This is a genomic window from Stenotrophomonas sp. 80084_Sma (genome assembly GCF_056481995.1).
Genome location: NZ_CM151177.1, coordinates 2,930,352 through 3,043,009 on the forward strand (window position 1 = coordinate 2,930,352; position 112,658 = coordinate 3,043,009).

Here is a 112,658-nt window from a genome sequence, read left to right on the forward strand (position 1 = left end):
ATCAACGCCAGCACGATCGAATCCAGGTACGGCACCCAGTGGTGCCACTCGCCACCGTGCAGGACCAGCGCCAACACAAAGGCCAGTACCACTGCCAGGCTCATCAACCCGCCCAGCAGCCAGCCCCGTACATCCAGCCACAACAGCGCGGAGCGCAGATGCCGCGCCCGCTGCGCGACGAACGCCGCCATCGCCAGGTTGCTGGCACTCAGCAATGCCGCCCACCACAGCGCGGGCCCGAACTTCACTTCGTGCCCGCCCGTGGTCAAACCGATCACGGCGTTGGCCAGCGCGTACACGCAGGCCAGCGACAGGATAACCCCACCCAACGCCTCGACCATCGGCTCCAGATGCCAGTAGCCGTACTGGAAGCGCGGGCTCTGCTCCCGCGCCACCAGCCGCAGCACCGACAACGACACCAGGGTCAGGGCGACATCGACCAGGCTGTACACGCCGTCGAAAAGGATGGCCTGCGATCCCACCAGCAGGCCACCGATGAAGCCGACCGCGCTCACCGCCAGGGTGACCCCGATCGAGAACTTCAGGATGCGTTGCTCGCGCGCGGTATCCATCGTTCGCCGAACGGCCGACCGTTGCCGGTCAGGCCTTCAGCACCTCCACCTTGTACGAAACCGCATCACCCTCCTGCTCGATGATGAGCCCGTGCACGTCCGACTCGAAGCCCGGGAAACGCGCATTCTGCTCGCGGGCGATGCGCAGCGACTGGATGATCGGCTCGTCGCTGTCACCGAAACGCTCACCCGGCATGATGGTCGGGATGCCCGGCGGGTACGGCACCAGCATGGTCGCCGCAATGCGGCCACTGATCTGCTCGATGTCGACCCGCTCGATCTCGCCCTTGACCAGGTGGTTGTAGGCATCGGCCGGGGTCATCACCGGCGTCGGCAGATCCACGTACATCTCGCGCATCACCTTGGCCACGGCGAATTCCTGGTTGAACGCATGCAGCGCGTCGCACAGGTCACGTAGGCCCCAGCCGGCGTAGGCATTCGGATAGTCGGCGACCAGCTTCGGCAGTGCCTGGCTCAGCGGCGCATTGCGATCGTAGAGCTCCTTGAACGCCATCAGCTCGGTGACCAGGGTGCTCCACTTGCCCTTGGTGATGCCCATCGAGAACAGGAACAGCACCGAGTACAGGTTGGTCTTCTCCACGGTGATGCCGCGGCCCCACAGGAACTTGCTCAGCACCGCCGCCGGGATGCCCAGCTTGCCCATGCTGCCGTCCATCGCCAGGCCCGGCGTCAGCAGGGTCACCTTGATCGGATCGATCAGCACATAGTCATCGACCAGGTTCTCGAAACCGTGCCAGTGCGCATCCGGCTGCAGGTACCACTCCTCGCGCTTGGCCACCAGCGGCGCCGGCGTATCGCCCTTGTCCAGGCTGCGCTCGACCTGGGTCGGCTGCCACACACTGAACCACCAGTCGTCGCGACCGAGGTCGTCGCGCACGTGCAGCATCGCGCGGCGGAAGGCGATGGCCTCGTCGTGCATTTCCTGTACAAGCGAGCGGCCCGCGTCGCCTTCCATCATCTTCGAGGCCACGTCACAGGCCGCGATCACCCCGTAGTGCGGGCTGGTCGAGGTATGCATCATGAACGACTCGTTGAAGCGCTCGGCATCCAGGTTGCGTTGCGCCGAGTTGCGCACGTGGATCATCGACGCCTGCGAGAATGCAGCCAGCAGCTTGTGGGTGGAATGCGTGGTGAAGATGATCGCATCCTGCTCACGCGGCTTGCCCTTGGCCATGCCGTAGTGGTTCTCGTAGAACGGATGGAACGCAGCATAGGCATACCACGCTTCGTCGAAATGCAGGAAGTCGACCGCGCTGCCGATCTCGTCGGCGATCTTCTCGGCGTTGTAGCACAGGCCGTCGTAGGTCGAGTTGGTGACCACCGCGATGCGCGGCTTGGAGCCGGCCTTGTAGGCCTGGCTGGCCAGCGGGTTGGCAGCGATGCGCTGCTGCAGCGACTCCGGCGTGAACTGGTCCAGGCTGATCGGGCCGATGATGCCGTGCGCGTTGCGGCTGGGGGTGAAGTACACCGGCACCGCACCGGTCATGATCAGCGCGTGCAGCAGCGACTTGTGGCAGTTGCGGTCGACGAACACCACGTCGCCGCGGGCCACCGTACCGTGCCAGACGATCTTGTTGGCGGTGGAGGTGCCGTTGGTGACGAAGAAGGTATGGTCGGCACCGAAATTGCGTGCGGCCTCGTTCTCGGCGTCCTTGATCGGGCCGGTGTGGTCGAGCAGCGAGCCCAGTTCCGGCACCGAGATCGACAGATCGCTGCGCAGCGTGTTCTCGCCGTAGAACTGATGGAACGCGCGCCCGACCGGCGACTTGGTGAACGCCACGCCGCCGGCATGGCCGGGCGTGTGCCAGGAGTAGTTCGACTCGGCCGCATGGTGGATCAATGCCTTGAAGAACGGCGGCAGCAGGTTCTTCATGTAGTCTTCGGCCGCGCGCATCACCTGCCGCGAGATGAAGCTCTTGGTATCTTCGAACAGGAAGATGAAACCGTGGATGTACTTGAGCAGCTTGCTCGGCACCTTCTCGATGGTGCGGCGCTCGCCGTACAGGAACACCGGCAGATTGGCGCGGCGTGCGCTCTGCTCGCGCAGGAAGGCGGTCAGGCGCTGGAACTCGCCATCCACCTCTTCACTGCCGTCGATCGAGATCAGCACCGCCGAGGCCGCCACGTAGGTGCGGGCACCGGCGCGGGCATCATCCAGGTTCAGGCCGCACAGCACGCGCTGGTCGTTGCTGCGCAGCTCTTCCACCAGGGCGCGGATCAGGATGCCACCGATGCGCGGCGACTCGTAGTCGTTGTCGATGACAATGACCGGGTAATCCAGGGACTTGAAGTACACGTTGATTCTCCTTGACTAACTCAGGAACGCTGGGCGCCGGCGCTGATGGCCGATGCCTCGCGGGCGCGCTGCCGCTGCTGGCGGCGCTCCTCGCTGAAGAAGGGATAGAACACGGTGATGAACAGCACGAACAGGAAGGCGTACTGCACGATGGTTCCCGACGAGCCGTAGATCGCCCACAGGCAGTACACGACGGTCAGGCTGGTCAGGGTCCAGAATGCACCGGTGTGGACCAGGGTGTGCGAGCGCTCGACCACGAAGTAGCAGGCCACGCACGAGTAGATGTAGGGCAGCAGGGTCAGCACCACCGCCGCCGATGTGATCACGTCGAACTGTGCCGACGCGGTTTCCGAGGTGGAAGTGACCAGCACCGCCAAGGTCATCAGCACGGCCACGATCAGCACGCCCTTGACCGGTACGTCGTCCTTATTGGTCTTGCTGAAGATGCTCGGGAACAGGCCGTCATCGGAGGCTGCCTTGGCGCTCTGTGCGGTCAGCAGGATCCAGCCGCCCAGCGAACCGGCAGCGCCGATGAAGGCACACAGGCTGACCAGCGCACCGCCCCAGCCACCGACGGCCTTGGCCGCGGCCAGCGCGAACGGCGCATCGGAGGTCTGCAGTTCGCCATTGGGCACCATGCCCATGATCACCGAGGAGCTGGCGATATAGGCGATGGCGGCCAGGAACACGCCCGCCAGGGTGGCGCGGGCCACGTTCTTTTCCGGGTTCTCGACCACACCAGCGGTGACCGAGGCCGACTCGACGCCAATGAAGGCCCACAGCGTCAGCGCCGCGGCGCTGGAGATCGCGCCGAAGTTCGATTCGCCGGACACGTTGTAGGCGCCCTTGAAAATGTCGGCATCGAAGAAGAACCAGCCGAAGATGGCGATGCCCAGGATCGGCACCAGCGCAAAACTGGTGGTGACGGTCTGCACCCGGCTGACGAACGCCGGACCGATCACGTTGGCGAAACTCAGCGCCCACACCAGGATCAGCACCGCGATGCAGCGCACCAGCGGCTCGGACAGGATCGGGAAGAAGTAGCTGAAATAGCCCACTGCGGCGATCGGAATGGCGACGTTGCCGATCCAGTTGGCGAACCAGTAGATGGTGTTGGTCTGGAAGCCCATGTAGGGCCCGAACCAGTCGCGCGCATAGGCGTACGGGCCGCCCGCCTTGGGTGCCAGCTTGCCCAGCTTGGCGAACACGAAGGCCAGCAACAGCGCACCGGCGGTGGTGATCAGCCAGCCCCAGATCGAGGCGGTGCCGATCTTGGCCAGGCTCGATGGCAGCAGGAACACGCCTGAGCCCATCATGTTGCCGGCGACGAGGAAGGTGGCTCCGACCACCCCGATTTTCTTTGCTTCTGCCATGACGATCTCCGGTACTGGCATGAGCCCGGCAGCACCGGGCTTGGGGACGGTTGCGCTGGCGTACGACCGCTGGCGCCTATTTGATGAAGTTGTATTGCAGGCTGCCCTGCACCCGGACCGTGTCGCCGCGTGCGCCGCTCTGCTGTTCCAGGCGGCCGTACAGCAGCTCCATGCCCATCGTCCACGACGGTGCCGGGCTCCAGATCAGGTTGAACACGCCGTAGCGGCTCTGACGGAATGCGTCGGCCGCCAATGCAGCATTCCGCTCCAGGGTCAGCTGGCCGAAGATCAGGTTCGAACGCCACAGCTCGGACCAGTAGTGGGTGTAGCCAACGAACCCACCGTGCAGATCCAGGGCATCAAGGCGGCCATCGGCACCGACCACCGCGTCCAGCCCGGAGCCGGTCAGGTCGGCGGTGTAACGGCTGAGGCCGCGCCCGCCGAGGGCACCGAACAGCAGCAGGTCGCGCTCGCCCACCGAGGCCGAACCGCTGAGTTGCAGGCCACCGGCCATACGCCGGTCGCGCTCGCCATCGCCGTCATAGGCCAGGCTGCGTGCCACCGCACCCAGCTGCAGGTGGCCCCAGTCGCGCTCCATGCGCGCGGTCACCGTCACGTCGGGCAGGCGGTTCACTGCCGCTCGCTCATCGCTGGCGCCGGCCAGTTCGGTCTTCGGATCTTCGGCGGCGACGGTCAGGGTGTTGCCCTTGCCCATCGCGAAACTGTGGTGGATGCCTGCCACCAGCAGGTAGCCGGCACCGCCGGGACCTTCGAAATCCAATGTGTCGGGCAGGCTGTCCGGATCCATGAAGCTGGAGTAGCCGTAACCGGCATAGGTATTGCCGAGCTGGCCATAGGCATGGCGCAGCCGGAACTCGTAGCCGTCACTACTGCCGAAGAAGTCGTTCTCCAGGTAGAAGCGCAGGTTGCCGTGCGTGGTCGGACGTCGCGCCTCAAAACTGAAGCGGGTCTGCTTGGCATGGATGTTGAAGTTCGAGACATCACGATGACTGCCACCGACCGGCATCGACGAGGGAATGAACTGATCCTCATCCCCCGCTGCACGCGAATCGGCGATGGCATCCAGCTTGGCGTAACCGCCGATGCGGATCACCGTATCAGTGCCGGGTATGGCAAAGAACCCCTTCAGATCCGGATCGGTCGGGCCCGCCGCACTGTCCGGTCGCGACGCGGCGGTGGACGGATCGGCCACCGATTCGCGCTGCGGCAGCACCGGCTGTGCCACGCCCGGTACCTGGGTGGGGTGCAGCAGGTTGGCAGTGCTGGCAGGCGCGACCACGGCGGCGGGTGCCTGTGCTGTAGCAGGCGCAACGGTTGCGTCGCGCTGCTCAAGGCGGTCCAACCGCTGCTGCATGCCCTCCAGTGCCTGCCGCATGGCCGCAATCTCACGACGCAGCGCCTGCGCGTCCTCCTTGTCATCCACCTGTGCATACGCCGGCGTGATCGCCAGTGCTGTCACACAGGCCAGGCTCAGTACCGCCACGCGCATTGCATCCTCCCTGGACGACCCCTGTTCGCAGCACGCAGACGGGACGCACGCATGCGCCACTCCGGCCTCGTGCTGCCGTTGCTGGAAATGCGGATACTGCGTCGACGACACCGGCCAGCCTGCGCATGGCAGGCAACAGGACGATGACACTGTCCTGCCCGCACCGATGTCGACGCCATCAAGGCCGCGCTGCCAGAGAGGTGGCGACCGCAGCGGTCTGGGTAACAAGCACGGAGTGAGAGTGTCGTGAATGGCTGTGCCAGCCGACCCTGATCAGGGCGTGGCGAGCGCGGCATCCATCGCGCATTGACGCTGTATTCCATGCGTCACAGGCTAATCCGCCTGTCGTTTTTGGCCTTGATTGGAATCAAGGCGGGATGCTTGATGTCAGTCACGATTCATACGTGACGATGAACCACTGTTGCGCGGGCCCACAACCGCAATGCCCGCCATGGAATGCGACAGGCCCGCATGCTGCCATGCGGGCCTGCGCAATGTTTCATGGGTCTGGCGCCACTCAGCGCGGGCCAAGCACCGTCTGCAGATCGGCACCCTGCGGCAGACCCGCACGACGCTGCACCTGGCCCTGTGCGTCCTGGAACAGGATGCCCGGTGTGCCCTGGAAGCCCATCTCGATCATCAGCACCTGATTGGCGTCGAGCTTGCCAGCGATCTCGCGGCTGATGTTCGGCAGCGCCTTGATGCCACCGCGATCAAAATCGTGCTCGTTCTGCAGCAGCGCCGCACTCGGGTCACGCGCGGCAAGGATCGCCGCGGCCTTGGCCGGGCTGTCCTCGCGGATCACGCCGACCATGATGTGACGCAGCTGCACCTTGCCAGCATCGACCCACGGCCGTGCCGCTTCCCAGAACTTGTGGCAGTACGGGCAGTTGGCATCGCTGAAGGTGTAGACCACGCGCGGCGCATCGGCCTTGCCATCACGCACCCAGGCGCTGGCTTCCAGCTTGGTCCACATCTTGGCCGACATCGGCGAAGCCACCAGCTTTTCAACGGCCTCAGCGGCTACATCGTTGCCCTCCGCATCGAACAGGCTGCCGACCAGTACGTTCTTGCCGTCAGCAGTGACATAGGCCGCTGCCGGCTGCTGGCCGCCGACCACGCCGGCGAAGCCCCGCAGGCCACCGGGGGCATCGAATTCTGCGACGACCTCGAAACCATGCTTCTCGATGCCCTTCAGCACCGCAGGGCGATCGCCCTTGTTGGCCGTGGCTGTGGCGCTCGCTGCCGGTGCCGCGGCGGTCTTGCCCGGTGGCGTCTGTGCCTGGCTGCAGGCGGCCAATGCCAGCAGGACCGGCAGCAACAGCACCGCAGGGGCGGTGCGCAGGGAAGTCGACAACATGGGAACTCCGTAGTGAGATGCCCGCGCAGGCTACCGCAGCCGGCGCAGTTTGTGTTCAAGACCGGCTGCCGTCAGTTCGCCCAGGTGCAGTTCACGCAGGCGCCCTTCGGCGTCGAAGAACAGGGTCGAGGGATAGGCCCGCACGCCCAGCACCGTGGATGCCGCAGCGTCATCATCGAGCAATACGTTGTGCAGCAGGAGCCGTTCGCGCGCAACGAAACCCTGGACCTCCTCAAGGGTTTCACCCTGGTTGAGGAACACGAACTGCACGTCCGCATGCGCCTGCTGCGCCGCAGCCAGGACCGGCATCTCGCGCCGGCAGGGCCCGCACCAGGTCGCCCAGAGATTCAGCACAAGCGGTTTTCCCCGGAACTGCTGCAGATCAACCCTGCCCCCCTGCAGATCAGCAACCTGCAGTACCGGCAAGGGCATCTGCCGCTCCTGCCATGCGGACAGCAGCTGACTACCGCCCGCCCATAGCAGCACACCCGCCAACGCCGCGCCCAGCACCGGGGCGCGCAACGCCCGCCATGGGCGCACCCGCCACAGCCCCCATGCCGATCCCGCAACCAGGACAACCACCAGGTGGTAGCCACCATCGGCAATCTGCAGAATGCTCCACGGCGCCTCGCGATACAGGGCGAAGTTCAAGGCCACGAAGCTGATGCGACCACACAGCAGGCCCACCAGCAGCATGTCCAGAACCATGCTGGGTGCAGAAGGCAGCGGCATGCCGTCCTTTCTGCGTGGCCATAGACGCGCCACGGCCATGGCAATCACTGCGCACACGAGAATCAACACCACCGGCATCGGCACCGGCCCAACGCTCGACATCAGACCACCTGTTCAATCGTCCACTGACTGCATGGTCGAAGTGTCGCGCTCCGGTTGCAAGCGCGACGATGCCGCCGACATCAGGCCGCGCTGCGCCCCAGTTGCATCACCGACGGCGATTGCAGCCCGCGCAGGCTGCCTGCCACCGACGGCATCAAGGGCCGCTCGCGACGCTTGCTGCTGACGTGACGCCGATAGTTGGCCGGCGTCATGCCAACGATGCGCAGGAACAACCGGCGGAAAGCACTCTGATCAGCGTAGCCGACACCCCACGCCACCTCATCGATACCCGCCCCCTGCTGCAGCAGGGTCTGCGCCCTGGCGATGCGCAGCCGTTGGCAGTATTCGATCGGCCGCAGGCCGGTGGCCTTGAGGAACCTCCGCTGCAGTGTGCGCGGCTCCAGCCCGGAGACCTCGCAGATCGCGGCAAGGGTGGCGCCGCGTGCCGCCGTGGTGTGCAGCCAGCGCTGTGCCTTCAGCACATCACGATCGCCATGTGCGAAGTTGGCGCTGAAGCGCTCCAGGTCCTGCTGGATCGTGGCGGGCACGGTGATGCCCAGTTGCTGTGCGACCGCACTGGCCACGCCCTGCCCATGCAGCCGGTACAACAGTCGCAGGCCAAGGAAGCGCCAGGCCTGGGCCCCGCCGACCGTCAGCAGGTCACCGTCATCCACCAGCGCCCGCTCGCTCGGCACCCAGCTCGCGGCCTGCGCCTGCAGGCCTGGATGGCGCCCGAGATCGGGGCCACTGACCGTACGCCCGGCCAGCAACCCGGCACGTGCCAGCACGCTGACGCCATCACTGGCGGCGGCCAGCAGGCTGCCGCCGTCATAGTGCGCGCGCAGCCAGTCCAGCAGGACCTCGTCCGCGCGCAGGCACGCGCCGGCACTGATCTGGCCGGGAACCGCGATCACAGCCGGGATGGCCGCATCGAGCATTTCCGCACCCGCAATACGATGCACCCCGGTCTGGCTGGCCGGCACGATCCAGCGGGTGACCAGCACCCGCTTGAACGGCCGACGCTGCTGCTGGGCAAGGCGATTGGCAACGTGCGCCATTTCAGCCAGTACGGAGGCGGCAGACGGATCACCTCCCGGGTATTCAACCACCGCGATCTCGACGAATCCTTCGTTCCTGAATCCTTCCACAGACCACCTCCTCGGTTCGTTGCAGGCCATCGAACGGCCGGTTCAGGCGAAGGGTAGGAACTGGTCCATCGGCGGGGCTATGAAGAAAGTTGCAAAGTGCGCTGAATGCGCGCACCCGGGCCAAGCCTTGACTCTCGACCAGACTCCAGGCTTCACAATGGTCGGCAGCCCCTGCAGGAATCCGCCATGAACATTGGACAACTGGCCCGCCAGGCGGGCGTACCGATCGATACGGTGCGCTACTACGAACGACAGCAGCTGCTGCCGACCGCGGCCCGCTCGGCGGGTGGCTACCGCATCTTCGGCGAGCAGGACCTGCGCCGGCTGCGATTCATCCGCCGCGCCAAGGCGCTGGGCTTCAGCCTTGAAGAGATCGGCGAGCTGCTCGCATTGAGCGATCGCCATTCGCAGGACATGGGCAGCGTGCGCGACACCGCGCAGGCGCGCCTGCAGGACATCGCACAGCGGATGGCGGAGCTGCAACGCATGCACACTGCACTTTCGCTGCTGGTCGACGCCTGCCCAGGTCACGGCGCGCTGGACCAGTGCCCGATCCTGGCGGCACTGACCGACGACGCTGCACAGGCGAAAGGCGACTGACATCGGCTTCGCAACGCATGTGAAGAAAAGTGCAACAAATGCTTGCCAACCCCCTGGGGCAAGGCTATTATTTCGCTCCTCAGCGACGTGGGGCCATAGCTCAGCTGGGAGAGCGCCTGCATGGCATGCAGGAGGTCAGCGGTTCGATCCCGCTTGGCTCCACCAATCTTTCGGCATTAGGCCGTCGAAAGGTCGCTAAAGAACATTGATGAGAATTGCGTCCCCATCGTCTAGAGGCCTAGGACATCACCCTTTCACGGTGGCGACCGGGGTTCGAATCCCCGTGGGGACGCCACTCATCACGAACAACGAGGACCCGGCCGATAACCGGGTCTTTTTTGTTCACCGCCTACCGGCATTCAGGTTGTGGCGTTGCGGTTCCCCTGCCCTCGTGGTCGCGGTTGAACCGGAACGAAAAAAGCTCAAAAAAAGCTTCCACAAACGTGAACACGCAGGTATGATAGGCGGCTCGGTAACACGGGGCCATAGCTCAGCTGGGAGAGCGCCTGCATGGCATGCAGGAGGTCAGCGGTTCGATCCCGCTTGGCTCCACCACTTTCGACATTAGGCCGTCGAAAGTTCTACAACTTGAAGTTTTTCGTGCGTCCCCATCGTCTAGAGGCCTAGGACATCACCCTTTCACGGTGGCGACCGGGGTTCGAATCCCCGTGGGGACGCCAGTTTCAAAACGGACTCTGCTCCCGGCAGATCATCCGGAGTTTCATTGGGGCCATAGCTCAGCTGGGAGAGCGCCTGCATGGCATGCAGGAGGTCAGCGGTTCGATCCCGCTTGGCTCCACCACTTCGACATTAGGCCGTCGAAGGATCTACAACTTGAAGTTTTCGTGCGTCCCCATCGTCTAGAGGCCTAGGACATCACCCTTTCACGGTGGCGACCGGGGTTCGAATCCCCGTGGGGACGCCAATTCTTTAAAACCCCGGCTTCGGCCGGGGTTTTTCTTTGCCTGTGATTCCTGGGAAGGCCCTGTCCACGCATGGCGCGGATCTACTGCAGGGCCGGGATGGATCCGGCGGCCGGTTGGCCCAGTAGATCCACGCCATGCGTAGATGGCTTCAACTCGGCCACACCTCAGAACCGGCGATACATCCCGATCGATGCAGGTGCGGTGGGTGCGAAACCAAACTGCGCGTACAACCGGTGCGCTTCACCATCCGCCAGAAGGCTGACGTATGCCGACGGCGGCAGGTTCGCCTGCATCCAGCCCTCCAGGCGACGCATCACTTCCTTGCCCAGGCCCTGCCCCTGCAGGCGCGGCAACACAGCGATATCGCAGACCTGCAGGTGGCAGCCCCCATCGCCGACGATGCGCCCCATCGCCACCAGCTCGTTACCCTGGTAGGCACACACGCCATACAGGGTATTGGGCAGCGCGCGTGCCGCCGCCTCCTGGCTCTTGGCACTGAGGCCCGCCAGCACACGCAGCTGGCAATAGTCTTCGACCGTGGGCACGGCGTCGCGGAACTGGCAGGCGACGGAATCATTCATGCGCTATCTCCCTGTAGGTCGGGCTATCCTGCCTCATCCATGTCGCAGCTGCTGCGACCCACGCCCGCAGAGTTCCCATGTGCTATTCCGCCCTCATCCGCGCCGACTACGCCAAGCTGGTGCGCGAGTTCGGCGCCATCCTGTCGCTGGAAGAATTCGCGGAGCTGTACGCGCACGATCCTGGCAAGAAGCGCCCCAGAACTCCCAAGGCGATGGATGACGGCTTCGCCGGCGCGCGCACCGAGCAGGGCCGCGACATCGTCGCGAAAATCCAGCAGTGGCATGCGCAGGAACGCCAGGATCTGGAAGCTGAGCTGGCCCGCCAGCGCGAGCGACGCGATATTGCCAATGCCACGCTGGCGACCCGCCCCACCCAGAAGGCACGCAACGACCTGCGCGTGGCCGGCAACCGCATCGATCGTGCGCAGGCTCGGCTGGAAGATCTGCACCGGGTGCAGCTGCTACCGCGCGACAACCGTATTTTCCCCGGTACCTACGCACCGGTGATGGTCAGCGAGGGCGGCAAACGCGTGATCAAGCCGATGCGCTACCAGTGCCGGCTGCCGGACAAGCCTGCGCGCAACGACGTGCTATATCCGGGCACCTACAACGCGCGGCGCGACAGCCTGGAAGGCTATTGGCGCGGTGCGTTCGGGCTGCGCCACGGTGTGGTGGTGGTGCAGGCGTTCTATGAGCACGTGCCACGCCATGCCATCGCCGGCCGTACGCTGGGTGCCGATGAGAAGGATCAGGACGTGGTGCTGGAGTTCCGGCCCGATCCCCCGCGCGACCTGCTGCTGGCCTGCCTGTGGGCGGAATGGGAAGGACCGGAAGGTCGCCTCCTGTCATTTGCCACGATCACCGACACGCCTCCACACGACGTCGCCGCTGCGGGCCATGACCGCGGCGTCGTTCCCATCCGCAAGGAACACCTCGATGCCTGGCTCAATCCCGATCCGGATGACCTGGCGCGGCAGTACCGCATCCTCGACGACCGCGAGGAGATCCGCTACGTATACGAAGAAGCGGGCTGAACACCGCGCACAGATGAAAAACCCCGCCTGGGCGGGGTTCATGGATCAGGGATTGCCGCCGCACATCGCCTCTTCGCAGAAGGCCTGTTCCTGCAGGCATTGTTCGACCTCTCCACCCCGCGCGATGCAGCTCTTGTAGAGCTGGAAACAGGGCTGGCCACACCACGCAGCAGAGGCCGTACCACCGAAGACCGCCATCGAAAGGACACCCGCAGCTACCATGCGCTTGATCCACTTCTTCATGCCACTCTCCTTGTAGGCCTGAGCATTCAGGCCCGGGCAGGATACGCCCACCGCTTCAGCACGCGCCAATCAGGCGCTGGCGCTGGCGCGGCCCACTGCGCGTACCAGCGCCTGGCTCAGATCTGCCGAGAGATAGGGCTTCACCAGCAGCACGCCGGCCAGCATCGGCTCGGGCAGCTGCTCGGCCTGCATCCCGGTGGCCAACACGAACGGCACCCCGCGCGCCGACAGTGCCGCAGCCACCGGCTCGCTGGTCTCATTGCGGGCCAGGCGGTAATCGAGCAGGGCCACGTCCGGGGTCGACGCCTGCAGCAGGCGCAGCGCTTCAGCCACGCTCGCGGCCAGCCCCACCACCGTCGCACCGGCATGCACCAGCTGCATCTGCAGCAGTGCGGCACTCATCTCGTCGTTCTCGACCACCAGCACCCTCAGGTCCTGCAACACTGTCATCGGCTACCGCTCCTGGAGGCATTCAAGCCGCCGCAGTATAGCCATGACAGGGCCGAAGCCGACAGGACGCGCCCCGATCGGCCTCCCCACTATGAAAGCCGTGCCGACCTCGGTTACACTCGCACGCTGCCTGCCGGTGTGGCGGAATGGTATACGCAGCTGACTCAAAATCAGCCGGGGGTGACCCCATGAAGGTTCGAGTCCTTTCACCGGCACCACTGCATCAAAGGCCAGGTCCCCGACCTGGCCTTTTGCATTTTCAGGACCGGAGCGCCGACACTGGCGACGATGCCAACGCCCGCCCTGCCCACGCTCCCCGCCACCCTGCCCGCACGGCTGCGTCCACTGCACGTGGATGATGCTGCCGCCTGGGCCGGCTATCTCTCGCTGCCGGGCGTGACCGAGCACACCAGCTGGGGCGACGTTTCCGAAAGAGCACTGCGCTGCCAGATCGCCGGTTACCTGCCCACGGCAACGGACCAGCGCTGGGCGCTGGTGGGCGCCGACAGCCAGCTGATCGGCACCGTTGGCCTGAACGGAATCGACCTGTCGCATGGCCGCGGCGAACTTGCCTATGATCTCGATCCGCGCTGGCAGGGTCAGGGACTGGCCACGCACGCAGCACGCGCGGTGCTCGAATGGGGCCATGCCGCACTCGCTCTGGTCCGAATCCAGGCGACTGTCCTGGACAGCAACGCCCGCTCGATCGCCGTGCTGGAACGCCTCGGCATGCAGCGCGAAGGCCTGCTGCGCGCTTACCGGCGGGTTCGAGGACAGCCCCGTGACTTCTGGATGTACGCCCGCGTCGAAGGCTCCGCGTCACCATGCTGAAACACAACTGCGACTTCCGGCAAGCTTTGGAATAGACGCAGCGCACACTTTTCTTGCAAGCCACACGTGCTTCTGCCTATCGTGATCCCAGCCGGAGCTGGGGGCGGGGGAATGCATGACGTTGCGTGCGGCACTGTTTTTTCTGGTCACGCACGCGCTCGTCATTGCCTTTGTTGGCCCGCAGGACCCGGTCGGCTCCTACCTGATGCTGATCACTGCGCCGTTGCTGGCTGCACTGGCCTGCGTGCGGCGTGCGCGTGACAGCCGCCAGGCGGCCTGCAAATGGCGGACGCTGGGCGCTGCCGTGGGCCTGTTCTCGCTGGCCCTGCTCGCCCTGCTGTACCGCAATGTGGCCGGCCTCGATCCTGCGCAGATGACCGTGTCTTCGCTGATCCTGTACGTGTTCTACCGCATCCCCCTGACCTACGTAGCCGCCAGCCCGGGCGGCGGCAACCGCTGCATCCGCGCGGTGGACCTGCTGATCATCGCGCTGCTGTGGTTGTTGTACTTCGGGCACACGCGGGCGATGGCGCATTTCAACGCCGCATTGTGGACGCAGTGCCTGAACGCCATGAGCAACCTACAGAACAGCCTGGTGTTCTGCTTCGCGCTGATCCGCTTCCTGGCCGAGGACAATCCCGACCGCCGCGATTTCTTCCGGACACTTGCGATCTACGCGCTGGGCTATTTCCTGCTGGCGTTCTACATCAACACCTACCAGCCGCAGCTGCCTGACGGCAACTGGGGGGACCTGCTGATCAGCGGACTGTTCGTGGTGCTGGCCGTCATGGCCGCCAGCAAGCGCCGCTATCCGGCGGTGGAGGTATCGCGCAGCCTGCGCCGCATCGTCGACGCCGGCGTGCCGTTGATGCTGCCCTTGCTGCTGATGATGGTGGCGCTGCTGGTCGCGCGCCTGCAGCCCACCCTGGCCACGGTGGGCTTCATTGGTGCCATGCTCGGTTATGCCCTGCGCAGCGTGCTGAGCCAGGTGGAGATCCAGCGCCAGCGCGATGAGCTGGAAACGCTGGCGCGGCGCGATCCGCTGACTGGGCTGGGCAACCGCCGCAGCTTCGACGAATCTCTTGGCAATGCCCGTGGCCGCGCACGCCGCCAGGGACTCGGGCTGGCGGTACTGATGATCGACATCGACCACTTCAAACGGCTCAATGACACCTATGGCCATCCGGAGGGCGATCGTCGCCTGCAGTCGGTCGCCGCCATTCTTGATGGCTGCCTGCAACGAGGTGACGATCTGCTGGCGCGCTATGGCGGCGAAGAGTTCATCGCCGCCCTGCCCTCGCCCGATGCCGCCCACGCACTGGGCCTGGGCGAACGGCTGCGCGCTTCGGTCGAAGCCGCAGCCCTGCCCGCCCCCGAGGCCACCGTCACCATCAGCATCGGCGTGGCCTGGCAGGCACCCGGCGAAGACCGCGATCCGCGCGACCTGGTCGAACGCGCCGACCAGGCCCTGTATCGCGCCAAACATGCCGGTCGCAACTGCGTACGCGGCGACGCCGATAGCAAGGAAGACCCGTCCGGTCGCCGTGCCTAGACCGCGTGCAGCCCCGCTGTTCCGTGCCGGTGCCCGGCCCCGCCCTGCACGCGGAAGCTGGCCACGGTCTGCAGCAGCTGCGCCGACTGCTCTTCCATGCTGCGCGCCGCCGCCGACGCCTCCTCGACCAGGGCCGCGTTCTGCTGGGTGCCCTGATCGATCAGGTCGACCGCATGATTCATCTGCTGGATATCGTCGCTCTGCTGCTGCGAGGCCGTGCTGATTTCAGTCATCAGGTCACTGACCCGGCGCACGTTGGTCACGATTTCATCCATGGTACGGCCCGCGCTCTCAACCTGCGCCGTGCCGGCGCCCACATTGGCAACCGACTCATCGATCAGGTGCTTGATCTCCTTGGCTGCGCTGGCCGAACGCTGCGACAGCTCGCGGATCTCAGTGGCAACCACGGCAAAGCCGCGGCCATGTTCACCGGCACGCGCAGCCTCCACCGCTGCGTTCAGCGCGAGAATGTTGGTCTGGAAGGCGATGCCGTCGATCACTCCGATGATGTCGACGATGCGCCGCGACGAGGCATTGATCACCGCCATCGTCTCGACCACCTCATGCACCACAGTGCCGCCTCGTGCGGCGACGTCGGCCGCTCCGCCGGCCAGCTGGCTGGCCTGGCGCGCGTTGGTGGCCGTGCGCTGCACGGTCTCGGCCAGGCCTTTCATCGACACAGCGGTTTCCTCCAGCGAGGCCGCCTGCTGCTCGGTACGCTGCGAGAGGTCGCTGTTGCCCTGTGCGATTTCGGTCGCGCCGACTGCGATGGTGTCCGCGGCGAACTTGATCTGGCCGATGATCGCGGCCATCGCCTCGACCAGCGAATTCACGCCTTCGCACAGTTCGGCGATCGACCCGTTCTTGTCGGCGGTGGCCACGCGCTGGGTCAGATCGCCCTGCTTGGCGGCAGCCACCACCTCGCGGGTCTGCGCCACGGCGCGCTGCATGGCCTGGTTCTCGTGCACCTGCGCGGTGATGTCGGTGGCGTACTTGACGACCTTGAACGGCTTGCCATTGAGGTCCAGGATCGGGTTGTAGGATGCCTGGATCCAGACCTCGCGCCCGCCCTTGCCCAGGCGCCGATACTGGCCGGCGTCATATTCGCCGCGCCCGAGCTTCTCCCAGAACTGGCGATACTCGACGCTGCTGCGATGCTCAGGCTCGACAAACAACGAATGGTGCTGCCCGCGCACTTCGTCCAGGTTGTAGCCGGTAGCGGCCAGGAAATTGTCATTGGCCGACAGGATGCGGCCATCCATGCTGAACTCGATCACCGCCTGCGATTTGGCGATCGCGGCCAGTTGCCCCGCCGAGTCGGCCGCCTGCAGCTTCTGCGCGGTGATGTCGGTCGCGAACTTGACCACCTTGTACGGCCGCCCCTGGCGGTCCAGCACCGGGTTGTACGAAGCCTGGATCCAGATCTCGCGCTGACCTTTGCCGAAGCGGCGGTACTGTCCGGCGTCATATTCGCCACGCCCCAGGCGCACCCAGAAGTCGCCGTATTCCGCGCTGCGCGCCTGCTCGGGGTCGACGAACAGGGAGTGATGCTTGCCCTGGATCTCCTCCAGCCGGTAACCCATCGCCTGCAGGAAATTGTCATTGGCCCGCAGGATGGTGCCGTCGAGCGCGAACTCGATGACGGCCTGCACGCGATGCAGCGCGGCCACCTGCGCTTCCAGCTCGGTGCGGTCGGTCATCGCCGCCTCTGTGCTGGTGCGTTGCTGCGGCGCCAGCACGCCAAGCAGCGCACGCCACGGCGACCAACGGGTATGCAGCTCGGCCGGCGCCTGCGCGCCTGCCGTGAAGCCTGGAATGAGCATTGTCTGATCCTCGGTGTCCGGTAAGCGGTTGTGACCCGACGGGCGGGATGCCCGGCGGCAACATCAGTTGCCAGGGACTACAGGTGCCAACGGGCACCTCTCGAGCGACTGCCAAGAACGTCTGCTGCGGGTGCGATCGGCATCTGGAAGCGGCGGAACACACTGCGCGGACCGCCCGTCGGGGGCAGCCTGGGGTCCTGCGGCGGGTGACTGGAGCGGGATCCAGAGGGAGTATCGGCGACGCCGTCGGCCGCTTTAGCGGGATTCCGCGACGTCCGTCGCAACTCTGTGCATTGCAGCCGGAATGCGGTAGACGATTGCCGTGTACTTCACGCCCTGCTCACGTGCCACAGCCTGCCCACCAAGGGACTCAGCCAGTGCACGGCTGGACCGGTTCCGTTCCGCCACCGGGTAGCGGAACGCAGCACAGCGAAGGCGCCCGGAGGCCGCCGACCACACCGCCGCCACTGCCTCGCGGCCATAGCCGTGCCCATGCATCACTTCTGCGATCCAGATGCCCAGTTCGGGTTCTGCTTCACGGGCTCGATGCAGGCCTGCCAGGCCAAGGAATACCCCATCCCCGCGCCTGCGGATCACCAACGTGATGTCGGTCCCGTCGGCGATGGTAAGCAGCCACGTCCGCCAGACGGCAGCAAACGCCTCCTTCGAGGGTGGCGGCTCAAACGCCATATAGCGGGTCAGCCCGGGTGTGATTGCCACAAATGCCTCGTCGGCGTCACCGGGCGTGAATGGCCGGAGGTGCAGCCGCGGACTGTCGATGGTCCAGTCGTCCAATGTCATCTTCTGCATCGCCTGGGCATTGCGTGCAGCATCGCTCAGCAGAAGGATGCAGCTCAAGGCAGAAAGGTTTACATGACCAATGCGGGATTCCCCAGCAGGAGAAAATGACCAGCATGAAGGTCCCGCAGGATGCTTATCGACATGGAGATCGCATGTTCCCTCGCTTTGCCAGCCTTCTCTTCCTGGCCCTGTGCAGCAGCAGCGCGCTGGCCAACGACGCCGCCTATCGACCCGCCTTCCACCCCGACCAGCTGAAGGGACCACCCGCAGGACGCCCGAACGAAGTGCTGGTGCTGGGCAGCCCGCACCTGTCCAGCCTGCCGGAGACCTTCACGCCGGCGATGCTGGAACCTCTGCTGCAGCGCCTGGAAGCCTGGCGGCCCACCGCGATCGCGGTGGAGAACCTGTCCGGCCTGCAGTGTGACTTCATGCGCCGCAATCCGGCCCGATACGCGGAGAGCGTAGCGGACTACTGCGTCGATCCGGCACCGGCGCAGGCCGCCACCGGCCTGGACGTGCCCAGCGCCAACGTGGAGATGGAACGCCTGCTTGCGGATTGGCCGAAGGCGCCAACCGCTGCCCAGCGGCGCCGATTGGCCGCCGTGTTCCTGGCCGCGGGCGAAAGCAGCTCGGCAGTCGTCCAATGGCTGCGGCTGCCCAGGGAAGAGCGACGTGCTTCGGACAGCCTGACACCGGAACTGGTGCAGTTCCTCGACACGCGCATGGCCCGCCGCAACGAGGCCGGACTGGTGGCCGGCGTACTTGCGGCACGCCTGGGGCTGGAGCGCCTGTGGTCGGTCGACGACCACACTGCAGATTCGCCAACACCGGAATCGCAGCAGAAGGCCTACGCTGCCGCCATACGCGGTGCCTGGGACAATTCCTTCGTCAAAGCGCGCAGGGCGGCCGATGAACGACTGGAGGCCAATCTTGCTCAACCGGATGGATTGCTCGCAATGTATCGCGCCTACAACACACCCGAGGCCGCGATGGTGGCCTTCAACAGCGATTTCGGCGCGACCCTCGTCGAGCCCTCGCCGGAAGGCTTCGGCCGCAACTACGTGGGCTACTGGGAAACCCGCAACCTGCGCATGGTCGCCAACATGCGCGACATCCTGGGCCAGCATCCAGGCACCCGCATGCTGACGATCGTCGGTGCCTCGCACAAGGGCTACTACGAGGCTTACCTCGATCTGATGCACGACGTGCAGCTGGTCAGTTCGGATGAAGTACTGCGCTGACGCAACATGACGTGGAGGATGCGGTGACCATCCACCGCATCACTCCACCGCGTTCCTGCCCGTCCGCCACAGCACGATGCTGGCGGCACCGATACAGGACAGCGTGAACACCAGCAGGGCGACCGCGCCGCCCTGCAGTACCGGCAGCAGGGCCTGCGCGTGAAGGTCGCCGCGCAGCTGTTCCGCACGCAGGCAGGCGGCCAGCGCGAGGCACCAGCCAACCATCGCCGGGGCGTAGGCCCGCATCGCAACCGGGTTCCAGACCTTCATGGGATCACCTGCATGAGTGGATGTGCGCGCAGTATTCGCGCACGCCCTCTCACAGGCTGAGATCAGCCCTCGGCGGCTTCGGAATCATCGCCGGGCAGCTCACTGGCCTCGCCCTGCACCTGTACGTTGTTGCGACCCATTGCCTTGGCCCGGTAACACTGGGCATCAGCCGCTGCCACGGCCTGGTCCACGCTCATCCCACCCGCCAATGGCGCGATACCGATGCTGGCACCCACATGCAGGCGGTCCCGGTCCCACGGAATCGACAGCGACGCCAGGGTGTGCAGCAGTTCACCGCCGATGCGCGCGGCACGACGCGGCGTGCAGCCAGACAGGATCACTGCGAATTCGTCGCCGCCCAGACGCGCCACTACGTCCGAATCGCGCACACCGTGGCGCAGCACGCTGGCCACCGCCCACAGCACGGCATCGCCAGCCAGATGGCCCCAGGTGTCGTTGACCGGCTTGAAGCGGTCCAGGTCGATGTACATCAACGACGCGGCCTGGCCAGTTCGCTCGACGCGGGTGATCGCCTGCTGCAGATGCACCTCGAAACCGCGACGGTTGCTCAGCTCGGTGAGCGGATCGATCTCGGCCAGATGGCGCGCTTCGCGCTGGCGCGCGCGCTGCTGGGTGTCATCACGCAGTACCCACACTGCACCGCGTACACGACCTTCATCATCGCGCAGCCAGGCACGGGTCAGGTCGACCGGGATCGTGGCCGTGCCCAGGCGCAGCAGAAGATCGGCGTGCAGGTCCACCGCATTGCTTTCCGGGTCCAGCAGGACCGACACATCCAGTACCGAGCCGGGCGCATATTCGGTGGTCAGTGCCAGCACGTCCTGCACCTTGTGCCCGGCCAGCGACAGCGCGCCATCACCCGCCAGGGTGCGTACTGCGGCGGCATTGGCGTAGTCGATACGGCCATCCAGGCTGACACTGAGCACCAGGTCGGCAACCGCATCAAGCGTGATACGGCTGCGCTGCTCGCTCTCGAACAGGCGCTGCTCGCTGCTGCGCTGGGCGCTGATGTCCTGGATCTGCGACACGAAATGCAGCGGTTCACCGTGCTCGGTGCGCACCAGCGACACCGACAGCCGCGCCCAGATCACCTTGCCGTCGCGATCGAGATAGCGCTTTTCCAGGTGGTAGTGGCTGCGCCGCCCGGCCAGCAGATCCTGCACCAGGGCCAGGTCGGTCTGCAGGTCATCGGGGTGGGTCAGGCGCTGGAAATCAACCTGCAGCAGTTCTTCGCGGGGGTAGCCCAGGATCCGGCACAGTGCGTCATTGACGTCCAGCCAGCGTCCTTCCAGCGACACCAGCGCCATGCCCAGCGCCGCCGACGTGAACGCACCGGCGAATTTCTCTGCCGACAGGCGTGCTTCGGCGCGCGCCTGCAGGATCTCGGTGATGTCGATGGACATGCCGACATAGCCGATCCGCGCGCCGCCGGCACCATCCATGCGGCTGATCGACAAGCGCACCTGGCGTGGCTGGCCATCCTTGCGCCGCAGTGTCCACTGCCGTGAATAGGTCTGCTCATCGGCGCGGGCGCTGAGTGCTTCAAACGCGCCCGGCAGGCTTCCGTCCGCAGCCGCCAGCGGACGCAGCCAGGCCGCCAGCTCGTCCGGATCGTGGAAATCACCCAGTCGCCGCTGGCCGACCACTTCTTCCGCGCTGTAACCCAGCAGGCGTTCCGCGCCGGTATTGAACAGGGTGATGGTGCCTTCGGTATCGGTCGCGATCACCGCCACCTCATCGGACGCGTCGACCACGGCCTGCAATCGCTGCCGGCTCTCGGCCGCATCCTGCCGCGCCTGCTGCAGCTCGGTCACGTCGGCGTGCGCACCGGCCATCCACAGCGGTCGTCCCTGCCCGTCCCATTCGAACACGCGGCCACGGTCGTGGATCCACATCCACTGGCCGTTCTTGTGGCGCATGCGCAACAGGCAGACATAGTTGTCGCTGCGGCCTTCGAAATGGTCCTCGAGCGCCGCGTCGGACAGGGCGATATCGTCGGGATGGACCAGCGTCAGGAACGTCTTCTGGCACACCGGCTCCAGTTCTTCCAGCCGATAGCCGACAATCTCCGCCCAGCGCGCATTGACCCGCATTTCGCCGGTCTGCACGTTCCATTCCCAGGTACCGGCAGCGGTGCCGTCGATGATCATGGCCAGGCGCCGGCGCTCCTCTGCCAGTTCCTGCAGGCGCCGCTCGAGCAGCCCGTTGCCGTTGCTTCCCTGGCCCGCCATCAATCCGGTCCCCTGCCCGCACAGGCGGGCAGCAGCCGCAGCACAACGCTGCAGCCCTCAACGAAGACAACGGGTCCTGCTGGCGTCATGGCCCTCCCCAGCGACAGCGGGGAGGCCACACGCCCCCCTCAGGCGCAAGTGTGCGCAATCACGGGGAAAATCGACAAGTCCCCCGCCCCGGATCAACCGTGACGGGGGACACGCTCCTCAGCTGCGCTTGGCGCGGGCGAAGGCCTCCGCCAGGGCGTTGTTGGCCGGGGGCGCGGACTGAGCGGGACGGCCGCCATTGCCCTGGCCCCGGTTTGGCCCGCGGTTCTGGCCGCCTGCGTCGCGGCGCGGCCCCTGCCCCTGGCCGCGATCATCACGCTGGCCCGGGCGGCTGGTGGCCTGCCCGGGGGTGTCGTCCAGGCGCCGGGTCAGGGCGATGCGCTTGCGCGCCACGTCCACCTCCAGCACCTTGACCTTGACGATATCGCCGGCCTTGACCACGTCGCGCGGGTCCTTCACGAAGGTATCGGAGAGCGCCGAGATGTGGATCAGGCCATCCTGGTGCACGCCGATATCGACGAAGGCGCCGAAGGCGGCCACGTTGCTGACCACACCTTCCAGCACCATGCCCTCGCGCAGGTCCTTGATGTCCTCGACGCCCTCGGCGAAGCGCGCGGCCTTGAACTCCGGACGCGGGTCACGGCCCGGCTTTTCCAGTTCCTTCAGGATGTCGCGCACGGTCGGCACGCCGAAGGTGTCGTCGGTGAACTGTTCTGCCTTCAGGCCGCGCAGGAAGCTGCCATCACCGATCAGCGCCTTGATCGGGCGCGCGGTGCTGGCCACGATGCGCTCGACCACCGGGTAGGCTTCGGGGTGCACCGCCGAGGCGTCCAGCGGCTGGTCACCATCGGCGATACGCAGGAAGCCGGCGCACTGCTCGAAGGTCTTCTCGCCCAGGCGCGCGACCTTCAGCAGGTCCTTGCGACGCTTGAACGGGCCATTGTCGTCACGATGGCGCACGATGTTCTCGGCCACCGTGGACGACAGGCCGGACACGCGCGACAGCAGCGCGGCCGAAGCGGTGTTCACGTACACGCCCACGGCATTCACGCAGTCCTCGACCCGCGCATCCAGTGCCCGCGCCAGGCGGTACTGGTCCACGTCGTGCTGGTACTGGCCGACACCGATCGCCTTGGGTTCGATCTTGACCAGTTCGGCCAGCGGATCCTGCAGGCGGCGCGCGATGGACACCGCGCCACGCAGCGACACGTCCAGCCCCGGGAATTCCTTGGCCGCGAACTCGGACGCCGAGTACACCGACGCACCCGCCTCGCTGACCACTACCTTCTGCAGCTTCGGGTTGGCGGCAGCCTTGATCGCTTCGCCGGCCAGCTTGTCGGTTTCGCGGCTGGCGGTGCCGTTGCCGATCGCGATCAGTTCCACGTTGTGCTTGGCGCACAGCTGCTTGATCGTCTGCAGCGACTGCTCCCACTGGCGGCGCGGCTCGTGCGGGTAGATGGTGTCGGTGGCGACCAGCTTGCCGGTGGCATCGACCACGGCAATCTTGCAGCCGGTGCGGATGCCCGGATCCAGCCCGAGTACGGTCTTCGGGCCCGCCGGCGCGGCCAGCAGCAGGTCCTTCAGGTTGTCGCCGAACACTGCGATGGCTTCGGCCTCGGCCTTTTCGCGAGCCTGGTTGAACAGGTCCAGCAGCAGATGGGTGTGCAGCTTGGCACGCCAGGTCAGGCGGCAGGCATCCAGCAGCCAGCGGTCGGCGGCGCGGCCCTGATCGGCGATGCCGGCCTTGCGCGCCACGCGTCCTTCGGCGTACTGGTGGCCGGCCTCGGCCTCGTTGCCCGGGTCCAGCTCCAGGAACAGGATCTCCTCGCGGCGCGCACGGAACAGCGCCAGCAAGCGGTGCGAGGGAATCTTCGCCAGCGCCTCGGCATGCTCGAAATAATCGCGGTACTTGGCGCCTTCGGTTTCCTTGCCCTCGGCCACGCGGGCACGGATCACGCCGGTCTCGCCCAGCCAGGTGCGCAGCTCACCGACCAGCGCGGCATCTTCGCCCCAGCGCTCCATCAGGATCGCGCGTGCACCTTCCAGCGCAGCCTTGGTGTCGGCCACGCCCTTGTCGGTGTCGACAAAGGAAGCCGCGAAGACCTGAGGGTCCTGCGTCGGGTCGGCCAGCAGGCCATCAGCCAGCGGTTCCAGACCGGCCTCGCGGGCGATCTGGGCGCGGGTACGGCGCTTGGGCTTGTACGGCAGGTACAGGTCTTCCAGCCGGCTCTTGGTGTCGGCGGCCAGGATGTCGTTGCGCAGGTCGTCGCTGAGCTTGCCCTGCTCGCCGATGCTGGCCAGCACCGCCGCGCGACGGTCTTCCAGTTCGCGCAGGTAGGTCAGGCGCACTTCCAGGTTGCGCAGCTGGGTGTCGTCCAGGCCCCCGGTCACTTCCTTGCGGTAGCGCGCGATGAACGGAACGCTGGCGCCCTCGTCGAGCAGGCCGACGGCGGCACGTACCTGGGCGGACTGGGCACCGATCTCGTCGGCGATGGTCTGGGCGATCTGCTGGGCGAGCGCGCTCTGGGCGTTCTTGGCGTCGTGCATTGCTTCAGGTCTGTGCCGCGTTACGGGAAGACCCCATTCTGGCAATCCACGACGGAGCCGGACAAGGCATTGACAGGGGGCGAGGTTCAGCGGTGAGGCCGGAGTGGACGCCGGCATCCTGGCGAAAAGAGGGCTCGGACTGGCCCTGGGCTGGGATGCCGGCGCGGGCGCGCGATGGTGGGCGCGCCCTGCCGCGTGTTGCGGAGGTCAGCGGTAGTGGCGGGCGGCGCGCTGCATGACGATCTCGTCACGCATGCCTTCCAGGGCCATCAGGCGGACCTTGCCGACACCCTGCAGTTCCATGAACCGCTCCGTGTAGAACTCCGGCCCCAGCGCGGTGTCGGCGCGGGATTTGCTGAAGCCGTAGGGCACCACGCCCTTCTCGCCATCCTTGCTACCACCGACATAAAGAACGATTGCCATGTGATGTATTCCTCCAAATTGCTACTGCGTACTGCACTCGATGAGCGATGCTGCGAGCTCATCGAGGGAGAGCTTACCGCGTCGAACCTGACTGGAACGTCACGAAGGCTAATGACGATCGGTTGCATGCAGATGACTGCGGGATCGCAGCAGAATGCTTACGGATCTTTAACTTCTGGCTAACGAATCGGGGGTTTCCAGCCAACGGCGCAGCCCCTCGTGGGTGGTTTGGGATGATCGCGGAAAGCCGGTTTCCTGTGGGCTGCCCGGGTGGGTGGGGCTGGCGGGGACGCCGTGAACCCGTCCCTGGGGGCTTAGCCGCGGCATCCATGCCGCGGATACCCCGCCAGCCCCACCCACCCGGCCGTTGACAGATTTCTGCTGCGTCTACCACCCACGGAGAAGAAAAAAGAAGATCAAAAGCAAAAGCAGCCTGGCTGGCCGCTTTTTGTAGAGCCGAGCCCACGCTCGGCTGCTTTCAGACCAGTCCGCGAAGCCGACCGCAGGCTCGGCTCGCGAGCAAGCGCAGCGCGCGACCCGCTTCTGCTGTTCTATTTCTTCTCCGTGGCTGGACGCGCTCGGAAACTGTCAGAGGCCGGGTGGGGTGGGTTCGCGGGACCGTTGGCGCCATGGGCCCGAGGCATGCCTCGGGCGGGTTGGGCAGGACGCCCAACCCCGGTCTTGCCGTGTGCGCAGGACAGCGCACACGAGCAAGGCGCCATCGAGCCCCCAGGGACGGGTTTACGGCGTGTCCCGCGAACCCACCCCGCCCGGCCCAATCACATGAAACGTATTCCGCGACCAAGCCACGAGGGGCTGCGCCGTTGGCTGGAACCTACGGCCACCAGCCACGCCCGAACCGGGCGAAATGATCGGCCGCGCGCTCGAACGGGTTGCGCGCACTCACCCCGCCACACAGCAGGTACACCGGCAGGTACAGCGGCCCCAGCACCATGTACTGGTAGACGTGCGCGCGTTCGTGGTCATCCAGCCGGATCAGCGGCTCCACGCCCCACCCCGCCTGGTGCGCATAGGTGCGGCAGGAAATGCCCAGGTCATGGCCGGTATGCAGGATCACGTTGCCCAGGGTGATCGCCCCGCCTGGTCCCCACGGCCAGCGATCGAACACCAACGCGCTGTCACGGCCGCTCCAACGCAGCGTCGCGCCGCCGAGCATGCCGGCCAGTCCACCGATCACGCCGAGCAGGGAATTGGGGGACGTCCACACCGCGCCCAGCACCTGCAGCGCGCGCAGCCAGATCGGCCAGGGCGTCACGGGAGTCTTCAATCGGCCTCGTTGGGAATCAGCAGCCACAGGATCAGGTAGACCAGGATGCCGGGGAAGGCTGCCGAGCCGATCGAGACCAGCACGAACACGATCCGCACCAGCGTGGGGTTCCAGCCGAAGCGGTGGGCGATGCCGCCCATCACGCCGGCAATCATGCGGTCGTTCAATGAACGCGACAGCGTGCGCGGCGTGGTGTTCATGGCGGTTCTCCTGGGCTACGGGAAAAAGCAGTCGAGCAAGGCTCGACTCTACACCGCCCCTATGTCTACGGAGCGCGGTGGCGCAGGGCCTGCAGGCGTGCGCCGAACCAGGCGGCTGCAGTCTGTTCAGGCTGCCCCGGGCACTGGATGCGATAGGGCTTGCCGCTCATGCTGCTCTGGCTGGCGGCGCGCTCGATGAACTGCTCGGCGCTGTCCACCATGCCCTTCTTCAGCAGGTAGTCGTACTTGCGCTGCAGGTGCGCGCGCGCATCGCTGCCGTCGTACCAGCTGCCATTGCGCTGGAACCGGCACTGGGAGCCGTCCAGGCTGGAGATCAGCTGGGCGATCTCCCGGCGTGCATCCGTACTGGGTGCGGCGTGGGCAACAGGTGCTGCCAGCAGCAGCGTGGCAAGCAGCATCGAAATCCTTTGCGACATCATCACCCTCCATGCAGTCGAGCATGGCTCGACTCTACAAAAAAAAGAAACCGGCTTTACGCGTCGCGCGCTTTCAGCCAGCCATCGATCGTGGCCGGCACTTCGCGCTGCGCGCGACCGGACACGTAGATGCCGATATGGCCGCCACGGAAACTGGACTCAGTGTAATCCTCGGTGCCCAGGCGTCCACGCATCGCGCGCGAGGCATCCGGCGGCACCAGATGGTCCTGCTCGGCGTAGATGTTCAGTACCGGCAGGGTCACCTTCGACAGATCCACCGCCTCTTCGCCGATCCGCACCGTGCCGTTCATCAGCCCGTTGCCCTGGTAGAACTGCTTGATGAAGTCGCGGAACGCCTCGCCGGCCAGGTCCGGTGAATCGAAGATCCACTTCTCCATCCGCAGGAAATCCTCCAGCGCAGCCTTGTCATCGAGGATGTCGAGCAGGCCGACGTACTTCTGCACGTTCAGGCGGAACGGCTTGAGCATCAGGTAACTGGCATTCATCAGGTCGGCCGGGATGTTGCCCAGCGTGTCAACCAACAGGTCCACATCCACCTGCCGCGCCCAGTGCGAGAGCATGTTGTCGGCGGTGTGGAAATCGACCGGGGTGACCATGGTGATCAGCTTGCCCAGCTTCTGCCGGCGCAGCGCGGCGTAGCACAGCGCGAACACGCCGCCCTGGCAGATGCCGAGCAGGTCGACCGGTCCACCAATGCGCGCGCGCAGCGCATCGACCGCGCCATCGATGTAGCGCAGCAGATAGTCCTCCAGGGTCTGGAAGCGCTCCGAGCGATCCGGGTAACCCCAGTCCAGCACGTAGACGTCCTGCCCCAGCGCCAGCAGCTTCTGCACCAGTGAGCGATCGGCCTGCAGGTCGACCATGTACGGCCGGTTGACCAGCGCGTAGACGATCAGCAACGGCGTGCGCCGGGTCGGTGCCTGTTCGCCGACGAAGCGGTACAGCACCACCTTGCCGTCGCGCCAGACTTCCTCGCGGGCGGTGACGCCATAGTCCACGTCTTCCACCTGCGGCAGCAGCTTCAGCCCTTCCATCAGCTTGCGCTGCATGGCCAGGGTTTCCTGCATCAGGTCATCGGCGTTGAAGCCCAGCGGTCCTTTCATCGGTCACGCGTCCGCGTGGAAGTACGGGGCGCTGCCTTTGGTGCAGCCCTTTTCGCAGGCGCCTTTTTCGCAGCCGCCTTCTTTGCCGGCGCGGCCTTCTTCGCGGCCTTGCGCGCGACCGGCTTCACCTTCGCCGGCGCCGGCTGTGCCACCGGATCGACCTCGCCCGTACCGGCCATGGCCACCACCTGTGCCTGCAGGCGGCGCAGGCTGCGCTCCAGCTCGGCGATGCGGCGGTGCGCGGCGTCCATCTCACTGCGGGTCGGCAGGCCGATCCGTTCACTCATCTGTTCCACCTCGCGCTGCAGGCCGGCGCGCAGCCGCATCTGCGCGTTGCCCAGCGCGGCGTATACCTGCTGGAACGGCTCGGACATGGCGACCTTGGCGTAGGCCTCCTCGGCCACTTCGATCCACAGGTCGAACATCGCGCGGGCGCTGGTCAGCTGGCTGCCGGGCTGCTCGTGCTCGGCCAGACGCTGCTCGAACAGCGCGAAGGCCTCGTCCAGTGCCTGCTTGATCTGATCGACGTAGGCGCGTGAATGCTGCTGGTATTCCTCCTGCGCCCGCAGCAGCGCCTGCCAGCGCGCCTGGTGCTCGCGGCCGGGCCCGAACGCCGGGCTCTGCAGCCACGGACCGGCCTGCAGCTGGAACTGCTGCAGCCAGGCGGCAAACTCCGGTACAGCGGCGCCAGCGTGGGTGCTGCCACGGGCGCCCTGCAGCATCCACTGCAGCATGCCGTCGCCCTGCCCCTGCACCGCCTCGCGCCAGGCTTGTGCCACGTCGGCACTGCTGGCGTCGCGGCCGGCGAAACGCGCGGCCACTTCCTGCATGGTGCCGTACCAGCTGCCCGCCTGTTCGCGGAAGCGGCGCACGGCATCTTCCGGCGCGCCCTGCCCCTGCTCGGGCAACAGCTGGCCCCACCAGTCGAACAACCGCTGCCAGCTGCCGGGATCGTCACCTGCCGGCGCACCGGGCGTGCTGGCGTGGCGCAGGGCATCGCCCCAGGCGCCGAAGTACTGCCGGGCCAGGGTCTCGAAATCGCTGCTGCCGGCGTCGTGGGCCGAGCTGGTCATCGCAGGCCTCCGCAGGGCTGGCTCATGGCTTGGGAATACGCAGGGTCTTGCTGATCATCAGCGACCCGGACAGGGCGAACAACAGCACCATCGGGTGCAGCTGCCACGGGCCGATCTGCCACTGGCCGAACCAGATGTTCTGGCCGATGGCATCGGTACCGGCGGCGATCGCCAGCACGATCACCAGCACCAGGCTGGTCGGGATCGGGGTGCCCTCGAAATACGCGACCTTGCCCTCGTCGCCGGCCAGCGCCTCTGCGGTGACGTTGTAGCGCGCCAGGCGGCTGACGCCGCAGCAGACGAAATAGCTCAGCACCAGCCAGTCCCAGCCGCCCTGCATGCCGCAGGCGTAGGCCAGCGCCGCCGGGGCCACACCGAAGGAGATCACGTCGGACAGCGAGTCCAGCTCGCGGCCCAGGGTGGAGCTGGACTTGCGCCAGCGCGCGATGCGCCCATCGAGGGCGTCGAAAATGAAAGCCAGCGGGATCAACGCCATGCCGAACAGCAGGTAGCCGCGCTCGCCGTCCTGCAGGAAGCGCATTGCGGCAAAGACCGCACCGGTGCCGCAGAAAGCATTGGCCAGGGTGAACCAGTCGGCCAGCTGGAATTCGCGCAGCATCGAGAAGTGACGTTTCATGGGGTCTCACGGAGCATCAAGGCCCACAGGTTACCGCGAGCGCCGCCACTGGCGACAGCGCTGGCAGGCCCCAGCCTTCACCGCTCCCTCACCTGTCCTCACCGGCGGTGAATTTTTCGCCACCCATCTTGACAGCCTAGGGGGGTGGCGCCTGTCGCGGCTTATCCACAAAGTTGCCCACGCGTAATCCACACCCCCTGTGGACAACCAGATCTCACCGACTGCGACGCTGGACATTTCCTCATCACCCCGAAGCGGGGTTTCCCTACTTCCCAAGCCACAAGGTCGGCGCTATGGTCACCGGCGGACCCGCCGCCGCCACGTCCGAAACTCTGCAACGGACGATGATGATGCTGGATGCTCCCACTCTGGCCGCACAGCTGCGGCAGCCCCATGGCGAGGCCGCGCTGGCGGTGGCTGACTCGATGAACCGCAGCAACGGCGCACTCAACCTGGCCGCGATCGGGCTGCTGGCCGTCGGTACTGGCGAACGGGTCCTGGAGATCGGCCCCGGCAATGCGGCCTTCGCGCCGCTGATGCTGCAGGCCACCGACAGCCACTATCTGGGTATTGAGCTGTCCACCGCCATGGTCGAGGCCGGCAACCAGCGCCTGGCCAGCGCCGGGTTGGCCGAGCGTGCCGCGATGCGACACGGCGACGCTCATGCGCTGCCGGTCGCCGATGCCGCGATGGATGCCGCGCTGGCGGTCAACACCCTGTACTTCTGGCCGAACCTGGCGCCGGTGCTGGACGAGCTGGCGCGGGTGCTGCGCCGGGGCGGCCGCCTGTGCCTGGCCTTTGGCGACGCCAGCTTCATGCGCAGCCTGCCATTTGCTGCCGACTTCCAACTGCATGAGCTGGACGCGGTGGAGCTGGCGCTGCGTGTGTCGGGCTTCCGCGTCTCGGCCTGGCGCAGCCACCGGGAATCCGCAGCCGGCAATGACGGCCAGATCCGCGAAAAGCACTTCCATCTGCTGCTGGCACAGCGGCGCTGAAGTGGTAGAGCCGGCCTGCACCCGCCGCCAGCGAGCAACACAGAACACCTGCATCACCAGTGGCCAACCCACCGCAGCCGCCGCAACGACTGTGATCCGACCGCGTGGTAGAGCCGGCCGCTGGCCGGCTGCCGCGGCATTCCGGATTGCCGGCCAGCGGCCGGCACTACCCAGCCTGCACCCGCCGCCAGCGAGCGAAACAGAACACCTGCATCACCAGTGGTCGGCCCACCGCAGCCGCCGCAACGACTGTGTTCCGACCGCGTGGTGGAGCCGGCCACTGGCCGGCTGCCCGGACCGTTCCGCGTTGCCGGCCAGCGGCCGGCACTACCCAGCCTGCACCCGTCGCCGCCAATGCGCGAAGCAGAACACCTGCATCACCAGCATCGCCAGCAGCCCCAGTGGCCACGCCCACCACAGGCCGGCCAGCCCATGCCGCGCCTGCAACCACATCGCCAACGGCAGCTCCAGCAGCAGTACCGCTGCCATGCCCAACAACGCTGGCAACATCACCGTGCCACTGCCTCGCATCACTCCGACCAGCACCGCGCTGCCTCCCATCGCCAGCACGCCCCATACCACCGTGCGCAGCTGCGATGCGGCCAATTCGCGCACCTCTGCGGCCGCCAGGATCAGCCCGGTCAGCCAGGGCGCCAGCGCCATCACCAGCAGCACCACCACGCTCAGCATCGCCAGCCCAAGCAGCACACCGGTGCGAGCGATGGCGGGCAGCCGTGCCGTACGCCCCGCGCCCATCGCATGCGCCGCGAGGATGGTGGCGGTGATCCCCAGCGACATCGCAGGCAGTTGCACCCAGCTCATCAACTGGTTGACCGCACCGTAGGCGGCCGTGGCCGTGTAGCCGTAGCGGTTGATCCAGCCCAGCAACACGATTTCGGCAATGGCCAGGCTGAGCATCTGCAGCGATGACGGTACGCCGATGCGCAGCATCGCGCGGATGAGCACGCCATCGAAACGGATGGCACGCAGCAGCTCACGTCCCGGCGCCAACGGGTGCCCCATCCTCTGCCACCGCCACATAAGCCAGGCCAGGGCCAGCAGCGAGGCAAACGCCGCCGAGACTGCCGCACTGGCCGAACCCAGCTGCGGCAGGCCGGCCCAGCCGAGGATCAGCAGCGGCGTGCACAGCAGGCCGACCACCGTTGCCAGCAGCAGCGCATGCAGCGGTGTCTTCGCATCGCCCACCGCGCGGCTCACCGCAGTGGCCAGCCACAGCAGGAAGAACACCGGTGCCGTCAGCAGCAGCACGCGTGCATAGACAATGGACTCACTGAGGACCGCTGCCGGCGTGCCCAACGCCACCAGCAGTTGTGGCGCGAAGCCGCCGCCCACAGCCATCACCAGCACCGACAGCAGCAGGATCAGCGCCACCGCGCTGCCAGCCACGGCGCGTGCCTGCTGGGGGCGGCCCGCGCCCCAGGCCTGGCCGATCAGCACCATCGCACCGGTCGCCAGGCCCATTACCAGGGCCAACAGCAGGAAGAAGACCGGGAAGAACGCAGCCGCTGCGGCCACTGCCTGTGTGCCAAGCAGATGGCCGAGGTAGATGTTGTCCAGCGTGCCTGCGGCCAGCTGCAGCGCATTGGTCAGCAGCATCGGCAGCAGCAGGGTCAGATAGGTGCGCCACAGCGGGGGTGCTGCCGGAGGTATCGGATGTACAGGGGTGCTCATGGGGTTCTCTGGGCAAGGCGCCGCCCTGCCCGGCGTTTCCGCCAGCAAAGCACGCACAGGGGAAGCGGGCCTGGGCCCGCGGTCAGGTGGGGCCGTCGCTCAGCAACGGCGCGATGGCTCAGCCGTCGGCGTGGTCCGCAGGATCGTCGAAGGCCAGGCGCAGAGCGTGGGCGCACACATCCGCGGGCCAACTCCGCAACGCCGCTTCCAGGCCCGCGCGGTCATGCGCGAACAGGACACGGATCGCCTCCTCGAAACCCGGCAGGTCACCGGCGATGGTCTGCAGGAAGTGATAGGCACGCTCGCTGTCACGACGCTGGCGGTCCTTGTCAGCACCGGCACGGCTGGCCGCTTCCACCAGCCTGCGCAGCACCACCGAGGCACCGCCAGGCTGCTCGGCCAGCCACGCCCAATGGCGCGGCAGCAAGGTCACTTCTCGGGCGACCACACCCAGCTTGGGGCGGCCACGGCCTCGCGGGGCAACAGGCGCGTCTTCAGGAGCGATTCCGGCGTCCGCTTGCACGGCCGATGGGAACGCGGCAGCCACCCGCGAAAGCAGTTCTGCGTCGCTGCCACGCGTATCGAAATCACGGGTGCGGCCGGTGGCGTTGTCGAACACCAGCAGCGGACCGGCAGCGTTGTCGACACGCAGCTGCTTCAACGCCAGCGCGGCCACTTCCGGCGTACCGGAAGCGACCAGGCGATGGCCGTCGAAACAACTGAAGGGAGGAAGTCGGGACGCAGGCATGGCAACGGCATCAGAGGCGATGCGCGAATATTGCCCGGGTAATTCTCCACCGTCAATATTGCCCGGATATTAATTTGCCAGAAGAGCGTGCCGACCAAAGGTTGGCAGCTACCCGATTTCCCGGCTCACAGGCGGCTGAAGGACCAGCTCACCATGCGCCCATCCTTGTACGGCATCACGCCGTGGAACGGGCGCGGGTCGGCGTCGAACACCAGCGGCAGGAAGTTGCGGTCGCCCTCCCACATCGGCAGGGTGTCCAGCTTGTCCAGGTCCACCCACTCCAGCGTGCCTTCGTGGTTGCCGCCGTGCGGGGTGCCCTCGAATCCATCGATGACGAACACGAAACCCAGCCAATCCTCGCCGTGCTTGCCGAAGCCCGGCCAGCTGATGGTGCCGCGCAGGCGCATGCCGGTGCAGTCGATGCCGGCTTCCTCGGCGATCTCGCGGCGCATGCTGGCCGCCACATCCTCGTCCGCTTCGATCTTGCCGCCCAGGCCGTTGTACTTGCCCAGGTGGTGGTCACCGGGACGGGTATTGCGGTGGATCATCAGCACCTGGCGACGATCAGGCGACAGCACATAGCCCAGGGTGGCGACGATCGGGGTGTACGGCATGGGGCAGCATCCAGCGGCAGGTCAGCCGTGGATTATGGCCGATCAGCGCACCAGCGACAGGCGACGCTCGGCAGGCGCACTGGCGCCGTCGGGATCGCGGCGCAGGGTGGCCACGCCGTGGCCGCGCTCGGCCAGGTATTCCAGCCACTTGCCGAGGAAGGTGTTCATCCGCATGCGGTGGCTGATCAGCTCCGCCGGCGGCGGATACAGGCCCATCGTGTCCTGCCAGCGGCGGCCTACGTAGCAATGGGTGGTCTCGGCCTGGCGCGCGTCACGGTACAGACGCACATAGGCCGACGGATCCGGCTCACCGGTGACCGGGTCGGCCAGGTCGTAGGTCAGGCGCAGTTCCACCGTGTAGCGGTGGCACTCGATCACGTCCAGGCGGACATCCAGGCCGTCGCCGATTGAGGAAATGTAGCTGCCCGCCACCAGTCCGGCCGGTTCGAACAGGCGCACCAGATGGCGGTAGTTTTCCGCGTACAGGCCCATGAGCCAGCTCAGCCGGCTCAGGCGGGGAATGCGTTCGGTGCGGGGCAAGGCTCGGGCCATGGGTCGATCCTACACGTTGGTGCTTCAACGTGGGGGCGCGCACGTGCAAGCCAACCCCTGGGTAGTGCCGGCCGCTGGCCGGCAGCCCCGCATCACGGCCGAGGGTTCATCGACCAGCCGGCCAGCGGCCGGCTCTACCAGATGAGGATCAATACAGCTCGCGCTGCAGCCCCAGCGTGGCCAGCACCTTGCTGGAAATCTCCTCGATCGAGGTATGGGTGGTGCTCAGGGTCGGGATCCGCTCCATCTGGAACATCATCTCGGCCGCAGCCACCTCGCGCTTGCAGGTGTCCAGGTTTGCGTAGCGCGAGTTCGGGCGGCGCTCCTGGCGGATCTGCTGCAGCCGGTCCGGGTCGATGGTCAGGCCGAACAGCTTGCGCCGGTAGTTGCGCAGGCGCGGCGGCAGGCGGTCGCTTTCCAGGTCTTCGTCGGTCAGCGGGTAATTGGCCGCGCGCACCCCGTAATGCAGGGCCAGGTAGATGCAGGTGGGCGTCTTGCCGGCGCGTGACACCGCCACCAGGATTACGTCGGCATCGTCGTAGTTCACCGCGATGCCGTCGTCATGGGTCAGGGCGAAGTTCATCGCGTTGATGCGGCGGTGGTAGGTGTCGAAATCGACCATGCCGTGGGCCTGGCCGACCCGGGCCAGGCGCGGGCTGGCCAGTTCACGCTCCAGCGGCTCGATGAACGGTGCGAACACATCCAGCATCAGCGCCCCGCTGTCGGCCAGGATCAGGCTCAGGCTCTGGTCCACGCAGGAGTTCACCACGATCGGCCGGACCTGGTACCGCTCCCCTGCCGCCTGGATCCGGGCGCAGGCTTCACGCGCTTTTTCGGGGTCGTCGACAAACGACATGCGATCGGTAATGAAGCTGAACCCGGAGAACTGGGTGAGCAGGCTATGCCCAATGGTTTCAGCGGTGATACCGGTTCCATCGGAAACGTAGAACACCGGACGGATGGTCGACATGCGCGCTTTTACCCCCTACGAAGCCTAAAAAGGCCGCCAGCACAAGCTTGTGCCGACGGTACTCTGCCCGGCATCATATCGGCTTCTTCCTACGGACGCGGCCATTCCAGCCCGCCTCGGGCGATGGCCAAACGGAGCATCGCGCTTGAACGAGAACATCCTGTGGTTGCACGAACTGCGTCTGGCCGATCTGGCCCGCGTAGGCGGCAAGAATTCGTCGCTGGGCGAGATGATCGGCAACCTGGCCGGTCTGGGCGTTTCGGTGCCGGGCGGTTATGCCACCACCGCTGAAGCCTTCAAGGACTTCATCGCGCACAACGATCTGTCCAAGCGCATCTTCGACAAGCTGGCCACGCTGGACGTCGAGGACGTCAACGCGCTGACCGCAGCGGGCAAGGAAATCCGCACCTGGGTGATCGATGCCCCGCTGCAGCCGCAGCTGGACCAGGACATCCGCACTGCCTACGCCCAGCTGAGCGCCGACAACGGCGGCGGCGACGTGGCCGTGGCCGTGCGTTCGTCGGCCACCGCCGAGGATCTGCCGGATGCCTCCTTCGCCGGCCAGCAGGAAACCTTCCTCAACGTCACCGGTGCCGACGACGTCGTGCACAAGGTCAAGGAAGTGTTCGCCTCGCTGTACAACGACCGTGCCATCGCCTATCGCGTGCACCACGGTTTCAAGCATGAGGACGTGTTCCTGTCCGCCGGCGTGCAGCTGATGGTGCGTTCGGGCGTCGGTTCCTCCGGCGTGCTGTTCACCCTGGACACCGAGTCCGGCTTCCGCGATGTGGTGTTCGTCACCTCGTCCTTCGGCCTGGGCGAAATGGTCGTGCAGGGCGCGGTCAACCCGGACGAGTACTACGTCTACAAGCCCACCCTGCAGGCCGGCAAGCCGGCGATCCTGCGCCGCTCGCTCGGCAGCAAGGCCATCCGCATGGTGTATTCGGATGTTCCGGGTGAGCGCGTCAGGATCGAGGACACCCCGGTCGAACTGCGCAACACCTTCTCGATCAGCGACGAGGACGTGCAGGAACTGTCCAAGCAGGCGCTGGTCATCGAAAAGCACTACGGCCGCCCGATGGACATCGAGTGGGCCAAGGACGGTGTCAGCGGCAAGCTGTTCATCGTGCAGGCGCGCCCGGAAACGGTGAAGTCGCGCAGCCATGCCACCCAGATCGAGCGCTTCGCGCTGACCGAAAAGGGCGGCAATGTGCTGGCCGAAGGTCGTGCCGTCGGCGCCAAGATCGGCTCGGGCGTGGCCCGCGTGGTCAAGACGCTGGAAGACATGAACCGCGTGCAGCCGGGCGACGTGCTGATCGCCGACATGACCGATCCCGATTGGGAGCCGGTGATGAAGCGCGCCTCGGCCATCGTCACCAACCGTGGTGGCCGTACCTGCCACGCCGCGATCATCGCGCGCGAGCTGGGCGTGCCGGCCGTGGTCGGTTCGGGCAATGCCACCAAGGTGATCGAAGATGGCCAGCTGGTCACCGTCAGCTGCGCTGAAGGCGATACCGGCTTCATCTACGAAGGCAAGCTCGGCTTCGAGCGCACCACCACCGATCTGGGCAACATGCCGCCGGCACCGCTGAAGATCATGATGAACGTGGCCAACCCGGAACGTGCCTTCGACTTCGGCCAGCTGCCGAACGCCGGCATCGGCCTGGCCCGCCTGGAAATGATCATCGCCAGCCACATCGGCATCCACCCGAACGCGCTGCTGGAATACGACCGCCAGGATGCGGCGACGAAGAAGAAGATCGACGAGAAGATCGCCGGTTACGGTGATCCGGTCAGCTTCTACGTGGATCGCCTGGCCGAAGGCATCGCCACCCTCACCGCCTCGGTCGCACCGAACGCCGTGATCGTGCGCCTGTCGGACTTCAAGTCCAACGAGTACGCCAACCTGATCGGCGGCAGCAACTACGAGCCGCACGAAGAGAACCCGATGATCGGCTTCCGCGGCGCCAGCCGTTACGTCGATCCGAGCTTCTCGGCCGCCTTCGCGCTGGAGTGCAAGGCCGTGCTGCGCGTGCGCAACGAAATGGGCCTGGACAACCTGTGGGTCATGATTCCGTTCGTGCGCACCCTGGAAGAAGGCCGCAAGGTCATCGAGGTGCTGGAACAGAACGGCCTGAAGCAGGGCGAGAACGGCCTGAAGATCATCATGATGTGCGAAGTGCCGTCCAACGCACTGCTCGCCGATGAGTTCCTGGAGATCTTCGACGGCTTCTCGATCGGCTCCAACGACCTGACCCAGCTCAGCCTGGGCCTGGACCGCGATTCGTCGATCGTCGCGCACCTGTTCGACGAACGTAACCCGGCAGTGAAGAAGCTGCTGTCGATGGCGATCAAGTCGGCACGTGCCAAGGGCAAGTACGTCGGCATCTGCGGCCAGGGCCCGTCCGATCATCCGGATCTGGCCGAATGGCTGATGCAGGAAGGCATCGAGTCGGTGTCGCTGAACCCGGACACCGTGGTCGATACCTGGCTGCGCCTGGCCAAGCTGAAGGCCAACGGCTGATCCGGCTGTAAGGCTGAATAAAGAAACCCCGCCTCGGCGGGGTTTCTGCTTTTGGGGACCAACTGGACCGATATGTCATTTGCAACTATTCCAGTAGGCGCCCTGAAATGGCCGACGCACACTGGGAGGACTGGAATCACTTGCCGGCAAGGTTCGCCCCATGACCATCCCGTTCGCACTTGGACTGTTCAACTACTCCGGCCCACTGGCAGGAGCGCAGGATTTCCAGAAGTTTCACGAGTTGGCTATATCCATGCTCGAAAAGCGTGGAGTAGAGGCCACCTACTTTGCGTCTGATGGAAAGGGCCACAGCAGCAAGTTGGCGAAGCTGGGCAATGCAGCACATCGAAGACTTCTGGCCAGTAGCTTCAAGGAGCTGACCCTCCTCAGTGTTGTCGCTGTACCCAAAGGAAGTGACGCGCCCGCCTACGATCTGACGGCATCCGTCGATTTCCTCTCCAGTCGTGAGCTTGGAACGGAATTCGTTCTGTTCTCCAAGGACGCTCGCTTTCCTCTGGAACCGCAGTCCTTCCGGGAGCTCTTGGTGGGGCTGATCGCTCTGTATGACTGGGACTTTGGCTACCTCACCCACCCGCCCTTCGAGCGGAGCCCGCAGGCCTACATCATGAGCTACTGCGATGGCACACAGCCGCAGGACGAAGAAGACCGCAACCAGATCTGGTATGACGCCCCGCCAGAGGTGCGCCTGCACAAGGCCCGCAACATCTTCCCGCTTAGCCTGCTGAATCCAGCGCAGTTGGGTGTGTCCGTCGCGCCCGGCAAGACACTGGCGGCGATACTGCAAGGTACTCCCGGCTGCACGTTGGACGAACTGGTGCACGGCCGCCTCTGGCTCAGTACGGTAGAACCGCACCTGGTACAAGGACTCCGCTCGCTGCTCAAGGGTACGGGCGCGTTGATCGAAGGCGGCTGACATCACGTTCATCCTGCGATGCCGATAATCTGCCCGCATGCAACCCCGCCTCTGCGGGGTTTTCAGTTTTTTGGCGTTCTTGAGCGCCGCGCCCGTTCGACAAGGAGCCCGCATGATTGCTACTGCCCCACCCGCCCCCGCCGCAACACCCTGGTTCCACTCCCTCGATTGGGAACGCCTGCTGGAGACCTACGGCGTGCCATTGCTGGCCGCGATCGTGGTGCTGCTGGTCGGCATGTGGGTGGCACGACGCCTGTCCAATGCGATGCCACGCGCCACCGCGCGCATGGGCGTGGACCCGATGCTGGGCAACTTCCTGCGCAACGTGGTGTACGCCGCGTCGCTGGTGATCGTGGTGGTACTGGCGATCGGCACGTTGGGCGTGCAGATCACCCCGCTGCTGGCTGTGCTCGGCACCGCCGGGCTTGCGGTTGGCCTGGCACTGAAGGATTCGCTGTCCAACATCGCCTCGGGCGTGATGCTGGTGACGCTGCGCCCGTTCCGCGTCGGTGATGTAGTGACGGTGGCCGGACAGACCGGCACGGTGCGCGAAGTGCGCATCTTCCAGACCGTCATCACCGGTGCCGACAATCAGCACACCACCATTCCGAACACGCTGATCACCGCTGCGCCGATCATCAACCTGACCGCCGAGCCGACCCGCCGCGTCGAACTGGTGGTGGGCATCGGCTATGAAGACAACATCCAGCTGGCGCGCGACACCGCGCTGGCGCTGATGAAGGCCGACCCGCGCGTGTTGCAGACGCCGGCACCGGACGTAGTGGTGTACGAACTGGGCGCCCACGCGATCAATCTTGGCATCCGCTGCTACGTGAAGTCGGCCGACTGGTTCGGTACCAAGGTCACGCTGCTGGAACAGCTCAAGCTGGGCTTCGACAAGGCCGGCATCAACATCCCGTATCCGCAGCAGGACATGCACCTGTACCTGCATGGCAAGGATGGCGGCGTGGTCGAGGCCGACGCGCTGGTACGCGACAAGCCCTGATCCCAAACAGAAATGCCGGCCAGCGGCCGGCACTACCCTGCCCCGCGCACCCTGGTAGTGCCGGCCGCTGGCCGGCACCCACCCCATCTCCATACATCGGTAGTGCCGGACGCTGGCCGGCAGCCTCCGGGATCAGGCGGCGACGCTTTCTTCCAGCGTCGCGTAATCGGTGAACCCGACCGCACCACCGCCAAAGAACGTCGCGCGATCCGGCGGGTTCAGCTCCGCCCCCAGACGCAGGCGCTCGGGCAGGTCCGGGTTGGCGATGAACGGGCGACCGAAGCCGATCAGGTCGGCCCAACCTTCAGCCAGTGCCTGCTCGGCGCGCTCGGCGGTGTACTTGCCGGCGTAGATCAGGGTGCCCGGGTAGACCATGCGCAGCGCCTGCTTGAACGCCACTGGCATCAGCGGTGCGTCATCCCAGTCGGCCTCGGCGATGTGCAGGTAGCCCACGCCCAGCTCGCCCAGCAGGTGTGCCGCCGCCAGGTAGGTGGCCTGCGGCGTATCGTCCACCGCGCCCTGCAGGGTAGTCAGCGGCGCCAGGCGCACGCCAACGCGCTCACCACCGGCTTCTGCAGTCACCGCCTGCACGACCTCGCGCAGGAAACGCAGCCGGTTCTGCAGCGAGCCGCCATAGCCGTCGCTGCGCCGGTTGGCCTGCGAGTCGATGAACTGGTTGATCAGATAGCCATTTGCACCGTGAAGCTCGACACCATCGAAGCCGGCGGCCAGCGCATTGCGGGTGGCCTGCGCGTAGTCGGCGATGATGCCTGGAATCTCGGCCTCGGCCAGCGCGCGCGGCATCGAATGCTGGATCATCTCGCCCACGCCCGCTTCCGGGCCGGCGCCGGTGGGGTCGACAAACACCTTCACGCCCTCGGCCAGCAGCGCCGACGACGACACCGGCGCGGCACCACCGGGCTGCAGGGCCACGTGCGAGACCCGACCCACGTGCCACAACTGGGCGTAGATGCGACCGCCGGCAGCGTGCACGGCGTCGGTCACCTGGCGCCAGCCCTGCACCTGCTCGCCACTGTGGATGCCCGGGGTCCAGGCATAGCCCTGGCCCTGCGGGCTGATCTGGGTACCTTCGCTGACGATCAGGCCCGCGCTGGCCCGCTGCGCGTAGTAGGCGGCCATTTCCGCAGTGGCAACGTTGCCGTCGGCAGCGCGCGAGCGGGTCATCGGCGGCATGACGATTCGGTTGGGCAGGGTCAAGGCGCCCAGGCGGTGGGAGGTGAACAACATGGCGGACATCTCTTGCGGGGGGAGTGCCAGCAAGAATGGGGACCGCCTGCGAAGGGCAACAGGCGTGTTGTGGCAAAACAGTTGTGCCCGGCAGGCAAGGATGGCCTGGCATGAAGGCTCATCCATGCATGGCGCGGATCTACTCCAGGCGGGGTTCTATCCTGATCGTGCCATGCGCCACGCGGTCATAGCAGGTGCGCACCACGTCTTCGCCGTACTTGCGCTCCAACCGGCGCACGATGAAGTGGCCGCGCGCCATGTCCTGGTAGTAATCGGTGAACATCGTATTGAGCGTCGCACCGGCAGCGGCACCCACGATCGGCACCGCCTGTGCGGCGAATTTCTCGGTGACCACCACGCCGAAGCGCGCGGCCACCTTCTCCACCATCTTCGCCAGCAGCTTGCCGGCTTCCTTCGGCGCCACGCCCAGGGTGAGGTCGCGGCCGGTCACCACGCGCCCGGCCAACTCGGCCGACAGGTGGCGCATCACATCGGTGGTGAAGCCACGGGCCAGGTAGTAACCGGTCTCGCTGGCGTCATCGCGCGGCGAGTTGCCACCCAGCGCGAACACCTCCAGGCAGGCCTGGCGTGTGCTGAACTCGGACAGGTCGAACCCCTCGCTGCGGGCCACGTCGGCCACCGCGCGCATCATGATGGTGGTCGACACCGGCAGCTCGATGAACAGCGCGGCAAAGCCAAAGGCGCCGCCCACCGCACCGGAGGTCGCTGCGGCCAGCTTGTGCCAGCGGGTGGACGCCCCCTTGCCGGGGGTGTTGTCCATGCTCCACAGCGCCGCCTGCGCCGACTTGGTCAGCGCCGCCTGCACGGCGCCATGGATGCGGTTGGAGACCGAGTTGGGCAGTGCCTTCACCGCGAACTCCAGCGGCGTGCCGACCAGGTTGGCCATGCGCGCGGTCAGGGTCGGCGCTTCCAGCAGGGTCACCGCCCGCTGCAGGTCAGACCAGTCGCGGGCGTCGTGGGCAATGTCGCGGGGAAGCAGGATGGGCTCGTTCATGGCGCTGATCTTAGCGCCGGATAGTTGAACGGTTCGTCGCGGGGATCAGGGCCCTTTCCGCTGGAAAGGGAACCGCCCCCGGCGCCTTGCCGGCCAGCGGCCGGCACTACCAGTTCGCGTGTCACCCGGTAGCGCCGGGCCATGCCCGGCGTCGTTGTTCAGGCCGTGGGCAACCCCGACAGCGCGCCCATGAACTGGCGATAGTGACGCAGCTCGGCAATCGAATCGTGCACATCGCTCAGCGCGGTGTGGTTGCTGTTCTTGCCGACGCCAGCGGCCACGGTCGGCGCCCAGCGCTTGGCCAGCTCCTTCACCGTGGACACGTCCAGGTTGCGGTAGTGGAAGTACTTCTCCAGGCGCGGCATCTGGCGGTGCAGGAAGCGGCGGTCCTGGCAGATGGAGTTGCCGCACATCGGAGACAGGCCGGCCGGGATCCACTGCGCCAGGAAATTCACCGTCTGCGCCTCAGCCTGGGCAAGGGTCACCGTGCTGTCCACCACGCGCTGCCACAGGCCCGAACGGCGGTGCTGGTTGCGGTTCCACTCGTCCATCGCTTCCAGCGTTTCCAGCGGATGGTGGATGGCGAATTCCGGACCTTCGGCCAGCACGTTGAGCTGGGCGTCAGTGACTACGGTGGCGATCTCGATGATCGAATCGTTGTCGGTATCCAACCCGGTCATTTCCAGGTCGATCCAGATCAGTCGTTCGTTGGCCGCGCCGTTGTCCGCCATGTGTCGCCTCGTTGCTGGGCAGGCGCGCGGCCTACCGGTGATGGAAAGAGGCGCCCATCATACCCGTTCGCCCCTCAGCCCTCGCTGGCGTGGTCTTCCAGCAACAGCGGCGGCTTGCCACGCTTGGCGCGGAAGTAGTTGGTCAGGCGCATGCTGGCTTCCTTGGCCAGTACCCCACCGTGGATCTCCACCCGGTGGTTGTGGCGGGCATCGCCAATGAGGTCGAACACGCTGCCGCAGGCACCGGTCTTGGGGTCGCTGGCACCGTAGACCAACCGTGCAACGCGCGCGTGCACGATCGCCATTGCGCACATCGCACACGGCTCCAGGGTCACATACAGCGTGCTGCCAAGCAGGCGATGGTTCGCCAGCAGTTTTCCGCCCGCCCGCATGGCCACGATCTCGGCGTGTGCGCTGGGGTCATGCGAGGCGATGTTGAGGTTCCAGCCCTCGCCCAGCAGTTGGCCGTCGGCACCGACCAGCACTGCACCCACCGGGATCTCGTCGAACTCGCGTTGTGCGCGCTCAGCCAGCGCCAGCGCGTGGCGCATCCAGTGTTCGTCGGTGTCGTGCACCGGCACACCCAGGGCGTCGGTCATGGCGGTTCTCGCGTGTCTGCAGGGCCAGGATGGCCGCCGGGGCCGCATTGTACGCCCGCAGCCGTGCAGGCGCCGCTAGCGCGCGTCGAAGCGCTCGCGGGCAGCGTCCAGGGCCGGGAAATTGTGCTCGGCCCAACGGTCCAACGCGGTCAGGGTGTCTACCAGACTGCGCGCAACCTCGGTCAACCGGTACTCCACGTGCAGTGGCTTGCCGCCCAGATCGCAGCGCTCGATCAGGCCGTTGCGCTCCAGCTGCCGCAGGGTCTGGGTCAGCACCTTCTGCGAGATGCCTTCGATCTTCCGCAGCAGCGCACCATTGCGTTGCGGACCCTCGGCCAATGCCGGCAGCAGCAGCATCACCCACTTGCCGGAGATCAGTGCCAGCGCATCGCGCGCCGAGCAGTCGGCGGCATAGACATCACCGGGATAGGCCATGGTTACCTCAAAGTGCGTAATTGCCGGGGCATGCCGGCATCGCGAGGATGGTCGCACATCCCAATACGCCCCTCCCTCATGCGCGCCCTGATCCTGCTGGCCCATCCCGAACCCCGTTCCTTCAATGCCCACCTGGCCGTGCAGGCGGCCGAGCAGCTGCGGCACGACCATCTGCAGGTGGACATGGTCGACCTGTATGCAGAAGGCTTCGATCCGCTGGAAGCGGCCTGGCACCATCCACGGCGCCTGCAGCCCGAGCGCTTCGATGCCCAGCGCGAACAGCGCTACAGCGCCGAACACGACCAGTTGCCCGCCGATGTGCGGCATCACCTGCAGCTGCTGCAGGCCGCGGACCTGGTGATCCTGCAGTTCCCACTGTGGTGGTTTGCGGCGCCGGCCATCCTCAAGGGCTGGCTGGACCGCGTGCTGGTCTACGGGCCGATGTACAACAGCCGGCAACGCCACGAGCGCGGCGTGATGCAGGGCAAGCGTGCGTTGCTGAGCGTCACCACCGGCTCTTCGGCGCGGGCGTGCGCGGTCGATGGCCGCGAAGGCGATACCCGGCTGTTGCTGTGGCCGTTGATGTACAGCCTGCGCTACGTCGGCTTCGAGGTGATGGAGCCGCATATGGTGCACGGCGTGCGCTCAGGGCTTGCAGCGGAACGCGTGCAGGCCCACGACGAAGCATTGGTTGCAGCCACCCTTTCCTACCGCGAGCGACTGTCGCGATGGCGGCAGTGGCCGACCGTGCCCTTCAACAACAGTGAGGACTTCGAGGATGGTGTGGCGCTGCGCGCGGAAGCGACTGCCTACAGTCCCTTCATCCGCCATCGCAACGCCGGATGAACCCGCACCTGCAGGCACGGCCGGAAAACTTCACAATGCGTACTCCTGTCAAGCACCTTGGTGAACACATGACCACCCTCCGTCCCTCTCGCGCCGACGACGGCGCCGCCCTTGTCGATCTCTGGCGCCGCGCCGTCGACGCCACCCACGACTTCCTCAGTACCGAAGACCGCCAGGCCATCGATGCCGAAGTGGCCGCTTTCCTGCCGCAGGCGCCGATGACCGTCGCCGTCAATGCACAGGACCAGCCGCAGGGATTCATGCTGATCGACGGCACCCACATGGAAGCACTGTTCATCGATCCGGACGTGCGCGGCACCGGTATCGGTCGGCAGCTGTTGCAGCACGCACTGGCCCTGCACCCGCAGCTGAGCACCGACGTCAACGCACAGAACGGGCAGGCCGTGGGCTTCTACCTGCGCATGGGCTTTGTCGAAACCGGTCGTTCGCCGCTGGATTCGCAGGGCCGCCCGTATCCGCTGATCCACCTTCGGCATAAGGCCTGACATCCGTTGGCAGCAGCTGCGTGTTAGCGTGGCTGCTTTCGATCAAGGAATGCCGTACATGGATGGTGCAAAAGCCCTGTTGACCCTGTTTGCGCTGGGCATCAGCCTGGTCTGGATCCTGGTGCCATTCGCCATCTTCGCCGTGCGCAACCTGCTGCGTGAGGTACTGGTCGAACAGCGCCGTACCAACGCACTGCTCGAGCATATCGGCGGCTACCGCATTCCCAAGCCGCAACCCGAACCAACCGTCTGGCGCGCGCCCTGAGCGGGCGCACGCCCGCCGTGGCTCAGGCTGTCGCCTCGAAGGCCGGTGAGTACTGCACCTCGCCCTGAGCCAGCGGAGGCTGCAGGCAAAGCGCCTGGAAATACTCCGCCGGCACGCCCGGCAGCACCAGGCCCGGCTCGGCACGGAAGCCGAAGCGCCCGTAATAGGCCGGCTCGCCCAGCAATACACAGCCATGTGCACCCTGCTGACGCAGTGCTTCAAGTGCGGCGTGCATCAGGGCCGCACCGATGCCCTGCCCCTGCCACGCGGGCACTACCGAGATCGGGCCCAGACCAAACCAGCCCGTGCTGCCATCGCTGACCGTCACCGACGACAGGGCAATGTGGCCGACCACCTGGCCCTGAGTTTCGGCGACCAGCGAAATGCTCAACTCCCCGCGGGCGCGCAAAGCGTCGACGATGAACTGCTCGGTGTGGCTGCTGTGCGGGGCTGCGCGGAAGGCGGCCTCGGTGAGCGCATGGATGGCGGCGTGGTCGGCTGTGGTTTCGGTGCGGATCATGCAGTTCAAGAGAACGCCTTTGATAATGTGATGAATGCGTGAATTATTGATTTACGTCGCAGATTCAACCGCGAGCAGCCCCTGCCAGCAAGGCCAACGCGACGCCCGAATCCCCTGTCCTGCAATCGATTCGCCGGAATACACCGCATCGGGCGCGTCAAAAAGCCGTCGCGACGGTGGCGCAGCGTTCCTGACACGCTCCATAATTGAGAAACCTGTCACCCAGGAAGGATATATGGACATGGACGCACGATGCAGGATCAGGCCATGGGAGTAGCGCTCCCTGAAAGGAAAAGGCAGCCGCTGCTGGCGTTGCTCGCCCTTATCCCACTGGCCGCATGCTCGCCCTATGCTGATGCCGAGCGCGACGTCGCCGCTGGTGGGCGCGGCCTGGCCAAACTCAACCCATCACCGCAGCAAGGCTACGAGCTGGTGCTGACACTGAAGGATGCCCCCGGTCCCTTCGCGGTGGTCGAGGGCGTTGCCCAGTACGACGTCAGCAACCACAAGGACTGCGGCCGGGTCCTGAGGGCGACCGGTACCGCCAGCCGTATTACCAGCCAGGAGCTCGTCACGCTGCGCAAGGTCGGTGAGAACGAGTACCGCGGTACGTTCTACCTCGACCGCATGCAGGACGAGGATTACTACGGGCGTGGTGTCTGCCATTGGGCGCTGACGGGAGTCGGTGCGATGTTGCGCGCTACGACCGGCGAGGCGGATACGCGATTCCTGACGTTCATCGACAAGGAGCGCATGGAGAACGAGTCTCCTCTGACGCTCTACTACCCAAAGTTGATCTATCCACTCGCCGCCACCGTCGCCAACTTTGGCGCCAGTGGCGAGGAAGATCCGTCGGGGTACAGCGAAGATTTGCGCGACGCGCTGTTCTCAACCACCACCACTGTGCAGAAGCTCGCGCCATGAACTGCCAGTGTCACATTTACCTCTACCACCAAGGAGGCCGACATTGCGCCACAAGATGATTCCGTGCCTTGCTCTGCTTCTGTTGACCGCCTGCCACCCGGAGACCGCCATGAACCAGGAACGTGCCGCTGCTGAAGCCGATGTCGCCCAGGGTGGGCGCGGGCTCGCAAAGCTCAACCCCAGCCCGCGCAAGGCCTATGAACTGGTGTTGCGCCTGAAGGATGCCCCGGGCGACTTCGCGGTGGTCGAAGGTGTCGCGCAGTACGACGTCACCAACGAAGACCAGTGCGGCCACATCGAGCCGGCCACAGGCACGGCTGCACGCATCACCAGCCAGGAACCAGTGGAGCTGCGCAAGGTCGCTGATGGCGAATACCGCGGCACTGTATACATCGACCGCATGCTGGACGAGGACTACTACGGTCGCGGTGTCTGCAAGTGGGAGTTCACCGGTGCCGGCGCGATGCTGAAAGCGACGGGAGCAGAAGAAGAGACCCGCTTCCTGACCTTCGTCAAAGCCGATCCGCTGACCGAAGGCAAGACCCACACGCTTTACTATCCAGACGCGGCCTATCCGCGGGCACCGCTTGCTGCCAACTACCCAGCCACCGGCAAGGCAGATCCGGCTGACTACGTTGCTGAACTGCAGGGCAAGTTGTTCACGATGAGTCTCAGCGCCAGCGAGGTCACCCAATGACCATCAGCACGCAGGATTATGCCGCGCTTTCCGACGATGCCTACAAGGACCGCGCTGTCGGCCGGAGGCGTCCGGGGGAAGAAGAGCTCGTCACGATCAATGGGCATGACTACAAGATTCTCGATCACGTCAATAACCGGCTCAATGGTTACCAAGGCACTGTTTATCAGCGAGCCGACACCAACGAGATCGTGGTCGCTCATCGCGGCACCGAGCAGATAGCTCGTGATGCCATCCTGACCGACGGCGGCATGGTCGTCGCCCGCACCAACGTGCAGGCCCCCGATGCCATCGCATTGACCAAAAGCGCGCTGGACTACGCGAAGCAGGAAGCTGCATTCGGAGGCCGCGCACCTGAAGTTACCGTCACCGGCCACTCTCTCGGCGGCGCCCTGGCCCAGATCACCTCGCACCACTTCAACGTCAAGGGCGAGACCTTCAATGCCTACGGCGCGGTCAGCCTCAGCTACCGCATTCCGGAAGGCGGCAACACCATGATCAACCACGTCATGGCTTCCGATCCGGTCAGCGCCGCCTCGCCGCACTTCGGCCAGGTCCGCATCTACGCCAAGCCCGATGAGATCAAGACGCTCGCGGCAAATGGCTTCAGCAATCATGCCCTGCGTGATCTGATTCCGGACCGCCCGATCATCGCGGCAACCAGCTCGTTCGGCGCACACAAGCTGGGCAACTTTCTCGACGAAGGCTCGGTGCTGAAGCACCCGGAAACGCAGAAGCTGGCGAAAGACAACGCCAAGATGATCGAGGAGTACCGCGACGACGTGGAATCACTGCGTCGTGGCGTCACCCGCGCGGCACGCGGCATCCCGGGCGGTGCCGTCGATCTGTACGACCACATCCGTGGCCCGCTGCAACCCGGTGAGCCGGCCCGTCGCGAGGCGGAGAAGAACGGCCATCACACCAGCATGCTGCGCATGGACGATGTCAATCACCTGGGCAACCCGCTGTTCAACGACGCGATCCGTGGCGTGCATGCGCAGGACGTTCGTGTCGGCCGCGTGCCGGATGTGATGAGTACGCAGTTGGCCGGCAGCCTGGCGGCGGAGATGCACGCTGCAGGCGGCAAGCGCATCGACGAAGTGGTGATGAGTGCCGATGCCTCGCGCAGCTTCGCGGTGCAGGGTCTGGGCGGCGACCCGGCGCATCTGCGCGTGTCGGTGGACACGGCCGTGGCGATGAACACCCCGCTGGAGCAGAGCAGCCAGCGGATTGATCAGCAAGCTGCGGGACAGCGCCTGGCACAGGACCGCGATCAACAACTGGAACAACAGCAGAACCAGACCCGCAGCATGCAGGCCTGATGAACAGCGCGGGAGCCGGTCAATCCGGCTCCCGCGTCACTTCGGCCCTCTGCCTCAGGGGCTGGAGGCCGCGACCGGCGCGGACGCACCGGCGGTCACGAACAGATCCGGCCCGGAATCCGGGAAGCCACCACAGGCGCGATCGCCCGGTGCTACCGGATCACAGGGCCACTGCGCCCGCGCGACCTTCTCGCGCAGCTCGAAGCGATCCCCAGTCCAGACCACGAAGGCCAGGTGCTCGCGGTTCCAGTCACTGTAGGCACGCGGACCGACCTTCTGCGCCGTCTCCGGGTACTGCACGAACCAGCGCATGGCCGGGCCGTACTGCAACTTGCTGTGGTCCAGGCTGATCCGGCCCTCGCGCGACAGCTGCCGCGCACGATCGGCCTCCGTCACCTGGGGCATGGCCGGCATGGCGTCGGCGGTCACATCCCTCGGCGCGGCGTCCCCGCGAACCTGGTACACACGCTGGCCCACATAAGCCTCGCGACAGTCACCCGCTGGCACACGTACCGGCTCCGCGCCGTTCTCATCACGGTTGGCGACCTGGTCGCTGCAGGTGAACGGTGCCGACACCAGGTAGAATGTGCTGTCGGCGTCGCGTCCTTCCAGCGAACGCACCCAGATGTCGCCCATCCGCGCGATGAAGTCCGGGCGCTGGCCGTAGCCCGGCACCGCCTTGAACCAAACCTTCTGTTGCACCTCACGCTCGCGCCAGCTGCGCGGCAGGTGGATGTCCTGCTGGGGCAGCGCGACCAGCAGCGCGGCCAGATGCGCCGGCATCGTGCCCTGGCAGGCGCCGATCAGCAGCTCGCCCTGGGCCGCCAGCCGCCCAGCCAGATCCACCGGGCAGCGGGCACCAAGCGCACGCTCGGTCGCCTGCTCGGGCGGCAACGGCGCGATGACCAAGGCGGGTGGCGCGGGAGCTACCGCCGGGGCGGCTGGCTCGACGACGGCAGGCGGTGCAGCGACAGGCGCCGCCGCTGCGGGTGCAACCGGCACAGGCGTCGGGTCGGCAGCCGGCACTTCGGGAGCCGGCGTCGCGACAACGGCTTCAGACGGCATGGGTGCTGCAACAGACGCCGTCCCTGCAGGCACGTCAACGGTCGGCTCGGCAGCCGGGGGCGTCTCCACGACGGGTGCCGCGGCCTCCTGAGCCTGTGCCGACGCTACGGCAAGTCCAAGTGACAGAAGCCAGAGCGGCGGCAGGCGGCGCACGGATGCATTGCAGCAGACAGCGGCGTGCCGGGCATTCGAGGGAACGATTCGCATGTGGTGTCCTTCCGAGTGGGTTTCCATGTCGGCGCCACAGGGCGCCACGCGTCGTACGTAAAGCGCCGGCGGGTCCCCTGCCCGCCGGCATCAGGTGTTACAGGGATCGAGAACGCTGCTCCTGCTCGCGGGCGAGCGCGGCCGCCGGGTCCTGCTGGGCGACACTGGCAGCCAACTGCTGGCTGCTCTGCGCCAGCGGCTGCTGGGCGGCCTGCTCCCGGTCAACGGACGCACGCAGCATCGCCGGATCTCCCAGCGTGCCCTGCACCGCAAACAGCGTGCGCCCGTCGTTGCCTGCCAGCAGATGATCGATACGCGACAGGCCGGCCTTCTGCGCGCTCAACGCCAGTGCGCCGGCGGCATTGTCCAGTTCCTGCTCACTGCGCAGTCCGCTCTGCGCCCCCATCTGCTGCAGGTGCTGGCGTGCCCCCTGGAACAGGGCGTGTCCCGGCTCGCCCGGCTGCGACATGTCGCGCAGGGTGGCCTGCTGCGCCGGCGCCCCTACTTCGCCCCGCTCCAGCCGCGCCATCACATCAGGCGTCAGCTTCTGCTGCCACGCATCGAATCGCTGCTGGCGGGCCTCGATGCCGTTAAGGCCACCATTGATCGCGCGCGTCGCTTCGCGCACATCCTCGCGCGCCGCCTCCGGCACGCGCGTTTGCCACTGCCACACCGCAATACGGCCCGCATGCTCAGGCTGCGCGGCCAGTTCCGGTTGATTCACCAGATCCAGATCCAGCGCCTTGCCGGCACGCTCGTAATTCTCTTTGCCGACCAGCGGCAGATAGCCGCGACCGTGATACTTCAATGCGTCGCCGGGCGCATCATTGCCCATGCGCCCGCCGTACATCAGCTCGGCCAGATTCTTCGGACGGCCGCGCAACGCGTCCTGGCGGGCGTCCTCAAGCGCGCCATTGCCATTGCGCCACGCCGCTTCCACCGGGATCTGCGAGATACCCCGGGTGAAGTTGAAACTTTCATTGAGCCGGCTCAGGCCACGGGACTCGTGCCCGGCCTGCGCCATGAAGTTGGCCAGTTCCCGGGACGAGGTGATGCCGGCCTCCGTGGCCTGCCGCAGCAACTGCGACTCTCTATCCTGCGACACGGTGAAACTCCTGCTCGATCATCGTTGGGTACTCCCGCCTCCTCACAGGCATGGCACTCAGGGCAAGCTCACGTCGGCGACAACGGACGGATCGAAATCCTCGAACCGCACCCGACCAAGTTCGGCCGCCGAGAAATCGCGTGTATGACTGGCCTCGGTCTCGGTGTCGACCACCCTGCGCTGCACGCCATGCACCCAACAGGCCTCGTCGGCCGGAACGTAGCGGAACGTGTAGATGCTGCTCCAGCGCTCACGGCTCCCGCCGTTGGTGATCACACTGAACGCGCCATCCTCGATGGTCACGTACGCGAAGGGGTCGCCGGCAATGCCCCCACGGGTGGAGCACGGCACCAGCTTGTCGTTGCGCGCGGCCAACTGCCATCGGCCCGCGGCGTCACCCAGCAGCAGCAACAACACCCGGTTAGGACCGTGCTCGCCGGGCACCAAGCCGTCGGGTGCCGGTTGATCGATCACCAGCAACTGGTCGTCGATCCCGTTGCCGGTGAGATCGCCGCGTACCGCCTCCAGCAGGTTCGCGCCGGACGGAACGAACGCCAAGGCATTGTCCATGTGTACGCCACTCCCCTTCTGCATCCCCTGCGACTCCTTCAATCCTGACTTTCCAGTACCCGCGCGACGACCGGGAAACCATGCGCTGCGCTGCAGGCTCCGGTGTCCACCATGGCGGATGATAGCCCCGGCCCTGCGGCGTCTGCGATGGTCGCAATCAACATCCGCATCGTGGGTCGTCAGAGTCCTCATGGACGGAAAAGCTCCTGCGTTCGATGGCACCGATGCGTCGGGATTTTGACGCGCACGCAGCTTACTTCGAGGAGGCGGGGCTCGTCGAAGGGAGCTTGGGATGAAAAGCGCACTTGATCACAGAAAAAGCGCAGTTAACGTGAATGGTGGCTTATCCGAAAAACAGATCCGCGGTGGATGGCGCCGGGGATGCATCGCCTCCCGCAGCCCCGCCGGCCTGAGGTTGCGCGGAAAGCGTGCGCTGCTTATCGCGCCCGAACATGCCCATGCTGGTGGCAACGGCCACAATCAACGCTGCCCGCGCCATGTTGGTTACCAGGACCATCATCGAGTCGCGGCTGCGGCCTGTAACGATTCGATAGCCTTGCAACACTTCTCCACAGCGCAGTAAAAGAACATTTGCCCACTAGGACCGTCGCGCCACTCGATCTCGGCGGGATGTCACGGCAACCATGAGACTAGAACGACTCAAAGATCGGCTCAGAACAATCTGTATATAGAACTTTGCACTGCCCACCACCGATGTCTGCGCAATGGGACAAAACTCGATTTGTAGCCTCCTCCTTGCAGCCTGCAACCGAATAGGAGACGCGCCCCTTACTCCCCCTCTCGGGATCAGCATATGCAACGCACTGGTTCTTATAGGTAGTTCCGACTTTGCAATCTCTAGCGCCATGGGTCGCGCAACGGGAAAGCGCCTCGGACACAGCTTCCTGCTTTGAACGCCTTCCGACTGATGCCCCCATATCGCCCGTGCTTACTGCGGTTGCAATAGCTCCCCAGGTTTTGATCCAGCGGCCTGTCGCGACCGGACCACTGGACCCCGCAGCGCCTCCATTGGAGCCCGGTATTGGCGCACATCCACCAACCCCCTGTCCGCCAATCGGATACTGTCCGGGCGGGCAGCGCCCCTCCGCTTGGACATCTGCTGTCACAAGCAAGAACAAAGCAGAGCAAATCCAAAAGAGGGAGATCACAATGCGCTTCACGTTAACTCTCCAATACGCCTGAAATCACTGTCTACCAGGATGAGCAGCTCGCTGGCCAGTTTCCGCAATCCTTGTTGCATCCGACTGCGGCAATGTCATGCAGCTTGTTGACTGATTACTGTAGTCACCGGCGTCTGCAGTACGCCCCTTCTCCGGCTTATCCGGCGAGTAGTAGCTACCCGGCGGCTGCCCACTCGGGCCCGGCGCCTGCGCAACAGGGCTGCCACCTATCTGCGAATATGCCATGAAGCTACCCAAGGTGCCCTGGAAGAACATGGCCGCCATTGGGGGCGCAGTCGGAATCAGGGTCGTCAGGATCAATCCCATGCCGCCCTACTGCATCGCCTGACTGGTCATGCCGTCGCTGGACGCTCCCATCAGCGGGAACTTGTTCACCAGCGGGGTCACCCCGAACGACGCAGACACGCGAATCACCATACCTATGGCCAGCGATTCCAACCCCAAAGGCAAAGTCGATGTCTTAGGCGGAAGTGAGAAATAGAAATAGCCCGCTTCTCAGCAGGCCACCTCTAAAACAAATAAGAAGAACCTCGGCGTGCAACAAAGCTCACCCAACGCGAGGATTCCATCAGCGGAAAGGCTTAAACTCAGACATGCTGCACGCAGAGTAGATAACGGTACAACTGCGCCCCTTACCCTCGGATTCACAACGGCGCACTGATTCCGCCTTCGCATCCTCTTCATTAGGTGATCGATACGCCACGGTTGTCACATCGGCCAGGGGTACTGAGCCAATCACCGGGCCGGCTAGCGCGGCGCATTGATTGTGGTACTCAAGAATAACTTGACACTTCTGCCCCCCCATGCGCTGACATTCAGAGAGCGCGAGAGACCTGGCTTCTCTCTTTGATTTTTTGACCTCTGCCACACCAATCGCCAAATTCTGGCCTACTTGATGGTCTGCATCTTGCGCCAAAGCACCCCACCGGGTTTCCCACTTGCCTGTTGGCGTGGGGCCATTGCTCTCACCACCAATTTGACCGCCCGGAATTGGCGCACAACCTCCTACGCCCTGCCCTCCCACCGGGTACTGACCTGGGGGGCACCGCCCTTCTGCCAACGCCACATTAGAAATAACGAGCAGCAAAAGCACGACAATGCACTTCATACTTACACCTCTATCAATCGACACTGTCATTTCACGCTAGGCACCAGCCTGCCCATATTTTCCAGTATCTTGCTTGATCTCACCTGATCGCCCAATACCGTAACCAGAAGTCGCGCCGTGGCAGGAACTGACCGATGAAGCACTGGAATGATCCTTTGTCTGGGCCGGCGAATAGTAGCTACCCGGCGCCTGCGCAACCGGGCTGCCACCTATCTGCGAATGTGCCATGAAGCTACCCAAGGTACCCTGGAAGAACATGGCCGCCATTGGGGATAGTCAGAATAGTGTTCGTCAGGATCAAGCCCACGCCCCCCCTTCTGCGCCGCGCAGCGTCATCCGCAATGCTCTTCGCCAAAGTCCTCATCGACGGGAAAGCGCCTGCGATTGAGGGCCAGATGCGTCAGCATTTTTGACGCGCACGCAGCCCACTTCTTCGGGCATGGGACCGAACTCCCGAATTCAGCTTCGAGAGTTCATTTCATGATGGCCCCAGCCACTCAGATCCCTCTACCAAAGTGCGATAGGTGTTGGACGTCGGATGTGTCAACCCAGCTCCATAGAGCAATCAGAACTCTTGGAAGATTGGCTCACTGCAATCCGTGTACTTGATCGTGCACTGCCCACCGCCGTGAGCAGCACAGTACTTCAGAACCTCAGTGGAAGCGGCCTCTCTCGTTGGACCACCGGCCATTGAAATCAATCCTTTAGAGCCCGGAGCCGGATCCGCATAAGCGACGCACTGGTTTTTATACGTTATCCCTACAGAGCAATCTTTCGCACCATATGTCGCACAGCGGGACTGAGCCTCAGCGACGGCCTCGGCCTTTGATCTCTTTCCAACCGAAGCTCCCACATCACCGGTCACAACAGATCGGGATATGGCTCCCCAGGTCTTGATCCACTTACCTATCGCACGCGGCCCGGAACTCCCCTCACCCTGAGAGGCTGGAATCGGGGCACAGCCACCCGCACCCTGCCCGCCAATCGGATACTGACCTGGCGGGCAGCGCCCCTCCCCATATGCAACTAGTGGGGCAAGGAACAGGAGAATCAGCAATAGAAAATTATTCATTCTCATAAGAAACCACTCGACAGCAGATCAAGAATTTGCGCCAACTTCCCGGCGACGCATCAAGTTAACGATTCACCCCGCGAAGGCCCGTGTCGTGAATCGTTGGCGCTGAGTTCTGTGGCAAGGTCATGCGAGCTGTCCCGGCAGCCGCATCCTGACCCGCCGTCGGAGCGTCAGTACTGTTAGAGGGCTTCGGAGGAGCGTAATAGCTCCCTGCCGGTTGGCCATTCGGACCAGGCGACACAGCCCCAGCACTGCCACCTATCTGCGAATATGCCATGAAGCTACCCAAGGTGCCCTGGAAGAACATGGCCGCCATTGGGGGCGCAGTCAGAATCAGGGTCGTCAGGATCAATCCCATGCCGCCCTGCTGCATCGCCTGACTGGTCATGCCGTCGCTGGACGCGCCCATCAGCGGAAACTTGTTCACCAGCGCTGTCACCCAGAACGAGGCGGACACGCGAATCACCATCTCCAGTGCGATCGACACCATTGCCGCCAGCACCGCCAACATGGTTCCGATGCCATAGAACAACCATCGCTGGAACAACTGCTTGGTCTGGTCGAACAGAAGGCAAAGAATGAACAACGGCCCGAATCCGATGAACAACGCTATTGCTACTTCGTAGCGCAGAAGCATTGAACCCGCAGTTACCGCTGGACCGCCGGTGCCGAGGCCGATGAACCACATGGCCCGGGTCTTGTCTTCCTGCAATCCAGGGTCATTCAGAATCTTGATGCCATCAATACTGGACAGCGCCACCTGCATCCAAGCCAGACTCTTGTCGATCTGCTCTTCCGGTGCCTGGTCTTTTCCGGCTAATCAGGCATTTCTACGTTTTCAGCCAGAAACTCATAAGCGCAACCTCAGAAGCTCTCAAACTCAGGCTCGGTGCATCCAGAATAAATCACTTTACAGCCATCGCTCCCCTGTTTTAAGCACGCATCCACAGCCATCTTACTCGCAGCATCAACAGATGCCGCACGCGCAAACGTGGAGCCACCAAATCTTGCATCACTGGGGGATACGAATGCTGCGCATTGATTATTGAACTCCAATACCACCCTGCAATCCGTAGCCCCCCGCTGTGCGCAATTAGCAAGGGACTCCGAAGCCGCATCCCTCTTCTTTCGCTTACCGAGAGCCACGCCGACATCGCCCCCCTTCGCTAAAGCGATGGCCCCCCAAGTCTTGATCCAACGCCCTGTCGCAACAGGCGACGCTTGGCCTGCTCCAGTGGTACCACCTGGGATGGGAGCACAGCCGCCGACTCCCTGACCGCCAATTGGATACTGACCAGGAGGACACCTACCTTCTGCATTGGCCGTCTGTGGCAATTGGCAGGCAATGATTCCCACACCCAGCAGGAGTACTACACCTGAATAGACACGAATTGACTTCATTTCCGGCCTCTAGTTCGAAGCTAAGCCTTTACGACCAGTATCAGAATTGCCTGACCCAACTGTGGAGTTGCTGCCAGTGACTACGACATTGCTCCCAACTGAAGTCGATCCACCCGATTGACTGCCACCGCTCGTCGACGGCTTGTCCGGCGTGTAATAACTACCCGACGGCTGCCCGCTCGGACCCGGCGCCTGCGCAACAGGGCTGCCACCTATCCGCGAATATGCCATGAAGCTACCCAAGGTGCCCTGGAAGAACATGGCCGCCATTGGGGATAGTCGGAAGAGTGTCCGTCAGGATCAAGCCCACGCCCCCCCTTCTGCGCCGCGCAGCGTGACCCGCAATGCTCGTCGCCAAAGTCCTCATCGACGGAAAAGCGCCTGCGCTTGAGGGCCAGATGCATCAGCATTTTTGACGCGCACGCAGCCTACTTCCAGTAGGTGTTGCTCGTCGAACGGGACTTGGCTTGTTCACCAGCGCCTTTGTTCAGAACGAATCCGACGCCAAAATTACCATGTCCCAGACGAGGGAAACCCCATACAACTGCACTCAGGTGATTAGTGAAGACACCTAACCCTACCAACTAGATCAGCTGCTCCAGCTCGCCGACAAATGAGATGGCCTGCTTTTCGGCAGGCCATCTCCATCATGCAAAGGCCGATTCAAGAATCTCACCTGTGATTCGACTGACATAGCTCAGAAAGATTCAAATATTGGCTCAGCACAATCCGTGTACAACACCTTGCATTGCCCTCCACCGTTCTTCGCACAGTAGGAGAGAACCCGACTGGTCGCCTCCTCTCTTGAGCCGGCGACTGAAATAGAAACTATTCCCTTACTGCTCGGCTCAGGGTCAGCATATGCGACGCACTGGTTCTTGTACGTTGTATCGATCTTGCAGTCTTTCGCTCCATGTGTCGCGCACCGAGCAAGCGCTTCTGAGACAGCCTCTCGCTTGGAACGCCTTCCAACGGAAGCCCCCATATCGCCCGTGCTTGCCGCCCCCGCAATAGCCCCCCAAGTCTTGATCCAACGCCCAGTAGCAATGGGGCCGCTCTGGACGCCACCGGTACCAGAGCCCGGAATAGGTGCGCATCCACCTACGCCCTGACCACCAATGGGGTACTGCCCTGGCGGACAATGCCCTTCCGCTCTCGCCTCACCCGTCACAAACAAACATAGGAGCAAGCCGACAAGAATGAGAGGAAACATGTATTTCACACTTCTACTCCGTACGCATGGGGCTATTGATTGCCGGGATGTGCAGCTCTGAGACCGGTTTCGGCAACCCTGGAGGATTCCGACGACGGAAGGGTTGAACGTGCGGTCGCATGTCGATCATGCGCACCACTGTCCTGGCCGGACTGCCCCTTCTCCGGAGCGGCCGGCGTGTAGTAACTACCCGGGGGCCCGGCGCCTGCGCAACCGGGCTGCCACCTATCTGCGAATATGCCATGAAGCTACCCAAGGTGCCCTGGAAGAACATGGCCCGGGTCTTGTCTTCCTGCAATCCAGGGTCATCAGAATCTTGATGCCATCAATGCTGGACAGCGCCACCTGCATCCAAGCCAGACTCTTGTCGATCTGCTCTTCCGGCTTCTGATCCTTGCCAGTGACAACGTGGGTGATCAGGCCCTTCACGTCCTCGGTCAGGAACTCATGAAGATCGCGCCCGAACATGCCCATGCTGGTGGCAACGGCCACAATCAACGCTGCGCGCGCCATGTTGGTTACCAGGACCATCATCGAGTCGCGGCTGCGGCCGGTGATTATCCGGTAGTCTTGCGGCCCTTTTCCACAGCGCAGCAAACGGGCATCCCGCCCCCTAAGAAAGATGCGCCTTTCGCATCGCATTCTGGATGCCGTCGTTCTCGATCAAACTTCTCGGCGTGCAGCTTCTTCAGCCGCAGGCTCTCACCCCAGACTCTCGAGTCGCTTGGCGTCAAGTGCTTTCATGCCACCAAACTTCCTCACCGCAGGTCGGAACGACGCCTTTTCACGTCTAATCCCCTTGCCATTGAGGATTGGTCTCCAAGCCGCCTCGCACTCAATCCCGGGGCGATGCGAGATCCAGCATCTGATCCGCTGTCACTCATCCTTCCGCCACCACGCACCCGAGTTACGGAAGCCGATTCGCCTCTACACCAAACGCCCGAGTCAGCGCGCAACTACCGGGCACCTCACCATTTCGACCTGCCTGACATTAAATCTTCCAGATTCTTTCCATAAAGGACTGTGCCAGGACGCCAGTCGGACGACCACAGACTCGCGATAGGATTTTTAGAATTCCTCGAAGATCGGCTCAGAGCAAGCGGAATAGACGGCAGCACAATCGCTCCCTCCTTTCGAGGCACAGAGGCGGGAGGCAAACTCTGTGGCACCCTCGATCGTTGCACCGGTACCAAACTGCGTGGTTCCACCTGTGCCCGAGCTGGCGACAACGGCGGCCACGCATTGATTCTTATATGTAATTGTAACCTTACATCCCACTCCGCCGGATTCAGCACACTTCCTCTGCGCTTCCTCAGCGGCCTCCGTCTTCCGTACCCGCCCTGTTGAGGAGCCAGAGGCGCCCGACGGCGCCAATGATATTGCGCCCCAAGTCTTGATCCATTTACCCGTCGCTCTGGGCCCACTGGTAGCTGCACCTTCGCCTCCAGGAATCGGGGCGCAACCACCGACTCCCTTCCCTCCGATCGGGTACTGCCCAGGAGGACATCGCCCCTCAGCCTGAGCCTCAAGGGCCGATGTGGCGAACATGAACACCAACGGCGCTAGCAAATGGATCATTCTCATCAGGCAACTCTCCTTACACAGACAACGCGCATCTCCGCGAGCTAAATAGGTGCCTTGGCAAATCGGCCTGTATCCGACGGCGTATCGGCAACATGTGGAGATCCAGTTGATCTACCCATCTGCCCCACTCCGCTTGCTCCATGCCCGGTGCTCCCCTTCTCTGGAGCCGGAGGCGTGTAGTAACTACCCGGCGGCTGCCCACTCGGGCCCGGCGCCTGCGCAACCGGGCTGCCACCTATCTGCGAATATGCCATGAAGCTACCCAAGGTGCCCTGGAAGAACATGGCCGCCATTGGGGGCGCAGTCAGAATCAGGGTCGTCAGGATCAGTCCCATGCCGCCCTGCTGCATCGCCTGACTGGTCATGCCGTCGCTGGACGCGCCCATCAGCGGGAACTTGTTCACCAGCGCCGTTACCCAGAACGAGGCGGACACGCGAATTACCATGTCCAGTGCGATCGACACCATTGCCGCCAGCACCGCCATCGAGAACATGGTTCCGATGCCGTAGAACAGCCATCGCTGGAACAACTGCTTGGTCTGGTCGAACAGAAGGCAAAGAATGAACAACGGCCCGAATCCGATGAACAACGCCATTGCTACTTCATAGAGCAGAAGCATTGAACCCGCAGTTACCGCTGGACCACCTGTGCCGAGGCCGATGAACCACATGGCCCGGGTCTTGTCTTCCTGCAATCCAGGGTCATTCAGAATCTTGATGCCATCAATGCTGGACAGCGCCACCTGCATCCAAGCCAGACTCTTGTCGATCTGCTCTTCCGGCTTCTGATCCTTGCCAGTGACAACGTGGGTGATCAGGCCCTTCACGTCCTCGGTCAGGAACTCATGAAGATCGCGCCCGAACATGCCCATGCTGGTGGCAACGGCCACAATCAACGCTGCGCGCGCCATGTTGGTTACCAGGACCATCATCGAATCGCGGCTGCGGCCTGTAACGATTCGATAGCCTTGGATCAGCACCCACAAGGTCATGAGGGTCAGCGCGATGCCGCCCACCCACGCCATCATGTTGTCCATCAGGTCGAAGCCGAACTTGCCGATCCTGTCCCGCAGGTAGTCCAGGATCAGCTTGAAGAACACGAAATCGCCAATCGACTGGACACGCGCGACGTGCCCCATCAGATCCTGGAATCCGCCCGAAAAATCAAAGTTGGCAATCGACCTGATCGTCATACCCACATTCCCTTGGTAATACTGCAATCACATGAGGGGCGACGCAGACGCGCGCACCCTTGGTGCTCCATTCCATGCATCAGTCGATGGACAGCGCTGCCTTCAGCGCGGCCGTCTTGACCAGATCACTGGCAATGGTCTTCATCGGGTCGCCCTTCAGCGCTGCCTGTGCAACGACCTTCTGATTGGCTTCCATCACCTCGATGTAGGCATCGTAGGCCTTCTGCTGTGCCTCGAAGGACTTTGCCTTGGCTGCCATGTCGTTCGCGGTGCGCAACGTGTCGTTCTGCGTTGCGTTGACGTTGCCGAGCAGATTGCTGACATTTCGCTGCTTCTCGATTGCATCGAGGCTATCGAAGAACGACGGCATCGTCTTGAGCATGAAGTCCACCGCATCGTTGTACTTGCGGTTCTGCATCATCCGGATGTTCACGCAGATCTGTTGCTGCTGATCTTTCCAATCGCCCTTGAAATTGAAAACGACCCGGGTCGCGAGAGTCTTCAAGTCGGTGCCGATTCCGCAGGTCTCGGCAACCAGATAATTGGGTGGCACCGGCGTCAGCGGGGCGGAATCCGGCAACCCGAAGGAATTCACGATGCCCTGGATCTGGACCATCGTCTCCTGGTACTCCTTGATCGTCTGCGCCCAGTCCCGTGCCCACTGGGTGTTCTCCTTGACGAACTGGTACTTCTCCTGGAAACGGGCCTGGTACGTATTGATCTGATTGAGGATGTGCTGCCACAGCGCAGGACCCGTTTCCTGCACCGGGCCGATGGCGCCCGCATTGGTCGCTGAGAGGGCCAAGGCAACGCCGAGCACCTTGGCCATCGGCTTGAGTACCTTGCGGGCGCTGGCCCGACGCTTGACGTTGTTCATGGGAAAACTCCTGTTGTTCTGATTGACGTCCACTTGCCTGTCTCCTGCTCGCACGGCCATCAGGCCGCGTCGGACCGGGGTTCCTTTCCCGACCCCTTCCGGTTCTTGTAGAAATCTTCCAGCCACTGCTCCGGGCTGAGCTCGTCTACAGTGACGCGATTGCGGACCGCGGCCGTCTGCAGAACCCGATGCATGACATCGATGTTGTCGGTCGAAGCCGAGATCACCGACAGGATGTCGTCCATGCCGCGCAGGTTGAGCTGGCACACGCTGGAGGCATGGCCCTGCTTGACCAGGAAGCAGCGCGAGCGCTCGTCCAGTGCAGTCACCACCCTGAACTCGGCCTCGGTCAGCTTCAGGCCGTCCATGTAGTCGCTCTTGCTGGCATTCGGGTTCGGCAGCAGGATCAGGGTAGCGGTCTGCTCGATCAGGGCGGCGGAGATATCGCTCTTCAGCGCATCTTCCGGGCTCTGCGTAGCGAAGATGCCGAGACCGTTCTGCTTACGGATGGTCTTCTGCTTGTTCTTCGCGAACTCCTTCAGGCCACCTTCGCCGTCCAGGATCTTCCAGAATTCGTCCATCACATAGATCAGCGGACGACCGTCGATCAGCGACTCCAAGCGGTGCAGCAGGTAATTGATCACCGGCACGCGCACTTCAGGATTGTCGATGATGTCGGTGTAGTCGAAGCCGATGATGTTGGCCTTGCTCAGGTCAACGGTATCGATCGGATTATCGAACACCCAGCCCAGCGAGTTGCCCGAGGTCCAGCGGCGCATGCGCGCGTAGAGGCCATCGTCGCCCATATTGGGCAGGCTCTTCTGGAAGTTGGTCATGCTGCGCAGGTGCATCGGCGTATCGAGCATGCTCTCCACCGCGCGGTAGATATCCTCTTCCTCACGGGCGCTGTACTCGCGCTTGCCGGCCAGCACCTTGATCAGGTCAGCCAGGAACTGCAGGTTGGCTTCGTTGTTCTCGCACTGGAACGGGTTGAAGCCGGTCGGTGCGCCGTTCTCCAGGGCCAGATAGTTGCCACCGCAGGCGCGCACGAAGATCTCCGCGCCGCGATCCTTGTCGAAGAAGAAGATGGTCGGCGACGGCTCGTACTTCTGCACCTGGCTGAGCAGGAAGTTGATCAGCGCGGTTTTACCGGTACCGGACTTGCCGATCACCATGGTATTGGCGATCGCCTTCTCACCCAGCGAATTCTCCGAGGGATGGGTCGCATGGAAATTGAAGTAGTACGGCTGGCCATTGGTGGTCTGCAGCGTGGTGACGCAGTCGCCCCACGGGTTGTTGTGCTGCTTACCGGTGGCGAAGTTGTGCAGCGGCGACAGGCCCAGGAAGTTCAGCGAGCTGACATTGGCCAGGCGTGTGCGATAGCGCCAGTTGCCCGGCAGCTGCGAATAGAACGACGAGGTAACCGCCAGGTCTTCCTTGGTCGATACGAACCCGGCGTTGGACAGCTCGGCTCGGGTCGAGGCGACGTTCTGCGAAAGCTTGGCCTGCGTGTCGCCGTAGACCGCCATGATGAAGTGGTATTCACCCAGTACGAAGTTGCCCGACGACAGCTGATCCATGGCCTGGTCCAGCTCGACGATCTGGCTGACCGCCTTGTCGCCGGAGGAGATCATCATGCCCTTGGTGCGGTCGAGCACCTTCAGCGCGTCCTGGCGCCCCATCGGGCTGAACGAATGGGTGATGACGTATTCGTAGTCGAGGTACTTCAGGCCGTTGAGGATGCCCGGGTAAGTCCCCTCGGCATACTCCTTGATGTTCAGAATGGCGCCGTAGTGATTGGCACCGTTGGGAGTATTGATCGCAAAATCACCGGTCTTGGCCGAGAACATGTGGCGACTGACCGGCAGGTAATCCTTGATCGGTGCCGACAGCACCGGCACCGGCTCGTCGATGCGATTGATCAGGTAACCGAACAGCTCCAGCGTTTCCGAGAACACCACGCCATTCTTGGCTTCGTACATACCCAGGCGATACGGCGCGTAGTCGCGGATCACGGCCTCGACGTTGCCGGCCAGTTCCATCAACTTCTCTACCGCCTGCTCCTGCTCGGCGCGCAGCTTCTCCACGTTCGCCGACTTTTCGACGAAGCGTTTGCCCGCCACCACCGGGCGATAGATCATGGTCAGGTACAGCTCGTTCTGCATGATGCGCTGCGAGGACAGCATGCCCATGTACTGGTCGGAAACGTCCTGGTTGAAGCGCTGCCTGTAGTTGCTCTTGCCCTTCAACGTGCGACGGCGACGGATGTCGTGCACCCAGAAAGCGACGTTGACAAAGTCAGGCGCGCGCAACGTCTGCAGCAGACGGTTGAACGTGTTGTGGCGATGCTCGAGCTCCCACTCCTCTCGGCCGACAAACGGCAGCCCTTCCAGATGCCAGGTCAGCAGGTAGTCGCCGCCCGTGGTCTTGACCACGTTCGGGGCGACATGCGACGACAACGGGATGAACTCACTGATGGAGGTATCAGGGCTGAACATACGACTGCTTCCAAAGAGGTACTGCCAAGAAGTTTCAAGAGACCTGGCGGGCGCGGATGCCCGCCAGGCCGGATCCGGACCTCAATCCATTCGGGCCGGCTTGTTGCGGTAATGGTTGGGGTTGAGCACCCACATGCCATCGTGCTCCTGCACGTTGCGCACCTTCAGCTTGAACATCAGGCGCAGGCCCAGCAGGCGGAAGATCATTTCGTCACGCTTGGCCATGTGCCGCATGATGAAGACCGCCACCGGAATGGTGAGCAGGAACCAGAAGTTCGTGTACATGCTGAGCAGCAACAGCCCGCCTGCCACCATGAAGAATGGCAGGTAGGGAACGCCCAGGAACATCGCTGGACGCGTGCAGCCGCGGAACACGACGTTCTTATGCACTGTAGTACTGGATCACGTGGTTGATCAGGTAGGAGGTGCTGGTGCCACCACCGCACTTGCCGTCGCTGCCATCACCCAGCAGCATGCGCGCGATCTGGCCTGCGGCGCCGATCAGCACGCCACCGATCAGGATCGGGGCGACGTCAGCGATGCGCTTGTGCGCGAAGGCGATCTGGTAACCAGCGAAGATCACCGCGATGGTGACCACGGCGATCGAGGCGATGTTCAGCAGGCCGTTGATGTTGTTGAAGAAGCTGCAGACCTTCTTGTCGGTGCCGCCGAAGTCGGTGGCGCCGTTGGCGAAGACTTGCGGGGCAAACAGTGCGCCGACGAACAGAGTGGCCATCAGCAAGGTCTTCAGCGTGCGCTGGGCCTGGACGAGGTCGAGATTGGATCGCTTCATGGATTGATTTCCTTGTTGATGGACTAACACAACTGAATCGACCAGCCGGGGGACTGGCCGTACCACGACTTCGTCAGAACACGAAGGCCGCATCCCCTGCGGGAATCTGCTGCACCGGTGCGGACTGTGCCGGTGCGTTATATGAACTGCCATTGCCGGCCACTGGCTGATTGCGCTCATTCCAGGGCCGCAACATCACAGGGCCCTCGTTGCTGCCACCTGCAGCACCTGGCAACTGCTGCGGCATGGCCATCGCCTGCGCCGGACCCTGCTGAGGCAGCTGCTGCGGCATGCCACCGGCCTGTTGCTGCGGATAGGCGGCCCCTTGGGTGGGCTGCGCCTGCGGCTGCATCATCCGATCCACCGAGCCCAGTACCACTTTGGAAAGCGCCTGGTCGGCGATGTTCAGCAGGCTGCCCCGCGCCATTGCACCGGTGGACGGATACACGACATACGCACGTGCCGGGTCTTCCGACGGCACGTACACCGGGCCACTCGCCTGCGCAACGATGCGCGCCTGCGCCGGCGAAGCGAGCTGCGGGTGATGCTCGACCTTCACGCTGCGGCGTTCGCCGCGACTCACCACGTCGATCGGTGCAACACCATTGCTGGCAAGCTGCTGCCCACGGCGCATCGAGTCATAGACCTTCTGCACATAGCCATGGCGGAAGCCAGTCTCGAAATTGCCCGAGTAGTAGCAACTGAATGACTTGCCCCAGTCACCACCGGAGCGCTTGTAGCACTCGGCGAGGATCCGAGAACCCGCTTGCAGGTTCGGGCATTGCTGGAAAGCCTTCTCGTAGGAATCCAGACCGTACTTGCCGAGGTTATAGCGGTTGACCTGGGCTAGCCCGATGGAGAAGTTGTAGCCTTTCTCTTCCAGCATCCGAACCGTCGCCAGTGCCTCGTCCAGCGCCTTGGGCTGGCGCACCAGAGCGCCACCGACTACGCCGATGGCATAAGGGTTGCGTGACGATTCAACGTTGATGACGTGCTGCATCACGTCCATCGACACCGCCATCTCCGGGCACGCCATCATCTCCAGTCCTGGCAGCATCCTTCAGCCCTCCTGCCCCTGGGCACGCCCAGGATTGAAATCGATACCGGTGATGTAGCGCGAACCGGCGTGCGCCTTGATATGCACGACGATGTCGATGGTCATCATCAACAGTCGCTTGATCACGTTGAACTCCAGGCCCGAACCTTCGGTGGAGGCCTTCACCATGAGGGCCAACTGGTCCCAGGTCTGCTCCGGACTGCCTGCATGGCAGCTGGTGATCGAACCCGGGTGGCCCGATGCGCAGTTGCGGATGAAGTAGAACGCCTCGTCACCGCGCAGCTCGGCCAGGATGATGCGCTCGGGCTTCATGCGCAGGCAGGCTTCCATGCAGCTCTTGGCACTGACATTGCTGGTGCTCTGCCCACCCTTGGAGTACAGCAGGTGCACCACATTGGGTTGGGTCAGAAACAGCTCGCGCGCGTCCTCGATCGTGACCAGGCGTTCGTTGTCCGGAATATGATTGACCAGCGCTTTCATGAAGGTGGTCTTGCCGCTACCGGTCGCACCGGATACCACGATGTTCTTGCGGTACATCACCGCACGCCGGAAGAACTCGGCGTACTCGCGCTGCTGACGCAGCTCCAGCAGCTCGCGATCCTGCTCGCTGATGCTGCCATCGCTTTCCAGGATCTGGTTGAAGAACCCATCTTCGTGATACTGGCTGAGCGACTTGGTGTGCTTGGACGGCAGACGGATGGTGATCGACACCTTGCCTGCATCGCACGCCGGCGGAATCACGAACTGGGCACGCTGGCCGGTGGGAAACGTGAGCGAGACCACCGGATCGGCATCAGTGATGCGCTGGCCGGTGTTGCTCTCGTTCACCACCGCCGTGCAGAACTGCCGGGCCCGCTCGAAGGTCAGGCTCGGCACATCCACCCGCTGCCACCCCGCCCGGGTTTCCAGGTACAGCTCACCGGGACGGTTGATGCAGATTTCCGTCACTTCCGGGGAAGTCATGTACTCGGCGATGCCCAGCACTTCGTACTGATAGCGCAGGAAATCGCTGGAGACGAGGGCAAGGGGTGACACTTCAGCGTCCATGATCGTTCGTTGGGTTACCGGCGAGGATGCAGCACGCTCGTGAAGTCGACGTCCTTGGCGACGTACACATTCACGATGGTGCCTTGGTTGATGGTCACGGTCGGCGGGCGACGTTGGCTGAGCGACTCGTTGGCCAGGCGTTCCATGGTGCGCGCGGTGGCGCTCTCATAGGGCGACTGGATGGTCATGCCGTTGTTGGCCACCGTGGTGGTCTCCGGGCCATGTTCGGCGGCGGCATACTTGAACGCATCAGCCAGCAAGCTGATCATCAGCGCCGAGGCGATACGACTACCCCAGTGCGCGCTGTACTGGCCCGGATGACCGGCGCCACCCAGCTGATCCACGCCCGGGCTGGACATGGCCACGTCAATACCGTTCGGCGTGGTGATGCGGTCCCAGATCACTTCCACCCGCTTGCCGGTAGGACCACCGCCATAGGCGCCATAGATCTTGGAGCCCTTCGGCAGCAGCAGATTGCGGCCGTTGATCGAGTACACCGGCTCTGTCACCAGGCACGAGGTGTAGCCCGCGATATCAGTGATGATGCGGGTTTCCAGTACACAGCGCAGATAGGTTCCTCGCACCAGCAGCGCATCGGGGCTGCGGATGTAGCTGGCATTGGACACGTCATCCACGTCGGGGCCACGACGCACGCGCGCTGGCGCTGCATTCTGCTGCCCGTTCATCTGCTGAAGCATTGCCCGCGTGTATTCGTCCATGCCCGCCTGCTGCGAGCGCTCCTCATCCTGTGAACTGCCATTGCCAACGAAACCGTCGGCACTGGCACCCATCCGACGTTCGGCAAGCGTCGGACCACGAGGGCCCGCGGAGCGATCTTCCAACGTCACTGGCGGCTCAGGGCGACTCGGCCCCAATGGAGGCGGCGGCAACATCGGAATCGGATCAACGGGCTGCATTGCCTGCGCCGGACCCGGATCGGTCTGGACAGCATCCGGCAGTGTTGGCGTGCTCGCGCGCGCAACATCCGGCACCTTCGGCGCATCGTCCTTGTCTTGGCCCTTGCGGAACAGCAGGAAGCCCATGGCAACAAGCAGCACCACGATACCGCCCAGGAACAGCAGCGCCTTGCGGTTCAATCGCTGCTCTTCAGCCGAGCGCAGCTGCGGCGCGGCCGCGTCCAGATCCGGTGCAGGCTCAGCCTGGGTCGTGCCGAAGTACGGATTCGTCTGCGCCTCCGGAGCAGCCTGTGCACCGTACGGACTCTGGCTCTCGTCGCGTCCGTTGTTCGGGTCGTTTCCGGGAGTGTTCTGCTGGCTCATTTCTTCACGTTCCTTCGCAGGCCGACGACGAAGTCGCCGTGGCGGATGACCAGGTACGGGTAGGTCCCGTGCACGATCAGCGTATTGCCTTCAACCGTGGTGTTGACCACGAAGTCTTCACCGTATTCCGTTTCACGACCGAACACGGCCGGGAAGATACCGGTCTTGTACTCCGGCGAATTCGGTAGTTTCAGGTAGGTGAAACGGCTGTCGTCGTAGGCGTTGACCGGGATCAGCCAACCCATCTTCTTCGCCTTGCTGGTCGAATAGGAGTAGTTGAAGTTGTACTGGCGGTCCTTGGCCAGTTCAGAGCTCAACAGCGGCTGCGCCTCCTCTTCCACCGCTTCCTGCGCGACGCCGAACACGGTGTCGTTCGGGTAGGTGAAGGCGATCTTGTACTGCACGCCAGCACGACGGGCCTGTTCCAGCTGGCGCCAGTCAGTGGCCACCACCTTGAGCTCGAAGATGTAGGAATGGGTCTCGGTGCGCACCATCATGTTGGTGTCGACGTCGACGTTCTTCGGCTTGAGATAGAACACGTTCTCGCGACGGGTCAGTTCCCAGCCGCTGCTGAAGCCGGTGCTGTAGTCGAGGATCTTCTCGTTCGGGCTCAACTCGATCTGGGTGGTCAGGCCCAGGCCGGTGCGAACCGGATAGATGCGGTCCTTCTCGTACTCGTAATGGTCCACCGCCTGCGCCATCGCCGCTGCTGAAAACAACAGCGACAACATCGACAGCAGCGCCAGTGCGCTTCCCCTGATATTTCGACTACTCATCGGTTGCTTGCTCCATCAGCAGTTCCGGTGGAATTGTTCTGCGCCGGCCTCATGGCCGGCTGTCCGGGCATTGCCTGCCCCGGCATTGCTTGCCCCTGCACCGGCTGACCCGGCATGGGCTGCCCCTGTACGGGCTGACCCGGCATCGGCTGGCCCGGCGTCGGGCCATTGGCCGGGACGGCGACCGGCTGGCCGGTGGCCGGATCGATCATCGTGGCCGCGGCCGGGTTGTTGGGATCGTAGACACCCTGGGCCTGCTGCGCGGCCTGTGCAGCCTGCTGCGCCTGCGCCTGCATGGCGCCGTCATCCGGCACCGGGACGCCACGGGAATAGTCGTTGTCGACGCGATACTCGGTGACCTGGAAGGCCAGCGGATTGAGGATGCGATCCTGCTCGGACAGCGCCAGGTTCTGGTTGTAGCCGAAGCGCATCGTCACCAGCTGGTTGTCCAGGTAGGTGGCAACGCCAGTGCGCTTATCCAGCAGGCTGCGCTGGATGCGCACCGAAGCGCCGCGGAAGCTGCCGTTCGCTTCGGCGCCCAGCGGCGTGATGCTGAGGATCTTGACCCGGATGGCACGCTCGCGGCCATACATCACGAACGGGTTCTGCGGGTTGTTGCCGGCATAGCGCACGCGCATGGACTGCGCCACCGGATCGGTGGACATCACGAACACCAGTTCCCAATCGCGCAGGCCCATCACCGCCGAGTCGTACGACTCGCGCGCCAGTACGTACTGGGCCACATTGCTGCGATTGATCGCTTCGTTGCTGGTAATCGTCTCGCCCTGGAAGGTCCCGCTCAGGCGTGCGACCGTCGCGGTACCCGTGTACGCATCGGCCATCACCAGGAACGGCACCTTCTCCTTCAGCGGCAGCATATAGTAGTAGCCGCCCGCCAGTGCGAGCGACATCAGCAACGAGCCCGTGGCGACCCACCAGGCACGGCGCTCGCTGCGACGCGCCATGTCGGCCACGGTGATCTCGTAGCTGACCGCCTTGGCGACCGACTGCTCGACCTTGGGACTGTTGCCGGGATCCTTCTTGCGGAACATGGATTCTTCCGTACTGCTGAAACATCAATGGGCATGGAGCCCCTGCGACAGGCGCGGGGAGCGGCACGTTCGATGGTTTCGAGGTGGACTCAGGTGCCGCTGTTGGAATCAGCGCCCTGCGCCGACGCGGTGGGCGTCGAGCCAGCGCTCTGCACAACGATCTGGTTGCCAACAATGGAGACGGAGATGCCTTGCGCCGAATACGCCGAAGTCAGATCGATCACGGCCTGCTGCGCATTGGTGGTGTCGATCTTCGAGACCGCGCCATACAGCGTGAAGTCCGAGCTGAGGCGGTAGTCCAGTGTTCGTCCGGAATCCTTGGCCCAGCGCTCGAGCATGGCTTTGAGCGTGCCATCCATCGGCGAGGCCTGGTAGACGTAGCTGGAATACAGCGGGATCTCAGTCGTCGCCACGGCAAAGCGGTTGACCGGCTTCCAGCGCCCACCGAAATCGGGGGCGGACTTGGTGGCACACCCTGCCACCATCAGCGCCGCAACTGCGGCGATGGAGATTTTCGCGATAAACGCCTGATTCATACGGGCTTCACTTTGACGTACGAAAAAGCAGTCCCGAGCGTTGGTTCCCTGGCCGTCCGGCGCTGCATGGCGCACGCCGGAATCGGGGAGACGCGCTGGCATGCAGCACACCTGCCCCGGCTCCCCTGCAGCCCGAAAGCTGCCAACCAGGTCGCGGGGCCGCCAGACGTTGCCGACGACACACCCGCACACCCTCACCAACGTCGAAACCATCCTTGTTTCCATGGCACAAACTCCTGGCCACCCTGCGTTACAACTTTTGCCATCCAGCACACACTTCTGGATGACGCACACAGAGTTACACAACCACGCGTCAATTCCATGTCAGACAAGTCTGAAAATCCATGAACAGATGCCGAATTTTTGACTCAGCTCACGATTTCACGTCGGTGAATATGAATCTACGTCACAAATTTAGCGACGTGAATTAGACGTTAAGCATCGGAACGTCGACCTTCGGCAGCAGCCGCGATGTGAAATAGCGATCCTTGTAATAGCGGATCTTGTCGCACTTCACCGGATGCGGTATGCCCTCGTAGAGGAATACTTCCTTGTCCGGCCCCATCGCCTTCAGCTCCTGCGGCAGCATCAGTGCACGCCGCTCTTCGGTGAAGTTGTGGGTCTTCTCACGGGCATGGGTGACGTTCTTCTTGCGGACGGTGGTGTAGCCCAGCATGTCCGAGTAGTCGTTGGCGTCCTGCTGCTCGCGCGGCGCGTACAGGATCTGCAGTGCGTGGTTGGTGATGATCGTGCGTGACACTTCCCGGCCGTACGTGGCATCAAGCTGGGACATGCTCTGGATGATCGGCAGCAGGCGGATGTTGTAACCGGCCATGTAGGACACCGCCGAGGCGATGATCTCGACCTTGCCGATCGAGGTGAATTCGTCCATCAACAGCAGGCACTGGTACTTCAGGTCCGGGTTGGACTTGGGCAGTTCCTTGGTGTTGAGGTTGATCAACTGGCTGAAGAACAGGTTGATGATCAGCCGGCTCTCGGCCAGCTTGTTCGGCTGGATGCCGATATAGATGGTCATCTTCTTCCTGCGCACATCGGTCAGCAGGAAGTCGTTGCTGCTGGTGGCCTTGTCCAGCACCGGATTGATCCAGGGATTGAGCGGCTCCTTGAAGGTGCCCAGGATCGAGGCGAAGGTCTCATCGGCCTGGGACAGCATGTTGGCGAATGCCGAACGTGCGTTGCCACTAAGGAACGACCGCTCCGACAAGGCCTTGAGGTACTTCTTCAGATCGGTGCCGTCGCCCGATGACAACCGGTAGACCGCGCCCAGCGTCGGCGTGCCCGAGCCGCCCGGGAAACCACTGCTGCGCTCGTCATCCCAGTTCTCGAACAGATACAGGGTGAAGGCCATGAACGCATTGCGCGCCTGGCTGACCCAGAATTTCTGGTCCTCGGCCCCGTCCGGATACAACATCGCGGCGATGCTCATCAGGTCCGAGACACGGAACGCCGGGTCATCGGAAACATAGCTGAGCGGGTTCCAGCGGTGCGTGCGCCGATCTTCGGCGAAAGGATTGAACAGGTAGATCTCCTGCCCTTGGCTGGCACGCCAGCCACTGGTCAGGTCGAAGTTCTCCTGCTTGATGTCCAGCACCACCAGCGATTCGCCGTACTCCAGCAGGTTCGGGATGACGACGCCCACGCCCTTGCCTGAACGGGTGGGCGCTGCAAGGATCACGAACTGCTGGCCGTCCAGCCGCACCAGCTTGCCGCCATGGCTGCCAACCACGATGCTCTGGCCGGTCTTCTTGAACATGCCGTGCTTGGACAGGTCGGCGCCGGTGGCAAAGCGCGCGTCGCCGTGCAACGAGCGCTTGTCCTTCTTCAGCAGCAGCACCAGGCCGGTCACCAGCAGCACCAGCAGCGGCAGGCCGAAGCCGAGATAACCGGCCCACTTGATCTTGCCCACGAACGGCGCGACCTGCGGCTGGCCAATGGCGTGGTAATACTGGTAGTACGTGTTCCAGGTGAACAGCTTGGTGTCCAACCCCAGCAACAACAGGGTCAGGTAACCGGAAAACACGAAACCAAGCAGCAGGGTCGCCAGCGTGATGATGGCGATGAGCAGATACTTCTTACTGGGCAACACCCGGATCCTCCATGATGCGCACAAGGGCGCGACGGCCTAGCGGCGGCGCCAGCGCGACGCCTTCTTCCGCAGGTGGTTTTCGTTCTCCAGCCCGGGCTCTTCGCCCTCTTCACGCACCAGTGCCTGCAGGCGTTGGCGCGCTTCGGCCAGCGACATCAGGTCGGTCAGACGATCCCCATCGTCGGCGACGACCGCATGGCCGACCACATCGCCCGGAGCGTACACCGGCGCGTAGGACACCGCTACCAGCTGATAGCGACCGCGCGTCTCCAGCACATGCCTGAATTCCTGCATCGACATCCTCCTTATTCCAGCACTCCGCAGCCCCTGTGTTTCGCATCATGCCGACGTCCATGTCGTCATTACATGCAGGACGCCGACAACAATGCGCCGAACCTGCTTTCGTACCGAGCCCGTGCCGGGCTTGCCGCAACCCCACGGATCAAACGCTGATTTACCCTCAGCATGGCTGCTGCTGTTGCGGTGCAGCAGTACAATGCACGGCTCCCCGCCCCCATCGCGCCCCCGCATGAGCCCCAACTCTTCCCTGGCTGCGCGGCTGACGCCCCGTCAGCGCACCCTGATCATCCTTGCCCTGTCCCTGGGCGGCTTCGCCATCGGTACCAGCGAGTTCGCCAGCATGGGCCTGATGCTGGAAATCAGCCGCGGCCTGTCGATCAGCGAAACCCAGGTCGGCCACCTGATCAGCGCCTACGCCATCGGCGTGGTGGTCGGCGCGCCGATCCTGGCCTTCGTCGGCGCCAGTTTCCCGCGCCGCAAGCTGCTGCTGGCGCTGATGGGCTTCTACGCCGTCGGCAACCTGGCCAGCGCCCTGGCCCCGAACTACGGCACGATGCTGATCGCACGTTTCGTTGCCGGCCTGCCGCATGGCGCCTACTTCGGCGTGGCGATGCTGGTGGCCGCCGCGATCAGTCCGGCCGGCCAGCGCGGCCAGGCGATGTCGCGGGTGCTGCTGGGCCTGTCGATCGCGATCCTGATCGGCAACCCGCTGACCACCTGGCTGGGCCAGCAGCTGAGCTGGCGCACCGCCTTCGCCCTGGTCAGCCTGCTGGCCATCGCCACCGTGGTGATGATCGCGCGCTTCCTGCTGCCGGACCCGGACGAGGTGCGCACCTCGCCGATGCGCGAACTGCGTGCCTTCAACACCACCCAGGTGTGGCTGGCGCTGGCGATCGGCGCGGTCGGTTTCGCCGGCATGTTCTGCGTGTTCACCTACCTGGCGCCGACCCTGGTGCAGGTCACCGGCGTGGCCGAATCGTGGATGCCGTTGGCGGTGGGCGTGTTCGGCATCGGCGCGATCATCGGCAACATCGCCGGTGGCTGGCTGGTCGACAAATTCCACTTCAAGGCCGCTGCGGTGGTGCTGCTGTGGTCGATCGTGATGCTGCTGCTGTATCCGCTGGCCGCACAGTCGGTGTGGACCATCGGCCCGATGATCATCACCGTCGGCACCATGGGTGCGCTGGCTGCGGTGCTGCAGACGCGCCTGATGGACGTGGCCGGCGAAGCGCAGACCCTGGCTGCCGCCTCCAATCATGCCGCCTTCAATACCGCCAATGCGCTCGGCCCGTGGCTGGGCGGCATGGCGATCAGCGCCGGCTTCAGTCCGGCCAGCACCGGCTATGTGGGCGCGGCCACCGCCATCGGCGGCCTGCTGCTGTGGTGCGTGGCGGTGATGGTGGACAAGAAGCGCAAGGCCGCCGTCGTCGGCAGCCACTGAACACCGCGCCGGGTCGTCAGCCGTTGCCCATGCGGCGGCGGCGATCCGGTCGCAGCATCGCGGTATCGCCGGCCGCCAGGGTCGGCCGCGCCAGCTCACCGCGCTTCACCCGGTCCAGCACCCGCTGCGAATTGGCCGCGCAATCGATGCCCTCCGGCCGCGCCTGGATATCTTCGATCAGGGCCAGCAGGTGCGCACGGCTCTCTGACAGCCGCAACTGCAGCGCTTCGATGTCGGCCACCTTCTGCTGCAGCATCGTGATCAGTGCCTCGTGCTGCCACTGGCCCATGTCCGGCGGCAACAGCGCGCGGATCTCTTCCAGGCTGAAACCGGCGCGCTGCGCACCGGTGATCAGTTCCAGCAGCAGCACCGCCTGCTCCGGATAATCGCGGTAGCCGTTGGCCTGGCGCTGGACCACCAACAACCCGGCCTCTTCGTAGAAGCGGATGCGCGACGCTGCCAGACCCGTGCGGCGGGCCAGCTCACCGATCTTCATCTGCCTGAATCCTCGACATGGAAGCCTGTTGACCTTCAATCAAACTTGAAGGTTAGCGTAGCCCCATTCCCCTGTCCTGGAGCTGTCCGATGTCGCTGTTCTCGCCCCTGGCACTGCCCTCCGGTGCCGTCATCCGCAACCGCATCGCCAAGGCGGCGATGGAGGAAAACATGGCCGACGCTGACCACGCTCCGTCCGAAGCGCTGCTGCAGTTGTACCAGCGCTGGGCCGACGGCGGCGCCGGACTGATCATCACCGGCAACGTGATGGTCGATGGGCGCGCCATGACTGGGCCCGGCGGCGTGGTACTGGAGGATGACCGCCACCTCGACCGCTTCACTGCCTGGGCGGACACTGCCCGCTCGCGGGGTGCGCAGATGTGGATGCAGATCAATCACCCGGGGCGGCAGATGCCGGCCGCACTCGGTCAACCCGCGCTCGCGCCGTCGGCCGTTGCATTGCAGATGGGCGCGCTGTCCAAGCAGTTCGCACCGCCGAAGGCGATGACCGAGGACGACATCGACTCGGTGATCGCGCGCTTCATCCGCAGTGCCGAACTGGCCGAGCGCGCCGGTTTCAGCGGGGTGGAGATCCATGCCGCGCACGGCTACCTGCTCAGCCAGTTCCTGTCGCCGTTGTCGAACCGGCGCGAAGACCACTGGGGCGGCAGCCTGGAAAACCGTGCGCGCCTGCTGCTGGAGATCGTGCAGGGTGTACGCGCGGCGGTGGCGCCCACATTCGTGGTGGCGGTGAAGCTCAATTCCGCCGATTTCCAGCGCGGCGGTTTCTCGCCCGAGGATGCGCGCGCCGTGGTGGAGATGCTGGCCCCCCTCGGCGTGGATCTGGTCGAACTGTCCGGCGGCAGCTATGAAGCACCGGCCATGACCGGCGCCGCACGCGACGATCGCAGCGTGGCCCGCGAAGCGTACTTCCTCGAATTCGCACGCGAGATCGCCACGGTGGCAACGATGCCGTTGATGGTCACCGGCGGCATCCGCCGCCGCGAGGTCGCAGAACAGGTACTGGCCAGCGGCATAGCCATGGTCGGCATCGCCACCGCACTGGCGATCGAGCCGGATCTGCCACAGCACTGGCAGCAGGGCCGCGACCCGGCGCCGACGCTGCGCAACATCAACTGGCGCAGCAAGCCGCTGGCGGCCAGCGCACACATGGCGGCAGTGAAGTATCAGCTGGGCCGGTTGAGCCGGCGCCGCCCCACCGCACCCACGGTTTCACCGGCATGGGCACTGCTGCTGGCACAGGCGGCCGCACAGTGCCGGACCCGCCGCTATCGGCGCTGGATCAGCGCCCGCGCCATCGCACATTGAGCCGCGCGGTCTTCTCATCGCCGCAGCGATGCGCCACCATCTGCAGGATCGGCGGCAGTCCGCCGCCGGTCGCAGCACGCAGAAGGAACCACCGTGGCAGCAGGATCAACCAGGAACCGCGAAAAGCTGCTCGATGACCTGCTCTCGCTGGGCCGCAACTGGGCACTTGCCATCGCCATCGCCGGTGCCGGGGCTGCCGTCCACTACAACGAATCGGTCTACGAGGCCGGGCTCTGGCGCGGCCTGTTGCCCACGCTCTGCTTCCTGGTCGCGATCATCTGGATCGTGCTCAGCATCATCCGCTTCGACCTGACCATCCAGCAGCACTTCGAGCGCAAGCTGTCGCGCTGGCTCAGCCGCCTGCTCTACGTGGTGCTGCTCGGTACCGGCATCACCGCCGTGTTCTTCGTCACCGAGCTGGCAGAGAACAATCATATTGCGCGGATGTGCGACTCGGTAGCCAACGAACCCGGCAGCCGCATCCACAGGTCGGCCGAATGCCAGCGCCTGTATCAGCACCGCGCTGCCTACCGGCAACGGCTGGAATCGGCCGAGGGTGAGTTCGACTGAGGCCTGCATCGGCCCTGCATCGCGTGCGCGAAAAACACATGGCGTGGATATGTGATCGGGCACAGTGGCTGCGCCTCCCTTGCAGCAAACGAACGCCGCCGACATGCACCACCCGCCCGCCCCTGCCCGTCACGACGCCATCGCTCTGCAGGCTGGCGTGCTCGGCAGTGTGCTGGGCGTGACGCTGTTCAAGGCGATCGCACTGTCAGCGCTGGCGAGTGGCTCTTTGATGGTGATCGGGCTGTGGCTGCTGGCCTGTGCGCTGCTGGCTGCCTGGGCACTGGCCGCCTGCCTGGCCTGCCTTGCGCTCAGCCGGCGCGTATTCGTGCTGATGCTGGCGCTGAGCATGATACTGATGATCTGCGTCGCCTGACAGCAGCAGGCGCCGGACTATCGCGCATCTGTTACAGAATAACAAGTGTGATTGGACGGATTGCGCGCGCCTGGGGTCACAGATTTGAATTCCATGGCCAGCCCGGCACCACCCGAGACCTCCCCATGCACCTGCCGCCCCTGCTTCGCGCCTCCCTCACCGCCGTTGCCCTGGCCTCGCTCAGCGCCTGTGCCACCTATGACGACAGCAACATGCATCAGGCCTGCCAGGAGTCGCCGCATCTGAAGGACCTGCCGCGCGAAGTGGCTGCCCGCGAGAGCCGCTGCAACAAGAGCATGGAAGTGTGGTCGAGCGAGCGCAAGGGCAGTGACAGGCCGATCGACCTGAGCGGCAAGAAGAAGGATCTGTAACCGCACCCGGCGCAGCCCACATCGGCTGCGCCTCCGCCCTGTACGTCAGTCTGCCTCCGGCAGTCCGAACCCGCGCTGCAACGCTTGGCGCAACCCTGCCTGATCACCTCCCGCATCGCAGGCCCACGCGACAATTCCATCGGGCCTCACCAGTACCGCCCCCAGGCCGAGCGCATCGTCCACCGCCGAGGCAATGCGGGTGAACGGCTGTCGCCAACGGTCGACGGGGTTGTACGAAGCGCCGTTCTCATCGAACACAAGCAACACCCCCTGCCCCGTCCTCAGCACCTCTCCCATGCGGCGGCCATCGGCCAGCAGGAAGTCCGGCACGCTGCGACCGGCCAATGGATGGCCATCGCCCAGATCGAGCTGTTGCGACACGCCCCAGACCCGTTCGGCCAGATAGGTGGCGCCATCGCGGGTGCCGGCCAGATCGGCCATGACCGCCGCCAACGCGCGCGAACCGGCTCCAGGACGCATCAGCGCAACCTGCGCGCGCGACCAATCCAGTACGTTGGCGCCAATTGGATGCCGTTCCGCGTGATAGCTGTCCAGCAGCGCCACGTCAGCGTCACCGCGTATCACGCTGGCGAGTTTCCAGCCCAGGTTCATCGCATCGCCGATGCCCAGATTCAGGCCCTGCCCTCCCAACGGGGAATGCACGTGCGCAGCGTCGCCTGCCAGCAGCACGCGGCCGTTGCGATAGGCGCTGGCCTGGCGCGCACCATCGGTCCAGGTGCTGTGCAGATGCAGCGCGGTGATGGTCACGTCGCGGGCAGACACACGTCGCAGCAGCGATTGCGCTTCATCCAGCGCGAGAGGTTTTCGATGCCCGGCACCGCCATCGAAATCGGCAAGCGCGAGCACACCGGGTGGATTGAAATTGCACATGCCCTGTGCGGTGTACTGACGGCCCGGGGTCAGCACGCCGGGATCTTCCAGATCGACCTGCAGCGAATGACCGGTGAATTCGGGATCCGTGCCGATGAAACTGAAACCGCATTGCTTGCGCACTGTGCTGCGGCCTCCATCGCAACCTACCAGCCAGCGACCACGTACCGCCCCGTCAGCGGTCTCGATCTCCACTTCGGTGGCACCGGCGCGCACCGCCTGTACCGCACGCCCGCGTTCGATGCGCACGCCCAGCGTGGTCGCACGTTCGGCCAAGACCGTTTCCAGGGCCTGCAGCTCCACCGCCATCTGGCTGCCCACCGGCGACGGCAGGCGCCAGGTCCAGCGCGTGCGGTCGACGTCGTCCAAGGCAAACGGTATTCCGGCGAAGTGGCCGCCCAGCACCCGCGGCTGCGCGAGCCAATGGGCGGTGCCGGGCGGCGGCGCCCCCTTCTCGGGCTTGAGCACCTGTGTCGCGGCGACCGCGTCCAACAGGCCGCGCCGATCCAATGCCTCCAGCGTAGGGGCGTTCAAGCCGCGGAGCCCGAATGGCAAGCGCTTCAACGGCGAACCGGCGAACCTGGCCTGTTCCAGCACCAGCACTGAACACCCGGCCTGGGCCAGTTCACTGGACAGGAACAGGCCGACCGGGCCGGCACCGGCAATGACGACGTCGTACAGCATGGGAAATCCTTGTGAGCACCGGGTCGGCGCTCTGGTGGGTCAAATGTTACACTCGGTGTACGTTTCCACAAGTGAACCGCCCATGACCCCGCCTCCAGGTCGTCGCGAACAACGCAAGGCCGAGACCCGACAAGCGATTTCGGACGTCGCCACCGAGCTGATCATCCGGCGTGGCTTCGAGGCCGTCTCCATGTCCGAAATCGCCGAAGCCGCGGGCGTCTCACGCAAGACGGTCTTCAACTACTTCGCCAGCAAGGAAGACCTGGTGTTCGATCGCGATGAGGAGGCGCGCATGCTGCTGCGCGAGGGCATGATGGCGCGCAGCGGCATGACCCCGTTGGCGGCCTTCCAGTCACTGGTGCGCGAGTTGCTGGAGGCTGGCCATCCGCTGCTGCGCATCAATGCCGGCGCTGCCGCCTTCTGGGGCACCGTGGCGGAGAGCCCGGTACTGGTCGCGCACGCGCGACGGCTGCAGGCGCAGTTGACTGACGACCTGGCGCGATTGATGGCCGACGCTGCCGGCCGGTCAGAACATGACGCCGAAGCGCGATTGGGCGCGGCCATGCTGCTGGCGTCGATGGTGGCGGCCTATGAGAAGGGATTGGCAAGCCAACTGCAGGGCGAGGACCCGCGTGAGGCCATGCTGCAGCTGATCGTGCGCGGCGCCACCGGGGTACTGGTGGCCTTGGCGGGCACCCCGTATACGGACCCCGGCGCGCGTCCATAACGCATTCGGGGGATAGGTCACGAAGTGTTGCAAATGCTAATCTTTCTCATTTGCAGACACCCCCCTCTCCCGATGCCTTTTCCAATGCCCCTGCAACGCGCCTTGTGCCTGGCACTGATCCTGCCCCTGGCAACCCTTGCCCATGCTGTCGAGCCCTCCACTGCCGCGCCAAAGGACCTGGACAAGGTCCAAGTTCGCGGACGTGCACAGACCCTGTACCGGGTGGACGATGCTGCGGTCGGCACCCGCACGGATACACCGCTGGAGCTGGTCCCACAATCGATCCAGGTCATCCCGCGTGAACTGATCGACGATCAGGCCGCGCGTCAGGTGACCGACCTCTATCGCAGCATCAGCGGCATCAGCTACTTCAGCTATGCCGGGGTGACCCTGCGCGGCTTCCGCCAGGAGAACGTGCTGTATGACGGCCTGCGCGGCGACCCGTATGCAGGTTTCTCGGTCCCGCAGTTGTTCAACATCGAGCGCGTGGAAGTGCTGAAGGGACCGGCAGGTGCGCTGTATGGCGGTGGTGATGCAGGCGGCGTCATCAACTATGTAACCCGCAAACCGAAAGCCAGTGCCGGACGCAACATCGAGATCCAGCTGGGCGACAAGAACTTCCGTGCCGGATCGATCGAGGGTACCGGGCCGTTGAATGCCTCCGGCAACGTGCGCTATCGCGCCGGGCTGTATGCCGACAGTGAAAAGGGCGTGCGCTGGAACACCGACAGCGAAAGCGTGATCGGCGACGCCTCGCTGGCCTTCGACATCGGCCAGACCGGCGAGCTGGTGCTGCAGTTCACCGACATCACCCAGAACCTCGGCGGCAACCGCCTGCGCGGCGTGCCGGTGAATGATGCGGGCACCTTCCTGACCGACCGCCGCTGGAACCACAACGAGGCCAGCGACTTCCTCGACATGCGCGCCAAAGTGGCGCTGGCGCAGTACCGCTTCGCACCACGTGACAATCTGGATGTGGACTTCGCCGCTCGCTGGTTCAGCAACAACGAGCACCAAATGTACCACGAGCCGATGGGCCTGATCGATCGTGACCGCGATGGCGTGGCCGAGTGGATGACCCGCCAGCTGCGCAACCAGATCCGCGACAACGAAGCATTCACTGCCAACGGCAATGCAGTCTGGCGGGTGACGACGGGCGCGGTTGAGCACAAGGTGTTGTTCGGTGCCGATGTGTACCAGCTGGATGCGGATTTCACTGCACAGACCGCCAGCAGCGCCGACCTTGCCCGTGGTGCGGGGCCGGTGCGCGGTATCGACCTGTTCAATCCCGTGTATGGCGCCAGTACCTGGCACGACTACAACCTGGCGGCCCTGCCCTGGCGCAGCACGTCCACCCGCAGCATGCGCTATGGCGGCTATCTGCAGGACGAGCTGGCACTGGGCACACGCTGGCATGTGCTGGCCGGGCTGCGCTGGGATGGCTTCAAGGACGACGACCGCATTGCCGGTAGCAGTGTGGACGGCAACGACCTCAGCTGGCGGCTGGGCAGCACGTTCACCGTGCGCGAGGGCCTGAATGTCTACGCCAACATGGCCAGCGGCTTTGTACCGCAGAGTGCCGGCAACCAGAATCCGGCTGCCGGCGGACCGTTCGATGCCGAGCGCAGCAAGCAGTGGGAAGTGGGCATGAAGTCCCTGCTGGCCAACCGTGTAACCTTGAACATGGCCGCCTACCGGATCGACCGCAGCAATATCGTGCAGGCCACCGGCGAAGTGATCGGTGGCGTGAACCAGTTGGCCGCGCTGGGCCTGGTGCGCAGTACCGGCATGGAGCTGGATCTGCTGGCCGACCTCACCGAGCGCTGGGTGCTGAATCTGACCTACGCCTACAACGATGCGCGGGTGAAGGATGCAGGCCCGAATGGCATCACCAACGCTTCCGGCGACCGATTCGCCAATGCGCCACGCAACAAGCTGGGAATGTGGACGCGTTATGACCTTCCGGCGATCAACTCCGCCATCGGCTTTGGCATGGATCACGTTGGCGAGCGCGTCAGTCTGGACGGGCAGACGGTCAAGGCTTACACCGTGTTCGACATGAGCTGGAAGACCACATGGAAGCAGTGGCAGTTCCAGGCCAACGTCAAGAACCTGTTCGACAAGGTATATGCAGCCAGCGGTTTCATCGCGCGCAACGGGCATTTCCCGGGTGAGCCGCGGCGGGTGTACGTGCAGGCCGCTTACAGCTTCTGACGCAGGGCTGGGGGCGGTGATGACGGGGAGGTGGCAACCCACCTCCCCTGTGGGTGTCAGTGCGAGCAGGCCACCAGCATCGAGCGGGTGGCCATCTGGGTGGAAGTGAAGCCGTTCTTGTTGCCCACCGCGATGGCGTTGCCGTCGTCGCCATCCTTGCTGAAGACTACATAGCCGTCTGGGCACATCTGTCCGGCCTTTTCGTAGCAGCCACTCCAGGAACTGGAGCCGCTGCAGTCGATGGAGACGCCGCGCCGGCCATCGGGTGTAACGGTCATCTGCGCGGTGGTACAGCCACCCAACGCGGCCACAAGCAACAACGGAACGAACAACTTCATGGGTACTCCAGGGATTGGGGGGCAGCGAGTGGGCGCCAAGGCTGGAGTGCCTGGATTGCGCGAACCTTGCGCCGACAGCGTGTTTCCTGCGCCACCACAGCCGTGCGGAAGATCGGGAAGGCACGCCATGTTCACGCAATGTTCCTGTAATACGGTGCCGGCGCGTGCCGAACCGCCCTGCCACACCCCTTCCTGCCCAAGCCCTGCCGATGCACATCCTGCTGATCGAAGACGAAGCCGAACTGGCCGCCACCCTGAAATCCGCCCTGCAGCGCGAGCGCTACGTGGTGGACCTGGCCAACACGCTGGCACTGGCCCGCGAAGCGGCCCTGTGCGGATCGCACGATCTGGTGCTGCTGGACCGCACCCTGCCCGACGGTGACGGGCTGGGATTGATTTCCCTGCTGCGTGAGCGCATCCCAGGGGTGCCGATCATCGTGCTGAGCGCGCTGGGGCAGCTGCCGGACCGCATCGCCGGCCTGGATGAGGGCGCGGACGACTATCTGACCAAGCCCTTCGCACTTGAGGAACTGTTCGCCCGCATCCGCGCTGCAGGGCGCCGGCCGAGCGGCATGCAGGTGGAACTGGTCAGCATCGGCCGGTTGGTGTTCGACCCGGCATCGGGTGAAGCCAGTGTGGGCGGGCAACGGCTTGAGCTGCCGCGCCGCGAGATCCGTGTGCTGACCGCGTTGGCCCGGCGGCTGGGGCGCACCGTGCTCCGCGAGTCGATTGAAATGGCGGTGTATGGATTCGATGACGGCATCCATTCCAACACGCTCGACTCGCACGTCTCGCGCCTTCGCCGCAAGCTGGCCGATGCCGATGCAGGAGTAGAGATACACGCCATCCGTGGCGTCGGCTATCTGATGCGGGAAGCCAAGTAATGGCGCGTCGTCCCTCGCTGAAGCGCCCGTTGATCGTCAAAACGCTGATCTATCAGCTGCTGGCGTTGCTGGTGGCGTTCTTCGCGCTGCTGATGGTGCTGATACGTGCCGACAGCGGTGGCTACTACACCATCCAGACCTTCGCGCCGGTGGCGGCCGACGCGGTGCACCGCGACCGCAATGGCGACCTCTACGTGCAGAACACGCCGGAACTGGCCGAACTGCTGAAGGTCGTTCCCGGTGCATGGTTCATCGCCGAGGATGAGCACGGCCACCACGTTACGTTCGGGCCTGTGCCGCCGGCCTATGCCTCGCTGGTAGGCGCACTGGATGGCATCCCCTTTGGCGACCTGCGCGGGCGCGACCGCAGCGATGGCCTGGCCGTCGTGGTCCGCCAGCACAGCGGGCCGGCCGGCAAGCTGACCATCATGGCCCATGGCGAAACCGATACGCTGACCTGGCAGATGGCGTTGGCGGCACACATCATCACCCTGCCGATCTTCCTGCTGCTGGGCCTGGCCACCATCGTCCTGACACCGATCATCGTGAGACGAGCCCTGGCCGGGGTGGAGCGCATCGCCCAGGAAGCCCGCAACATCTCCGCCAGTCGGCGCGGTGTCCGCCTGACAGAAACCGCGGTGCCGGTGGAGATCGCTCCGTTGGTGACGGCGGTGAATGAAGCACTGGAGCGGCTGGACGAGGGGCACGAGCGGCAACGCCGCTTCATCGCCGCCGCCGCGCATGAGCTGCGTACCCCCATTGCGATTCTGAGGGTGAAGGTCGATGCGGCCGACGACGCCACCTCGCGCAACCTGGCCGTGGAAGTGGCACGGTTGGCGACGCTGGCAGAGCAGTTGCTGGATCTGCACCGCATGGACGAAGACGGGCCGAAGGAAACCATCAACCTGGCGCGGGTGGCCAAACGGGTGGCCGCCGATCTGGCGCCGCTGTTGATCCAGTCGGACAAGACCGTAGCCGTGGCGGTGGAATCGCACTTCCCGGTGTTCGGCGAGACCGGCGCAGTGGAGCGGGTAATCTCCAATCTGGTGCTGAATGCTGCCGAACATGGCGGACGCCAGATCATCGTGCGCGTTCAGGGCAGCTGCCTGGAGGTCGAGGACGACGGCCCCGGCATACCGGTCGACCAGCGCGAACGGGTTTTCGAACCCTTCCAGCGGCTGCGGCCACGGCAGACAGGCGCAGGACTGGGGTTGAACCTGGTGCGCCAGGTGATCGACCGCCACGGCGGCCACGTCACGATTCTGGATGCGCCTGGCGGTGGTGCATTGATCCGTGTTGAGTTTCCACTGCACCCGGGCGTGACCAGCGCGCCACCGCTGGAGCACTGAACACACCGCGTGCACCTGCGTAACTGGCACCTGTCCATGCGATGCCGGTAGCGAGGACAGGCAAGGTTGCGGCAATGTTCGCTGCACAGCATCGAGGTGTGGCACCTGCCGTGCCACCGCGTTCCGATCTGACAGGAAGCCTGCATGTGACCCAGGGAGCTCCTCCACCATCCTCTTCCACGCGCACTGTGCCACCGCGGAATTCGCCGGGCCTTACCGCTGCCGCGTGGAATCGCCGCCCGCGTAGTGGCCGCGCGCTCGGCCTGGAACATTGGCCGCTCTGGCTGCGGGAAGTTCCCGAAGCCGAGCGCGCAGGTGTATTGATGCGGCTGTTCGGCGCCTTGTTCCTGCTGCTGCCCGGCATTGCACTGGTCGCTTCAACGTATCGGCACGCGAGCGCAGCGGCGGCCGCTGCCGTGCTCCTGTTCGTTGCCGTGCATGCCGCGCTGCATGGGTTGGCGGCATGGCGCGCGGCAACCTCGCGCCCGATGCCACCACTGCTGCGCGCTCTGGATGATCATGCCGCTGGGATAATGATTGCCAGCGCGCTGCTGATCGCCATCGGTGCAGGAATGACGAAGCTGCCTGTTCCAACATTCTTCTGGTTGTTGGCCGGCGTGGTGAGTCAACTCTTCGCTGCGCGATTGTCAGGTCACCGGCTGCGCAACGCACTGCTGGTTCTCGGTAGTGCCCTGCAGTTCATCGCCGTAGCATTGCTCGCCCTTCTTGCCGCACGCTGACACAGCGACAGCCCCGCAAGGTTCACGCAACCCAGCGCATCGAGACTCGACGGCCAACCCCGTCTGCCACGCCAGACGTGTGTCTCTACTGCCGCGAGGACCCGCGATGACCTGTCTCTACTGGATGCTGCGCCGATGAGCGCCGCACCACGCAAGCGCCGCCGGGCGCTCATGATTGCTGCCGCCCTGCTGTTCAGCGCACTGATTCTGTTCGCATGGTTGCGGCCCGCACCACCTCCGCAACTGCAGGTTGCGCCGGTCGTTCGCGGCAGCATCGAACAGGTGGTGGAAGCCACTGGCACGCTGAAGCCCTCGCGACTGGTAAGCGTGGGCGCGCAGGTCTCCGGCCGCATCGACACCCTGCATGTGAAACTGGGCGACAAAGTGAAAGCCGGCGATCCCATCGCCGATATCGATTCGCGCACGCAGCGCAATGCATTGCTGAGCGCGCAGGCCGCACAGCGCACCGCGCGCGCCAACCGCGATGCACTGGCCACCGACCTGCGCCAGTTCGAGTTGACACTGCATCGGCAGCAGCAACTGGCTGCCGTGCAACTGGTGGCCCGCGCCGACTTCGATGCAGCCCAGGCCAAGGTCGACGCCACCCGTGAACAGATCGCCGCGTTGGACGGTGAAGTTGCGCGTCGACAGACCGACGTCGATGTCGCGCAGACCAATCTGGAGTACACCCGCATCACCGCCCCCACCGACGGCACCGTACTGGCCGTGGTCGCGCGCCAGGGGCAGACCGTGAATGCGGTGCAGAGCGCACCGACCATCGTGATGCTGGGCAATCAGGACGTGATGACGGTATACGCCGAGATCTCCGAGGCTGACGTCGTACACACCGCTGTTGGGCAGGAGGCGTTCTTCACCATTCTTGGTGATGCCGGTCGCCGCTACAGCAGCAGGCTTCGGGATATAGCACCAGCACCGGAATCGATCACCAACGAAGACAGTTCCAGCCTCGCCGCACCGGCGGTGTCGGGTGGCAGCCGCACGGCCATGTACTACAACGGCCAGTTCGACGTGGACAACGCCGATGGCCGCCTGCGCAGCTACATGACCGCGCAGGTTCGCATCGTGCTGGGCCGCGCCAACGACGTACTGACCATTCCCTCGGCCGCATTGGGTGCGCGCGCCGTCGATGGCAGCTACAGCGTGCAGGTCCGTGGTGCCGACGGCCGCGCCAGCACGCGGCGCATCACCACCGGGCTGGATGACCAGATCCAGGTGGAAGTACGCGACGGGCTGAACGAAGGCGAACAGGTCGTGCTGGCGCAGGCCAACGTCGAAGCCACCAGCGCACCCGCTCAGCCCAAATGAGTACGACCATGACCGAGCCACTGCTGCGCGTTCGCGGCGTACGCCGTGAATTTGCCGCGGGCGAGCAGACACTGGTGGTACTCGACGGCATCGACCTGGATATTCACGCAGGTGAACTGGTGGCCATCGTAGGCCAATCCGGTTCGGGCAAGTCCACGCTGATGAACATCCTGGGTTGCCTGGATCGCCCTTCCGCTGGCGTCTATCAGATCGCCGGGCGCGAGACCGCGCAGATGTCGCCTGATGAACTGGCCGAACTACGCCGCGAGCACTTCGGCTTCATCTTCCAGCGCTACCACCTGCTGACCGATCTGACTGCACTGAGCAATGTGGAGGTGCCTGCGATCTACGCCGGCATGCCTGCCGAAGCACGCCATGCACGGGCAGCCACCCTGCTGTCGCGGCTGGGTCTGGGCGAGCGCATGCAGCATCTCCCTGGCGAGCTCTCGGGCGGCCAGCAGCAACGCGTTTCGATTGCGCGTGCGCTGATGAATGGTGGCGCGGTGATCTTCGCCGACGAACCCACAGGTGCGCTGGATACGCATTCCGGCAAAGAGGTGATGAAGATCCTCGGCGAGCTGCACGCCGAGGGCCATACCGTGGTGCTGGTCACGCATGACATGGCCGTGGCCGAGCATGCGCAGCGCATCATCGAAATCCGCGATGGGCGGATCGTGGATGATCGTGCAACCGGTACTGCTCTGGCGGCGGGCGTGGCGACGCCAGCCGTGCCCCAATCCGCGGGTAGCAGCGGCTGGCAGGTCTGGCGGGACCGTTTCGCTGAAGCCTTCCGCATGGCACTGCGCGCGATGAACGCCCACCGCATGCGCACCTTCCTGACCATGCTCGGAATCATCATCGGCATTGCTTCGGTCGTGGCGGTGGTAGCACTGGGCACCGGTGCACGGCAGGCCATCCTGTCCAACATCTCCTCGTTGGGTACCAACACGATCGAGATCTATCCCGGTTCCGGTTTTGGCGACCTGCACTCGGCGCGGGTGGAAACACTCACCCCCGGCGACAGCGTGGCCTTGGCCCGGCAGCCATTCGTGGACAGCGCCACCCCGGGTGTTGCCACCAGCGGCACCGCCCTGCGCGGCAACCGCTCTGCCAGTGTGCAGGTGCAGGGCGTCAGCGAGCAGTACTTCCGCGTGCATGGCCTGAAGCTCGGCGAGGGCGCCTTCTTCGGTCCACCCGGCGTGGCCGGCTACCAGCAGGTGGTGGTGATCGACGCCAATACCCGCGCACGCTTCTTCGCCGCGACCGACAATCCGATCGGGCAGACCCTGCTGCTGGGCAATGTCCCGGTGCGCGTGGCGGGTGTGGTGAAGAAGGACGCCGGTACGGCCGGTGATGCATCGCTGCTGCGAGTATGGCTGCCCTACACCACCGCAATGGCGCGCGTACTGGGGCAGAGCCACGTCTCCAGCATCACCGTGCGCGTCTCGGATGCGATCAGCATGGAAGCGGCTGAGCAGGCCATCGGGCGACTGCTGACTCGCCGCCACGGCAGCACCGATTTCTACATGAGCAACAACGCGCAGATCCGTAGATCCATTGAACAGACCACCGGCATCCTGACCATGATGATCAGCTCCATCGCTGCCATCGCACTGGTGGTGGGCGGAATCGGGGTCATGAACATCATGCTGGTGTCGGTGACCGAACGAACCCGCGAGATCGGCGTGCGCATGGCGGTGGGCGCGCGGCGCAGCGACATCCTGCAGCAGTTCCTGATCGAATCGGTGCTGGTCTGCCTGCTCGGTGGCGTGCTCGGCATCGGCGTGGCGCTGGCGCTGGGCGCGGTGATGGAGCTGGCCGATGCGGGCTTCAGCCTGGTGTTCTCCGTCAATTCGATTCTGGCTGCATTCGTGTGTTCCAGCCTGATCGGCGTTGGTTTCGGCTTCCTGCCGGCACGCCGTGCCGCACAGCTGGATCCTGTGGAGGCTCTGGTTCGATAGCCGCTGCAATTGCTCGCTCTGACGGCAGGTTCGCGCAATGTCTGCGGGGTGTACTACGGCTACCAACGATGTCCGCACAGGAGCTGGACGATGTTTCTGAAGACAGGAAGAACCGCGCTGATTCTGGCGGTCGCTGCGCAGCTGGTGTTGATGCCGTACGCCGGCGACGCCCATGCGCAGCGTGGCGACCGCTACAACCCGCAGTGGAACCAGGACTACCGCGATCGGGAGCGCGATGCATGGGAACGGCGCGAACGTGAGCGGAATCATGAGCGCGAACGCGAGCGCCGGCACGATGCCAAGACCGCCGGTGTCGTGGTGGGCGTGGTAGGTGCAGCGGTGGTGGCCGGCGTGATTGCCGCTGCCGCCAAACGCGAGCGCGAGACCCGCGAGCGCGCCAACTACTGCATGAACCGCTACGGCAACTACGACCGCCGCAACGACACCTATCGCGGCTCCGACGGCTACACCTATCCCTGCCGCTGATCTGCAATTTTCAAGGAGAATCACCCATGACCAGGATCACTCTGTTGATCGCCCTGTGCACTGCCCCGTTGCTGGCCCAGGCCTCACCGGCCGACCCGAAGCAGGCCTACATCGACGCCACATTCACCGCCATGGATGCCAACAACGACGGACGCGTCGACAAGACAGAGTACGCGACATTTCAGCAGGAACGTTTCAGCAAGCAGGCCGATTCCATCGACGCCGCGTTTTCCGCGATGGACAGGAACAAAGACGGCAGGATCAGCAAGGAGGAAGCCAACGTGGTGCCGGAGATCGCGAAGTACTTCGCCGGCCTGGACACCGATGGTGATGGCTATCTGTCGCTGAAGGAAATGCAACAGGCCATGGTTGCCGCTCAGACTGCAGACGCACCAACAAAGTAAATCCAGGGCGGGGAGCTGAAGATGGATACCCATCCGGGCTCGGTGCGGGTTGAATACACCCTCTTCCCACGTTAGCCTCCGAGGTGCCCAAGGAGGGCTATCAACGGAGTGAAGCATGAAGATTGGATTCAAGCTGTCTGTTGCTATTGCGGCTGCTGCACTGACCCTGGGAATCGGCAGTGCCTCCGCGCAGTCCCGCTGTACCCCGTGCTACACCGCCTACGAGGCCTGCCTCGCAGCGGGCAATGGCGAGAAGGTGTGCTACCCGGCTTTTGCCCGCTGCCTGCGGAACAGCGGCTGCACCATCCCGTAAGTCACGCACTGCCGTGACGTGTGCCGGCCCCCATTGCGGGGGCTGGCATTGGTGCTTCTCGAAAGGTGCTCCTCGCTCCTCACGGTATCAGTCTGCATTCCAGCTGGCCGGCCGAGCCGAGCATGCACGCAGAATACCCATCCGCCATATCGGTAGCACAATGCGTCCGGCGCATTTGCGCGACGGCGCGCGGACCCGGTGCTGAGCCCCTGGCACCCTTTTCCGTCCTTCGCAGCACCAATCCTGCCAGGTGACAGTACCAGGCAGATCGCCCCAATTCAGGTATCCTTGCGCGCAGTCAGCCACGCCTTCATGCGGCCGCTGCGGTGCAGCATCGTCGTTGCCGACGAACACACGATTCGCCATGGATGTTTCAACGTAGTCACAGGGGAAAATGGATGAAGAAGTTTCTGTTCGCAGCGATCATCGCCGTGTCGCTGGTAGGTTGCACCACCAATCCACCGCTCAATTTTTCGGTCCCGAATGTCGGGGTCAGCAGCAAGAAGATTGATGGCGAGTTGAAGTCATTGACGGTCACGCTGGCACGTCCGGATGAAGCCAAGGGCAAGATCCCCGCGCAGGCCCAGCACGAAGTGCCGCAGATGTGGCAGAACGCGTTGACCGAAGCGCTGAACAAGATGGCGGTGTTCCGCGACGACGCGACGGTGAAGTTGAGCCTGTCGGTGAAGATCCTGGCGATCGACATTCCGAGCTTCGGTGCATCGATGACCACCAAGACGATCGCCCGCTACGAGCTGATCGATCGTGCAACGGGCAGCATCGTCTACACCCAAGATGTCAGCGCGTCCGGCGAAGTTCCGTTCAACTACGCCTTCGCAGGCGTGATCCGTGCCCGTGAGTCGATCAGCCGCTCGGCCCAGAACAACATCGCCCAGTTCCTGCAGGCCCTGGAGACAGTGGATATCTCCAAGCCGATGTTCCCGAACAAGCAGGAAGCGCCGTGAAGCGCCTGCTGCTGGCCGCATCCGCTGCTGTGATGCTGACCGCATGCGCACCAAATGTGCGCACGGACAGCTACTCCATCGGTTCGGTGGGACAGGTCAATCGCACCGTCAGCGGCACGGTCATCAGCGTCCGTGCGGTCAGTATTGACGGCTCACAGGGCGGTGGTGCCGTTGCCGGCGCTGCGGCTGGCGGCGTGGCCGGCTCCACCATCGGTGGCAGCGACCAGGCGGCGGCCATCGGTGCCATTGGCGGCCTGGTGGTAGGCGCGATTGCCGGCGCAGCCTCCGAACGCGCACTTTCGCAGGCCAAGGGCCTGGAATACGTGGTGCAGACGGAGAACGGCAATCTGATGACAGTTGTACAAGGCCCCGATCCGGTATTCAGCACCGGCATGCGGGTGCTGGTGCTGTATGGGTCACCCTCGCGGATCATTGCCGATCCACGCCAGCCGAAGTCGGCCCCGTAAACGCGGCGATGCCCCTTTCATGGGGCATCGCTCTGCAGCGGTGCGATTTCACCCCATCCGCACCGCGTGACTCTCGCGAGCCTGCACTTCGATATCCTGCTGGCGCTGCATGACCGCCTGCTGCCGCTCCAGACTGGCGGCTTCCATCTGCTGCAACGACTGCGCAACCGGCGTATGCACTGCTACATCTGTGGGCATTGAAACGCGCAGGTGGGCGGGATCGTTCATCTCGCCCTGCACCACGAACACGTTCCGCCCTGCGGGAGTGTCGGCCGTCTGGGCGCTCAGCAGCACGTGATCGGCGCGTTCAAGCTGGTTGCGGCGGGCCAAGGCCATCACGCTCGCCACAAGACGCTCGCTGTTCTCATCGTGGGTGCGCCCGGCGCTGGCATCGATCGCGGCAACGCCTTCGCGCACCTGCTGCATCAGTGCGTACTCCCGATGGCCTGGGCCGATGTCCGCCAGGCGGGTCGGCGCCTGTGAGGGATCCGGCACGTCGTCCGCCGCTGCGGTCAGCGGGCTGCGGGTAATGGTCCGATACGGGTCGTCCGGGTGGAACAGGGTACGTTTTTCCTGGCGTTCCAGACGAACCTCGCGCGCGTCGTTGAGTTCAGCGATACGGGCGGGATCGGTGATCTCGCGCAGCGACATGTGACCGCCGCCCGCATTGACGCTGGCCCATTTCCTGTCCGCCTCGAAGTACATCGCGTAGTAGCTGTTGCCACCGATGACGTTCGGATCGACCGCCGAGCGCCCTTCCAGGGCCTGGGTGGCTTCCAGCACACTCAACCGGGTCAGGTACTGGCCGCCCTTCGTCCATCCCATCTGGCTGATGGCATCGACGCTGGTGTTGCCTACGCGGGGGCCTCCGGCGTAGTCGTTGTTGAGCATGTTGGTCCAGATCTGTTCCAACTTCTCGGGGCCGCTCTTCTGCTCCGCCGCCTGCAGCAGCACGCGCGGCGTCCAGCAGTTGGGATCGAGCTCATGCCGTTCAAATGCCCGGTCGTGGGCCAGCATCACATCCTTGCCGGGAAGATTCAGTGCCATTTCGGGGCGCCCCTGCTCCATCCAGTACAAGCGCCGCTCCAGGTCCTGGCGCAGAAGCGTCTGCCCAAACACATCCCATTGGCGCTCGCTCAGCTGCGCGTCGGGAAAGCCGGATCCCTTGCCCTCCTGGTGCCGTGCATAGTCCTGTGCGTAGCTGTTTGCAACGCGGCCTGGCAGGCTGTCGTTGCGAACAACACCCAGCGCCAGCGTCCCATAGCCATCCGCATCGGGCAGTTGCGACAGATAGTTCCAGTACAACTCGCGGTTTCCGGCCTTGGCATAGCTGGACAGAATCTTGAGATTCTCTTGCGTCAACCCGCCCATTGCCTGCTCCTGAATGCACTCATTATCGGACTCGGGTGCGCGCGACGACGTCCCGCACCGCATCTTCCATCCGCTTCCAGTCAGCCAGGAAGGCCCGCTTGTAGTTCAACGAGATGGAAAGCTTGTTCTCCACATCCGAGAAGTAGTGGAAACACCCTGCCGCAGCTTGTCCTTGCTCACTGATGACCTGATCGCCCTGCAGGCGAACGCCATCCCCCCGGAATGCCGTGCTTTCGCATTTGATGAATGTGGTCAGGCTGCCGTTGGGAGCGCGCGCGATGTACCAGTCATCTTCATAGGCAGGATTTCGGATGGGCGGTTTTCCATAGCGCGCTTCGTACGCCTTCGAGAAAACCTCCATCCTCGTTTCATCGATGGCGTAAGGCGTCAGGCCCATGACGTCGGACCGCGCAATCCGCAGATCGAGCCGATCCCGAGGATCCCCTCGCTCCACCGATCCTTCCTCGGTGGATGCCTGGTTGGAGGACAATCGCTCCAATGATGTTTCGATTGGCGCACGATCGATGTAATCGATCGCCACAGCAATCTCCTTGCGGAAATCATTCGTACGCGGATTCGCCCGGGCACCCGGAGCAGTCGGCTTCATGTCCGGCCACTCGATGACCAGCGTCACGCCCTCGCCCGGCCACGGTGCGATCTGGCTGTCCAGGTAGTTGGCCGGAATGCGGAAGGTGTTCGGCCCCAGCTTCACGTCCACGGGGGCATCGGTATAGGTGTGGCCGTTGATCGTGCGGCCGGTCTGGGTTGCGCCGGACATGGCGGGATTCCTTTCGTGTTCGTTGGACGGTGGCCGCGCACATGCGCCGGCACTCACTGCAACGGCAAGTGCAAGCGTCAGACACCGGCTGGGAGACATCACGTGCATGGGCATTCCATTGCAGGGTTCCAGTGCCACTATAGGGAACCGGGTGTCAACGGAACAGGAACCGCATCGCCGCCCTTCACGGAGCGAGGCAGCGCTCCACATGCGCTGCCTGCAGCAATACCACTACCGCGATTGCTACGGCCTCCGAAACGCTGCGGGGTGCGCGGGCCATGTCGACCACACTCGGCGCTACGCTTCAGGCCTCAGCCGTCGCTGTCCGTACTTCTATGGCCACGATAGGTTTCGCCCCACTCGCGCATGGCCAGCAGCACCGGCACCAGCGTGCGCCCGAATTCGGACAGCTCGTACTCGACCTTCGGTGGCACCTCTGCATAGACATGGCGGATCACCACCCCATCAGCTTCCAGCTCCCGCAGCTGGCTGGTCAGCATGGACTGGGTGGCATTGGGCACCCGCCGCGTCAGCTCCATGAAGCGACGCTTGCCGGTCATCAGGTGAAAGAGGATGACAGGCTTCCACACGCCACCCATGACCGACAGCGTGACCTCCACCGCGCAACCGCTCTTGCCATCCCAACGCTTGCTACGCATGCATACTCCGGAAAACCATAGTACCTACGGAAAATCATCGTTCTTGTTGCAATAGCGGTGCGAGCCTAGCATGGCCCCATTCCTTGAATGTGAGCCCCTCCATGACGTTCAAAGCACTGCTCGCCCGCAAGACGAACAACCAGGTTTCGACCGAACTGGTCGATTTCGATGAGGCCGACCTGATGGACGGTGACGTCCTGGTGCAGGTCGAGTACTCCACGCTCAACTACAAGGATGCGCTTGCCCTCACCGGCAAGAGCCCGGTCATCCGGACGTTCCCGCTCATTCCCGGCATCGATCTGGCAGGCGTAGTGCTGGAATCCAGCAGGGCCGACTTCAAGCCAGGCGACCGCGTTGTGCTCAATGGCTGGGGCCTGAGCATGAGTCACCACGGCGGCCTGGCACAGCGTGCGCGCGTGCGTAGTGAATGGCTCAACCGGATTCCCGGCAACCTGACCACCCGTGACGCCATGGCCATCGGCACCGCGGGCTATACCGGCATGCTGTGCGTGCTGGCCCTGGAACATGCCGGCGTGACGCCCGACAAGGGCGATGTGCTGGTGACCGGCGCCAACGGCGGTGTCGGCTCGATTGCGGTGGCGATCCTTTCAAAGCTGGGCTATCGCGTGGTGGCCGCCACCGGGCGCCCGGAGCATGCTGAGTATCTGCACAACCTGGGTGCGAGCGAAATCATCGACCGCGCGCAGCTTTCGGAACCACGCGACCGGCCGGTGAGCGCCGAACGCTGGGCCGGCGTGGTGGATGTGGCCGGCGGCCCTACCCTCGTCAACGCCATCGCCGAGACCAAGTACCGCGGTGCCGTGGCCGCGTGCGGCCTGGCGCAGAGCGACGCGCTGCACGGCTCGGTGCTGCCTTTCATCCTGCGCAACGTGACCCTCGCAGGCGTGGATTCGGTGAATGCGCCGCAGGACGTCCGCCAGCGCGCGTGGGACCGGCTTGCCACCGACCTGGATCCGCAGAAGCTTGAAAGCACGGTGCAGCTGATTGGGCTTGCCGACGTGCTTGAGGTTTACGAGCAGATCATTCCCGGCAAGGTGCGTGGGCGGATAGTGGTGGATGTGAATGCCTGAGGAAGCCTCCCCAGCGGATTCCATCCGGCAACGAATGGTGAACACGCCGTGAAACCATGCGTGCGGCAGTGGCCGTTTGCCACTGCTGCTCGCATACGCTCAGGTTTCCGCCGACTGTGGACACCGCCATGTCAATGACTGCACTCGCACTTGCGACCGCTCTTTCCGGCCTGCCCGACATTGCCTGGGAGCGCGAGCGCGGCGAAGACGCACATCAGCTGATGCTCTGCCAGATCCATCGCGATGAGCTGATGCAGGATGACGCGAAGAGCGATGCCTACCAACGCGCCAAGGCGGTCTGCGATCTCCTGGCGCGTGAGTACAGGAACAAATGGGATTTCGATGCGCAGGAGGCATTGGCGGCATCGGCAGTGGATCTGGATGAGCTGATCCGGCGGGGAGACCTGGTTGAGGTGCCTCCAACAAGGCAGGACCGCGTCTACGAGTGATTCCGTGCCGGCAGGTGCTGGCACCTGGAGCTGCCGCAGGGCAACCAGGTCCAGTGCCGATCGGCGAGGCTAGCGGATGCGACTCCGCGCCAGTGCCAGGCGCCTGATCTCGTCTGGCAGAAACACGACGCCGTCCTCCATTTCGATGCGCATCTGCGAGGCATCACCTTCGTGCCCCTGCATTGCAGCGGTCACCAGAATCTTCAGTGCATCCGTGCGGATATCGTAGCCGCCGACGGTGTGCTTCAAGGTACCCACACTGTTCCAGTCGATTTCCATGATCGGCGTCCACATCCACAGGCTTCATGCTGGCAACGGCCTTCGCCCACGTCAATGAAACCGGTCGCACGGCCGACCATGAAGCGAAAGGCCACGCGCGTGGTCAAGGCCCCTTATCATGGAGGGGTAAGGGCTCTGCAAGCCCAGTTGACGTACGCAAGGCAGTATCTGGATGTCTATGGAATGGCGCCCCTCGGGCTGGGGCCTACGTGTGACCCGCTCGCCGAACTGGTGGCTGCGACTTGACGGCGAACATGTTGAGCTTTTGATTGAAGGTCGCCAGTACCGGCAACACGTGGCTGACGACGAGCGCGTGCAGGTCATCCCTGGACTCTTCTGGGCCAAGGTCGTCCTGCAGACCCAGGGCGACGGCGTGCTGACCATGGATGGACTGTCCAACAGCCAGGCTTCCCGGCTTGCGGCAGCGCTGCAGCAGGTGCGCTTTGCGGGTACCACGCGCGGGCGCAAGGCACTGTTCGACACGATTCTGGAGCAGATCCAGTCGTGGCTGGCCGAAGCAGATGCCCTCATCGACCGGGGCAGCACCGGCCGCCGCTGGATCACGCACGAACAACAGCAGGCACTGCTGGCCGGTCGCCCCGCCCTGCCGCTCCCGCCGCGCGAGCTGGAACAATTGTTCCTGGATGAGGATGTGCACGAGGACCTGCATTCGCCCAGCCACCGTGCAGCACTGGACGCCCTGGGCGACTGGCAGCTGGACTGGCCCGAGGCGTGGGCCGACGCCAACGCAACCATGGCAGCGCGCGAACGGGTACTGGCCAAGGACTTCCTGGACCGGGTCGAGAGCAAGCCGCTGACCGACGAACAGGCCCGCGCCGTCATCTGTTTCGACAACCGCGTGCAGGTCGTCGCCTCCGCTGGCTCTGGCAAGACCTCCACCATGGTCGCCAAGGCCGCTTATGCCATTGATCGCGGCTTTGTCGAACCCGAACGGATCGTGATGCTCGCCTTCAACAAGGACGCCGCCAGGGAGCTTGAAGAGCGCGCGCAGCGATGCTTCGACCGGCTCGGCATGGGCGACACCGTGGTTGAAGCCCGGACCTTCCACGCCCTCGGCCTGGCCATCGTCGCCAAGGCCACCGGACGCAAGCCCGACATCCCCGAATGGACCACTGACGCCACTCTGGGCTTCAACAAGCTGGCCGAACTGGTAGACGATCTGAAGGATCGCTCGACCCACTTCCGCACCCAGTGGGATATGTTCCGCCTGGTATTCGGGCGCGACCTGCCGCCATTCGGCGCGGAAATGGAGGCCGATGGCTACGACCGCGATGGCACGCCCTACATCCGTACCCTGCAGGGGGAACGGGTGAAGAGCCTGGAAGAGTGCGTCATCGCCGACTGGCTCTTCTACAACGGCGTGACGTACGACTACGAGCGACGCTACGAGTTCGACACCGCGACAGACACCCATCGCCAGTATCGCCCCGACTTCTATTACCCGGACGCCGGGCTGTATCACGAGCACTTTGCGCTGGATGCTGATGGTCAGCCGCCGGAACACGTTTCCGACTATGCCGAAGGCATGCGCTGGAAACGCCAGCAGCATGCAGCGCGCGGCACGGCCCTTGTCGAGACAACCTCGTTTGGCCTGCGCAGCGGGCATGCCCTGCTGGACCTCGCAGAGAAGCTTGGCGAGTGTGACATCGAGCTCGACCCGAATCCGGACCGCGAGCTGCCCGATCAGGGCGCCAAACCGATGCCCGATGCGGACCTGATCGGCTTGATGCGCACCTTCATTGCCCACGCCAAGAGCAACTGCCTGACGCTGGACGATATGGCCGCACGCCTGCGGCAGATGCCCGAGGATCAGTTCAAGGAGCGACACCGTCGCTTCCTGGAAATCGCCGGGCCGGTTTTCCAGGCCTGGGACAACGCACTGGCTGACGAGCGCGGCATCGACTTCGAGGACATGCTCAACATGGCGGCCGGGCTGCTGGAACAGGGCCGCTACGAATCGCCATACGAGCTGGTGATGGCCGATGAATTCCAGGACGCTTCGCGCGCCCGCGCACGCCTCTGCCGTGCATTGGTCAGCCAACCGGGCCGCTATCTGTTTGCAGTGGGCGATGACTGGCAGTCGATCAACCGCTTCGCCGGGGCCGACGTTTCGGTGATGACCGGATTCCGCGAGTGGATGGGCCATGGCCAGGTGCTGAAACTGGAACAGACGTTCCGCTGCCCACAGGCGCTCTGCGATGTGTCCAGCCGCTTCATCAGCCGCAACCCCGCGCAGATCGCCAAAGCAGTTCGCTCAGCTGCAACGGCCATGGGCCCGGTGCTGCAGGCGTTCCAGATGAATCGGCGTGAGGAGGTGCAGGATGGCGTTCGCCAGTACCTCGCCAAGCTGCATCAGCAGTTGTTGTCCGGGGCGGTGCCGCAAGGGCGCAACGGACGCGTGACGGTCTTCATCCTGGGGCGCTACCGCGCCGATCGCAGCGCGATGCCTTCGGATTGGAAGACAGCCTTCGGCAGCACGATGGAGGTCGAATTCCTGACCGCACATCGATCGAAGGGGCGCGAAGCGGACTACGTGATCCTGCCGGGCATGATCAACCGCAGCTTCCCGAGCCTGCGCGCGGATGACCCGGTGCTTTCCCTGGCAATGCCGGATGGGGATACCTACCCACTGAGCGAAGAACGGCGGTTGTTCTATGTCGCGCTGACGCGGGCGCGACGGTCGGTGGCCATGTTCACCCTGCAGGGGAAGCGCTCGCCGTTCCTGGACGAGCTGGTGAAGGACGGGGCAGTGAAAGTGACCGCAATTTCAGGCGCGGCCATCAATGAAGAACGCTGCCCAGTGTGCAAGGTGGGCGTGTTTGTGGACCGCAATGGGCCGCATGGGGCTTTCCGGTCGTGCTCCAGTTACCCGTTGTGCCACAACAAGCCAACAGGTGGGCGTCGGGGCTGAGTGCCGCTTCCTCCACATATGCCTGCCTGCGTCAGGGCACACAGGCACCGTCTCGGTTTCGCCCCAGGCATGATGCGCCATGGCGTTTCCGGAAACGAAAAAGCCCCGGCAGGACCGAGGCTTTTGTCTGGATGGTGGCAAGGTTGCAGGGTATCGCAAGGTCCCCACACGTCCCCGCCGCGCCCTACTACGGGATAATGCAGCCGTTCAGACGCAGGCATTGCATATAGTTCCGGGTACAGATACTCAAATTTGTACCTGACGCCTCGCATGCAATGTATTGGACCTCGCAGACGGAACAAGGGCCTGGGGCTTTCGCCGTGGCGCTACTGATTCCAATGGTCAACGCACAGGCCGAAATAGCAACAGAAAGCTTGAATCCAATCATCATGCCATAACTCCGTTGGTCGCCCTCCCTGGGCATCCGAAGCCTAGCGCGGCTGTCTGCAAATTGCCCGGCGCCGACGTCAGCGCTTGTGCACCCGAAACGATTACCGTCCTTGAATGAAGTAATTCCCTGTTGTCAGAGGAATGCATCGATTTTTTTGTTCACCTGACCTTAGTGGCCGGATGGCTGGCCAGCAAGGACCGTAGAAACAAGAAGCCCCTGTTCCCAGGGGCTCTTTGAAACAACTGGCGGAGAGAGTCGGATCGGATCACCTTCAATCCAAGCCCTTCAATCCGTTGCAGAAAGCCTGCTGGGCAGATTTCCTTTGAATGTTTCCTCGATCATAGCCGAGGGCTACCCTACCGATCCATCCTGCCTGTTCCTGCCGGAGACACTTGCCTCCATAAGCGCCCATGGTTGAAAGCCAGACTTCGCCGGCCTGCACTGATGGCGAGGCCGTTGCATCAGCCCAAAGTGGAGATGCGGCGCTACCAGCGGGAGCAGTTCGCCAAATGGCTGGCCGATTCCAGCAGCTCCTATCCTTGACCCGCTTGCCCCGTTTCCCACCACAGGGCCCCGCCATCAGTGGTGGGTGGCTAAGACTAGCAGTGCCTACTTTTTCTCCCTCTTCATAGCAACTCGAGCACGATCACTGTTGAACAGGTCGCTCTACCAGCAATCCATTCCGCAGATCCAAGACACCACGCGCCAGAAGTATTTCGGCCCTACCCACTAGAGCAGCTCGCAGCTGCGCGCTCGTCGTTCGGAAGCCCAGCCGGCGCGACACGTGGAGCGCTACTTCGTCCAATGATGCCCCCAGGTTCTCGCGCACCAGCTCCAAAATTGCGGCATCCATCTCCATGGATGGAAGCAACTCAGGTCGACGCAGGCTCAGGGAATGAACGCTGCTTCTGTCCCGCACTCGAATAGCGCGTCCGGGCCACAGGAGGAACTCCCCATCCTGCAGAACAAGACCGTCTTCAACTGCCCGCCGGATGCCCTCATCCACCGCACTCTGGATGCGCCCTCCGGCCCGCTGCAAGCCCCATAGAGAACGAATGCGCACAACGACCTCTGACCGATGGATTGGGCCTTCGACGTGAACCACGTCGCGCACAAAACCTGCCATCCGCATTGCAGGAACTGCATGCAGCTCCTGTTGCTGGCTGGGCACCGAGAAGTTGGCTTCCACATAGGGATCGGTGTTGGGTAACTCGTCAGAGCTGACCAGACCCACCTCGACGAAGTCATCGTGGTCAACACTCTCGAAGTTGACTGGAACGGCGCGTGATCGAGAGACCGCCTCTGCCTCAAAGGGATCTGGCTCCAGTTTTGAACGCTCAATGACGCGCACCAAGGCATCAAGTTCCGCGACAGGCCTGAGGAACCATTCCGCACTCCATACCCTGTGGACTTGCCAGCCCTTATCGCGGAGCGCCTGGTCACGTAGACGGTCTCTATCACGCGCACCGTTGGACCTTCGGTAGGAGTCTCCGTCACATTCAATACCAATAATGTAGCGCCCTGGCCTGTCCGGATCGGCGATGGCAATGTCGACGAAGAAGCCGGCCACCCCCACATGCATGTGAAGGTCGTAGCCACGAGCGATGAGCGCTTTGGCAACCTCCTGCTCAAACGTTTTCTTGCGCTCCTCGACAGCTTCGCCGGCGATCTGGAGGCGCCCCGTTCGGGCATAGTGCAAGAACAGTTTGAGTGCAGCAGTGCCCTTACCTTTGCCTCGACTGAGATCGATGTCATCGTCAGTGATGGACGAAAAGACCTCACATCGTTGTTTGGCCCGACTGATGAGCACGTTGAGACGTCGTTCGCCGCCTTCGCTACTGACCGGACCGAAGTTCATGCTCACGCCGCCGCGCGAATCTCGGCCATAGCCGATAGAGATGAAGATGACATCGCGTTCGTCGCCCTGGATGTTCTCCAAGCTTTTGACGAAGAACGGCTCGTGGGCGTGTGCCGTGAAGAAACCTTCTGTCTCAGGGTGCTGGCGACGCAGCAGTTCCACTTCGTCAAAGATTGCCCGCCGTTGCTGAGTCGAGAAAGCGGCAGCCCCCAAGGTAAGGTGCGGTGTCGTTTGTGCGTGAGCAATGACCGCCATGGCAACTGCTTTCGCCTCACGCGCGTTGGTGCTAGTGCCACCACGATCATAGACGGCGTCTGGCAGGTGGTGGAACCGCAGACCTACGCCCGCCTCACTCGTGTAGGGGCTTGGCACGATTAGTAGCTTGTTCTCGTAGAACTGACTATTGGACACTGCGATTAGAGACTGGTGGCGGCTTCGGTAATGCCACTGGAGCATTCTGTCCGGCAGCCCCCGCGCCAGACACAGACCCAAGATACTCTCCACATCTGCCGGCGCGGCAGAGTCATCCGACGGCGTGGTCGAATCACCCAAGGCTCTTGAGAAAAACCGTGTGGGGGGCAATTGACGCTCGTCGCCCACGATGACCAGTTGCTTGGCACGAGCAATGGCACCCAAGGCGTCGATTGGCTGGACCTGACTTGCCTCGTCGATGACCAAAATATCGAACTCCACCGCACCTGGCGGTAGAAACTGAGCCACCGACAGCGGACTCATCATGAACACTGGCTTCAGCGCCTGGATGGCAGGCGCTGCCGATACCATCAGTTGGCGAATAGGCAGATGGCTTCTCTTCTTGGCCATCTCACCGAGAATCACCGCCACTGGTCCTGCGGCCCCGTTCTTCGATGGGATTCGCTCACGATGCGAGCGCGAAACCTGCCGCCGAGCCAGGTCAATGCGGCTTCGGTCCAGCTCGCAAAACGACTCGACAAGCTCGGTCTGCCTTTTGCCGTCGAACGTCGCCAGTTCCGGGGCCCGCGCCACCATTGCTGACAGAACCGCCTCATAATAGGCTAGATCGAACGTGCCCCGAGCCTCATCAGGAGCTAAGACACCGGTCGCCAGCGCATCGGCGAAGTTCTTCAGTCCACGTCGTTTGGCCGCATTTGCTTGAGCTATGTAAGCGACCCATTGCGGGAGCCCTTCTGGATCTGCTTCCCACGCTTTGAGCTGGCCTATCGTGGCATTCACGGAGACGTCAGCAGTATTCGATGCGACCTCGTCGTTGCCCGCAAATCGTAGAGCAGTGAATAGCTCAGAAAGCTCGATGCCCAGCCTTTCAGCTTCCTCAAGCTGATTTGTCGCCCGCTCGAGCTTCTGCTGGGGATCGGCAGTGCGCGAGGCCAGCATCCTCAAGCCAGCATTTGTAGTCATCCAGAGACAGGCATCCTGGAGCGCAGCAGCATCCGAAGCGAGGCCTCGCCACAGATCACCGAACGCGACTTTGCCTTGCCGGTCGCTTTGAGCAAGTTGGGCAATTGCAGCCTGAGCGGTGGTCAGAGCGTCGATGCGTTCGAGGGCCAGTGACACGGTCATCGACCTAGAGTCATTCAGCGAATCGCACACTGAAATGGCCTGCCCGAACGAGGCCGTGTCGTCGAACAATCGAAGCAATGGAACCCTTGGAAGAGAGGACTCTGCCGCGCTCCACAGCATCTGCCCGCTAGTGAGCAGAGATTCATGTATGGGAGACAGAAGGGCCTGGAGTTCGGCAAGTCCCGGACCCAGACGAGCCGCCAACTCTGCCGCTAAGCCTTTGTCACCAATAGCAGCGACTTGCTCCCTGGCGCCCAGCCCAAGCGGGCGCATGCCACGCATCCAAGCTACAACGCTCCTTAAGAAGGCGGTATCAGAGCGATCACGCTCCCAGTTAGCGCCGAATGCTTCCTCACCCTGAGCATTGCCCTCATCGACCCGGCGGAGCGCTGCCTGTGCGTCAAGAAGTTTGTCCAATGCTGGCAGCAACTGATCAGCGGGGAGCTTGGGATTTCGAAGCTGCGCGCGGACCAACCGATTCGCGGCACGCCACTCGCCGCTTAAAAATCGGAAGAAGCTCCCCGCGCGGCTGGCGATTTGCAGCCGAGCGCCCTCAAGGTTGGCAGACCACGCAGACTCACGGAACACCTCACTTAGTTCACGGCGGGCCGCCTGGACCTGCTGTACCCAATCGACCAAATTCTGGACCGAATCAACGCCTCGCTCCCAAATACGAGCAACTAAAGCATCGCGATCAATCTGCGGCGCTGAGCTGGCGCGCTCAGCAAGCGCGCAGACATGAGCCATTACCTCGAATGTTAGCGGCCGCTGCTCCCCTACTAACTGGGCTAGACGGGCTAGGTCAGACCCCATGCCTGACAGCTTCTGGTGCGCATCGCGCATCACAGACAGTTCCCTGCCGAGGACGAAGTCACTAGGAACCCTCGACAACTCTTGTCTCGTTTGCTCCCAGACATGTTCAATTGCCGAATCGGCCGCGAACTCGTTACAAGTTCGGCGCAGCTCCTGCGCACGCCGAACGTCTTCGATCAGGCTCTCGGGGTCCGCAGGAGTCTCCCAAGACGCGTCGGCGAGTGCATCGGCTCCGAGAGGCGGTGCCGTCAGCAGAATCTTTGTTCGATAAATTGCGGCTTGTGGTGCGTCAAGGCTGTCCGAGAATGTAAGGTCGAGAACGCTGGTCAGTTCGACGGTGCGTTGCTTCCAGTCCTCCAGAGTATTGGCGAGTTCAGCGATGTCCCGAATCAACCGGTCCCGATCGTTCGGCAGAAGCGCATCATTCCCGACGCCGGCCCAGGCGTGCTGGTCGGGGATGCCCATTGTGAGGACACGGTCGCACAGATCCTGAAGTAGCTTCTGGTTTTCCTCTACTCTGTCCCACGCCCACTCGAGCGGCGAATCGAGCCGGATGCGGGCCGTGACGTGCCCTTCCCGACGCAGCCGAACAAGGTTGCCGAACACTTCGTAGGGCGTCAGTCTGGACGGCAGCATTTCCTGGTGCAGGCGTGACGCATGGGCGTTAAGCAAATCGCGCCGCTCAGTGAGCTGACGGACGATCGGGCCGCTGTCCTCATCGGCCAGCGGGCTCAAGTTCCATGTGAGCCGAAGTTCTTCGAGCAGGGCTCGCTTGTTTGCCTTGTTGCTGTGAAGCTCAAGACAGGCGACGCCGAGGCGAACTTGGTCCAAGCGCCTCTTCACAACTTCCAGGGCCGCCAATTTCTCCGCCACGAACAACACGCGCTTCTTATCGGCAATTGCCCCCGCGATAATATTCGCGATGGTCTGGGACTTGCCGGTTCCCGGCGGTCCCTGGACCACAATGCTCCGCCCCTTGAGCACGTCATGGACAACTAGCGATTGGGAGCTGTCGCTGTCGACGACATGGCGCATGAGTTCCGGGCTTACAGTGGCGTCAATGTCCTCTTCGTTCGTCGAAACAACTGCGCCGGGGAACCCATCCGAGACTACGCCCCGAAGTGCGGGGAGCGCTTCTAAACCGCCAGACTGCTCCCAGCTCACAGGGTCCAGATCTCGATACATCATGAACTTCGCAAACGAGAACAGCCCCAATACCGCATCGTCCGGCACTACTGCCCAGTCAGGCTTGCCCTCTATCAGGGACGCAACCTTGGACAGGTAGTCATCGATCTCGAGGCTTTCGAACTCATCGATCTCGGGCAGCTTCATCTCAAACTGACGTTGCAGGAAGAGCTGGAGCGACAAATTGGCGACGATCTCATCACCCTGCCATCTGAGGTGGAATTTCTCGCCTGCGTTGCTGCGCTCCAAGGCGACGGGCACAAGCACCAGCGGAGCATATCGGTCGATCTTAGGGGTGGTCGGCGCACGCCATTTCAGATAGCCAATACCGAGGTAGAGCACGTTAATGCCCTGCTCTTCTTGAAGCGTACGGGCATCAACGTAGAGGTCCAAGAGTCGCTTCTGCAAGCCGGTCGGTGTCAATCGCGTCATCAACTGGGCGTCCCAGTGGCTAACACGGCGCCCCTGTTCGTCCAGCTCTAGGCTGGGCTGCGCCAGAAGTTCGAGGTCATCCGGCTCATCCTGGATAGTCGCGAGGTCGGATTCCGCATCAAACCCCTTGACCTGGACGGCGCTGGCTAAGTCGGACTGATCGTCTCCCTCTCCTACGGTATCGTCTACGGCTGTCTTTGGGTCAGCTCTACCAGCAACGAAAGTGAAGCGCTTTCCGTCGATGACAAGTGTCTGATACATCGCTTGCGCGAGCTCATTGACCACTTCAACCGTCTTGGCATGGCCGGACCTGGGAACGCTAAGCAGCCGGTTGCGGGTCGATAGGTCCAGCAGCTCAAGGCGAGCCCGATTGACCTTGTCAATCAGAGAGCCGCGCTCCCGGAGCACAGATCCGCTCTCCGGGGCGTCGACCGTCCCTACCTCAAACGACTTATCCATGTCTCCCCCTATGGCCCGGAACTGGGCGCCAGAGCTATAGTGCCTCCATCTGGGCCGGCCTTCCAGCCGGCGCGCAAAGGTATCCATGGAAGGCCTACGCCCGACTGAAATACACTGGATAATCAGCCACTATATTGGCGTGTCGGGTGGTTATCTGGGCGATTTCACCTATCCGTCCCACCGTGAGTTCTACGCCGCCTACTGCGACTTAACGGTCGACCCCGAAGACTACCCGGGCACCACGCGGCAGCGCTTCTTGGCAGTGCTCTCCTCCGCCGATCCGCAGACTCAGGCGGCGATAGTGCGAGGCGTTGCCCGCCGGTTCCCGGTGGGGTCAGAGGTCCAGCGGACCCAAGATGCACGCTCGAAGCTGCTTGCCATGGCAAAGCGGTGCAGCCAAGTAGCCTCTGTGGAGCCGACGTCGCCCAGGTTGGCCAGCGAGCTAGTGCGCCAAGCCTTGGCCGATGCTGCATCGCTGCTGGAGATGCAGGGTCCAGTGAGTGCCTTGGATCGCGTTCACACGGCCCTCCATGGCTATTTGAAAACAGTATGTCGATCGGCAGGACTGGACATGGCTGCGCTGCCAGCAGATCCTGGAGTCACTCAGATTTTTAAGCTGATGCGTGAGAACCATCCCGCGCTGCGCGATATGGGCGTCCAAGACGACGCAATGCGCAAGATCGTCTTTTCCATTGGGAACATCCTAGATTCGCTTAACCCGCTGCGTAACAGAGGGAGCCTGGCTCACGCCAACGATCACCTTGTCGAACGCGATGAGGCGCTGCTCGCCATCAATCTAACCCGCAGCATTATTCAATACCTAGATAGTAAAAGCGGGGCAGATCGCAATGCGTAGAACTGTAGCCGAGTAGCCCATGGCCAGTGGTCTGATTTTGAGAAACCGGGACGACAGATCGCTAGATCTACGCCAGTTGCCCCCCCCCCCCCGATTGGCACACTCGCCCTTAGCGAACTCACGCATTCGGTGCACCTGCTCCTCCTGTGCTTCCTCGGGCAGTTGTGCCATCACCAGAATGGTCTCTACCATCGGCTCGCTGACGGCATGAAAGTAAGCAACCGGAAGCTCCAACGTCTCTGCCAGCTTTGCCAGGCTCTCGTTGTCCGGCATTCGATCGCCTCGCTCGTATCGGGAAATCCCTGGAGCGGCAGTGCTCTCCTTCACAAGGCCCAATACAGCTCCCGCTGCGGCCTGTGCCTGGGCTAGATATCTTGTTCGAAGGGTGCGCTTGATAAGCCGGCAATCGGGCACGGCTTGGAGATCGACAGGGACACGCTGGACGAACAACCAGCGGCCAGTGGACGACAGGCTGAAATGATGGGAATGCGCATGCGAGTGTTTCCTCTGCATGCTTCCTGCCCTCCCATCCGCAAAACCATTGATTTCAATCCAAAATCAATGAGTTAAGCTCGATTGGCGGAGAGAGTGGGATTCGAACCCACGGAAGGTTTAACCCTTCGCCGGTTTTCAAGACCGGTGCCTTAAACCGCTCGGCCATCTCTCCAATCGGGTCCCGGTCGCCCGGGCAGCGGCGTATTCTCGCACGTGAAGAGCATTTGCCCAAGACCACCCTTGCCCCCGCCCTTCGCATCCGGCACGGTGGGGCCTTCACTGCAATCGGAGCCCCCATGGCCCACCTCGATCTGGCCAACCTGCGCACCACCCTGCTGGACGACACCCAGCTGGCCGCAGTGGCCCTGCACCGCACGTTCGCCGGGCACCTGCCGGTCAGCAGTGGGCATGTGGTGGTCTGCGATCCGCTGGTCCAGGCCGAGGCGCCGGCGCTGGCCGACTACACCGCCCCCCTAGGCCGGCATCCGGTCGAAATCATCGTGCACAGCGGCCGCCCGGCGCTGGCCGTGGTCTGGTTCAAGCCCCGCGAAGCCCTCACTGCGTCTGCCCTGCACTGGCAGATGGCACGCTGGACCACGCAGGACCTGACCGGCCTGGATGAGGACAGTTTCATTGGCTATCCGGTCGACGCCGGCATCGGCTGCTTCATGGATACCAACACTCAGCAGGCACTGCTGGCCATGATCGAACAGACCGATGGCGACGAAGACAGCGAATGGTCGGATGCGCTGATCGACCATGACGGCCTGGATGAAGGCGCCGAGTACCGCCCGTGGGGCGAGGACTCTCCACACGGCCTGGTCGTATTCACCAGCGGCTGGGGCGACGGCGTCTATCCCAGCTACTGGGCGCTGGATACCTCCGGCATTCCGGTCGCCCTGGTCACCGACTTCCTGTGCATCCAGGGCGGTGATGGGCGCGACGAGCGCGAGATCGCCGACCAGGCCTATCGCGATAGCCTCCCACCCGAAGAAGCTGAAGCGCTGGCACGACTGGTTGCCGCCGTGGACCGCGACGACCCGGATGCGCTGCGAGAGCTGTTGAAGGATGCGCCACAGCGCGCCAACCAGATCGAGCCGGGCTGTGGCGGCACCGCGCTGTTCGAGGCGATCCGCCTGGACCACCCACAGGCACTGCGGGTGCTGCTGCAGGGCGGCGCGTTGCCCGCAATGCCCGAGCGCCTGCACATGAGCAAGGTGACCAGCTACTTGGATTACGCGCGCTTCCTGAAGAAGCCGCGCAGCGCGGAGCTGATGGCGGTCCTGGAAGCGCCGGTCATTGCCGAGCCCAAGCCAGCCGCACCGCCGCGGCGCAGCTTCTGGGACCGACTGTTCGGCCGGAACTGACCTGGGCCGGAAAGCAGCAACGCCGGGCATGGCCCGGCGCTACCGTTTCACAGATCGGCGGTGCAGTTGCGGCCAGGTGCCTCAGCCCGCATCCACTGCCAACGCGCCCAGCGCACTGGCCTTGATCCGCTCCTTGGCCTTTTCACAGGCGCCACCGCAATCCAGGCGAGAGGCCTCCAGCTGCGGCGGCAGGTGCTCGGCCAGGAAGTCGATGAACACGCGCACCGCCGGCAGCAGGCCACGGCGCGAGGCGAACACGGCATGGCACACACCCTGCGGCAGCGACCAGTCCGGCAGCACCACTTCCAGTTCGCCGTTGCGCACCGCATCGGCGCACACGGTTTCCGGCAGCATGGTGATGCCGAAACCGTCCTTCACCATGCTCTGCAGCAGCGGGAAGTCGAAACCGGCCACGCGCGGCTGCAGGTCGACCCGGCGCACTTCGCCTTCCGGGCCGTGCAGCTCCCAGCGCTGGCGGGCTTCGTCTTCGCTGATGCTGAGGGTGACGTGCTGGGTCAGCTCTTCAGGATCCTTCGGCCGGCCGGCGCGATCCAGGTACTTCGGGCTGGCCACCAGCAGTTCCTGCACCTGTCCGAAGCTGCGCATCACCAGGCTGCCATCGTCGTCCAGGCGCGAGCGCACGCGCAGGGCCACGTCGTAGCCTTCGTTGATGATGTCCACGCGGCGGTTGCTGATGTTCAACTGCAGGCGCACCTTCGGGTACTGCTCAAGGAACTTGGGCAGCAGCTTGGGCAGCTGCATCTGCGCCAGCGATACCGGCACGCTGGCGCGCACCACGCCGCGCGGTTCCGCGCTGAGGCGGTCCACCACTTCGCGTGCGGCCTGTGCCTCGGCCAGCATCGTCTGCGCGTGGCGGTGCACGCTGGTGCCGACATCGGTGACGGCGAAACGACGCGTGGAGCGCTGCAGCAGGCGAACGCCCAGGTCGGTTTCCAGCTGGCTGATGCGGCGGCTCAGGCGCGACTTGGGGATACCCAGTGCACGCTCGGCGGCGGCGAATCCGCCATGGTCGACCACCATCGCGAAGTAGTACAGATCATTCAGGTCATGCATGCCCGAGTTCCATATCTAGAACAATACGTGGCATTCAACCACCTTTATCCCGCCTTTGCAACAACCTATCGTTCTCTCCGTCGGCGGCAAGTCCGCCACCTCTCCCGAACATAGGTACTGCCATGAAGCTTCTGCACATCGACGCCAGCGTGCTTGGCGACAACTCCGTCTCCCGCCACCTGACCGCCGCCGTGGTGGCCCAGTTCACGCAGCAGATCGACAGCCTGCAGGTTGATTATCGCGATCTTGACGCCAATCCGGTACCGCACCTGCGCAGCGGATCGCTTGCCAAGGCCGACGCTGCCGAAGCCGCCGATGCTGAACAGGTACTCGAGCAGTTCCTGGCGGCCGATATCGTGGTGATCGGCGCGCCGATGTACAACTTCAGCATTCCGTCCACCCTGAAGGCCTGGATCGACCGCGTGGCCGTGGCCGGGCGCACCTTCAAGTACACCGAGAACGGCCCGGTCGGCTTGGCTGGTGGCAAGCGGGTGATCATCGCCAGCAGCCGTGGCGGCATCTACACCGATTCGCCCGCGGACTTCCAGGAGCCGTTCCTGCGCCAGACGTTTGCCTTCTGGGGCATCAACGATGTCGAGTTCGTACGCGCCGAAGGCATCGCCTACTCGCCGCAGCACCGCGAAGACGCCATTGCCGGCGCACTGGCTGCGCTGCCGTCGCACGAAGCGGCCGAGGCCGCTGCTGCATAAGCGTTCCAGCGTTCGGCGCCGCTCTCTCCTCGTCTGGGCGCTGAACGCGGGCCGGGATCCCCTCCCCCATCCCGGCCCACCCTGGCGGCCCCGCTTTGCGGGGCCGTTTTTTTGTGGCGTACGGACTGAGCGCTACGTCATCCACGCATGACGTGGATCCACCGCGCGTGCGCGTGGATACGCTGCCATGCGCGACGCTCACCAGAACGTTAGGCTGGGGCCATGAATTACATCGTGACCACTGCACACCGCAGCGAATTTCCGCACCCGATCACCCTGCGCCGTGGCCAGGCGCTGGTGGTGGGCGAACGTTATGAAGGGCCCGAAGGCTGGGAAGACTGGTTCCTGTGCGAGGCAGAGGGCCAGCAGCCGGGATTCGTGCCGGCGCCGGTGATCGGCCGCGACGCGCAGGGTGGCGCATTTACCACGGAAGACTACTGCGCGCGGGAACTGGATGTGGATCCCGGGCAGCTGCTGCGTGGCGAGCGCACGCTCAATGGCTGGGCGTGGTGCGTGCCGGAAACCGGCGAACCGGGATGGGTGCCGTTGGAGAAGCTGCGGGTTCTGGAGTGATCACGGTGGTTCATCCACGCATTGCGTGGATGTAGCCCGCATCGTAGATCCACGCCATGCGTGGATACGGTGCCATGCAAGCATGGCACCCACCAGAGCCGCAGCAGTGCCATGCAAGCATGGCACCCACCAGAGCCAGAGCAGTGCCATGCAAGCATGGCACCCACCCCATCAGGCTATCAGCCGATGGTTTCCAGGCCACCCATGTACGGGCGCAGCGCCTCCGGCACGGTGATGCTGCCGTCGGCGTTCTGGTAGTTCTCCATCACCGCGATCATTGCGCGGCCCACCGCCACGCCCGAGCCGTTCAGCGTGTGCGCCAGCTCCGGCTTGCCGGTGGCCGGGTTGCGCCAGCGGGCCTGCATGCGGCGGGCCTGGAAGTCACCACAGTTCGAGCACGAGGAGATCTCGCGGTAGGTCTCCTGCGACGGCAGCCAGACTTCCAGGTCGTAGGTCTTCACCGCCGAGAAGCCCATGTCGCCGGTGCACAGCAGCACCTTGCGGTACGGCAGGCCCAGCTTTTCCAGCACCACTTCGGCGCAACGGGTCATGCGCTGGTGTTCGGCGTCGCTGTCTTCCGGGCGGCTGATCGAGACCAGCTCGACCTTCTCGAACTGGTGCTGGCGGATCATGCCGCGCACGTCGCGGCCACCGCTGCCGGCCTCGGCACGGAAGCACATCGAGTGGGCGGTCATGCGCAGCGGCAGGCGTTCGGCATCGACGATCTCATCGCGCACGATGTTGGTCAGCGGTACTTCCGAGGTCGGGATCAGGTAGCGCGTGGAATCGCCCACGGCGGTCTTGAACAGGTCGTCCTCGAACTTCGGCAGCTGGCTGGTGCCGCGCAGCGAATCGGCGTTGACCAGCAGCGGCACGTTGGTTTCCTCGTAGCCGTGCTCACCGGTGTGCAGGTCGACCATGAACTGGGCCAGCGCACGGTGCAGGCGCGCGATCGGGCCGCGCAGCACGGTGAAGCGCGAACCGGACAGCTTGGCGGCGGTTTCGCCGTCCAGCCAGCCATTGCGGGCGCCCAGTTCGACGTGATCGAGCACCTTGAAGTCGAACTGACGCGGGGTTCCCCAGCGCGCCTGTTCGACGTTGTCGTTCTCGTCGGCACCGGCCGGCACGTCATCGGCCGGCAGGTTCGGAATGCCCATCGAGATGGCGTCGATCCTCTCGCGCAGCTCGTCCAGCGCCACTTCCGAGGCCTTCAGCTCGTCGGCGAAGGCAGCGACCTCGGCCATGATGGCCGAGACGTCCTCGCCCTTGGCCTTGGCCTGGCCGATGGCCTTGGAACGGCTGTTACGCAGGCTCTGCAGCTCCTGGGTCCGCACCTGGATGCGCTTGCGATCGGCCTCCAGGGACTCCAGGGCAGACACGTCGAGCTCGAAGCCGCGGCTGGTGCGCAGGCGTTCGGCGAGGTCGGCGGGCTGGTGGCGGAGCAGGGCTGGATCAAGCATGGCAGGTGTCGTGGTGGGTATCAGGGATGGGATTATCGCTTGTTATACGGATTTCTGCCGCCCGGTTCATTCCCGGCGTGGCAGAATCGGGCTATTCCGTACTGGTCCGGTCCATGTCTGCACCCCGCTCGTCGTCCGCCAAGTCGTTCACTGTGCATATCCCGCGCAACGCCCTGAAGATCGCCGGCATCGCCTTCGGCGTGGGCGTGCTGCTGTTCGTGCTGGTCTGGCTGACCGGCCGTGACAAGGAGTTCTTCCGCGCCGACCCGGCCGCACAGACCCCGCAGGAAACCGCCCAGGTCGAGCCCCTGCCGGAACCCTTGGCCGCTGCAGCCGGTTCCAGCGACATGCCTGACGCCAAGCCGGCACCGGTGGAGGAGGAAGCGCCGAAGCTGGTCGAAACCGCTCCGCCGCCACCCGCCCCGATCGCCGAGCCGGCCCCGGCCGCCCCGGGCGCAGCGCCGGCCGCGACCGGCAACAGCCAGCCGATGCCGATTGCCGGCCAGTCGCCGCCGCCGTCGTACCCCGCCGCCGCCCTGCGCGCCGGTGAAACCGGCACCGTGGTGGTACGCGTGGACGTGGACGCCACCGGCTATCCCAACAACGCCACGGTGATCCAGCGCAGTGGTTCACGCGACCTCGACCGTGCCGCCACCGACGCGGTGCGACGCTGGCGATTCACCCCGGCGCAGAGCAATGGCCAGGCCGTGCCCGGCAGCATTGAAGTACCGTTCGACTTCAAGACGCAGTAACTGAACGCTTCCCGGCAGGCAAACTGAACCCTGCCGGTGGCGTTGACGCAGCGCTGACACTTCCCGTCCATGGCTCGGGCAACACTTCCCACGTCGTCAGTTGAC

Annotated in this window: 107 protein-coding genes, 8 tRNA genes and 2 pseudogenes (1 of these 117 only partly in view); 47 read left to right on the plus strand and 70 right to left on the minus strand. The window is 64.1% G+C overall.

Features of this window, described 5'->3' with window-relative positions:
* The 7 genes from ACZK3W_RS13570 to ACZK3W_RS13600 form a co-directional block, all read right to left on the minus strand.
* On the minus strand, positions 1-572 hold the 5' portion of the coding sequence (locus ACZK3W_RS13570; RefSeq protein WP_049398424.1) for a cation diffusion facilitator family transporter. 331 nt of this gene lie to the left of the window's left edge; only the first 572 of its 903 coding nucleotides appear in the window; it begins with the start codon at positions 570-572; its stop codon lies beyond the left edge, outside the window.
* A 28-nt stretch (positions 573-600) separates the two neighbouring features.
* Complete coding sequence (locus ACZK3W_RS13575) at positions 601-2,889, minus strand: Orn/Lys/Arg family decarboxylase (protein WP_197616937.1); 2,289 nt, start codon at positions 2,887-2,889, stop codon at positions 601-603.
* Between the two features lie 20 nt (positions 2,890-2,909).
* On the minus strand, positions 2,910-4,262 hold the full coding sequence (gene adiC, locus ACZK3W_RS13580; protein ID WP_005410068.1) for an arginine/agmatine antiporter: 1,353 nt from the start codon (positions 4,260-4,262) through the stop codon (positions 2,910-2,912).
* 76 nt (positions 4,263-4,338) lie between these two features.
* Positions 4,339-5,772, minus strand: a complete 1,434-nt coding sequence (locus ACZK3W_RS13585; protein ID WP_032129378.1) for a DcaP family trimeric outer membrane transporter — start codon at positions 5,770-5,772, stop codon at positions 4,339-4,341.
* 517 nt (positions 5,773-6,289) lie between these two features.
* On the minus strand, positions 6,290-7,132 hold the full coding sequence (gene dsbG / locus ACZK3W_RS13590; RefSeq protein ID WP_032129379.1) for a thiol:disulfide interchange protein DsbG: 843 nt from the start codon (positions 7,130-7,132) through the stop codon (positions 6,290-6,292).
* A 30-nt stretch (positions 7,133-7,162) separates the two neighbouring features.
* Positions 7,163-7,966, minus strand: coding sequence for a TlpA disulfide reductase family protein (locus ACZK3W_RS13595; protein ID WP_197616935.1), 804 nt, complete (start codon positions 7,964-7,966; stop codon positions 7,163-7,165).
* An 80-nt stretch (positions 7,967-8,046) separates the two neighbouring features.
* The gene (locus ACZK3W_RS13600) at positions 8,047-9,114 is read right to left on the minus strand and encodes a GlxA family transcriptional regulator (protein WP_121503557.1); all 1,068 of its coding nucleotides are present in this window, start codon (positions 9,112-9,114) and stop codon (positions 8,047-8,049) included.
* 186 nt (positions 9,115-9,300) lie between these two features.
* Between ACZK3W_RS13600 and ACZK3W_RS13605 the strand changes: the two genes are divergently transcribed.
* The 7 genes from ACZK3W_RS13605 (at position 9,301) to ACZK3W_RS13635 (ending at position 10,639) form a co-directional block, all read left to right on the plus strand.
* Positions 9,301-9,714 (plus strand): heavy metal-responsive transcriptional regulator, encoded by a 414-nt coding sequence (locus tag ACZK3W_RS13605; RefSeq protein ID WP_032129382.1) that lies wholly within the window; start codon positions 9,301-9,303, stop codon positions 9,712-9,714.
* Between the two features lie 89 nt (positions 9,715-9,803).
* Positions 9,804-9,879 (plus strand) — tRNA-Ala (locus ACZK3W_RS13610).
* A 54-nt stretch (positions 9,880-9,933) separates the two neighbouring features.
* Positions 9,934-10,009, plus strand: a tRNA-Glu gene (locus ACZK3W_RS13615).
* A gap of 184 nt (positions 10,010-10,193) precedes the next feature.
* A tRNA-Ala gene (locus tag ACZK3W_RS13620) sits at positions 10,194-10,269 on the plus strand.
* Positions 10,270-10,318: 49 nt separating this feature from the next.
* Positions 10,319-10,394: transfer RNA gene (locus tag ACZK3W_RS13625), tRNA-Glu, on the plus strand.
* 46 nt (positions 10,395-10,440) lie between these two features.
* Positions 10,441-10,516: transfer RNA gene (locus tag ACZK3W_RS13630), tRNA-Ala, on the plus strand.
* Positions 10,517-10,563: 47 nt separating this feature from the next.
* A tRNA-Glu gene (locus ACZK3W_RS13635) sits at positions 10,564-10,639 on the plus strand.
* 165 nt (positions 10,640-10,804) lie between these two features.
* Here the strand turns inward: ACZK3W_RS13635 and ACZK3W_RS13640 are convergent.
* Positions 10,805-11,221, minus strand: a complete 417-nt coding sequence (locus ACZK3W_RS13640; RefSeq protein WP_010484960.1) for a GNAT family N-acetyltransferase — start codon at positions 11,219-11,221, stop codon at positions 10,805-10,807.
* 77 nt (positions 11,222-11,298) lie between these two features.
* Between ACZK3W_RS13640 and ACZK3W_RS13645 the strand changes: the two genes are divergently transcribed.
* Positions 11,299-12,255, plus strand: a complete 957-nt coding sequence (locus ACZK3W_RS13645) for an SOS response-associated peptidase family protein (protein WP_049399994.1) — start codon at positions 11,299-11,301, stop codon at positions 12,253-12,255.
* Between the two features lie 45 nt (positions 12,256-12,300).
* Here the strand turns inward: ACZK3W_RS13645 and ACZK3W_RS13650 are convergent, their stop codons facing one another.
* Both ACZK3W_RS13650 and ACZK3W_RS13655 read right to left on the minus strand, forming a co-directional pair.
* Positions 12,301-12,498 carry a hypothetical protein gene (locus ACZK3W_RS13650; protein WP_010484956.1) on the minus strand — a complete coding sequence of 66 codons (198 nt, stop codon included), beginning with the start codon at positions 12,496-12,498 and terminating at the stop codon, positions 12,301-12,303.
* Between the two features lie 69 nt (positions 12,499-12,567).
* A complete protein-coding gene (locus ACZK3W_RS13655; protein WP_032129385.1) occupies positions 12,568-12,948 on the minus strand; it encodes a response regulator in 381 nt (126 codons plus the stop codon).
* Positions 12,949-13,080: 132 nt separating this feature from the next.
* Here ACZK3W_RS13655 and ACZK3W_RS13660 point away from each other — a divergent pair.
* The 3 genes from ACZK3W_RS13660 (at position 13,081) to ACZK3W_RS13670 (ending at position 15,331) form a co-directional block, all read left to right on the plus strand.
* A tRNA-Leu gene (locus ACZK3W_RS13660) sits at positions 13,081-13,166 on the plus strand.
* Between the two features lie 70 nt (positions 13,167-13,236).
* Entirely contained in the window at positions 13,237-13,779 is a 543-nt protein-coding gene (locus ACZK3W_RS13665; RefSeq protein WP_032129386.1) for a GNAT family N-acetyltransferase, read from the plus strand.
* Between the two features lie 115 nt (positions 13,780-13,894).
* On the plus strand, positions 13,895-15,331 hold the full coding sequence (locus ACZK3W_RS13670) for a GGDEF domain-containing protein (protein WP_197616933.1): 1,437 nt from the start codon (positions 13,895-13,897) through the stop codon (positions 15,329-15,331).
* On the opposite strand, the gene ACZK3W_RS13675 is transcribed toward ACZK3W_RS13670, so the two are convergent.
* Together ACZK3W_RS13675 and ACZK3W_RS13680 are read right to left on the minus strand one after the other, a co-directional pair.
* Positions 15,328-17,154, minus strand: a complete 1,827-nt coding sequence (locus ACZK3W_RS13675) for a methyl-accepting chemotaxis protein (protein WP_197616931.1) — start codon at positions 17,152-17,154, stop codon at positions 15,328-15,330. The genes ACZK3W_RS13670 and ACZK3W_RS13675 overlap by 4 nt on opposite strands.
* Positions 17,155-17,409: 255 nt before the next feature.
* A complete protein-coding gene (locus tag ACZK3W_RS13680) occupies positions 17,410-18,012 on the minus strand; it encodes a GNAT family N-acetyltransferase (RefSeq protein ID WP_239669684.1) in 603 nt (200 codons plus the stop codon).
* A gap of 95 nt (positions 18,013-18,107) precedes the next feature.
* Here ACZK3W_RS13680 and ACZK3W_RS13685 point away from each other — a divergent pair, with 95 nt between their 5' ends.
* A complete protein-coding gene (locus ACZK3W_RS13685) occupies positions 18,108-19,196 on the plus strand; it encodes a DUF5694 domain-containing protein (RefSeq protein ID WP_032129389.1) in 1,089 nt (362 codons plus the stop codon).
* 39 nt (positions 19,197-19,235) lie between these two features.
* Here the strand turns inward: ACZK3W_RS13685 and ACZK3W_RS13690 are convergent, their stop codons facing one another.
* The 10 genes from ACZK3W_RS13690 to ACZK3W_RS13735 all read right to left on the minus strand — a co-directional run bounded on the left by ACZK3W_RS13690 (position 19,236) and on the right by ACZK3W_RS13735 (position 29,495).
* Positions 19,236-19,466 (minus strand): hypothetical protein, encoded by a 231-nt coding sequence (locus tag ACZK3W_RS13690; protein WP_049400551.1) that lies wholly within the window; start codon positions 19,464-19,466, stop codon positions 19,236-19,238.
* Positions 19,467-19,528: 62 nt separating this feature from the next.
* Entirely contained in the window at positions 19,529-21,718 is a 2,190-nt protein-coding gene (locus ACZK3W_RS13695; protein WP_197616929.1) for a PAS domain S-box protein, read from the minus strand.
* 207 nt (positions 21,719-21,925) lie between these two features.
* The gene (locus ACZK3W_RS13700) at positions 21,926-24,313 is read right to left on the minus strand and encodes a Tex family protein (protein ID WP_197616927.1); all 2,388 of its coding nucleotides are present in this window, start codon (positions 24,311-24,313) and stop codon (positions 21,926-21,928) included.
* Between the two features lie 207 nt (positions 24,314-24,520).
* Entirely contained in the window at positions 24,521-24,736 is a 216-nt protein-coding gene (locus ACZK3W_RS13705) for a hypothetical protein (protein WP_005410085.1), read from the minus strand.
* A gap of 835 nt (positions 24,737-25,571) precedes the next feature.
* Positions 25,572-26,024 (minus strand): hypothetical protein, encoded by a 453-nt coding sequence (locus ACZK3W_RS13710; protein WP_107432473.1) that lies wholly within the window; start codon positions 26,022-26,024, stop codon positions 25,572-25,574.
* On the minus strand, positions 26,021-26,224 hold the full coding sequence (locus ACZK3W_RS13715; protein ID WP_006374017.1) for a PspC domain-containing protein: 204 nt from the start codon (positions 26,222-26,224) through the stop codon (positions 26,021-26,023). The genes ACZK3W_RS13710 and ACZK3W_RS13715 overlap by 4 nt, the downstream gene beginning before the upstream one ends.
* Positions 26,225-26,289: 65 nt before the next feature.
* On the minus strand, positions 26,290-26,661 hold the full coding sequence (locus tag ACZK3W_RS13720) for a DUF5329 family protein (protein ID WP_197617432.1): 372 nt from the start codon (positions 26,659-26,661) through the stop codon (positions 26,290-26,292).
* Positions 26,662-26,717: 56 nt separating this feature from the next.
* Positions 26,718-27,785, minus strand: coding sequence for a class III poly(R)-hydroxyalkanoic acid synthase subunit PhaC (gene phaC, locus ACZK3W_RS13725; protein WP_197617430.1), 1,068 nt, complete (start codon positions 27,783-27,785; stop codon positions 26,718-26,720).
* Positions 27,782-28,858, minus strand: coding sequence for a class III poly(R)-hydroxyalkanoic acid synthase subunit PhaE (gene phaE, locus ACZK3W_RS13730; protein WP_049398210.1), 1,077 nt, complete (start codon positions 28,856-28,858; stop codon positions 27,782-27,784). The genes phaC and phaE overlap by 4 nt, the downstream gene beginning before the upstream one ends.
* Positions 28,859-28,880: 22 nt before the next feature.
* Positions 28,881-29,495 carry a CDP-alcohol phosphatidyltransferase family protein gene (locus ACZK3W_RS13735; protein WP_032130352.1) on the minus strand — a complete coding sequence of 205 codons (615 nt, stop codon included), beginning with the start codon at positions 29,493-29,495 and terminating at the stop codon, positions 28,881-28,883.
* Positions 29,496-29,839: 344 nt separating this feature from the next.
* Between ACZK3W_RS13735 and ACZK3W_RS13740 the strand changes: the two genes are divergently transcribed.
* Positions 29,840-30,490: a class I SAM-dependent methyltransferase gene (locus ACZK3W_RS13740; protein WP_049398211.1), complete on the plus strand. Its 651-nt coding sequence runs from the start codon at positions 29,840-29,842 to the stop codon at positions 30,488-30,490.
* A gap of 327 nt (positions 30,491-30,817) precedes the next feature.
* On the opposite strand, the gene ACZK3W_RS13745 is transcribed toward ACZK3W_RS13740, so the two are convergent.
* The 5 genes from ACZK3W_RS13745 to ppsR form a co-directional block, all read right to left on the minus strand.
* The gene (locus ACZK3W_RS13745; RefSeq protein WP_197617388.1) at positions 30,818-32,182 is read right to left on the minus strand and encodes an MATE family efflux transporter; all 1,365 of its coding nucleotides are present in this window, start codon (positions 32,180-32,182) and stop codon (positions 30,818-30,820) included.
* Positions 32,183-32,300: 118 nt separating this feature from the next.
* Positions 32,301-32,930, minus strand: a complete 630-nt coding sequence (locus tag ACZK3W_RS13750) for a DUF2239 family protein (RefSeq protein WP_197617386.1) — start codon at positions 32,928-32,930, stop codon at positions 32,301-32,303.
* 125 nt (positions 32,931-33,055) lie between these two features.
* A complete protein-coding gene (locus tag ACZK3W_RS13755; protein ID WP_049462146.1) occupies positions 33,056-33,544 on the minus strand; it encodes an NUDIX hydrolase in 489 nt (162 codons plus the stop codon).
* A 42-nt stretch (positions 33,545-33,586) separates the two neighbouring features.
* Entirely contained in the window at positions 33,587-34,096 is a 510-nt protein-coding gene (locus tag ACZK3W_RS13760) for a DUF1249 domain-containing protein (RefSeq protein ID WP_032130357.1), read from the minus strand.
* Positions 34,097-34,244: 148 nt separating this feature from the next.
* The gene (gene ppsR / locus ACZK3W_RS13765; RefSeq protein ID WP_134950667.1) at positions 34,245-35,066 is read right to left on the minus strand and encodes a posphoenolpyruvate synthetase regulatory kinase/phosphorylase PpsR; all 822 of its coding nucleotides are present in this window, start codon (positions 35,064-35,066) and stop codon (positions 34,245-34,247) included.
* 145 nt (positions 35,067-35,211) lie between these two features.
* Here ppsR and ppsA point away from each other — a divergent pair, with 145 nt between their 5' ends.
* The 3 genes from ppsA to ACZK3W_RS13780 all read left to right on the plus strand — a co-directional run bounded on the left by ppsA (position 35,212) and on the right by ACZK3W_RS13780 (position 39,530).
* On the plus strand, positions 35,212-37,590 hold the full coding sequence (ppsA, locus tag ACZK3W_RS13770) for a phosphoenolpyruvate synthase (protein ID WP_154263887.1): 2,379 nt from the start codon (positions 35,212-35,214) through the stop codon (positions 37,588-37,590).
* 160 nt (positions 37,591-37,750) lie between these two features.
* Positions 37,751-38,524 carry a hypothetical protein gene (locus ACZK3W_RS13775; protein WP_197617382.1) on the plus strand — a complete coding sequence of 258 codons (774 nt, stop codon included), beginning with the start codon at positions 37,751-37,753 and terminating at the stop codon, positions 38,522-38,524.
* Between the two features lie 112 nt (positions 38,525-38,636).
* Entirely contained in the window at positions 38,637-39,530 is an 894-nt protein-coding gene (locus ACZK3W_RS13780; RefSeq protein WP_049462143.1) for a mechanosensitive ion channel family protein, read from the plus strand.
* A gap of 132 nt (positions 39,531-39,662) precedes the next feature.
* Here the strand turns inward: ACZK3W_RS13780 and ACZK3W_RS13785 are convergent, their stop codons facing one another.
* The 5 genes from ACZK3W_RS13785 to ACZK3W_RS13805 form a co-directional block, all read right to left on the minus strand.
* Complete coding sequence (locus tag ACZK3W_RS13785) at positions 39,663-40,778, minus strand: alkene reductase (RefSeq protein ID WP_197615127.1); 1,116 nt, start codon at positions 40,776-40,778, stop codon at positions 39,663-39,665.
* A 139-nt stretch (positions 40,779-40,917) separates the two neighbouring features.
* A complete protein-coding gene (locus ACZK3W_RS13790; RefSeq protein WP_197615126.1) occupies positions 40,918-41,793 on the minus strand; it encodes an EcsC family protein in 876 nt (291 codons plus the stop codon).
* A gap of 158 nt (positions 41,794-41,951) precedes the next feature.
* A complete protein-coding gene (orn, locus tag ACZK3W_RS13795; RefSeq protein ID WP_012511426.1) occupies positions 41,952-42,524 on the minus strand; it encodes an oligoribonuclease in 573 nt (190 codons plus the stop codon).
* Between the two features lie 74 nt (positions 42,525-42,598).
* On the minus strand, positions 42,599-43,123 hold the full coding sequence (gene tadA, locus ACZK3W_RS13800; RefSeq protein ID WP_032129512.1) for a tRNA adenosine(34) deaminase TadA: 525 nt from the start codon (positions 43,121-43,123) through the stop codon (positions 42,599-42,601).
* 75 nt (positions 43,124-43,198) lie between these two features.
* A complete protein-coding gene (locus ACZK3W_RS13805; protein ID WP_197615125.1) occupies positions 43,199-43,558 on the minus strand; it encodes a winged helix-turn-helix transcriptional regulator in 360 nt (119 codons plus the stop codon).
* Positions 43,559-43,636: 78 nt separating this feature from the next.
* On the opposite strand from ACZK3W_RS13805, the gene ACZK3W_RS13810 reads away from it, so the two are divergent.
* The 3 genes from ACZK3W_RS13810 to ACZK3W_RS13820 all read left to right on the plus strand — a co-directional run bounded on the left by ACZK3W_RS13810 (position 43,637) and on the right by ACZK3W_RS13820 (position 45,175).
* Entirely contained in the window at positions 43,637-44,404 is a 768-nt protein-coding gene (locus ACZK3W_RS13810; protein WP_478450028.1) for an NAD(P)H-dependent oxidoreductase, read from the plus strand.
* Between the two features lie 68 nt (positions 44,405-44,472).
* Positions 44,473-44,910 carry an acetyltransferase gene (locus ACZK3W_RS13815; RefSeq protein ID WP_478450030.1) on the plus strand — a complete coding sequence of 146 codons (438 nt, stop codon included), beginning with the start codon at positions 44,473-44,475 and terminating at the stop codon, positions 44,908-44,910.
* Between the two features lie 58 nt (positions 44,911-44,968).
* Positions 44,969-45,175, plus strand: a complete 207-nt coding sequence (locus ACZK3W_RS13820; protein ID WP_046986281.1) for a hypothetical protein — start codon at positions 44,969-44,971, stop codon at positions 45,173-45,175.
* A gap of 22 nt (positions 45,176-45,197) precedes the next feature.
* On the opposite strand, the gene ACZK3W_RS13825 is transcribed toward ACZK3W_RS13820, so the two are convergent.
* A complete protein-coding gene (locus ACZK3W_RS13825; protein ID WP_478450032.1) occupies positions 45,198-45,704 on the minus strand; it encodes a GNAT family N-acetyltransferase in 507 nt (168 codons plus the stop codon).
* A gap of 243 nt (positions 45,705-45,947) precedes the next feature.
* Here ACZK3W_RS13825 and ACZK3W_RS13830 point away from each other — a divergent pair, with 243 nt between their 5' ends.
* Genes ACZK3W_RS13830 through ACZK3W_RS13840 form a run of 3 tightly spaced genes read left to right on the plus strand, consistent with a single transcriptional unit; the run spans position 45,948 to position 48,638 of the window.
* Complete coding sequence (locus tag ACZK3W_RS13830; protein ID WP_478450033.1) at positions 45,948-46,619, plus strand: hypothetical protein; 672 nt, start codon at positions 45,948-45,950, stop codon at positions 46,617-46,619.
* 43 nt (positions 46,620-46,662) lie between these two features.
* Positions 46,663-47,316 carry a hypothetical protein gene (locus ACZK3W_RS13835; protein WP_197615122.1) on the plus strand — a complete coding sequence of 218 codons (654 nt, stop codon included), beginning with the start codon at positions 46,663-46,665 and terminating at the stop codon, positions 47,314-47,316.
* Positions 47,313-48,638: an XVIPCD domain-containing protein gene (locus ACZK3W_RS13840; protein WP_197615121.1), complete on the plus strand. Its 1,326-nt coding sequence runs from the start codon at positions 47,313-47,315 to the stop codon at positions 48,636-48,638. The genes ACZK3W_RS13835 and ACZK3W_RS13840 overlap by 4 nt, the downstream gene beginning before the upstream one ends.
* Before the next feature lie 54 nt (positions 48,639-48,692).
* On the opposite strand, the gene ACZK3W_RS13845 is transcribed toward ACZK3W_RS13840, so the two are convergent.
* From ACZK3W_RS13845 to ACZK3W_RS13965, 25 genes and pseudogenes are all read right to left on the minus strand, one after another.
* A complete protein-coding gene (locus tag ACZK3W_RS13845; protein ID WP_197615120.1) occupies positions 48,693-49,910 on the minus strand; it encodes a hypothetical protein in 1,218 nt (405 codons plus the stop codon).
* Between the two features lie 97 nt (positions 49,911-50,007).
* On the minus strand, positions 50,008-51,015 hold the full coding sequence (locus ACZK3W_RS13850) for an XVIPCD domain-containing protein (RefSeq protein WP_154352841.1): 1,008 nt from the start codon (positions 51,013-51,015) through the stop codon (positions 50,008-50,010).
* A 57-nt stretch (positions 51,016-51,072) separates the two neighbouring features.
* Positions 51,073-51,609, minus strand: a complete 537-nt coding sequence (locus tag ACZK3W_RS13855; RefSeq protein ID WP_032129521.1) for a hypothetical protein — start codon at positions 51,607-51,609, stop codon at positions 51,073-51,075.
* 397 nt (positions 51,610-52,006) lie between these two features.
* Positions 52,007-52,150: pseudogene (locus ACZK3W_RS13860) on the minus strand (TrbL/VirB6 family protein); the annotation flags it as partial.
* Positions 52,151-52,235: 85 nt separating this feature from the next.
* A complete protein-coding gene (locus ACZK3W_RS13865) occupies positions 52,236-52,523 on the minus strand; it encodes a DUF4189 domain-containing protein (RefSeq protein ID WP_478450834.1) in 288 nt (95 codons plus the stop codon).
* 832 nt (positions 52,524-53,355) lie between these two features.
* Positions 53,356-53,925, minus strand: coding sequence for a DUF4189 domain-containing protein (locus ACZK3W_RS13870; protein WP_478450035.1), 570 nt, complete (start codon positions 53,923-53,925; stop codon positions 53,356-53,358).
* Between the two features lie 535 nt (positions 53,926-54,460).
* The gene (locus tag ACZK3W_RS13875) at positions 54,461-54,973 is read right to left on the minus strand and encodes a DUF4189 domain-containing protein (protein ID WP_182266333.1); all 513 of its coding nucleotides are present in this window, start codon (positions 54,971-54,973) and stop codon (positions 54,461-54,463) included.
* A 58-nt stretch (positions 54,974-55,031) separates the two neighbouring features.
* A pseudogene (locus ACZK3W_RS13880) lies at positions 55,032-55,790 on the minus strand (type IV secretion system protein); the annotation flags it as partial.
* A 44-nt stretch (positions 55,791-55,834) separates the two neighbouring features.
* Positions 55,835-56,371: a DUF4189 domain-containing protein gene (locus tag ACZK3W_RS13885; protein WP_223276932.1), complete on the minus strand. Its 537-nt coding sequence runs from the start codon at positions 56,369-56,371 to the stop codon at positions 55,835-55,837.
* A gap of 697 nt (positions 56,372-57,068) precedes the next feature.
* Entirely contained in the window at positions 57,069-57,584 is a 516-nt protein-coding gene (locus ACZK3W_RS13890; protein WP_197615133.1) for a DUF4189 domain-containing protein, read from the minus strand.
* 225 nt (positions 57,585-57,809) lie between these two features.
* Positions 57,810-58,097, minus strand: coding sequence for a hypothetical protein (locus ACZK3W_RS13895; protein WP_285303714.1), 288 nt, complete (start codon positions 58,095-58,097; stop codon positions 57,810-57,812).
* A gap of 555 nt (positions 58,098-58,652) precedes the next feature.
* Positions 58,653-59,168 (minus strand): DUF4189 domain-containing protein, encoded by a 516-nt coding sequence (locus tag ACZK3W_RS13900; protein WP_182266334.1) that lies wholly within the window; start codon positions 59,166-59,168, stop codon positions 58,653-58,655.
* Positions 59,169-59,209: 41 nt separating this feature from the next.
* Positions 59,210-60,361, minus strand: coding sequence for a TrbL/VirB6 family protein (locus ACZK3W_RS13905; protein WP_229298144.1), 1,152 nt, complete (start codon positions 60,359-60,361; stop codon positions 59,210-59,212).
* Positions 60,362-60,440: 79 nt separating this feature from the next.
* The gene (locus ACZK3W_RS13910) at positions 60,441-61,238 is read right to left on the minus strand and encodes a hypothetical protein (protein WP_049398226.1); all 798 of its coding nucleotides are present in this window, start codon (positions 61,236-61,238) and stop codon (positions 60,441-60,443) included.
* A gap of 59 nt (positions 61,239-61,297) precedes the next feature.
* Positions 61,298-63,736 (minus strand): VirB4 family type IV secretion/conjugal transfer ATPase, encoded by a 2,439-nt coding sequence (locus tag ACZK3W_RS13915; RefSeq protein ID WP_032129524.1) that lies wholly within the window; start codon positions 63,734-63,736, stop codon positions 61,298-61,300.
* An 81-nt stretch (positions 63,737-63,817) separates the two neighbouring features.
* Positions 63,818-64,126 carry a VirB3 family type IV secretion system protein gene (locus ACZK3W_RS13920; RefSeq protein WP_006374695.1) on the minus strand — a complete coding sequence of 103 codons (309 nt, stop codon included), beginning with the start codon at positions 64,124-64,126 and terminating at the stop codon, positions 63,818-63,820.
* On the minus strand, positions 64,119-64,529 hold the full coding sequence (locus tag ACZK3W_RS13925) for a TrbC/VirB2 family protein (RefSeq protein ID WP_006374697.1): 411 nt from the start codon (positions 64,527-64,529) through the stop codon (positions 64,119-64,121). Before ACZK3W_RS13925 ends, ACZK3W_RS13920 begins: the two co-directional genes overlap by 8 nt.
* A 73-nt stretch (positions 64,530-64,602) precedes the next feature.
* The gene (locus tag ACZK3W_RS13930; protein ID WP_071227599.1) at positions 64,603-65,586 is read right to left on the minus strand and encodes a lytic transglycosylase domain-containing protein; all 984 of its coding nucleotides are present in this window, start codon (positions 65,584-65,586) and stop codon (positions 64,603-64,605) included.
* Between the two features lie 3 nt (positions 65,587-65,589).
* Positions 65,590-66,633 (minus strand): P-type DNA transfer ATPase VirB11, encoded by a 1,044-nt coding sequence (gene virB11 / locus ACZK3W_RS13935; RefSeq protein WP_032129526.1) that lies wholly within the window; start codon positions 66,631-66,633, stop codon positions 65,590-65,592.
* 14 nt (positions 66,634-66,647) lie between these two features.
* Positions 66,648-67,913 (minus strand): TrbI/VirB10 family protein, encoded by a 1,266-nt coding sequence (locus ACZK3W_RS13940; protein WP_032129527.1) that lies wholly within the window; start codon positions 67,911-67,913, stop codon positions 66,648-66,650.
* Positions 67,910-68,689: a TrbG/VirB9 family P-type conjugative transfer protein gene (locus ACZK3W_RS13945; RefSeq protein WP_006374751.1), complete on the minus strand. Its 780-nt coding sequence runs from the start codon at positions 68,687-68,689 to the stop codon at positions 67,910-67,912. Before ACZK3W_RS13945 ends, ACZK3W_RS13940 begins: the two co-directional genes overlap by 4 nt.
* A complete protein-coding gene (locus ACZK3W_RS13950) occupies positions 68,686-69,741 on the minus strand; it encodes a VirB8 family type IV secretion system protein (protein ID WP_032129528.1) in 1,056 nt (351 codons plus the stop codon). Before ACZK3W_RS13950 ends, ACZK3W_RS13945 begins: the two co-directional genes overlap by 4 nt.
* An 89-nt stretch (positions 69,742-69,830) precedes the next feature.
* Positions 69,831-70,277, minus strand: coding sequence for a hypothetical protein (locus tag ACZK3W_RS13955; RefSeq protein WP_032129529.1), 447 nt, complete (start codon positions 70,275-70,277; stop codon positions 69,831-69,833).
* 427 nt (positions 70,278-70,704) lie between these two features.
* Positions 70,705-72,384 (minus strand): type IV secretory system conjugative DNA transfer family protein, encoded by a 1,680-nt coding sequence (locus tag ACZK3W_RS13960; protein ID WP_049463033.1) that lies wholly within the window; start codon positions 72,382-72,384, stop codon positions 70,705-70,707.
* A gap of 36 nt (positions 72,385-72,420) precedes the next feature.
* Positions 72,421-72,678: a hypothetical protein gene (locus ACZK3W_RS13965; protein WP_006374755.1), complete on the minus strand. Its 258-nt coding sequence runs from the start codon at positions 72,676-72,678 to the stop codon at positions 72,421-72,423.
* 235 nt (positions 72,679-72,913) lie between these two features.
* Here ACZK3W_RS13965 and ACZK3W_RS13970 point away from each other — a divergent pair, with 235 nt between their 5' ends.
* The gene (locus tag ACZK3W_RS13970) at positions 72,914-74,125 is read left to right on the plus strand and encodes an MFS transporter (RefSeq protein WP_478450037.1); all 1,212 of its coding nucleotides are present in this window, start codon (positions 72,914-72,916) and stop codon (positions 74,123-74,125) included.
* A gap of 16 nt (positions 74,126-74,141) precedes the next feature.
* On the opposite strand, the gene ACZK3W_RS13975 is transcribed toward ACZK3W_RS13970, so the two are convergent.
* A complete protein-coding gene (locus ACZK3W_RS13975; RefSeq protein ID WP_478450038.1) occupies positions 74,142-74,621 on the minus strand; it encodes a MerR family transcriptional regulator in 480 nt (159 codons plus the stop codon).
* Between the two features lie 89 nt (positions 74,622-74,710).
* Between ACZK3W_RS13975 and ACZK3W_RS13980 the strand changes: the two genes are divergently transcribed.
* The 4 genes from ACZK3W_RS13980 to ACZK3W_RS13995 all read left to right on the plus strand — a co-directional run bounded on the left by ACZK3W_RS13980 (position 74,711) and on the right by ACZK3W_RS13995 (position 77,263).
* On the plus strand, positions 74,711-75,949 hold the full coding sequence (locus ACZK3W_RS13980; protein WP_182266339.1) for an NADH:flavin oxidoreductase/NADH oxidase family protein: 1,239 nt from the start codon (positions 74,711-74,713) through the stop codon (positions 75,947-75,949).
* A gap of 93 nt (positions 75,950-76,042) precedes the next feature.
* Positions 76,043-76,519, plus strand: coding sequence for a hypothetical protein (locus tag ACZK3W_RS13985; protein WP_049398236.1), 477 nt, complete (start codon positions 76,043-76,045; stop codon positions 76,517-76,519).
* A 103-nt stretch (positions 76,520-76,622) separates the two neighbouring features.
* Positions 76,623-76,892 (plus strand): hypothetical protein, encoded by a 270-nt coding sequence (locus tag ACZK3W_RS13990; protein WP_478450041.1) that lies wholly within the window; start codon positions 76,623-76,625, stop codon positions 76,890-76,892.
* Positions 76,893-77,017: 125 nt separating this feature from the next.
* Positions 77,018-77,263, plus strand: coding sequence for a hypothetical protein (locus ACZK3W_RS13995; protein ID WP_336683864.1), 246 nt, complete (start codon positions 77,018-77,020; stop codon positions 77,261-77,263).
* Between the two features lie 45 nt (positions 77,264-77,308).
* Here ACZK3W_RS13995 and ACZK3W_RS14000 read toward each other — a convergent pair whose 3' ends face one another.
* Positions 77,309-78,838 carry an FAD-dependent monooxygenase gene (locus tag ACZK3W_RS14000; RefSeq protein ID WP_478450043.1) on the minus strand — a complete coding sequence of 510 codons (1,530 nt, stop codon included), beginning with the start codon at positions 78,836-78,838 and terminating at the stop codon, positions 77,309-77,311.
* Positions 78,839-78,920: 82 nt separating this feature from the next.
* Here ACZK3W_RS14000 and ACZK3W_RS14005 point away from each other — a divergent pair, with 82 nt between their 5' ends.
* Positions 78,921-79,565 (plus strand): TetR/AcrR family transcriptional regulator, encoded by a 645-nt coding sequence (locus ACZK3W_RS14005; protein ID WP_478450045.1) that lies wholly within the window; start codon positions 78,921-78,923, stop codon positions 79,563-79,565.
* Positions 79,566-79,637: 72 nt separating this feature from the next.
* A complete protein-coding gene (locus ACZK3W_RS14010) occupies positions 79,638-81,779 on the plus strand; it encodes a TonB-dependent siderophore receptor (RefSeq protein WP_478450046.1) in 2,142 nt (713 codons plus the stop codon).
* A 56-nt stretch (positions 81,780-81,835) separates the two neighbouring features.
* On the opposite strand, the gene ACZK3W_RS14015 is transcribed toward ACZK3W_RS14010, so the two are convergent.
* On the minus strand, positions 81,836-82,117 hold the full coding sequence (locus ACZK3W_RS14015; RefSeq protein WP_478450048.1) for a hypothetical protein: 282 nt from the start codon (positions 82,115-82,117) through the stop codon (positions 81,836-81,838).
* 209 nt (positions 82,118-82,326) lie between these two features.
* Between ACZK3W_RS14015 and ACZK3W_RS14020 the strand changes: the two genes are divergently transcribed.
* From ACZK3W_RS14020 to ACZK3W_RS14065, 10 genes are all read left to right on the plus strand, one after another.
* Positions 82,327-83,001, plus strand: a complete 675-nt coding sequence (locus ACZK3W_RS14020; protein WP_478450049.1) for a response regulator transcription factor — start codon at positions 82,327-82,329, stop codon at positions 82,999-83,001.
* The gene (locus ACZK3W_RS14025) at positions 83,001-84,350 is read left to right on the plus strand and encodes a sensor histidine kinase (protein WP_032128607.1); all 1,350 of its coding nucleotides are present in this window, start codon (positions 83,001-83,003) and stop codon (positions 84,348-84,350) included. The genes ACZK3W_RS14020 and ACZK3W_RS14025 overlap by 1 nt, the downstream gene beginning before the upstream one ends.
* Positions 84,351-84,673: 323 nt before the next feature.
* Entirely contained in the window at positions 84,674-85,090 is a 417-nt protein-coding gene (locus tag ACZK3W_RS14030; protein ID WP_180845091.1) for a hypothetical protein, read from the plus strand.
* A gap of 135 nt (positions 85,091-85,225) precedes the next feature.
* A complete protein-coding gene (locus ACZK3W_RS14035) occupies positions 85,226-86,416 on the plus strand; it encodes an efflux RND transporter periplasmic adaptor subunit (RefSeq protein WP_478450050.1) in 1,191 nt (396 codons plus the stop codon).
* Positions 86,413-88,377 carry a MacB family efflux pump subunit gene (locus ACZK3W_RS14040; protein WP_478450051.1) on the plus strand — a complete coding sequence of 655 codons (1,965 nt, stop codon included), beginning with the start codon at positions 86,413-86,415 and terminating at the stop codon, positions 88,375-88,377. The genes ACZK3W_RS14035 and ACZK3W_RS14040 overlap by 4 nt, the downstream gene beginning before the upstream one ends.
* Before the next feature lie 90 nt (positions 88,378-88,467).
* Positions 88,468-88,863 (plus strand): hypothetical protein, encoded by a 396-nt coding sequence (locus ACZK3W_RS14045; protein ID WP_180845094.1) that lies wholly within the window; start codon positions 88,468-88,470, stop codon positions 88,861-88,863.
* A 26-nt stretch (positions 88,864-88,889) separates the two neighbouring features.
* Entirely contained in the window at positions 88,890-89,267 is a 378-nt protein-coding gene (locus ACZK3W_RS14050) for an EF-hand domain-containing protein (RefSeq protein WP_049463021.1), read from the plus strand.
* Between the two features lie 115 nt (positions 89,268-89,382).
* Positions 89,383-89,580, plus strand: a complete 198-nt coding sequence (locus ACZK3W_RS14055; RefSeq protein ID WP_032128612.1) for a hypothetical protein — start codon at positions 89,383-89,385, stop codon at positions 89,578-89,580.
* A gap of 398 nt (positions 89,581-89,978) precedes the next feature.
* Positions 89,979-90,545, plus strand: a complete 567-nt coding sequence (locus ACZK3W_RS14060) for a UDP-N-acetylglucosamine acyltransferase (protein ID WP_197615110.1) — start codon at positions 89,979-89,981, stop codon at positions 90,543-90,545.
* Entirely contained in the window at positions 90,542-91,012 is a 471-nt protein-coding gene (locus ACZK3W_RS14065) for an outer membrane lipoprotein (RefSeq protein ID WP_256200885.1), read from the plus strand. The genes ACZK3W_RS14060 and ACZK3W_RS14065 overlap by 4 nt, the downstream gene beginning before the upstream one ends.
* Positions 91,013-91,060: 48 nt before the next feature.
* On the opposite strand, the gene ACZK3W_RS14070 is transcribed toward ACZK3W_RS14065, so the two are convergent.
* The 3 genes from ACZK3W_RS14070 to ACZK3W_RS14080 form a co-directional block, all read right to left on the minus strand.
* Positions 91,061-92,383, minus strand: coding sequence for a Smlt3024 family type IV secretion system effector (locus ACZK3W_RS14070; RefSeq protein ID WP_478450053.1), 1,323 nt, complete (start codon positions 92,381-92,383; stop codon positions 91,061-91,063).
* A 22-nt stretch (positions 92,384-92,405) separates the two neighbouring features.
* Positions 92,406-93,269: a Smlt3025 familytype IV secretion system inhibitor gene (locus ACZK3W_RS14075; protein WP_197615108.1), complete on the minus strand. Its 864-nt coding sequence runs from the start codon at positions 93,267-93,269 to the stop codon at positions 92,406-92,408.
* Between the two features lie 203 nt (positions 93,270-93,472).
* Positions 93,473-93,820 (minus strand): winged helix-turn-helix transcriptional regulator, encoded by a 348-nt coding sequence (locus ACZK3W_RS14080; RefSeq protein WP_121503603.1) that lies wholly within the window; start codon positions 93,818-93,820, stop codon positions 93,473-93,475.
* A gap of 101 nt (positions 93,821-93,921) precedes the next feature.
* Here ACZK3W_RS14080 and acuI point away from each other — a divergent pair, with 101 nt between their 5' ends.
* Together acuI and ACZK3W_RS14090 are read left to right on the plus strand one after the other, a co-directional pair.
* Entirely contained in the window at positions 93,922-94,911 is a 990-nt protein-coding gene (gene acuI, locus ACZK3W_RS14085; RefSeq protein ID WP_049463019.1) for an acrylyl-CoA reductase (NADPH), read from the plus strand.
* Between the two features lie 128 nt (positions 94,912-95,039).
* Complete coding sequence (locus ACZK3W_RS14090; protein ID WP_049463018.1) at positions 95,040-95,360, plus strand: hypothetical protein; 321 nt, start codon at positions 95,040-95,042, stop codon at positions 95,358-95,360.
* Positions 95,361-95,429: 69 nt separating this feature from the next.
* Here the strand turns inward: ACZK3W_RS14090 and ACZK3W_RS14095 are convergent, their stop codons facing one another.
* Positions 95,430-95,654, minus strand: a complete 225-nt coding sequence (locus tag ACZK3W_RS14095) for a hypothetical protein (protein WP_049463017.1) — start codon at positions 95,652-95,654, stop codon at positions 95,430-95,432.
* Between the two features lie 163 nt (positions 95,655-95,817).
* Between ACZK3W_RS14095 and ACZK3W_RS14100 the strand changes: the two genes are divergently transcribed.
* Complete coding sequence (locus tag ACZK3W_RS14100; RefSeq protein WP_197615131.1) at positions 95,818-98,571, plus strand: UvrD-helicase domain-containing protein; 2,754 nt, start codon at positions 95,818-95,820, stop codon at positions 98,569-98,571.
* A 1,037-nt stretch (positions 98,572-99,608) separates the two neighbouring features.
* Here ACZK3W_RS14100 and ACZK3W_RS14105 read toward each other — a convergent pair.
* Positions 99,609-105,266, minus strand: a complete 5,658-nt coding sequence (locus ACZK3W_RS14105; RefSeq protein ID WP_478450055.1) for a DUF3320 domain-containing protein — start codon at positions 105,264-105,266, stop codon at positions 99,609-99,611.
* 85 nt (positions 105,267-105,351) lie between these two features.
* On the opposite strand from ACZK3W_RS14105, the gene ACZK3W_RS14110 reads away from it, so the two are divergent.
* Positions 105,352-106,122 carry an abortive infection family protein gene (locus ACZK3W_RS14110; protein ID WP_153675899.1) on the plus strand — a complete coding sequence of 257 codons (771 nt, stop codon included), beginning with the start codon at positions 105,352-105,354 and terminating at the stop codon, positions 106,120-106,122.
* Here ACZK3W_RS14110 and ACZK3W_RS14115 read toward each other — a convergent pair.
* Positions 106,087-106,635: a DUF6538 domain-containing protein gene (locus ACZK3W_RS14115; protein ID WP_478450056.1), complete on the minus strand. Its 549-nt coding sequence runs from the start codon at positions 106,633-106,635 to the stop codon at positions 106,087-106,089. The two genes, ACZK3W_RS14110 and ACZK3W_RS14115, sit on opposite strands and share 36 nt — an antisense overlap.
* A gap of 64 nt (positions 106,636-106,699) precedes the next feature.
* Positions 106,700-106,789 (minus strand) — tRNA-Ser (locus tag ACZK3W_RS14120).
* Between the two features lie 124 nt (positions 106,790-106,913).
* On the opposite strand from ACZK3W_RS14120, the gene ACZK3W_RS14125 reads away from it, so the two are divergent.
* Positions 106,914-107,984: a DUF4241 domain-containing protein gene (locus ACZK3W_RS14125; RefSeq protein WP_197615106.1), complete on the plus strand. Its 1,071-nt coding sequence runs from the start codon at positions 106,914-106,916 to the stop codon at positions 107,982-107,984.
* Positions 107,985-108,065: 81 nt separating this feature from the next.
* On the opposite strand, the gene ACZK3W_RS14130 is transcribed toward ACZK3W_RS14125, so the two are convergent.
* Complete coding sequence (locus ACZK3W_RS14130) at positions 108,066-109,058, minus strand: LysR family transcriptional regulator (RefSeq protein ID WP_005410175.1); 993 nt, start codon at positions 109,056-109,058, stop codon at positions 108,066-108,068.
* A gap of 122 nt (positions 109,059-109,180) precedes the next feature.
* On the opposite strand from ACZK3W_RS14130, the gene ACZK3W_RS14135 reads away from it, so the two are divergent.
* Positions 109,181-109,768, plus strand: a complete 588-nt coding sequence (locus tag ACZK3W_RS14135) for an FMN-dependent NADH-azoreductase (protein ID WP_478450058.1) — start codon at positions 109,181-109,183, stop codon at positions 109,766-109,768.
* 222 nt (positions 109,769-109,990) lie between these two features.
* On the plus strand, positions 109,991-110,341 hold the full coding sequence (locus ACZK3W_RS14140) for an SH3 domain-containing protein (RefSeq protein ID WP_197615103.1): 351 nt from the start codon (positions 109,991-109,993) through the stop codon (positions 110,339-110,341).
* Positions 110,342-110,520: 179 nt separating this feature from the next.
* On the opposite strand, the gene serS is transcribed toward ACZK3W_RS14140, so the two are convergent.
* Positions 110,521-111,801: a serine--tRNA ligase gene (gene serS, locus ACZK3W_RS14145; protein ID WP_049422117.1), complete on the minus strand. Its 1,281-nt coding sequence runs from the start codon at positions 111,799-111,801 to the stop codon at positions 110,521-110,523.
* A 113-nt stretch (positions 111,802-111,914) separates the two neighbouring features.
* Between serS and ACZK3W_RS14150 the strand changes: the two genes are divergently transcribed.
* Complete coding sequence (locus tag ACZK3W_RS14150) at positions 111,915-112,553, plus strand: energy transducer TonB (RefSeq protein ID WP_121503608.1); 639 nt, start codon at positions 111,915-111,917, stop codon at positions 112,551-112,553.
* Positions 112,554-112,658: the final 105 nt, after the last annotated feature.

Bases quoted from the DNA above. Each gene is read 5' to 3' on its own strand.
- adiC (WP_005410068.1), bottom strand. From the start codon at position 4,262: ATGGCAGAAGCAAAGAAAATCGGGGTGGTCGGAGCCACCTTCCTCGTC.
- ACZK3W_RS13585 (WP_032129378.1), bottom strand. From the start codon at position 5,772: ATGCGCGTGGCGGTACTGAGCCTGGCCTGTGTGACAGCACTGGCGATC.
- dsbG (WP_032129379.1), bottom strand. From the start codon at position 7,132: ATGTTGTCGACTTCCCTGCGCACCGCCCCTGCGGTGCTGTTGCTGCCG.
- ACZK3W_RS13595 (WP_197616935.1), bottom strand. From the start codon at position 7,966: ATGTCGAGCGTTGGGCCGGTGCCGATGCCGGTGGTGTTGATTCTCGTG.
- ACZK3W_RS13605 (WP_032129382.1), top strand. From the start codon at position 9,301: ATGAACATTGGACAACTGGCCCGCCAGGCGGGCGTACCGATCGATACG.
- ACZK3W_RS13640 (WP_010484960.1), bottom strand. From the start codon at position 11,221: ATGAATGATTCCGTCGCCTGCCAGTTCCGCGACGCCGTGCCCACGGTC.
- ACZK3W_RS13645 (WP_049399994.1), top strand. From the start codon at position 11,299: ATGTGCTATTCCGCCCTCATCCGCGCCGACTACGCCAAGCTGGTGCGC.
- ACZK3W_RS13650 (WP_010484956.1), bottom strand. From the start codon at position 12,498: ATGAAGAAGTGGATCAAGCGCATGGTAGCTGCGGGTGTCCTTTCGATG.
- ACZK3W_RS13655 (WP_032129385.1), bottom strand. From the start codon at position 12,948: ATGACAGTGTTGCAGGACCTGAGGGTGCTGGTGGTCGAGAACGACGAG.
- ACZK3W_RS13665 (WP_032129386.1), top strand. From the start codon at position 13,237: ATGCCAACGCCCGCCCTGCCCACGCTCCCCGCCACCCTGCCCGCACGG.
- ACZK3W_RS13670 (WP_197616933.1), top strand. From the start codon at position 13,895: ATGACGTTGCGTGCGGCACTGTTTTTTCTGGTCACGCACGCGCTCGTC.
- ACZK3W_RS13675 (WP_197616931.1), bottom strand. From the start codon at position 17,154: ATGCTCATTCCAGGCTTCACGGCAGGCGCGCAGGCGCCGGCCGAGCTG.
- ACZK3W_RS13685 (WP_032129389.1), top strand. From the start codon at position 18,108: ATGTTCCCTCGCTTTGCCAGCCTTCTCTTCCTGGCCCTGTGCAGCAGC.
- ACZK3W_RS13690 (WP_049400551.1), bottom strand. From the start codon at position 19,466: ATGAAGGTCTGGAACCCGGTTGCGATGCGGGCCTACGCCCCGGCGATG.
- ACZK3W_RS13695 (WP_197616929.1), bottom strand. From the start codon at position 21,718: ATGGCGGGCCAGGGAAGCAACGGCAACGGGCTGCTCGAGCGGCGCCTG.
- ACZK3W_RS13700 (WP_197616927.1), bottom strand. From the start codon at position 24,313: ATGCACGACGCCAAGAACGCCCAGAGCGCGCTCGCCCAGCAGATCGCC.
- ACZK3W_RS13705 (WP_005410085.1), bottom strand. From the start codon at position 24,736: ATGGCAATCGTTCTTTATGTCGGTGGTAGCAAGGATGGCGAGAAGGGC.
- ACZK3W_RS13715 (WP_006374017.1), bottom strand. From the start codon at position 26,224: ATGAACACCACGCCGCGCACGCTGTCGCGTTCATTGAACGACCGCATG.
- ACZK3W_RS13720 (WP_197617432.1), bottom strand. From the start codon at position 26,661: ATGTCGCAAAGGATTTCGATGCTGCTTGCCACGCTGCTGCTGGCAGCA.
- phaC (WP_197617430.1), bottom strand. From the start codon at position 27,785: ATGAAAGGACCGCTGGGCTTCAACGCCGATGACCTGATGCAGGAAACC.
- phaE (WP_049398210.1), bottom strand. From the start codon at position 28,858: ATGACCAGCTCGGCCCACGACGCCGGCAGCAGCGATTTCGAGACCCTG.
- ACZK3W_RS13735 (WP_032130352.1), bottom strand. From the start codon at position 29,495: ATGAAACGTCACTTCTCGATGCTGCGCGAATTCCAGCTGGCCGACTGG.
- ACZK3W_RS13740 (WP_049398211.1), top strand. From the start codon at position 29,840: ATGATGATGCTGGATGCTCCCACTCTGGCCGCACAGCTGCGGCAGCCC.
- ACZK3W_RS13745 (WP_197617388.1), bottom strand. From the start codon at position 32,182: ATGAGCACCCCTGTACATCCGATACCTCCGGCAGCACCCCCGCTGTGG.
- ACZK3W_RS13750 (WP_197617386.1), bottom strand. From the start codon at position 32,930: ATGCCTGCGTCCCGACTTCCTCCCTTCAGTTGTTTCGACGGCCATCGC.
- ACZK3W_RS13755 (WP_049462146.1), bottom strand. From the start codon at position 33,544: ATGCCGTACACCCCGATCGTCGCCACCCTGGGCTATGTGCTGTCGCCT.
- ACZK3W_RS13760 (WP_032130357.1), bottom strand. From the start codon at position 34,096: ATGGCCCGAGCCTTGCCCCGCACCGAACGCATTCCCCGCCTGAGCCGG.
- ppsR (WP_134950667.1), bottom strand. From the start codon at position 35,066: ATGTCGACCATCCGTCCGGTGTTCTACGTTTCCGATGGAACCGGTATC.
- ACZK3W_RS13775 (WP_197617382.1), top strand. From the start codon at position 37,751: ATGACCATCCCGTTCGCACTTGGACTGTTCAACTACTCCGGCCCACTG.
- ACZK3W_RS13780 (WP_049462143.1), top strand. From the start codon at position 38,637: ATGATTGCTACTGCCCCACCCGCCCCCGCCGCAACACCCTGGTTCCAC.
- ACZK3W_RS13785 (WP_197615127.1), bottom strand. From the start codon at position 40,778: ATGTTGTTCACCTCCCACCGCCTGGGCGCCTTGACCCTGCCCAACCGA.
- ACZK3W_RS13790 (WP_197615126.1), bottom strand. From the start codon at position 41,793: ATGAACGAGCCCATCCTGCTTCCCCGCGACATTGCCCACGACGCCCGC.
- orn (WP_012511426.1), bottom strand. From the start codon at position 42,524: ATGGCGGACAACGGCGCGGCCAACGAACGACTGATCTGGATCGACCTG.
- tadA (WP_032129512.1), bottom strand. From the start codon at position 43,123: ATGACCGACGCCCTGGGTGTGCCGGTGCACGACACCGACGAACACTGG.
- ACZK3W_RS13805 (WP_197615125.1), bottom strand. From the start codon at position 43,558: ATGGCCTATCCCGGTGATGTCTATGCCGCCGACTGCTCGGCGCGCGAT.
- ACZK3W_RS13810 (WP_478450028.1), top strand. From the start codon at position 43,637: ATGCGCGCCCTGATCCTGCTGGCCCATCCCGAACCCCGTTCCTTCAAT.
- ACZK3W_RS13815 (WP_478450030.1), top strand. From the start codon at position 44,473: ATGACCACCCTCCGTCCCTCTCGCGCCGACGACGGCGCCGCCCTTGTC.
- ACZK3W_RS13820 (WP_046986281.1), top strand. From the start codon at position 44,969: ATGGATGGTGCAAAAGCCCTGTTGACCCTGTTTGCGCTGGGCATCAGC.
- ACZK3W_RS13830 (WP_478450033.1), top strand. From the start codon at position 45,948: ATGCAGGATCAGGCCATGGGAGTAGCGCTCCCTGAAAGGAAAAGGCAG.
- ACZK3W_RS13840 (WP_197615121.1), top strand. From the start codon at position 47,313: ATGACCATCAGCACGCAGGATTATGCCGCGCTTTCCGACGATGCCTAC.
- ACZK3W_RS13845 (WP_197615120.1), bottom strand. From the start codon at position 49,910: ATGCGAATCGTTCCCTCGAATGCCCGGCACGCCGCTGTCTGCTGCAAT.
- ACZK3W_RS13855 (WP_032129521.1), bottom strand. From the start codon at position 51,609: ATGCAGAAGGGGAGTGGCGTACACATGGACAATGCCTTGGCGTTCGTT.
- ACZK3W_RS13865 (WP_478450834.1), bottom strand. From the start codon at position 52,523: ATGGGGGCATCAGTCGGAAGGCGTTCAAAGCAGGAAGCTGTGTCCGAG.
- ACZK3W_RS13870 (WP_478450035.1), bottom strand. From the start codon at position 53,925: ATGACAGTGTCGATTGATAGAGGTGTAAGTATGAAGTGCATTGTCGTG.
- ACZK3W_RS13875 (WP_182266333.1), bottom strand. From the start codon at position 54,973: ATGAGAATGAATAATTTTCTATTGCTGATTCTCCTGTTCCTTGCCCCA.
- ACZK3W_RS13885 (WP_223276932.1), bottom strand. From the start codon at position 56,371: ATGAAGTCAATTCGTGTCTATTCAGGTGTAGTACTCCTGCTGGGTGTG.
- ACZK3W_RS13890 (WP_197615133.1), bottom strand. From the start codon at position 57,584: ATGTTTCCTCTCATTCTTGTCGGCTTGCTCCTATGTTTGTTTGTGACG.
- ACZK3W_RS13895 (WP_285303714.1), bottom strand. From the start codon at position 58,097: ATGGCGCGCGCAGCGTTGATTGTGGCCGTTGCCACCAGCATGGGCATG.
- ACZK3W_RS13900 (WP_182266334.1), bottom strand. From the start codon at position 59,168: ATGAGAATGATCCATTTGCTAGCGCCGTTGGTGTTCATGTTCGCCACA.
- ACZK3W_RS13905 (WP_229298144.1), bottom strand. From the start codon at position 60,361: ATGACGATCAGGTCGATTGCCAACTTTGATTTTTCGGGCGGATTCCAG.
- ACZK3W_RS13910 (WP_049398226.1), bottom strand. From the start codon at position 61,238: ATGAACAACGTCAAGCGTCGGGCCAGCGCCCGCAAGGTACTCAAGCCG.
- ACZK3W_RS13915 (WP_032129524.1), bottom strand. From the start codon at position 63,736: ATGTTCAGCCCTGATACCTCCATCAGTGAGTTCATCCCGTTGTCGTCG.
- ACZK3W_RS13925 (WP_006374697.1), bottom strand. From the start codon at position 64,529: ATGAAGCGATCCAATCTCGACCTCGTCCAGGCCCAGCGCACGCTGAAG.
- ACZK3W_RS13930 (WP_071227599.1), bottom strand. From the start codon at position 65,586: ATGCTGCCAGGACTGGAGATGATGGCGTGCCCGGAGATGGCGGTGTCG.
- virB11 (WP_032129526.1), bottom strand. From the start codon at position 66,633: ATGGACGCTGAAGTGTCACCCCTTGCCCTCGTCTCCAGCGATTTCCTG.
- ACZK3W_RS13940 (WP_032129527.1), bottom strand. From the start codon at position 67,913: ATGAGCCAGCAGAACACTCCCGGAAACGACCCGAACAACGGACGCGAC.
- ACZK3W_RS13945 (WP_006374751.1), bottom strand. From the start codon at position 68,689: ATGAGTAGTCGAAATATCAGGGGAAGCGCACTGGCGCTGCTGTCGATG.
- ACZK3W_RS13950 (WP_032129528.1), bottom strand. From the start codon at position 69,741: ATGTTCCGCAAGAAGGATCCCGGCAACAGTCCCAAGGTCGAGCAGTCG.
- ACZK3W_RS13955 (WP_032129529.1), bottom strand. From the start codon at position 70,277: ATGAATCAGGCGTTTATCGCGAAAATCTCCATCGCCGCAGTTGCGGCG.
- ACZK3W_RS13965 (WP_006374755.1), bottom strand. From the start codon at position 72,678: ATGCAGGAATTCAGGCATGTGCTGGAGACGCGCGGTCGCTATCAGCTG.
- ACZK3W_RS13970 (WP_478450037.1), top strand. From the start codon at position 72,914: ATGAGCCCCAACTCTTCCCTGGCTGCGCGGCTGACGCCCCGTCAGCGC.
- ACZK3W_RS13975 (WP_478450038.1), bottom strand. From the start codon at position 74,621: ATGAAGATCGGTGAGCTGGCCCGCCGCACGGGTCTGGCAGCGTCGCGC.
- ACZK3W_RS13980 (WP_182266339.1), top strand. From the start codon at position 74,711: ATGTCGCTGTTCTCGCCCCTGGCACTGCCCTCCGGTGCCGTCATCCGC.
- ACZK3W_RS13990 (WP_478450041.1), top strand. From the start codon at position 76,623: ATGCACCACCCGCCCGCCCCTGCCCGTCACGACGCCATCGCTCTGCAG.
- ACZK3W_RS13995 (WP_336683864.1), top strand. From the start codon at position 77,018: ATGCACCTGCCGCCCCTGCTTCGCGCCTCCCTCACCGCCGTTGCCCTG.
- ACZK3W_RS14000 (WP_478450043.1), bottom strand. From the start codon at position 78,838: ATGCTGTACGACGTCGTCATTGCCGGTGCCGGCCCGGTCGGCCTGTTC.
- ACZK3W_RS14005 (WP_478450045.1), top strand. From the start codon at position 78,921: ATGACCCCGCCTCCAGGTCGTCGCGAACAACGCAAGGCCGAGACCCGA.
- ACZK3W_RS14010 (WP_478450046.1), top strand. From the start codon at position 79,638: ATGCCTTTTCCAATGCCCCTGCAACGCGCCTTGTGCCTGGCACTGATC.
- ACZK3W_RS14015 (WP_478450048.1), bottom strand. From the start codon at position 82,117: ATGAAGTTGTTCGTTCCGTTGTTGCTTGTGGCCGCGTTGGGTGGCTGT.
- ACZK3W_RS14020 (WP_478450049.1), top strand. From the start codon at position 82,327: ATGCACATCCTGCTGATCGAAGACGAAGCCGAACTGGCCGCCACCCTG.
- ACZK3W_RS14025 (WP_032128607.1), top strand. From the start codon at position 83,001: ATGGCGCGTCGTCCCTCGCTGAAGCGCCCGTTGATCGTCAAAACGCTG.
- ACZK3W_RS14030 (WP_180845091.1), top strand. From the start codon at position 84,674: ATGCGGCTGTTCGGCGCCTTGTTCCTGCTGCTGCCCGGCATTGCACTG.
- ACZK3W_RS14035 (WP_478450050.1), top strand. From the start codon at position 85,226: ATGAGCGCCGCACCACGCAAGCGCCGCCGGGCGCTCATGATTGCTGCC.
- ACZK3W_RS14040 (WP_478450051.1), top strand. From the start codon at position 86,413: ATGAGTACGACCATGACCGAGCCACTGCTGCGCGTTCGCGGCGTACGC.
- ACZK3W_RS14045 (WP_180845094.1), top strand. From the start codon at position 88,468: ATGTTTCTGAAGACAGGAAGAACCGCGCTGATTCTGGCGGTCGCTGCG.
- ACZK3W_RS14050 (WP_049463021.1), top strand. From the start codon at position 88,890: ATGACCAGGATCACTCTGTTGATCGCCCTGTGCACTGCCCCGTTGCTG.
- ACZK3W_RS14055 (WP_032128612.1), top strand. From the start codon at position 89,383: ATGAAGATTGGATTCAAGCTGTCTGTTGCTATTGCGGCTGCTGCACTG.
- ACZK3W_RS14060 (WP_197615110.1), top strand. From the start codon at position 89,979: ATGAAGAAGTTTCTGTTCGCAGCGATCATCGCCGTGTCGCTGGTAGGT.
- ACZK3W_RS14070 (WP_478450053.1), bottom strand. From the start codon at position 92,383: ATGGGCGGGTTGACGCAAGAGAATCTCAAGATTCTGTCCAGCTATGCC.
- ACZK3W_RS14075 (WP_197615108.1), bottom strand. From the start codon at position 93,269: ATGCACGTGATGTCTCCCAGCCGGTGTCTGACGCTTGCACTTGCCGTT.
- ACZK3W_RS14080 (WP_121503603.1), bottom strand. From the start codon at position 93,820: ATGCGTAGCAAGCGTTGGGATGGCAAGAGCGGTTGCGCGGTGGAGGTC.
- acuI (WP_049463019.1), top strand. From the start codon at position 93,922: ATGACGTTCAAAGCACTGCTCGCCCGCAAGACGAACAACCAGGTTTCG.
- ACZK3W_RS14090 (WP_049463018.1), top strand. From the start codon at position 95,040: ATGTCAATGACTGCACTCGCACTTGCGACCGCTCTTTCCGGCCTGCCC.
- ACZK3W_RS14095 (WP_049463017.1), bottom strand. From the start codon at position 95,654: ATGTGGACGCCGATCATGGAAATCGACTGGAACAGTGTGGGTACCTTG.
- ACZK3W_RS14100 (WP_197615131.1), top strand. From the start codon at position 95,818: ATGGAATGGCGCCCCTCGGGCTGGGGCCTACGTGTGACCCGCTCGCCG.
- ACZK3W_RS14105 (WP_478450055.1), bottom strand. From the start codon at position 105,266: ATGGATAAGTCGTTTGAGGTAGGGACGGTCGACGCCCCGGAGAGCGGA.
- ACZK3W_RS14110 (WP_153675899.1), top strand. From the start codon at position 105,352: ATGGAAGGCCTACGCCCGACTGAAATACACTGGATAATCAGCCACTAT.
- ACZK3W_RS14115 (WP_478450056.1), bottom strand. From the start codon at position 106,635: ATGCAGAGGAAACACTCGCATGCGCATTCCCATCATTTCAGCCTGTCG.
- ACZK3W_RS14125 (WP_197615106.1), top strand. From the start codon at position 106,914: ATGGCCCACCTCGATCTGGCCAACCTGCGCACCACCCTGCTGGACGAC.
- ACZK3W_RS14130 (WP_005410175.1), bottom strand. From the start codon at position 109,058: ATGCATGACCTGAATGATCTGTACTACTTCGCGATGGTGGTCGACCAT.
- ACZK3W_RS14135 (WP_478450058.1), top strand. From the start codon at position 109,181: ATGAAGCTTCTGCACATCGACGCCAGCGTGCTTGGCGACAACTCCGTC.
- ACZK3W_RS14140 (WP_197615103.1), top strand. From the start codon at position 109,991: ATGAATTACATCGTGACCACTGCACACCGCAGCGAATTTCCGCACCCG.
- serS (WP_049422117.1), bottom strand. From the start codon at position 111,801: ATGCTTGATCCAGCCCTGCTCCGCCACCAGCCCGCCGACCTCGCCGAA.
- ACZK3W_RS14150 (WP_121503608.1), top strand. From the start codon at position 111,915: ATGTCTGCACCCCGCTCGTCGTCCGCCAAGTCGTTCACTGTGCATATC.